Source organism: Psychrobacter sp. Ps6, assembly GCF_022129235.1.
Lineage (GTDB): Bacteria > Pseudomonadota > Gammaproteobacteria > Pseudomonadales > Moraxellaceae > Psychrobacter.
Genome location: NZ_JADQAI010000003.1, coordinates 230,687 through 346,029, shown reverse-complemented (window position 1 = coordinate 346,029; position 115,343 = coordinate 230,687). Strand labels below are relative to the sequence as shown.

Sequence of the window (115,343 nt, the reverse complement as noted above, 5' to 3'; positions counted from 1 at the left end):
CGCTCTTGTTATCAGTCCGCTAGGAGAGCTTGCAACAGCGTCGCATCAAGTGGCTTTATCAGTAACGTCACAGCTATTTATGATACCGATATCCGTCGCGATGGCACTCACCATTATGGTCTCAAATCGTTATGGTCAAAAAAACCTCTTAGCACTTCGCCAAGTACAAGCCACTGGACTTGTCTGGACAGTATTGATTGCGCTCACTTGTATGCTTGGCATATGGCTATTTAGACCAGAGCTGGCAGCAGCATTTACCGATAATCCAGCGGTTAGAGCGGAGTCTATGCATTTGCTCATCTTTGCCCTTGCTTATCAGTTATTTGATGGCTGGCAGGTCAATGTCGCTGGTATATTACGCGGTATGCAAGACACCACCATACCGATGTGGGTAACGCTTTTTTGCTATTGGTTAGTGGCGCTACCACTGGGTATCTATTTAGTGCGTTTCACTGATGTTGGCGCTCAAGGCTTTTGGATGGCATTAATCACAGGCCTATTCTTATCTTCTATTCTATTGACACTTCGGCTGCGCTATCAACAAAGACGTTTAACAACGCTTTGGGGTTGAAACTGATTGATTAAAACGTCACATCTCATAACCATTGCTAGCGATACTTAGTCACATAGACTATGATGAATCGTAGATGATTTCTTACTGAAAACATGGCTTACGTCAAAATATGTAAAAAATCTCAGTTAACAACTGTACATTGATTGCTCATTGCTCTGAATCTAGGTATCATTAGCAACTAATTAGACAATATTTAGTTACACTATTTCTCGAATTTAGTACAAGGTCAGATAAAAACTATGGATATTGAAAAAATACGCACCCTCATCGCCCTTATGGAAGAAAGTGAACTGGTTAACTTAGAAATCAGTTCAGACGACGAGCATATTAGCTTAACTCGTCACTATGATGCGCCTGCACCAGCCATGATGGCAGCGCCAACTGCTAGCGCAGCGCCTGTTGCTGCTGAAGGAAAACCTGCGGAAAAAGCGGGTAGCGTCGAAAACTCGCCGATGGTTGGTGTTTTTTATTCAGCGCCAAGTCCTAACGACCCACCATTTGTAAAAGTTGGTCAAAAAGTTCAAGCGGGTGATACTCTAGGTATTATCGAAGCGATGAAAATCATGAACCCTCTTGAAGCGACTCAAAGTGGTATTGTTGACGAAATCTTGGTAGATAATTCTGAAGTCGTACAGTTCGGCCAACCTGTCATACGTTATAAAGCGTAACGATATTTGCCATACTTTATTTCATTATGGCTGGTTTTTGATATACATATCGCATCGAAGTCAAATAACAGAGTGCCATATATCAAGACTCAGTCAATAACTGATGCTTCGACAAGGATGAACCCATGATAAAAAAATTGCTCATTGCCAATAGAGGTGAGATTGCCCTGCGTATCGTTCGAGCTTGCAAAGCGCTAGGTATCGAAACGGTAGGCGTCTACTCTACTGCTGATGCCAACTTGATGCACCTGCGCTTTGTTGATGAGGCAATTTGTATTGGTAAGCCTAATGCCAATCAAAGTTATCTTGATATTAATACTATCTTAACTGCTGCTGAAATCACTGGCGCGGATGCTATTCATCCGGGTTATGGTTTTTTGTCTGAAAATGCTGAGTTCGCTGAGCGCGTAGAAGAAGCAGGATTGACTTTCGTTGGCCCCAATGCTGATCATATTCGCTTGATGGGCAATAAAGTCTCTGCCATTAACGCCATGAAAAAAGCGGGCGTACCAACTGTACCTGGTTCTGTGGGTGCCGTTACTCTACATAATGCTGAAGAACAAGCACGTAATATTGGTTTTCCGCTATTGATTAAAGCGGCCTCTGGCGGCGGTGGACGCGGTATGCGCGTCGTTGAGCGCTTTGATGAGCTGGTCGGTCAAGTACAAGCTGCTAAGCAAGAAGCTGAGCTCTGGTTCGGTGATGACACCGTCTATATGGAACGCTATCTACAAAACCCGCGCCACGTAGAAGTACAGGTACTGGGTGATGGTAATGGTAATGCTATCCATCTATATGACCGTGATTGCTCATTGCAACGTCGCCATCAAAAGGTACTAGAAGAAGCGCCTGCTCCAGATATCCCAGATGATGTCCGCGAACCCATCTTAAAAGCATGCGTGAAAGCCTGTGAGCTTGTGAAATACCGCGGCGCTGGTACGTTTGAGTTTTTGTTTGAGAATAATGAATTTTTCTTTATTGAAATGAATACTCGAGTGCAAGTTGAACATCCAGTAACCGAGATGATTACTGGTATCGACGTCGTCGTTGAACAGCTAAAAATTGCAGCCGGCTATGGTTTATCTTATCGTCAAAGTGAGATTGAAATCCAAGGTCACGCGATTGAATGTCGTATCAATGCTGAAGATCCAGCAACTTTTGTTCCTTGTCCTGGTACTGTCAATCAACTATTTGCGCCAAGTGGCGCAGGTGTACGATTCGATTCGCATCTATACCCTGGCTATGAGATACCGACTTACTATGATTCACTCATTGGTAAGCTTATCTGCCATGGTCAGACTCGCCAGCAAGCCGTTGCTAAGACCATACATGCACTTGATGAGTTGATTATTGAAGGTATCAAAACCAATATACCGCTACATCGTGATGTGATTTTGGCAGATGAGAATTTTGCCAAAGAAGCACAAAACATTCATTATCTTGAGCGAGAAATGTTGACTGCGAATAAAGCTAAGAAAGAGGCGTAGAACAAAACGATTATAAATCGTAAAAAGTTCATCAACTCTTATTTAAAGAGCAGTACCAAAAGCTAAGTATAAAAAAAGCCGCTATCGATATAGCGGCTTTTTTGTCATCAGTAGATGTCAAATAATCTGTGCAATATGATAAAAGCCACTTATCATGGCAATACTCTATTGAAAGTCATAAAGCACTCTGTACCGTCAGGATCAGCGCACCACTGCATCTGATTGCCGTCATGATACAAAAATGCGATCAATGCTTCATCAGTTTGATCAATCTGATTGCCTGAGCAATCTACTTCATTGTTATCATAGACCGTTTTGATAGCGATAACTGGCAGTCCTTCTTCACGATGTGTGACTAGATAGCGACCGTACGTCCACTCTTTACCACTGACCGCCCACATCTCATTATCCGCACCAAAATTATATAGCTCACGGCACTGATTCGACTTGTTGACTGACGCCATTAAGTCTTTACTGCTAGTCGGTTTAATGTTTAGTATGCGTGCTTCACTTTGAGTGATTATGCCACCGTCCATATCAGCTACCACCTTAGGCTCTGCCCTGTTTTTTTGCAGACTATTCGATGATGCCGCTTGCTGAGCTTTTGCGTCTTTGGTCATGGTGATAGAACTGTTTAAATCTATCTCCCATTGTCCTGCAATAGCTGGACTGATATGCGTAGTGATTGTCGGCTCAGTAACCGTCTCACCATTCACTGGCAATGAAGCCAGAATAGATGCCAATGTAAATGAAGCAAATGATATAGGTTCCATGATTAACCTTTTATTTATAATATTTTATATACATTAGCGTAAGTCGTAGACACCAAAAACACAAGTAACATTATGCTATTGGACAAAATACTCTAATCCAAACGATAACCAAAACCTTAGTCAGTAATGACGTTAAAGTAAGATAATGCCCGATAATCTAGCCACTTTCTACTGATAAAAAAATAACACCGTAGCTTTTCTTGTTGAGTACAAGGAGCGACGGTGTTATATATTTATAAAATTAAGACCAGTAAAGTATCACGGTATAGCTATTTAATACTAAGCCGCTTCTACATTCAATGCTTGAGCAAAGGCTGATAACGCCCCTTTTAGCATGGCTGAGACTGTACTACTACACGTACCAATGCCAGAGTACACTTCACCATCTACATTCAACTGAATATAAGCAGCGGCATTTGCATTGGTCTTATTATCACTATTGGTATCATCATCGATACCGTTACCACTGTTATGATGCGGGTTAATGGCATGCTCTGCATAGTTAATAATATGCAATGATTTACCCGTGTGCTGTGCAAGACCGTCGATAAACGATGATAATGGACCATTACCCGTACCATCGATATCAATGGTGTCATTATTCATCTGTACTTGGCCGCTAAAATACACCTCACCGCCTTTATTATTGACACTATAATCTAGTAACTCAAACTTGCCTTGCTGCAAGTAGGTATTTTCAAAGGTTTGTAAAATTTCATCATTTTGCAATTCACGAGCAACCGCTTCCGCTTGCTTTTGTACCACACGGCTAAAGTCAATCTGCATCCAACGTGGTAGGTTAAAGCCATAATTACGTTGCAAGATATACGCAACACCACCTTTGCCCGACTGGCTATTGATACGTACCACATCTTGATAGCTACGACCAATGTGCGCCGGATCGATCGGCAAATAAGCCACATCCCACACGTTGTCAGTCTCAGTTTGGTTGTTTTCATTGTAATCGAGTGATTTTTTGATGGCATCTTGATGTGAGCCGCTAAAGGCGGTAAAGACCAATTCACCCACATAAGGATGGCGCGGGTGTAGCGGTAAGTTATTGCACTCGCTCACAACCTGTACGATTTCACTCATATTGCTAAAATCAAGCTCAGGATCGATACCTTGGCTAAACAAGTTCATGGCCATGACCATAATGTCCATGTTACCTGTACGCTCGCCATTACCAAGCAACGTGCCCTCAATACGATCTGCACCTGCCAACACACCCAATTCGGCCGCGGCTACAGCACAGCCACGGTCATTATGAGTATGAAGACTAATAATGACATGCTCACGCTGAGGAAGATTGCGGCAGAAGTACTCTACTTGATCCGCAAAGACATTAGGCATAGATGCTTCAACAGTCGCTGGCAAGTTAAAAATCACCTCTTGGCCTTGTTGTGGTTGCCAAACATCACAAACCGCATCACAAACCTCTACTGCATACTCAGTCTCTGTTTGACTAAAGCTCTCTGGCGAGTACTGAAACACCCACTCAGTCTCAGGGTATTTGGCCGCATACTCTTTCAATAGTTTGGCGCCAGTGATAGCAATTTCTTTAATTTCGTCTTTGTTTTTGGCATAGACTTTTTCGCGTTGTACACGGCTGGTTGAGTTGTAGACATGGACGATGGCACGTTTTGCACCTTTTAATGATTCAAAAGTACGGGCGATCAAATGCTCACGCGCCTGTACCAACACTTGTAGCGTCACATCATCAGGCACGTGGTTTTCTTCGATAAGTTTACGGGTAAAATCAAATTCAACCTGCGCCGCTGACGGAAAACCAATCTCAATTTCTTTAAAGCCAACCTCTACTAGTGTTTCAAAGAAACGCATTTTTTGTTCAATCGTCATCGGATCAATCAGTGCTTGGTTACCATCACGCAGATCCACACTTGCCCATATTGGCGACTTCTCAATTGTTTTGCTCGGCCATGTACGATCTGGCAGCGATGGCGCAAAGGCAAATGGACGGTATTTACGGAAGTCGAAAGCGGCATTTTTTGGTGTGATCTTTGCAGTCCCAGTGGCTGCAGTATGCGTGGCTTGGTCAGACATAATCAATCCTTAGATGATATGGTTATTTGTATATTTAGCTAGGCGATTAGCTGTTGGTTAAATTTTTATTTATCATACGGGGTAACGAGTAGTTACACCATAATAATAGCAAAGTTTAGCGAATAGAAACCTGCTATTTTTTATTTTATTTTCTATATTATTAGTGGAAAAACCTATTTTATTTATTATAATCGAATAAATTCACTATCAAGGCGGCAAAATGCCAGAAAATTACATAGGAAGTGCAGATACGGCAAATATAGATGACATCGATAAGCAGTTATTGCGCTTGTTGCAGACGCAGGCACGTATGAGTATCACGGAGCTGGCTGAGCGCGTTAACCTTTCTGCCACCCCTTGCGCACGTCGTATTAAACGCTTGGAAGATGCAAACATTATCACGGGTTACTACACCAAAACAGATGCGCAAAAACTTGGCTATCCGCTTGCCGTGTTTATCGCTATCAGTATGGATCGTCATACGGCTGAGCGTTTTGAGCATTTTGAGCGCAGGGTTCAGAGTTTTGAGGAAGTCGTGAGCTGTAGTATTGTCACAGGACGTACAGAGGACTACCTGATTAAAGTCAGAGTACGTGATATGGCGCATTATGAGGAGTTTTTATTGCATCGCCTCAATCGTATTGAGGGTGTTGCTCAAGTGCACACCAGTTTTGAGCTGCGAGAGGTATTTAGCCGTAGCGTCGTATAAAAGCGTTGAAGGCGTTAAAAATGCTAAGCGAGCATTGGTGATTGTCTACGAAACAATATGATTAGGATCAATCCAATCATCAATCCAATAGCAGCGACCAGTAAGCCTGCATTGAAGTTGCCATCCTGCCCTGCTAGCGCGACCGTTACCAAAGGTCCCAAGAATTGCCCTAGTGCATAGGCGAGCGTCGCCAAGGCAATCAGCAGATTGGAATAGGTAGGATTGATATTTTTAAACAAAGTGAGGGTCATCGATACCATACCGACGAAGGTCAATCCCAAGATCGCCGCATTGGCGTACAACCCAACTGCCCCCTCCAGCCAAATTGGCAAGCACATACCCAATGCTTGTAATACCGTCAGACCCATGAGGGTTTTGGTCTCACCAATGCGTTTGGCAAGTGCGCCCCATAACGGGTTTGATAGCATCGCAAAAATACCAACCACCAACCAAATCATCAACCCAGCATAGGTCTGCGTCGTTAAGCGCTGCGCTGCCATAACGGGCAGGAAAGTTGCTGAGCTGATATAGCCAAATCCTGCCAATATATAACTCATAAAAAGTAACGCAAGCGCTTTATGGTGTCCAGCAATCGCTTCATATAAAGAGCGTTTGAACCTCAAATAACCCTGATAAACGGACACGTGCTGATCATAGTCGGTCCGCTGTGACTCCGAACTATTTACTGTTTTGGGTTTTATTGCGTAGAGGAGCCATATGAGCGGTAAACTGGTGCAGCCTGCAACCAGCCAAATCACATCAAAATGATAGCCTAGTATCAAAAGCCACCATGTCACAATGGCAGAAGCACTAATACCGACACCAATGCCTGCATAATGTACGGCCGATAGTATAGAACGGCGCTCGGGACTCAAGTTTTGAATCACAAACGATGAGCTTAGAATCATCGCCACTCCGCTTGCAATACCTGCGATTAGGCGAATGATATACCATAACGTGAGCGACATATTTGGTACGACGAGTAGCATCGTTGTGACAACACTTATAATCGCCCAAAGCGTCATCGCCTGCCATGTCGCACGCTGAGGCACAAACATAGCAATGAGGGCACCGATAAAGTAACCGATATAGTTGATTGATGCTAGCCAGCCAGCAATCGTCGTTGATAGTGACAATTGCACCATAATATCAGGTAGAGTGGCGGTAAAGAGGAAGCGTCCATAGCCCATGACAACTGCCATGCAGTACATACCGATACAGGCAATGGCCGCTTCATTGGTGATGGTAGGAGCGACACGGCTTTTAATAGCAGTCATCATGACAGCGCCATTTTTGTGGCAATTAGCACACAATCCTTTGTGTTAGACGATTAAAAACAGTGGTAAATGAGAGCAAAGATAAAACAGGTATTGGTACTATTGGGACATCATAAAATAAAAACAAACCCTACAATACATCTAACGTGGTTGTCTCTATCGTATCCTGTCCTAGCATTTGTACACGCTGGTCACTAAACATATCCATATCAGGCGCTAGCGTACGCATGAACCGATCAAAATATAACATCTGCTTGGTCAGTAAGGCAAAGTCACGCGGGAAATGAATACCATGACGTTTGCCAACTTCGACAATTTCAAGCATCATTTTATTGAGCTCGTCGGCCTGCTCTTTACTATTAAACGGTACGCCGCTGGTAAAGGTCTTATCTTCTGCCATGATCGTTATCATCATGCGCTCTAAATCATTACCCAAAGCTACCACATCGACTTTATTGCCGCCATGCGTCATTTCCATGTCAATCATATGACGTGCCATCGCTTGATAGTCACTGTCTTGCATCGCTTGCATCATACCCATGCACGCACGCCAGCTCTCGGCTTTGAGTTTACCGACAATACCAAAGTCTAAGAAACCAATACGTCCATCGGTTAATAGCATCAAGTTGCCCGCATGCAGGTCAGCATGGAAACTATTGCACAGCATGAGGCTGGCAAACCAGGTGTTTAATGTATCTGCCATGATTTGCGCAGGATCGCTGCAGTACTGACGCATGAGCGACTCATCAACCATAGAAACCCCGTATAGGCGGCTCATCGTCAATACACGCTTGGTAGTCAACTCTTCATACACGGTTGGTGCCACGACCCGAGTATTACCTGATACCGCTAAGAACTGCTGAAAATCGCGGATGTTTTGTGCTTCCGCGATAAAATCAGTCTCGGCAAGCATACGCAGGCGAATCTCATCGATAATCGGCGCGATACTGGCAAACTTCATCGATGGCATCACTATTTCAAGCAGCTTGGTCACGCCGTGTAATACGCCTAAGTCGGTCTGCATAATCGTCTCGACACCAGGCTTTTGCACCTTTAATACCACTTCATCACCATTGTGCAAACGGGCAGAATGCACTTGAGCGATAGAGGCTGATGCTAGCGGCTCTGAGTCAATATATTCAAACTTGTCATCAAGACTCATACCATCAGTCGCCAGCTCTTCTTTTAGCACCTGCTCGATATAAGCATAAGACAATGGCGTGGTTTGATCCAAGCAGCTCTGGAAAGCGGTAACATAATCACGTGGAAACAGTGACGGCGTACTCGCGATGAACTGACCGATTTTGATATAAGTCGTCCCTAGCTGCTCAAAGGTCTCTTTGAGTAGCATCGCATCAGGCTTCTCCCCTTTTGCGACTCTCAGCGCAGACAGACCTGCGACACTTGCGGTTTGGCGAACACGGTTGACGACATTAAAGGTATGCTTTAATAAATGCGGACGATGAATTTTCATAAAAAACAACTATGGTAATAGAAAGGATTTGAAAATAGATAATTTTGAAAATAGACTAAAAATAGATCAAAGGCTTATTATTCAATCAGCGCTGCTACAGACGGGGCATTCTGGATCTTTTCTGTAACCCATTAGCCGTTGCTGCATCTGTCTACCATCCCATATAAGCAGTTTATTTGTCAGTGGATTTTTGGTTAATCCCAAATATTGCAAGGCGGTATTGGCTTGCAGGTTACCCATAACCGCAGTGGTACTCGCAAGCACACCTGAATTGGCACAAGTCCGCTCATCGGCAACCTCATCATGCACAAGCGCGCCAAACACGCAATGATAGCAACCTGTGTCCAGATGTGGCTCAAACAGCGCCAGCTGCCCTTGCATCGCAATTGCTGAAGCAGATAATAATGGAATCCGATAACGGACGCTAATGCGATTGATGACGTCACGAGTCGCAAAATTATCCGTACAGTCTAGTAATAAGTCTGGCTTACCAGAGGCTAGATTGAGCAATTCATAAGCAGTGTCTTCATCTAACCGCGCCACGGTGCCGTAAGCTTCTATCAAAGGATTGATACGCGCCAGCATAGCCGCTGCTGTCAGCGCTTTGGACTGACCGATATCTTCTGGCAAAAACAGCGTTTGTCGTTGTAGATTGCTTGCCTCGATCGCATCATCATCGATCAGATGCACATAACCAACCCCTGCACGCGCTAGTGTCTCAGACGCTGGACAGCCAAGGCCGCCTGCCCCTATCATCACCACGCGTGCTGACTTTAGTCGCAGCTGAGCATCCATATCCCAACCGTCCAGTAGTATTTGCCGTGCATAACGGAGTAGCTCATCATCTGATAGCTGTACCATCTCTTCTACCATATTTATTCACAACCTATCATTAAAGAAGCCTACTCGTAAAACCTATCTATGGGCATTGCCCTAGCGTGACGCGATCATTACCACCATAATCTTGTACCGTGTGTACTGATTCAAAGCCGCTGTCTAAAAATAGCTGCCGAACCGCAGTCCCTTGATCATGGCCATGCTCGATCGCCAATAGTCCATCTGTACGCAAGTACTTCGGTGCCTGCACAACGATATGCTCGATATCAGCCAAACCATGGTTGGGTGCACTCAGCGCACTAATCGGTTCAGCGGTTAGTCCCGCCAAATGCTCGTCTGCCTCATCAATATAGGGTGGATTCGAGACAATCACATCAAACCAATGCTCATCACCAGTGGGTAGCGCTTGATACCAGCTGCTTTGGATAAATTCAACATGGCCAACATCGTTACTCACAGCGTTGTGCTGAGCAACTTTGAGCGCATCAAGCGATAGATCAACCGCTACCACTTGCCAATCAGCCTGCTTTAATTCATGAGCAAGACTAATCGCAATACAGCCTGACCCTGTTCCTAAATCCAGCAATCGCTTATTATCGACACGTGTTGTCTGAGCATTTATCCAATTTAACACCTGCTCGACCAAAACCTCAGTATCAGGCCTAGGTATCAAAGTATGCTCATTGACGCTAAAATTCAGCGACCAAAACTCCTGCTGTCCAGTCAGATAAGCAAGCGGCATTCCTTGCTGCATCTTTACTACACCAGCATTGAACTGTGCAAGCTCACTATCGGTTAGTTGATAGTCGTCATCCGTCATCAAAAACAGTTTTGGCTTATCAATGACATGTAATAACCAGTCCGTTAGCCAAAACGATGGCATCTGACTGCTCGTATTACCATTCATCAGTTGCCCAATTTTCTGCTTGATTTGACGAATGGTCAATGCTGTCATAAGTGACTCTTAAAGATATTGTGAATGTATAAATGCGAAAGTACTGCCGACGCTACTCTGACGCGCGCGGTGGCTCATTGGTATCGGTCAGGTTTGGATTTGTCTTTGTTAATTTGTCATTATCACCGTATATATCGTCATTATCACCAATGACAATGTGTTTATCGACCAAATAGATTAAGATCAAAATTGGCACACCAATCGCAAAGGTAAAAATAAAGAAAAACGGATAGCCCATATTGTCTACAACAGCACCAGAGTAACCACCCATCACTTTCGGTATCAGCGTCATCAACGATGAAAAGATAGCATACTGTACCGCCGTAAAACGAATCGAGGTCAAGGCAGATAAGAAAGCGATGAATACAGCGCTAGCAAGACCTGCCGCCAGATTATCAAAAATCACTGCCACATACATATGCGGTAAGCTACCGGGATGGTAAGTGAGCAGGACAAATAATAGATTCGTCACACAAGCCAAGATGGCACCGACCATCATCGCCTGCATCATACGCATCTTTTGAGCCAAAATACCACCCAAAAAACCACCCGCAATAACCATGATGACACCGACTAACTTCACTGCATTGGCAATGTCTGTCTTGCTAAAACCCATGTCTTGATAAAAGACATTCGAGATAACCCCTGCTACGATATCAGAAATACGGTACAACCCAATCAAGGCCAATAACAATAATGCTTTTTTACCATAACGACGGAAAAAATCAACGACTGGTTCAACCCAAGTGGTATAAGCCATTTCTTGTTTGACCACGCCTACTTTGACAGACAGGTAACCCACAACCGATGCCACCAATAGGCTTGCTAAGAGGTGAACCACTTCAAGTAAAAAAGCAAACATCACACTGTCTGTCTCTGGCAGCAACGCACCAACATTGACAAAAGCAATAATAAAAGCGGCGACCGACAATATAAACACCAGTACCAAACGGGCATAGTCCGAGGCGGGACGATCAATACGTACCTGCTCACTCACAGGCTCCCGAATTATCAGCGTGGTCAACACACCTACGCCCATCACCGCTGCCATAATCCAATAGGTGTTGCGCCATGCTTCATAACTATAAAACTCTTCGGTCGAACCGAAATAATCTGCCAAATATAAGGCACCGGCGCCTGCAAAAATCATCCCTAAACGGTAGCCTGCGGTATACATCGCTGACAATACTGACTGAAAACTCGCAGGGGCAAGCTCAATACGATAAGCATCGACCACAATATCTTGCGTAGCGGATGAAAAGCCCAATAGCACGGCTGCCATTGCCATATAGTGCAAACTGCTCTCATCGGTCGGATTGATACTGGCCATCATATAAATCGCCAAAATAATCAAGAGCTGTGCAATCAAAATCCAGCTACGACGGCGACCCAATAATCTAGTTAATATCGGTAGCGGCACCGCATCCACTAAGGGCGCCCAAATGAACTTGAACGAATAACCCAATGCTGCCCAACTAAAAGTTGTCACCACACTGCGATCAAATCCCGCCTCACGCAGCCATAACGACAAGCTGGAGAAAATAAGCAAAATAGGAATACCAGCCGCAAAACCCAAAAACAGCATGATCATAGCACGCCGATCAAGATAGGCTTTCGCCGCCTCGCCCCATGATTTTTTGGCAATGGGAGGTTTGGGTGGTACAGATTTGACAGCAGACATAATAACTCACCAACAATTGAGACAAATAACACAACTGCGCACAATTTTTATCAATCTTTAGAATCAGTTATCCATAAAAAGATCGATAAAAATTGCTCTACGTTGCACCAATATGATCATTACAACAAAATTCAGTTATGGTACTTGAGAACCTCTACCTTGACTAGATGTTTTTGCATTAACTCATTGATTCTGGCACTTTCACAACAGCTTATATTTCGCGATAGTAACGCAGATTATAGCAATCTTTCACTATGGTTAAATCAGTCCTTAGTTTTCTTACTACTTACTCTCATCAAAGATGTCTGACAACGCTTTCATTTATCGGTAATATGTAGATAGAGGTAGGATCAATACAAACTTGATCGGCTTATTACTGTCCTACCTAGTAACAAGAGCAATGGCGTTAATAGCAAGCTGAATGAGGTACTACACCAAGACTTAATGATTAATAATTTAAAACTTATAATTCTTATATATTAGTTTTATAAATACACAGTGCTTCGTTATGCTCTTTATATCAACAATGATTATCTCGATTGACTACTCGTTCTTTTTATTATCATAGCCTAGGAGTTCTACCATGTCCGACTCAACCCAAGCCCCAACTGATAAAAACACAGCGCAAGATACTGCCGGCTGTCCTGTGAACCATGGCGATAACAACGCACCAACTAACACAACCTATGATCAAGGTGATGATAAGGGACCGACGATTCACAGTGAAAACGTCGATCAGACACACGCACCGCAGCGCCCTAGTATGGGTGGCTGTCCTGTCATGCATCAAGCGCATACTACCACAGCCTCTACTGCGACAGACTGGTGGCCAAACAGCTTAAACCTAGACATATTGCATCAGCAAGACAAAAAGACTGATCCAATGGGAGCAGACTTTGATTATGCTGAAGCTTTCAAACAACTTGATTTAGAAGCCGTCAAAACGGATTTGAAAAACTTGATGACCGAGTCACAAGAATGGTGGCCAGCAGATTGGGGGCACTATGGTGGCTTAATGATTCGTATGGCATGGCACTCGGCGGGTACGTATCGCGGAGCCGATGGTCGCGGCGGTTCTAATACTGGTAATCAACGTTTTGCGCCGTTAAATAGCTGGCCGGACAACGTCAACCTAGACAAAGCCCGTCGCCTACTGTGGCCCATTAAGAAAAAGTACGGCAATAAACTGTCGTGGGCGGATTTGATGATTTTGGCAGGCAACATGGCCTATGAATCTATGGGCTTTAAAACGCTAGGCTTTGCTGGTGGTCGCGCTGATATCTGGCATCCAGAAAAAGACATCTACTGGGGTTCTGAACGCGAATGGCTGGCACCGACCGAAAACCGCTACGATAGCGATGAAGATCGTGCCTCCCTCGAAAACCCACTGGCAGCGGTACAAATGGGCTTGATCTACGTCAACCCTGAAGGGGTCGATGGCAACCCTGATCCATTAAAGACCGCTCAAGACATGCGTACGACGTTTGCACGTATGTCAATGAACGATGAAGAAACGGTTGCCTTGACCGCTGGTGGTCATACTGTTGGTAAGTGTCACGGTAATGGCGATGCGACGACACTAGAAGACGAGCCAGAAGCGGCAGACGTCAAAGAGCAAGGTCTAGGCTGGCGCAATCCTAAAGGCAATGGCAATGCAGGTGATACTGTTTCAAGCGGTATTGAAGGCGCGTGGACAACCAATCCAACCCAATGGGATCACGGCTATTTTGAGCTCCTCTTGAATCACAACTGGGCATTAACCAAAAGTCCAGCAGGTGCATGGCAGTGGGAGCCCACTGACATAAAAGAAGAAGATCGTCCATTAGACGCTCATAATCCAAGTGTCCGCCGCAACCCAATTATGACCGACGCAGATATGGCATTGATAAAAGACCCTGTTTATCGCGAGATTTCAGAGAAATTCCATAACGACCCAGCGTATTTTGATAAAGTATTTGCCAAAGCATGGTTCAAATTGACTCACCGTGATCTAGGGCCTAAATCTCGTTACTTAGGGGCAGATGTACCGAGCGAAGACTTTATCTGGCAGGACCCTATTCCAGCAGGCAATACAGACTTGAATGCTGATGATATTGCGACGCTAAAATCGCAAATATTGAACAGTGATTTGAGCCGCCGTGAGTTGATCGTTACGGCATGGGACAGCGCACGTACATTCCGCGCATCAGACTATCGCGGCGGTGCAAATGGCGCACGTATCCGCTTAGCTCCACAAAAAGACTGGGCAGGAAATGAACCAGAGCAGCTGCAACGTGTGCTTGAGACGTTAACCAGCATTCAGTCTGATTTTAATAAAGACGTAAGTTTGGCCGATCTGATTGTGCTCGCTGGTAATGCCGCTATTGAGCAAGCAGCAAACGATGCAGGTGTAGATGTTACGGTACCGTTTACCGCAGGTCGCGGCGATGCAGAAGCAGCAATGACCGATGCAGAATCTTTCGCGGACTTAGAGCCACTGCATGACGGCTATCGCAACTGGGTTAAAGAAGACTACGCAGTCTCTCCTGAAGAGATGCTACTTGATCGTACTCAGTTGATGGGATTGACCGCGCCTGAGATGGTCGTATTGATTGGCGGTATGAGAGTCCTCGATACCAATCATGGTCAAAGCCAACAAGGCGTTTTCACTGAACGCGCTGGTGTACTAACCAACGACTTTTTTGTCAACTTAACAGATATGAACTACACGTGGCATCCTGTGAATGCAGCAGATAATACTGCCAACAACTACGAAGTACGTGAGCGTGGTACAGGAAATGTGAAATGGCAAGCCAGCCGTGTGGATTTGGTATTTGGCTCAAACTCTATTTTGCGTGCTTATGCTGAGCTATATGCACAGGACGATAACTTAGAGAAATTCGTTCGTGACTTTGTCAGTGCTTGGAGCAAAGTCATGAATGCGGATCGTTATGACGTTGCCGAGTAAGCGTTATTGATTAGATTAATGGATAGCGAGTAAGTCTATCAATCATGAACAGCTATCTTTTAGAAGGTAGCTGTTTTTTTATGCCTGTATACCTAAAGCTTAGATATTCAACAGTCTTAAATATTCTGAGTTACACACCCTATCTAAATAAATCAAATGACTAAAATTAAATGACTGTAAGAAATACTGTAAAAGCAAGAGGACTATAAAAACCTATATTCATAATTATCATAAATTGATAGCTATTTATTATATACAAGAATAATAGCTTTGTTTTACACTACGCTCTTATGGCACATTTGTACGTTTTTACTTTCATATACAAATCTTTCAGATATAGATAAGGTTTGTATTGTTACACAATAGGATTCAGTGATGGCAATCGATGTAGTAGTCAATCAGCGACATTTGCAAATTCAGCTCAAGCAGTTGGAAACAGTCTGGCATACGGTGATTAATGGCTATAACTTAAGTCAAGCAGCGACTGTGCTACACACCAGCCAATCAAGTTTGTCAAAGCATATCGCGGCACTTGAAAACCAACTGAAGACTGAAGTATTTATTCGTCAAGGAAAGCGTCTGACAGGCCTGACCACAATGGGTACGGCTCTTATGCCACATATCGAGTCCATCTTTGCTGAAATCCGTACGATTGAAAATTTAAGCCTAGATTTCAACAATCCTAATATCGGTACACTAACGATTGCGACCACTCACACGCAGGCACGATATGTCTTGCCGAAAGTAGTGAAAGAATTTAAAGATCGCTTTCCCAAAGTCAACTTGATCTTGCAACAAGCCGATCCTGAGACCATCGCACAGATGGTGATTCGTGGTCAAGCTGATATCGGTATCGCAACCGAGTCCTTACTTCATAATAACTATCTCAGATGCTACCGCTATTACGACTGGACACATCGTGTCATCGTGCCGAGCGATCACGAACTTGCCAAGCAAGACTCTATCGATTTGCCGACTCTTGCCAGCTATCCTATTGTGACCTATCACGGCGGCTTTACTGGACGCGGCGCGATTGATAAAACGTTTGAAGCAGCAGGTCTAGAGCCAGATATCGTACTCGCCGCGCTTGATGCTGACGTCATTAGTACCTATGTTGGACTTGGCTTAGGCATTGGTATTATTGCCGAAATGGCATTTGAACCGAGTCATTATCAGAACCTAACTGCCATACCAGTCGATCACTTCGGGCGCTTCACCAGTTGGATGGCGGTGCGTGATGATGCGGAAATCCGCCAATACGGTCGCGCCTTTATGGAGCTGTGTCAGAAACAATTTGACAACTAAAACAAAGGGGCTAAACCGCTAGCCTTACCTTACTCCACCTTTACCGAGCTTATGCATAAGTGATAAAATACAGTCTAGAACGTTATTCAACGTTTTATTTCGTCTTTATTTCTGCATGTATTGCTGGACGCCTAGACATTTAATTGTACTGGGTGTCGATCACTGCATGTCCATTTGCTTCTATGTAACAGGTGATACCGCTCATGGAAAAACTCGTAGCGATCATTATGGCAGTTTTTGCCGCCCCCTTACTTATTGGCGGCGCTTATCTGCTCTCTTTAGGCGGTAGTCCTTACTATCTTTTTGCTGGCGTTATGATGTTAACGACAGCATTTTTATTGTTAAAAAAACACTGGAGCGCTTACGGGGTGTACGCGATATTTATCGTCGTGACACTAGTATGGTCGCTTTGGGAATCTGGATTTTATTGGTGGGCGCTGGCAACTCGCTTGGGCTTCCCGCTAATATTTGGTTTGTTAATGCTTTTACCGTGGGTCTCTAAGAAGATGCACGGGCAACATGCTCAAGTAGCAACCACAAACAACGCTAAGAAAAATCCTCTTTATTATTGGGGACTAATGGCCAGTGTGGTTGTGGGTGCACTGCTCTCTTTCGGTAGTATGGCTAATAATGCCACCGACAAATTGGGCGAGCTCGATTTAACTGCCAAAGATGACGGCGATCAAAACGGCACTTCTGCAAACCTTGGTGATCCACTATCAAATGGCGAGCAAACACCAGATGGTGAATGGAGCGCTTATGGTCGTACTGATTATGGCCAACGCTACTCTCCTTTGACTCAGATCAATACTGATAATGTCAAAGATTTGGAGCTGGCGTGGCAAATCCAAACCGGTGATGTCAAAGGTCCTAATGATGTTGGCGAAACCACTTATCAAGCAACCCCACTAAAGATCGGCAATGCTCTTTATATGTGTACGCCGCATAACTGGGTGCTAGCATTAGATGCAGACTCTGGTGAGACCCTATGGAAGTTCGATCCTAAGGTTGGCGAAAACCTCCAACGTCAGCATCAAACTTGCCGTGGTGTCTCTTATTACGCTGGTCAAGCTGGTACAGATACTACCACTTCAGCAGTTAATGATCAGGTAAGCAGTGATAATGAAGTAGCTGTTGACAACAAAGCAACTGCGACCAGTACTGTGATGGCACAAAAAGTGGCTGGTAATACCTTTGAAAAAGCGTCTAAACAATGTGATGCTAAGATATTCATTCCAACTTCTGATGCCAAACTATACGCACTTGATCCAAATACTGGGCAACGCTGCCAGAATTTTGGTAAAGATGGTTCATTAGATTTGATGCACAATATGCCATATAAACAAGATGGCTATTACTATTCGACTTCTCCACCGATTGTCGTCGGCGACACGATTGTTGTGGCCGGTGCCGTTAATGATAACTATGATGTAAACTCACCTTCTGGTGTTATCCGTGCTTATAGTGTCAATACTGGTGAGCTATTGTGGAACTGGGATTCAGGCGATCCTGACAACACAGCGCCTTTCGATGTTAACGATCCCACTCAAACGTACAAAACCAGCTCACCAAACTCATGGTCAACAGCCAGTGCAGATGAAGAACTTGGTCTGATCTACTTCCCGATGGGCAACCGTGTACCGGATCAATTGGGTAGCTATCGAAACGCAGCTGAAGAAAAATACGCAACCTCTGTGGTCGCTTTAGACATTCAAACAGGTAAAGCACGTTGGGTTCAACAATTCGTACACCATGATCTATGGGACATGGATACACCTGCCCAACCAAGTCTGATTGATTTAAATACTGATAGCGGCGTTCAGCCTGCACTTGTTGTTCCTACCAAACAAGGCGACGTGTATGTATTGAATCGCGAAACAGGCGAACCAATCGTACCAATTAAAGAACGTGATGCGCCGCAAGGTTACCTGGTAGCGGGTGAACATGCTGCTCCGACGCAACCTTACTCTGGCTTGAGCTTTGAGCCGCCGATGTTGAAAGAAAAAGACATGTGGGGCGCTAGCCTTATCGATCAAATGATGTGCCGTATTGAGTTTAATCAACTTAACTATGATGGTCGTTATACACCGCCGTCAACCAATGGCAGCATCGTTTATCCTGGTAACTTCGGTACCTTTAACTGGGGTAGCCTCGCTGTTGACCCTGAAAATGGTGTGATGTTTGGTATGCCGACCTATTTGGCATTTACCTCAAAGCTGATTCCTAAAGAGTCACTAGGTGATGCTGAGACCAATAAAGGTGAACAAGGCGTTAATGCCAATGAAGGGGCCGGTTATGCAGTAGAGCTTGGGCCCTTCTTATCTCCTTTAGGTGTACCTTGTCAGCAGCCACCATGGGGTACGGTCGCTGCAGCTGACCTAGCCACAGGTGAGATTGCGTATCAACGCAAAAATGGCACGGTTCAAGACTTGTCTCCTCTACCATTGAAGTTTGAGCTGGGTGTGCCTGGTATCGGTGGCCCTATCATCACCAAAGGTGGCGTGGCCTTCTTGTCTGCTGCAACCGAAAACAACTTCCGAGCTTATGATCTAAAAAATGGCGATGTGCTATGGAATGTTCGTATTCCAGCAGGTGGTCAGGCTACACCTATGACTTACTTGAACTCTAAAGGCGAGCAAATGGTGGTACTGGTAGCTGGTGGACATGGTTCAGTAGGTACGAAGATTGGTGATTATGTTGTGGCTTATAAGCTTGGCGACCAAGCTAAATAATCGGTCTAAGTGATCGACTGCAATAACCACTCAGTTAAATAACGTCATTTTGAGAAAGCAGGTAACTTCGGTTACCTGCTTTTTTATGTGCTGACGCTTTTTATTATGCAGTTATTTTTATAATGATAGGCTTATCTATCAACGGATGCTGTTGCTAACCACGCCCCTTAACCATCGATAATCTGTCTTTGTTATGATTTATTGCTACTCGGTAACACCGCTTGAAATCGATAGTGGTGACAAGCATATCAAGAGCAAATAATTAATCACTCTACTGGATAATTTATGAATAACAAAATCCCTTTATCTTTTTTAGATCTAGCACCTGTACCTGAAGGCAAAACAATCTCTGAAGGCATCGCCCAAACGGTTGAAACCGCTCAGCAAGCAGAAAAATCTGGTCTAAACCGCTATTGGATGGCAGAGCATCACAATATGCCGGGTATCGCCAGTGCAGCAACCTCGGTATTGTTATCACATATCGGTAGCCAAACCGAGAGCATTCGTATTGGGGCTGGTGGCGTGATGCTACCGAACCATGCACCTCTCGTGATTGCTGAGCAATTCGGTACATTGCAGGCGTTATATGGTGACCGCGTTGACTTAGGGTTAGGGCGCGCACCTGGTACTGATGGCGCTACATTTCAGGCACTGCGCCGCCAGATGAAAGACGCTGAGCGTTTTCCACAAGATGTACAAGAGCTGATGTACTTCTTGGGCAATGATACCGATGGCAGCCATGTACAGGCGTTCCCTGGCGCCAAATCAGGCATCCCTATTTGGATATTAGGCTCTTCTCTATTTGGTGCGACCTTAGCCGCGCATTTAGGATTGCCCTATGTGTTTGCCTCACATTTTGCACCGCAAATGCTAGGACAAGCAATTAAAGGCTATCGTGAGCAGTTCAAACCGTCTGCTTATTTAGATAAGCCTTATGTCATGCTTGCTGCAAACTTGTTACTGGCTGACGACGATGAAACTGCTCGGTATCACTTTACCTCAGCACAGCAGAGTTTTGTACGCTTGCGCCGTGGTGAGACAGGTCAAATGCCAAAGCCTACGCACGATATGGACAGCACCTGGAGCCAAGCAGAAAAAATGATGGTAGATAATGCGCTGTCAGTTTCATTTATTGGATCTGTCGAAACGGTCAAACCAAAATTGGCTGCGTTTTTGGCAACCCACAAACCAGATGAATTGATTGTGACTGCTAATGTACATAATCAAGCAGCGCGTATTCGTTCACTTGAACTTACACCGGAGCTAAATTTATTTACTTTACAATCAAATGAGACACTTGCATAATTATTGCTAAACCTTAACTGGATTTTTGACATGGAAGCAACTGCTACTGTTGGCGCCTCATTGATGATTGGCTCGTCGATATTTATGTATATCTTGGCATTTCTTGCAGTCATGGCCATCGGTGGATATCTGACCTATCGTACTAGCCCAAAGCAAAAACAACGTCGAGAAGATAAGCGCAATCAAGACAATCTGAATTAACATAAAAAATCCCCTTTCTCTTTTTTGAAAAAGGGGATTTTTTAATGTAGTAAAACAGTAATAAGACTTACTATATTGAAAATTGTAGTGTCTGTTAAAGTAAATTTAGTGAATCTTTTTCCTAGATTCTTTACTACATTAAACCAAGCGCACGTAATGCTGCCGCACCGAATGCCATTCCGAACATCCCCACCACCGTCGTAAACGCCAAAATATTTGCCGCAAGCACATCATTGCCACCCATAGCCTTTGCCATCACATAACTGGCCGCAGCAGCTGGTGATGCCACCATCAAGAATAGCACACCCATATGTACGCCTGATAATCCGAATGCTAATCCAATCGCAATGGCGATGATTGGCGCAATAACAATACGACCAATACTGGCCTGCATAGACAATCCTGAAGCATTCAGCATCGACTTCAAATCAATACTGGCGCCAGCGCAAATCAATGCCAATGGCAATGCGACCGCTGCCAACAAATCACCAGTCGTGTGAATCACACCCGTGAGTGGTGGCAATGGCAGCGCCTTATAGGCAAATGCTGATAGCAAAGCCAATATTAGTGGATTAGTAAATACTTTTTTGATAATCATAATACTGCGACTGATCAAAGTATCATCCACACTTTTAGAGACACGACTTAACGTAATGACCGCTAAAATATTGAACAATATGGTGACTACGCCCATGTAAACGGCACCAATACTTAAACCACGCTCACCATAAGCATTAGCAACGGTTGCGAGGCCAATAATAGCCATGTTGCTACGGAAAATACCTTGTACGAAAACGCCTTGGTCGGCAGGACGTTTGACAAAACGCTTGGCATATAACTCTGCCCCAAAAAACAGGACAAATGTCACCAAAATACCAACAAAAATTAGCTTAACTTGCTGACCATAATCAACATCGCTATCAACCACGCTAAAAAACAACAAGCAAGGCAGGCAGTAGTTAAAAACAAAGCTGGATGCCTGATCAATGAAACTTTGGCTCGCCTCGCCACGCCTTTGCATAAAAAAACCCAACCACATCAAAGCAAGGTTGGGGAATACAATAGTAATAGCAAAAACAATAGCATCAATCATAAATAGGCTCAATTCGGTGACAAGCCCATCATGATATGAGCATCAACAAGAAAATTTAATAAGTAATAATCAGATTTTACGACCTAGTATAGAGACAAAGCAGCAAGTAAGACAAGTTTGAATGAGACTTTATTTCGATAATAGAGTAGATTTTAATAAACAAAAGCCCGTAATAATATTTTATTACGGGCTTTTTATATCATGGATGCTTTGTTATAAAAGGCTTTAGCATATTACCGTTATGAGTCAAGCGCAGCCTTTGCTTTTTTATGTTTTTTGACCGTCATCGCCAATAACTGTATGGCCGCAGGTGTGACACCGCTGACACGTCCCGCTTGAGCAAGCGTCGCAGGACGAACTTGCGTGAGTTTCTGTACAATCTCGTTTGATAGACCTGAGACGACGCTATAATCAAAATCTAGCGGTAGCGCCGTGTTTTCTAGGCGCTTCATTTGATCAATATCTTCTTGCTGACGATCGATATAGCCTGCATATTTGACAGAAATCTCGATCTGCTCTCCTACTTGCGCATCTACTGTTGAGTCAGTAATAGCAGCGATATCAGCAAAATGTATTTGCGGACGCTTGAGTAAATCAAAAGCCGTCGATTCTTTAGAGAGTACCTCACCTGTTTGCTCAGTCACTTGCTTACCTAGTGCGTTGGTAGGCGTGGCCCACATGTCTTTTAGGCGTGACGTTTCTGTTGAGATCGCTTCCATTTTTTCTTGATAAGCTTGCCAGCGTACATCATCTACCAGTCCTAATTTACGACCCGTCTCAGTTAAACGCTGATCGGCATTGTCTTCACGTAAGAGCAAACGATACTCTGCACGGCTCGTAAACATACGGTATGGCTCGGTAGTACCGTGAGTAATCAAGTCATCCACAAGTACGCCAAGATAGGCTTCATCGCGGCGCGGTGTCCACGTTTCAAACTCACTGTTATTGGTCGTCACCAATGCCGCATTGGTACCTGCTAGCAACCCCTGCACGCCCGCTTCTTCATAACCAGTCGTACCATTAATTTGACCGGCAAAGTACAGACGATCAATCGATTTGGTCTCAAGCGTAGGCTTTAGGTTTTGCGGATCGAAGTAATCATACTCAATAGCATAACCTGGGCGAGTAATATGGGCGTTCTCTAAGCCTTTCATACTGTGAATGAAGTCTAACTGCACATCAAATGGCAAGCTCGTTGAGATACCGTTCGGATACAGCTCATGCGTGGTCAAGCCTTCTGGCTCAATAAAAATCTGATGGCTGTCTTTATCCGCAAAGCGATGGATTTTATCTTCAATCGATGGACAATAACGTGGGCCTACGCCTTCGATTTTGCCCGAAAACATTGGCGAGCGGTCAAGATTTTCACGAATGATGTCATGAGTACGCGCATTGGTATGCGTAATATAGCAATTGACCTGCTCAGGGTGCATAGAGACGTCACCCATATAACTCATCACTGGCAATGGCGTATCACCAGGCTGTACCGTCATCACACTAAAGTCAACGCTACGTGCATCGATACGCGCTGGCGTACCTGTCTTTAGACGACCTACTGGGAGCTTAAGCTCACGCAAACGATCCGCAAGCTTGATAGACGGCTGATCCCCTGCACGTCCACCATTTGAGTTTTCCATACCGATATGAATGACACCGCCCAAAAAAGTCCCTGAGGTCAGCACTACTGTTTCGGTCTTAAAGACAATACCTGTAGACGTCACAACAGCTGTCGCTCGACCATTCTCTACTAAGATATCATCGGCGGCTTGCTGAAATAAATCTAAGTTTGGCTGATTTTCTAGCGTGTGACGAATTGCTGCTTTATACAAGATGCGGTCCGCTTGCGCACGTGTAGCGCGCACAGCAGCGCCTTTACGACTGTTTAGCACACGGAACTGGATACCCGCTTTATCCGTTGCCAGCGCCATTGCACCGCCCAACGCATCAATCTCACGCACCAGATGCGATTTACCGATACCGCCAATCGCAGGGTTACAACTCATCTGCCCGAGCGTCTCGATATTATGCGTCAACAATAAGGTCTGTGCGCCCATGCGTGCAGCCGCCAGAGCAGCCTCTGTACCAGCATGACCACCGCCGATCACTATCACGTCGTAATGTTTTGGGTATTGCATGTGTGCCTCACTTGACTCATAACGCTGCCGATGGTCATATTCTATTAATAAAGAACACGGCAATCGACAAATAAACGTCAGTCGTATTTATAAAAAAGATAACGACTCAGATAAGTCGTTCATAATTGGTTGAATAACCTGTCATTATAACAATTTTTTTAAGCTTAAAAAACGCTAGGACAAAAACTATTATAATTAAGCGCAAAGATATTTATGCCATCATCACTTTAGTGGTTAGCTTTTGAGTTTGTAATAATATTTTAGTTATTACTGTTTCCACGGCTCAAGGGTACGATCTGATCCGATTGACCGCTAGACAGCATATGATGGCTACCATACCCTTCTGGATTGATCTGTAGATAAGCGTTCATTTGACCGATCGCCTCACCATCATCACTCGCCAAAATCTGCGCTTTGATAAGCTCAACTGGCGGTAATGGTAAGTTTTTGAGCAATGCTAAACGCTGATGGTTATCACCCTTGTTGACTACCAATTCGATAAGCTGACGGGCATCGATTGGCAAATCTGGCGTGTTTTGAGCCAACAATGCCAAGTGATAAGCACCTGCTGGATCTTGGTCCATAACAATGCGCTGTTCAATAGCAATATAGGTCGCTTCAGTTGCACCGCCCGCCACACTAAGCTGATGAATACACTTCAGTGCTGAGTTTGACTCATTATTAGCAATCTCAATGATCCGCGTAGATTCGTTTTTTAAACGCTCACGACGCTTTTCAATCGCTGCCTGCTCAGCCGCTTCTCTCTGCTCATTTAACTGTTCACTGGTTTGGTTATTCATAAAGCTCTCTTACTTATCTGATAATTATTATTTATATCGCTGACATCTTTGACACTATATGGGGGTAAATCCTATAAAAACAACGAAGCCTAATGTCATAGGCGCATGGAAATACTAGTAGGGACAAGAAGAAATAGATACGCTACTAACAAAACTAATAGCGACAATAAAAAAACCCAAATAGCCATTAAATGACTATCTGGGTTTGCTGTACTCATATCTTACAAAGGCTAATTAGACATCAAAGACATCCAATTCACACTTTTAAGTACTAAGCAGCAGGGCTGTTTGCTTCAACCAATGGCTTTAGCTCGCCTGATTGATACATTTGCAGGATGATGTCTGATCCACCCATCAACTCGCCATCAATCCATAATTGCGGGAAAGTTGGCCAGTTCGCAATTTTTGGCAACGTTGCACGGATTTCCGGGTTCTCTAAAATGTTCACAAACGCAAATGGACGACCAATCTGAGTCAACACTTCGATAGAGCGCGCTGAAAAACCACACTGTGGAAATTGCGGTGTGCCTTTCATGTAGATAATAACTTTATTGTCACGGATTTGATCACGGATCAATTGTTCAACGTCGTTTGCAGCAGTATTTGGGGTTTGCTCACTCATAAAAGCTCCTATTGATAAAGCGGTTCATTGAAATGATTATTTATATAAAAATAATTGTGTAAAGACGTGGCTGATACATGGGGCGACTGCCACTGTATTACAAGCACGAATTTCGATCTATACAGGTTCGATAGCATTAGGGACTAATAATACCACGGCATTGGCCATGATGCCCTCTTGACGACCCGTAAATCCCAATTTTTCAGTCGTGGTGGCTTTTACACTGATATTGCTAATATCCGTTTGCAGGTCACTAGCGATATTGGCACGCATTGCTGGGTTATGCGGCGCCAACTTTGGACGCTCGCACATCACCGTAATATCAGCGTTGCCTAGGCTATAACCAGCCTCTTGCACTTTACTATAGACATAACGTAGCAATACTCGTGAATCTAATCCAGCATGTGCCGCATCGGTATCGGGAAAATGCTGCCCGATATCACCAAGCGCCAATGCACCAAGTAGCGCATCAGCAAGTGCGTGCAAGACCACATCCCCATCAGAGTGTGCGAGCAAACTATGAGTATGCTCAATAGGCACGCCCGCTAGAATGACGTATTGTTGCTGCTGACCATTATTATGAAAAGCATGAACATCGATACCTTGACCAATTTTTATCATTATTATTCCAAGATGAGTTGAAGGTGATTAAAATAATTCAAAACCACTATCTGAATTTTCAAAGTGGTTTTACTAGTAGCCAGACACCATCGGTCGCCACCAGTTTCAATTAACTGGTATAATATGACGTTTATTTTATCATAATACCAGATCTAAAAGACAAGCTGACGTTGTTGTGCTGAGACTACGTATTGTAGCGATTGCATAACGCTTGGCGTCGGCATGTACTTTGGATAACGTATAAATAGTTGAGCCGTTTTATGTCAGCCATACAAAATACCTCAAGCACAACCGTTTCTGAGTCTTTTAATGCTCATCGCCCTTTAACACTTGCTGATGTCGAAAATCCTAGCACCAAGCATGTGATTGTCGGTATGTCAGGTGGGGTCGATTCTTCTGTATCAGCCGTATTACTTCAGCAGGCAGGCTTCAAGGTCGAAGGCTTGTTTATGAAGAATTGGGAAGAAGATGACGGCACCGAATACTGTACGGCGATGGATGATCTAGCAGACGCGCAAGCCGTATGTGACAAAATCGGTATGAAGCTGCACACGGCCAACTTTGCTATGGAATACTGGGATCGCGTATTCGAGCACTTTTTGGCGGAATATAAAGCAGGCCGCACCCCAAACCCTGATATCTTGTGCAACAAAGAAATTAAGTTTAAGGCGTTTTTGGACTATGCGTTGACGCTTGGTGCAGATTATATCGCGACCGGTCACTACACGCGCCGCAGTGTGAATTATACCAATGCCGAAGGTGACGAGGTTGCACAGTTATTGCGCGGTCTTGATAATAATAAAGATCAAAGCTATTTCTTGCATGCGGTTGGCGGTGACAAAATCGCTAAAACGCTATTCCCAGTTGGTGAGCTTGAAAAGCCAGTGGTACGTCAGATCGCTGAAGAGCATGACTTAGCGACGGCTAAAAAGAAAGACTCTACAGGTATTTGCTTTATTGGTGAGCGCCGCTTTAAAGACTTCTTACAACAATATCTGCCTGCCCAAAAAGGCGAGATACTTACTGATGATAATAAAGTCATCGGCACTCATGACGGTCTCATGTATTACACATTGGGTCAACGCGGCGGCATCGGTATTGGCGGCGTTAAAGACCGTCCTGAAGAACCATGGTTTGTATTGGCAAAAGATTTAGAGAAAAATCGTTTAATCGTCGGTCAAGGGCATGAACATTCAATGCTAATGAGCAACGAGCTAAAAGCCTATAAGCTCGACTGGATTGATGGTTTACCGCCTGCGGATGTGTTTAGCGACGAAGGTCTAGCTTGTATGGAGAAGTCTCGCTATCGCCAGCCAGACCAAGCGTGTCGCGTATTTGCGACCAATACTGATGGCAGCGAAGTGCGCGTGGTATTTGATGAGCCACAGCGCGCCGTCACCCCTGGTCAGTCAGCGGTATTTTATATCGATGAAGTATGTTTAGGCGGCGGCGTGATTGAATCTATCGATGCACCTTGCGGATTTTAATTGCTTCCTAAGACTACAACCTAAAGCACAGATGTTGATGCAGTGAATAGATTGATTTTAATGAGCGTCAACATCGCTTTATTTGCATAGACCGCTTTTTTAATATCATATTTCTGCTATATTACGCGCAACGATTTCGACGTCGTTTTTTATATGGTAATTTTTTATCCAGACTCTTGCAGTTTTTTATTTCATAACTACTGAGGCATAACCATGACCCCACTTACCGCTCTCTCTCCAATTGATGGTCGTTACGCATCAAAGGCTGACAGCTTACGTCCTTATTTGTCTGAATTTGGTCTAATCAAAGCCCGCGTTACGGTAGAGATTCGCTGGTTGCAGTCTTTGGCTGACAACAGCGCAATTGGTGAATTAGCAGCATTTGATGACCAGACCAACGCTTTTTTGAATGCAATCGTCGATGACTTTAGCGAAGCAGATGCTCAAGCTATCAAAGACATCGAAGCGACGACCAATCATGATGTAAAAGCGGTTGAGTACTTTATCAAAGACAAGTTCCGTGGTCAGGATGCCTTGATTGACTCACTTGAGTTCATTCACTTTGCTTGTACCAGTGAAGACATCAATAACCTATCATATGCATTGATGCTCAAAGACAGCCGCGAGCTAGTCGTTACCAAAATGCAGCAAGTGACTGATAGCATCGTTGACCTATCTATTGCTCATGCTGATCAGCCAATGCTATCACGCACTCATGGTCAGACAGCCAGTCCAACGACACTTGGTAAAGAAATGGCAAACGTGGCCTATCGCCTAGCCCGTCAAATCAAGCAAATTAATCAAGTAGAGCTATTAGGTAAAATCAACGGCGCAGTCGGTAACTATAATGCGCATTTTTCAGCGTATCCTGATGTCGACTGGCAGAGCCATGCTGAAGCGTTTATCAATCAGCGTCTAGAGCTAACATTTAACCCTTATACGACTCAAATCGAGCCACACGACTATATCGCTGAATTGTTTGATGCCGTTAAGCGCTTCAATACAATCTTGATCGATTTCAACCGTGATATTTGGCAATATATTAGCTTAGGCTATTTCAAACAACGTCTAAAAGATGGTGAAGTAGGTTCTTCTACCATGCCGCACAAAGTCAACCCAATTGATTTTGAAAACTCTGAAGGTAATTTGGGTGTTGCCAATGCTATGCTGGCACATCTGGGTGAGAAACTACCGATTTCACGCATGCAGCGTGACCTATCGGACTCAACGGTGTTGCGTAATATCGGTGTTGGTCTAGCACAGAGCATGATTGCGTTTGATGCTTGTTTAAAAGGTGTTGGTAAACTTGAGCTAAATGCACAGCGTTTAAATGATGACTTGAATCAAGCGCAAGAAGTGTTGGCAGAGCCAATTCAAACGGTCATGCGTCGCTACCGTGTTGAAAACCCGTATGAGAAACTAAAAGCCTTGACTCGCGGTAATGCCATGACTCGTGAAGCCATGCTGACGTTTGTCGAAAGTGATGAGCTGTCGGCTGTTAGCGATGCGGATAAAGAACGCCTACGTGCATTGACGCCTGCTACTTATATCGGTAATGCCGCTGAACAAGCACGCGCTATTAAAGAATGGATTGCCAAACTATAACTGTCGGGCTTTAATAGCGATCTGCGACCAATATGCGTCAGGATAATAAGTCTGTGCTTGCTAGTACGATTGCGGTATTTGTCGTCATGGTACTGGCAAGCATTGAGCCTCTAGAGTGGTCGAGCTACTTATTTCATCAGCTCGGTACACTACTTTTCTTGGCATTAATGCTAGGTGCTTATTGCTATCGCTATGTTAGCTCACGCTCCTATGTGCTCGCGTCACTATTTTTACTCATTCATATTATTGGTGCGCGTTATCTATACTCTTACGTGCCCTACAATGACTGGACACAGCAACTATTCAGTATACGTTTAGATGAGTTATTTGGCTGGCAGCGCAATATGTACGATCGTCTTGTCCATTTTAGCTACGGGGTTTTACTGTTCAATGCGATGGCAGATATCTCAAAGACTATCTTTAACATTCAATCTGTCAAACTACTCATCGCACTTGCTCTCATGATTAATATGTCATCAAGTCTGCTCTACGAATTACTCGAATGGAGCATTGCAATGACGTTATCACCAGAAGCTGCCGAAGCTTATAATGGTCAGCAGGGTGATGTATGGGACGCCCACAAAGATATGGCTTTAGCATTACTCGGTGGGCTAATTACGGCAGGTATTATGCTATTTGAAACTCGTCAAAACCAAGTCGTATCTAATTAAGTGATTAATCGTCTTTTTTATCATCGTCACTGTCGCCCGGTATAATGGCTTTACCGACAGCAACGGTTCCTTTGACCACGCCTTTGGTGGTTTTATAAGCGATTTTGGCAGGTACGGTGACAATCTTATGGACACAGGCCTGTAGCATAAACATACTTGCGATAATGACGATAAAATGTAATTTTCTCATAACTTTCCTACGATTCAGTGGCTGCTCTGATGATAGCCATCAGATAGGTGATCATCATAAACGATTAAAACCTTTCCATAAAGCATCTCTTACTATCAATCTCATATGGATTTACCCATGACTTCTATTCCTCTTTGTCTACCCGACTCTATCACGCCTGAACAGTTTTTGGCCGAATACTGGCAAAAGAAACCCCTACTTATCAAGCAAGGCTTACCGCAGCTGATCGACATGTTTGAGCCAGATGACATGATTGGTCTTGCCCTTGAGGAAGATGCTAGCGCACGCTTGCTAACCCAAGCAGCCAATAAAAAAGAAGGTCAAGCGCAGTGGCAACTCAAGAAAAGTCCGCTAAATGAAACTGACTTTGACAACCTGCCAGAACAATGGACTGTACTGGTACAAAATCTAGAACAGTGGTCGCCAGAGCTCGGTCAGTTGTGGCAAGCGTTTGACTTTATTCCGCAATGGCAGCGCGATGACATCATGGTTTCCTACGCTCCAGCAGGTGGGTCGGTCGGTAAGCATTATGACGACTACGATGTATTTTTGGCACAAGGTTATGGTTCACGGCGCTGGCAGCTCGGCAAGTTTTGCGATGAGCAGACAGAGTTTGTTGCTGATGAGCCTTTACGCTTGTTTGACGACATGGGCAAGCTTATCTTCGATGAAATATTAGAAGCGGGTGATGTCCTTTATGTACCGCCTAAATTATCACATTTCGGGGTGGCACAAGATGACTGTCTCACTTTCTCTTTTGGCTGTCGTCGTCCAAACCTGATGCAAATCATCGATAGTGTGGCCGATATTGCGACCAACGACAGCAAGCTATTTATCCCGATGCTATTACCGCAAGCACTACAAGCGTCAGGTGAACTGCAAGCAGACAGCGTCGCTGCGATCAAAGCGCAATTACTAGAGATGCTACAATCTGAGCGCGGTGATGATATGATTCGCCAAGCTGTCTCTGAAGTGGTTGGTAAACGCCAATATGATGCGCTCATGCCAGAAGAAACGCTGGATACTGAAGCGCTCGTACAGGCATTGTCTGAGGGTGCTACATTGCAAGCAGATTATAGCAATCGCCTACTCTATAGACAGACCAATGATGGCATCGTGCTATATGCTAATGGTCAGCGTCTCGATGGACTTGATGATGCAGCAATAGCAGTGTTGGTACGTTTGGCTGATGGAGAGCCATTACACCATCATGATGTGAAGGATGTCGATGCAGACGATTTGAGCGAATGGTTAGAGAACGGTTGGGTATGGATTGAAATGGCTGAATAAGACCGCGTAATTGTTTTCAGTTAAATCACGCAAATAAAAAAACCGCTATCTGACAATTGCTCAGATAGCGGTTTTTTCTTATACATATTATACAATTACTCGTTCAATACTCATAATGATGTATCAAACACCGCTTAGTATTCATTAAAACCAGTATAAACACTAAGCGGGTTGGTCGTTAATACTATTACTCTGTACCAAGCTCAAGCAAGCTCGCGTTACCGCCGATTGCTGTGGTGTTAATAGTCTTAACACGCTCAGTGACAAAGCGATGCAGATAATCAGGTGTCAACATTTCTGATAAGCCTTCCATATCAGTGACGCTAATCACTTGCGTCAATATACCGTCTGTCTTAGCAAGCTCTTGACTGATGGCTTGTATTTCGCTGTGATTACCAGAAACGGCTACTTGGGCTAGGCGGTCGATATACAAAAGCGTGATAGTTTGCGAGTCATTGGCCACGCTCAATACATCTTCGCTAATACCTGTGTCGTACAATATCTTGGCAGCTTCATTGCACATCTCATCTTGGCTTGGACAATGCAATATGACTTCATTACCAGTCAGTAATGCGGCTATCAGCTGCCCTAGCACTGCCATTGCTCTGGCAGACTCTTCACCAATGACCATCGTCTTACCACGTCCTGTCACATATAAGTCATTTGACTCACCAGTTGCGCCAGTCATACGGTGCGTCTCATCCAAACTAGGAGCCGCGCTCAATAGATGATTGAACAAACGCTTTGCTTTATTAGCATCACCAGTCAATAGAGACAACTTTGGAATTGCCGCCTCTAGGTACGTTGCGCGATTGACCGCGCCAAGTAGTCGCCAAGATTCACAAACCTGGGCATGATTTTTTTTGAATTCAGTCGCCATGTTGCTACTCCTTATGCGAGTTCTGTTTGAGTGGTTGTTTGTTTGCTACCATTTGATTCTGAGCTAAGCTGCATCAGACGCGCAACATAGTGCGGACCACCAGCTTTAGGACCAGTACCAGACAGACCACAACCACCGAATGGCTGGACGTTTACGACCGCGCCGATTTGGTTACGGTTGATATAAGTGTTGCCTACAAAAGCACGGCGCTCGATATGCTCAACAGTTTTTTCGATACGGCTATGGATGCCCATAGTCAAACCAAAGCCTGTATTGTTGATAGAATCAATAAGCTTATTCAGATCACGTGCTTTATAGCGCAATACATGTAGAATTGGGCCAAAATGTTCACCACCAATAACGTCTATGCTTTGTACTTCAATCGCTGTTGGCAATACAAAGGTAGACTTCTCTTGGCTGACAACCGAGCTGGCACTCATTGGGGTTTGGGCCAAAATAGTCGCCGTAGGCTCAGCGTCCATACGAGCGATATGCGCCTCAAGACCATTTTTGGCATCAGCATCAATGACTGGACCTACATCTGTAGCAGCGTATAGCGGGTTACCAACAGAAAGCTCAGCCATATTACCTTGCAATAGCTCGATTAAATCATCAGCCATCTCTTCTTGTACACATAGTATACGGCAAGCTGAACAACGCTGACCTGCTGAACCAAATGCAGATAGCACAGCGTCTTTAACGACTTGCTCTGGCAGTGCTGTTGAATCAACAATCATCGCGTTCTGACCGCCAGTCTCAGCGATAAATACAGGCAGCTCGCCACTCGCTTGTGCATGATCATTCAAGCTTTGATTGATACGCTGAGCAGTTTGGGTTGAGCCAGTAAATATCACACCTGCTATGTTGTCAGCAGCCGTTAGTGCTCCGCCTACGTCACCAGCACCTGTCACCAATTGTAGTGCTTCTGCTGGTACACCCGCTTGATACATGAGTTGCGCACCAAAATGAGCAATCAAGCTGGTTTGTTCAGCAGGCTTAGCAACTACCGTATTACCTGCTGCTAGTGCCGCCACGATTTGACCTGTGTAGATAGCCAATGGGAAGTTCCATGGGCTAATACACACAAAGGTGCCACGTGGTTTATAAACTTGACGAGATTGCTTACCAGACAAATCTGTAAACTCATGCACGACATCGTCTAGGCGCTCTGCTTCATCAGCGTAAAAACGACAGAAATCAACAGCTTCTTTGATTTCATCGATACTGTCTTGCATAGTCTTGCCTGCTTCGACTTGGCATAGTGCCATCAGCTCAGCGTAGTTTTCTTCAAATAGTTCAGCCGTCTTACGCAAGATTGCTGCACGTTTGACCACTGTCACGCTTTGCCACGTACTTTGACCAGCGACAGCGACATCAATCGCTTGACGAGCCAGTTCTGCGTTGGCATATTTGACTTCACCAGCGCTTACGTCATGATTCCAAGGCGCAAGTACAGGCTGAGCGTCAAGCTGATGGGTGACACCATCTACTTCATATTCATTTACTGCTTGGCCGTTGATGATAGGTGTCGCTGACCATTTTTTATTGAGATGGCTATCAATAGCTGCTTTAAACGGTAACCACTGTGACTCTACAAATATGTTAGGGCCAAAACTTGCACGTCGCGAACCATAAATCTCTAGTGGTAGCGGGATATCTGAGTTGTGCAAGGTTGGGTTAGCAAGTAGCTTGTCATATGGATGCACAGTTAGTTTTTCAATCGGATAAGACTTGTCTAATAACTGATGGACAAACGAGCTGTTGGCACCGTTCTCTAACAAACGACGTACCAAATATGGTAGCAAGTCTTTGTGCGCGCCAACTGGTGCATAAATACGTACAGGAATCTCATAAGATTGCAAGATATGATCATAAAGCGCATCACCCATACCGTGCAAACGCTGGAACTCAAACTCTTTATGGGTGCTCATGGTCATGATGGAAGATAGTGTATGAGCATTATGCGTCGCAAACTGTGGCCAGATAAGGCCGCGCAGATGGTCTGATAATAAGAAACGCGCACTGGCAAGATATGCGGTATCTGTACCTTCTTTGCGTGTCCACACTGGATAGCCTGATAGACCTTTTTGCTGAGCAAGTTTGATCTCAGTATCCCAATAAGCGCCTTTTACGAGACGTACTGGAATGCGATCGCCTACTTCAGAAGACAAACGGGCAAGCCAAGCCAATACAGCGATAGCACGTTTAGAATAACCCTGTACAACAATACCTAGGCCATCCCAACCAGCTGTTGAGTTATCACGGTACAGAGACTCAAACAGTTTTAAAGAAATCTCAAGACGATCCGCTTCTTCGGCATCAATACTAAGATCAACATTGACTTCGCGTGCCGCTTCAATAAGGAGCAAGCAGCGTTGACGCAATAGACCCATGACCTGAGCTTCTTGTGTCGCTTCATAGCGAGGATGCAGCGCAGACAATTTAATAGATACTGACGGCTTAGGCATACCTTCTTTGACTTTGACGTTGGCCGTCGCTTTGATTGCATGCAAGTAGTCATTGAAGTATTTTTCAGCATCTCTATGCGTGATAGCCGCTTCACCTAGCATATCGAATGAATAGGTATAACCTTTATTACGATATGGCTGGCTGTTTTTATTGGCGTCTTCGATGGTTTCGCCCAATACAAACTGATGACCCATGATACGCATGGCTTTTTGCATGGCACTACGAATGACAGGTTCACCCATCTTTTTGGTCATGCGATCCAAGAAACCTGATGCAGTGGTGCTGCTATCAATACTGACGACACGGCCTGTCATCATCATGCCCCAAGTAGAGGCATTGACCATGAAACCATTGTCATTTTTGATGTGCTTTTTCCAATCAGCCACACTCATTTTGTCATGAATCAATGCATCAGCCGTATAGTTATCCGGCACTCGAATCAACGCTTCTGCCAAGCTCATGAGCAAGATACCTTCTTGGGTATCAAGGCTATACTCAAGCAATAATGAGTCAACCATCTTGACGGCTTTGCCATCGTTACGCACATGCTCAACCAGCTTGCGAGTCTGCTCAGCGGCAGCATCACGCTCTTGGGTACTAGGCTTGGCAAGTGGCAATAAATCAGACAACCAACGCTGTTCATCAACACTATATAATGGTGAAATACGCTTATATAGCTCTTCTATTGGCTGGGCAAGATACTCTGGCGACAGCATATCAACAGGATTGAACAAAATCGGCTCTTGCGGGGTAAACTGGTCTACTGGGTTCATAACAACTCCATAACTATCGTTTAAAAACCATAATAAATGGTGCTTTAGGAAGTCTGATCGTCCTGCATAACTGCTCGTAACCGCTATCAAAATAGAGGTTATTGACGGATATTCACAGCAATAATCAAAAGACCAAACGGCGCCATCACAAAACTAGAAAATCCAGCACATGCTGGAGATGGTTAAGTAGGTCGTTCAACTGTTAAACGGGCTACGTTAACAATACAAAGGCAACAACGAAAAATTAAGCGGCATTAGTGCCTTCTTCTTGTTAGTAGTGAAAGGAGTGTGATGGACAAATATCGCTTGAATGAAGTGACAAAAAATCACTTGAGCAAGCCCAAACATACCATCTTAAATGTGCAAATTCACTGTAAGAAAAACCTCTACGGCGTTGATTGAGGTGATGCGCTTAACTCGGCTATAATATCATGAAAAAAAAATTCAAACTAACGATTTTTTTTATTTTTATAAATTAATTTGCCTTTAAATAACAAAGACTTACAGTCACTTTATCAGTCATGACGCTTTGGTTATATTTTTTAGTTTACTATTACTGATTAATTATTATCAATATTTTGGGCTCCAATCGCACAAATTTTCGGCTCACCAGTAAGCTAAGTACTGTCTCCAAATGATAAAAACCCTCTTTACCACTAAGTGATAAAGAGGGTTTTATTGTTAGGTCTCATACCTAGCGCAATACGCCTTATAAGAAGATAATTTTAACCAATAGCACAAGAGTCAAAAGCCATACAGCGATGCTGATGTCAGCGAACTTGCCAGCGATTGCTTTGACCGCGGTAAAGGTGATAAAACCAAGCGCAATGCCATCAGCGATAGAGTATGTTAGCGGTGTGAACAGCAATACAACCACAACAGGCGCCGCTTCTGTTAAGTCGCTCCAGTCGATGTCTTTTAAGGTGCCCATCATCAGTACGGCAACATAAAATATGGCACCGGCCGTCGCGTATGCTGGGATCATACCGGCTAATGGAGAAAAGAAAATACTTAGTAAAAATAACACACCAACAGTGACTGCCATCAATCCTGTACGGCCACCTGAGGCAATGCCAGAGATACTTTCAATATAACTGGTTGTCGATGAAGTACCAAGTAAAGAGCCTGCGACTGTCGCTGTTGAGTCTGCTAATAGCGCCTTGCCCATATTTGGGATATTGCCATCTTTGTCAGTCAACTTGGCTTGGCTAGTGGTCGCAATGAGCGTGCCTGCAGTATCAAATAGATCCACAAATAAGAAAGCGAAAATCACACTGATCATACCAACATCAAATGCGCCCGCGATATCGAGCTGCATCAGTGTCGGCGCGATTGAAGGTGGTGCCGATATGATACCGGTAAACTGTGTATAGCCCATTAGCAAGCTAATCAGAGCAACCAGTAAAATACCAATGGTTACCGCGCCTGGGACTCTTTTATAAGACAGACCGATAATAACGACAAAACCTAATGAAGCCAATACAGGGCCAAATGACGTCATATCACCAAGGGCAACCAAGGTCGCATCATGATTGACGATGATACCTGCACTCTGCAAAGCAATAAAAGCCAAGAATGCACCAATACCAGCGACCACGCCGTTTTTGAGAGAGTTTGGAATCGCATTAATGATCGCTTCACGAATTTTAAATAGACTTAATAGTACAAAGATACAACCTGACAAGAACACCGCACCCAGCGCGGTTTGCCATGCATAGCCCATACCTAGAACCACGCCATACGTAAAGAAGGCATTAAGTCCCATGCCTGGCGCTAACGCTACTGGTAGTCGGGCATAAATACCCATGATAAAACAACCTACCGCTGCGGCCAAACAAGTTGCAACAAATACAGCCCCTTTGTCCATACCCGCATCGGCTAAGACATTAGGGTTAACAAAGATGATATAAGCCATCGTTAAAAACGTGGTTATACCAGCGACGATTTCTGTTTTGATTGTGGTATTGTCACCATTAATCCCAAAATAGCGTTCAATTGCATTCATAAGTGTCGCCCCCGACTGGATAATAAAAAGTCACCACTACCTAAAATCAAACATAACCTCAGCAAGAATAGCAATGCCGCAGTAAGAATAATGTAGTAACAAAGCGTAACATATTAGACGAGTTATCTTACAAACTCAATCGCTGATAATGTCTAACTCGTATAAAAAAGCAATTAAAAACATCACTTTTATAACGACGAAAAGACTATACAAATTTGAATTTTCTTATATCCTCTAGATCAAACCATTTGTGCATATTAATAATAAGACAGTGAGTTACCATCATAACGTTAAGATACTTAATATTTGATATTTCGCACTTTTCACTTGGTTAACACATTAATAATGACGTTTCTTTCATTTAGAAGTAAACTAACAGGCTATTATGTTGATGTCTCAGTGGTTGAGCGTGGTCTCAAATAGTCTCTTACTAAACTAGATTGCCGAGATCTTTACTGCGCTTAAGATTCAACGATAAAGTATGCTTATTATTTTTAGGGTTCGTTTGGTTTGGATATCTTTATTTAAACCAGCTGTTGTCAATTATTCGTGAGTCCATTACATGCCTGAATCATTAAATATTATTGATCTTATTACCCAAGCCAGTCTATTGGTACAGATTGTGATGGCGTTATTGCTGTTAGCTTCTTTGTTCAGTTGGGTTATTATTTTCCGTATGAGTGCGCGACTCGGTACGGCCAAAAACTTTGATCAACAATTTGAGACTTGGTTTTGGTCGGGCGAAGATTTAGCAAAGCTGTATCAAGGCGTACAAGGCTCACCTGATCGCCAAGGACTTGAGCAGATTTTTTATGTGGGTTTTTCAGAATATCTAAGAATGCATAAAAAGCGTCAACCTAAGGATGACATCATCGACGGTGTCGAGCGTAAACTGCGCGTCGGCTTGGGCCGTCAGCAGCAATTACTCGAGTCAGGACTGACGACGCTAGCAAGTGTCGGCTCGGTAGCTCCTTATATCGGACTGTTTGGAACAGTTTGGGGCATCATGAATGCGTTTTTGGGACTGTCGCAAACCGAGCAAGCCACCCTAGCCTCTGTCGCGCCTGGTATTGCTGAGGCGCTGATTGCGACGGCAATGGGCTTGTTCGCCGCTATTCCTGCTGTATTGGCATACAATCATTTTACGGCAAAATCGAGCCGTCTTTATGATTCACGAGCATTGTTCTGTGACGAGATGACAGGCATGCTACAGCGCGAGACCAGTGTACAAAATCCCGTTACTAGAGAGACCCACGTGAGTGCCACTCAGGTGAATGGGCTATGAAACCAAACCCCTATCGCCGTGAGAAAAAAGCGCTGAATGCAGAGATGAACGTCGTTCCTTACATCGACGTTATGCTGGTGCTATTGGTGATATTTATGGTGACCGCACCCATGCTCATTACGGGTGTCGATGTTGATTTGCCAAAAGAGCAAACCAACACCATGAGTCAGAGCCAGTTGCCCGTTATTGTCTCATTGACTGACAGTGGCGAGATTTTTATCAGTTATGAAAACAACATCGATTTGCCTATTAGTGAGCCTGAGCTAATTAACACTTTGTCAAACTTACAATCTCAGAGCGGTAATACCAACACTGAGCCATTACAAGTGATGATTAATGCTGATCAAAATAACCAATATGGCGCTATCATGACGCTCATGGCAACTTTGCAGCAGGCAGGTATTGAAAAAGTAGGGTTATTGACTGGTGCGCCTCTACCGACGCCATCGCTTCAATAGTCATACCTTCTATATAGGCATGTCACATCATAGCAGCCAATCCGATAAACCACGTTCATGAGTATCCATACCATGCATAATGCGCCTGCCGTCTATGTCCCCATCGAACCTGAAGGTAACGGGCTAACACTGCCTACATTACTCAGTTTGCTAGCACATGGTCTTATAATCGGCATACTGGTTTATAACTATCAAACCACTGAGGTTGAGACTGCTGGTAGTATCGAGACGGTCATGGTATCTCCTGAGCAGCTCGCTGAAATGCAAGGGCAGATATTGGCCAATCGTGCAGCAGCTAGCGCCATGCAAATGGATAGCAGCACCAGCGAATCAGCCAGTAGCGCTCAACAAGAAACCTCAAGCAGTAGTAGCTCAAGCACTCAAAATCCAAGTCAGCCGAACTCCCAGCGTGTCCCTGTGTTTACGCGATCTGACGAGCCTGCCGGTCAGCCTATGCTTATGAGCGAAGAGCAACATCAACGCTTGCGCGAGCAAAACCAAGAGTATGAGCGCAGAATGGCTGAGTGGGCAGCGCAGCTAGACGAATCCGCGATAGAGGAGCTTGATCAAGTAGAGCAAGACAAAAGAGAGCAGATGATCGAAGAGCAAAAACGGCTTGGAGATTTTCGTCAAAAGCAAAATAACCCACCCAAGATCAGACGACCCACGGCTAACGATCGTAATATACAGATTGATACCGATGGCTCTGGCAATGCAGGACGAACCTTTAATCTCTCAGATGGTCAATCAACCATCTCCGGCGACACCTCAACCTCTAGTACCTCTAAAGGTAGTAGTCGCTCTGCCTCAAGTGGTAGTCGCGGAGCCAGCAATAGTGAAATCATCAATCTAATCAAGCGCAACTATACGCCGCCTACCGCAGCGAAAGGCTCTACCCAGCGTGCCACCTTAACCATCACCGTCAATACCAATGGTGACGTGGTCAATGTTAGCGCATCTGGTCCTGATAGCGTCGTCAATGAAGCTGCCAAACAAGCAGTGCTTAACACAGGTAGCCTACCAATCGATGCTGATGACCCTAAATATCCTACCTTTACCATACAGTTTAAAGGTAGCAATTAATCAGTTGCTAGCGTCTTGTATTATTGATAACGTGATGTTGAGCGGCTTTTATCGCATCGTTTTTTCATCTAAACACTTGCCTCATCGACTATAAAAATGACTATCATATTAATTTTAGGAGCGCCATTGACCCATGTATACTCATAAAAAACTACTAGCCTCTTTACTTGCGGGTAGTTCAGCATTACTTATCTCGCAAAGCGTGCTCGCAGCCCCTGTCGTATTGGAATTGGACTATGAGATTCCTGTCCAACAAAACCAAGTCGCGTTTGTACCATTCGCAGGCGACTCTGTTTTGTCCCCTATTATTTTAAATGATTTGAGTAATACAGAACTAAAAGTAACCAGCCAAAACCTACCACAGCAGCCACGCAGCAGTAGCGAGCTGGCAGGCACACTACCAGTATGGCAGAGCATGGGCATACCTTATTTGGTCGTCGGCAGCACTCGCACCAATCGCGGCAAAATCGTCACCGATTACGAGGTCATCGATATCAAATCTGGTCGCGTGATAGAGGGTAAGCAAAGCCTAACCGCTGACAATAACAGAGAAAGCATGCGCTACGCTGGTCACGTCATCGCAGATAAAGTCTATGAGCTGATTACGGGCATTCCAGGGGATTTTTCAGGGCGTATTGCTTATATAGAAGAAACAGGGACTGGCAAACAAAAAATCTCTCGTCTAAAAGTGATGGATGCTGATGGCGAAAATGCCAAAACCATCACTGAGGTAGCAGGGTCTATTTTCTCACCAGCATGGTCACCTGATGGCAATCGCATAGCCTACTCGGTACAACGCGAAAAATCATATCCCGTCATCTACATTCAAAACGTCAGTGGCGGCGGCGCAAGTGCGCTCACGCCTTTCGCTGGTAGTAACATGAGTCCGTCTTTCTCTCCTGATGGTAGCAAGATACTATTCTCTAGTAGCTTTGAGGGCAGTGCCGATATCTATGAGATGAGCGCAAGCGGCGGCACTCCTAGACGACTCACTAATTTGCCAAGTAGTGAAGTGCAACCAAGCTACGCCCCTGATGGCAAGTCATTTGTATTTGTCAGTGACAAAACTGGCTTTAACAAACCACAAGTCTATCGTTATGAATTTGGCTCAGGACGCACAACCAAAGTATCAAATGGTGGCTATGCGACTAGCCCGCAGTTCAGTAGTGACGGAACACAAATCGCCTTTTTAAGTGGACGCTCAGCCGCTATTATGAATAGTAATGGTGCGGTGACTGCCAACCTTGGCAATACGGGTATCGATGAAGCCCCAAGCTTCTCGCCCAATGGCAAGCGCGTGGTCTATGCGTCAACCCAAGGCGGCAAAGGCGTACTAACGATTAAATCATTGAATGGTGGCGAAGCGTTCGGTAAATCAGGACAAGGCATCATCCGCTCACCCGTGTGGTCATCAAGTCCAAAGTAATTTAGGCAACTTAGGCAGCTTAGGCAACTGAGTCACAACGTTAGAATTTACGCATACAAGAGAGCCTCAATCATAATGAATATGATTGAGGCTCTTTTGTATGAGTTGCTAGAAGAAAAGTAATAAAGCTTATTGTTCGTAAAACCTGCACGCCGTCTTAGGTACTCTTCTTAGGTACTATTCATTCGAACTCATTTTTATTTTTTATTAGTAACAAACTTGTAAACCCGTTAGTACCAAAAAAAACATTGCATTAACTTTCCTTTTACCTATATCCTAAATAGGTCTGACTAATTGGTCAGGTTATTCCAATAATAGCCAACAAATATTAACTACCATCATTGGCTATTTTAAGGTCGGGAACTTACCCCTATTATTTGAATCGATAAAAAACAGATCAAAGATTGGGTTTTAATGTTTATCTAATGATTTGTTACGTTGTCTGATGGCTACAGTTAATTGGGTGCTAAGCAGTTATTCTAGGAGGAAACCACCATGAGTGAAAACGTTCCAGCAAATACCGATTTACTGTATAGACTTCATGACCGCCCCACCCCTCTCAAAGCATTTTTAGGTGCCATACAGCACGTACTTGCTGCTTTCGTTGGTATTATTACCCCCTCATTAATCATAGGTGGCACTTTAGGCCTAGGGGAACATATCCCTTATCTTCTTAGCATGTCCTTGATCGTATCTGGGGTAGCGACTTTTATTCAAACTCGAAAAGTAGGGCCAATCGGCTCTGGCCTTATGGCATTACAAGGCACCAGTTTTGGTTTTTTGGCGGCAGTATTGACAGCAGGATTTGTAGTAAAAAACCGCGGCGGTAGTCCTGAGGAGATTTTATCCGTTATCTTTGGCGTCTCATTTCTCGGTGCATTTGTTGAGATATTTTTGAGTCAATTTATCACCAAACTCAAATCATTTATGAGCCCTATTGTTACTGGCTGTGTGATTGTTACGATTGGTTTATCCCTAACTAAGGTAGGTCTCACTGATTTGGCAGGTGGGTTTGGTGCTGAGGATTTCGGTAGTATTCCAAACCTACTCTTAGGTGGTGGCGTACTGGTCAGTGTGGTGCTCATTAGCATTATTAACAATAAGGTTATTCGCTCAAGTGCTATCTTTATCGGTCTGATGCTAGGCCTACTCGCTGCCATATTTATGGGACGCATTGATTTTTCATTGGTGTCTGAAGCGGCGTTTTTCACCGTTCCCATTCCCTTCAAATATGGTTTTGGTTTTGATTGGCAGGCTTTTATTCCTATTGCCTTTATGTACATTATTACCAGTATTGAGACCTCGGGTGACTTGACCGCTACCTCAATGATTTCAGGTGAGCCAATCAAAGGACCTCTCTATGAGAAGCGCATCAAAGGGGGTGTGTTGGGTGATGGTGTCAACTCTCTGATTGCGGCGGTATTTAATACTTTTCCTGTGACAACCTTTAGCCAAAACAACGGCGTGATTCAAATGACGGGTATTGCCAGTCGCTATGTTGGTTTTTATGTTGGGGGTATCTTGTGCCTGATGGGTTTATTTCCTATCCTTGGCGCGATTTTTACACAGCTGCCCAAGCCTGTCGTAGGCGGGGTTACGCTACTGATGTTTGCCACTGTCGCAACTGCGGGTATTCGTATACTATCCACCGTGGATTTTACCCATCGTAATGTCTTGATTATCGCCACATCACTAGGTCTAGCAACAGGTATTGCATTCGTTCCTGACGTACTCTCTCAGACGCCGCAGTTTTTTCAAAACATCTTTGGCTCAGCGGTGACGATGTCCGGTATTGTGGCAATCACGCTTGATATGATCCTACCAAAAAACTACGGTGTGGAATTTGATACGGCTGAACAACATGTGGAAGATGGCTTAAAACCAGCGCAAAAAGTGGCATAAATTTGAATATTTAGTCCTGTCTCAAAGTAAAACGAGGTGCCATAAAATTTATTTATGCACCTCGTCCGCTGTAATCGCTTAATCGCCATTACTTGACTATATATAATCATTCAAGTCCACAGCCTCGTAAAATAAAAGGTACTAGAAAGTCTGCTGCGCGCGCTTCATCTTCTGCGTCATAAGCTGTTTTGTCCATCAAGCCAACAATTTCAATCTCAAATTCAGCATAACGCTGGGTCGTCGCCCATATCAAAATTAGTAGTTGCAGGGGATCAGTAATTCCAATCTTGCCTTGCTTATGCCACTCTTTCATGACTTGCGCTTTATCATTTACCCAATCTTTCATCGTTGTTGACATAAATTCGTGCAAGTGAGGCGCACCACCAATAACCTCAATGGCAAACAACTTATGGCGACTTGGATTGACAAAGGCTTGATGTAGCTTGGTACGGACAAATTTTTCGATGACGGTTTTTGGATCGCTGTCCACTGTCATCGTCACCAAGCCGTCATTCCATTCTTCAATAATTGAACGTAACACGGCCATATATAGGTTTTTTTTATTTTTAAAATAATAGTGAACATTAGCTTTGGGCAGTCCTGCTCGATCAGCGATGCCTTGCATCGTAGCGCCGCGATAACTTTGGAGCACGAACTCCTCTTCAGCGGCTGCCAGTATCAGAGCTTGATTGTGCGCGCGCGTAACTTGTTGACTACGATGCGATGGCGCGTCAGTAGTCAGAATATCCTCTTTCTGATTGTCTTGAGTCATAACAATGGTATCTCACTCCAAGTGGCTGGTTCGACAAAATAGTCGCTATATTTTTGAATGTTTTTATATATCAATGCACAAATTTTCGCATTATTAACCACTGAATAAAAATATTTCTTATAAAACAGTTGACCAACTAGTCAGGTTTTAGCAGAATGGTAGCTATAAATCAAACATATTACGACCGAATCCATACTGCCATGTCATTTTGCGGCTCAACTACTAGTATTTCCTCAAAAAATACGTTCTGTATCGTCAATTTATCATGATTAGAAAGCTAGCAACTTAAATATGGCCTGTGGACTTACCTAGCTAAAAATATAAACGTCGAAAAACTAAAAAATGAACCATAAAAGTATCGATTGATATCGCTAAGTTTAAGCAAAAAACCACCATGTATAAACCTTTATTAAACAATAGTTATCCAGTACACATAATGGACTGTCACATCACAAAAAAAGGATATCACCATGAGCTTAACCTTAGCGCAATTTAATGATTTGTCTCAAGAAGTAGCGGTTGCCCAGCTTTTAATCTGCTGTACCAGTAGCGTTTGGGCAAATAAGCTTGCCGATGCGCGTCCTTTTGCAGATTTCGATGCGCTCTTAGCGAGTAGCGATGCTATCTGGCATGACGTGCAAACCAATGAGGCCAACTTACTAGAAGCGTTCGATGGACATCCGCAAATCGGTAATGTGGCTTCTTTAAAAGAGAAATATCGCAATACACAAGATAGCGCCGCACATGAGCAGTCTGGTGCTAACGATGCAGCAGACGACGTACTCGAAGCACTCGCTAAAGGCAATCGAGACTATCTTGATAAATTTGGTTTTATTTTTATTGTCTTTGCGACGGGTAAAAGCGCACAGCAAATGCTGGATCTGCTATTAGCGCGCCTGCCAAATGATCGCGCGACAGAACTGGCTAATGCAGCCGCTGAGCAAAATAAAATCACACGTTTACGTCTAAAGAAACTATTAGGCAATGCCTAGTTAAACCAGTTGTTGATTAGCAATTTGATAGCTAATCAACAATACACCGCATTATCAGTGCTCATATAACATCCTAATTATAAGCTGCGCTAGCCTTACCACCCTATTTACGTTTCTATTGAATACAAAGGAAGCATTATGTCTGCCACTCTATCATCACATATCTTAGACACTCATTTGGGCACGCCTGCCGCTGATGTCGCCGTTACCTTACATCGTATACAAGACAGCGGTGTCGCCACACTACTAGCGCATGGCACAACCAATAACGATGGCCGCGTGACACCCGATGCTTGGCAGTTTGATGCAGCCATTGATGACAATGAAGGTAAGCTCGCTATCGGGCGCTATACGGTGACGTTCGATACTCAGTCTTATTTTGATGCCCAGCAGCTGACGGCATTTTACCCGCAAGTGGTTATCGACTTTGTGATAAAAGACGCCAGCCATTATCATGTGCCGCTCTTGCTTAGTGCGCATGGTTATAGTACCTATCGCGGATCATAACCGAACCTTATTATCGAAAAACCGTGAGCAATCGTCGTTATCCGCTCACAAATATTTTATTAAGACACTGTCATATTAAAGGACACTTACCACATGGGCGCTTACCTTCTTGAATGGTTGAGTTTATTTTTTCGCTGGTTTCATGTTATCGCAGGGGTGGCATGGATTGGTGCATCGTTTTATTTTGTGTGGTTAGATCTAAGCCTACGCAAACCGCCACAGTGGAAAGCAGACAAAGGCATTTCGGGTGATCTTTGGGCCGTCCATGGCGGCGGGTTTTATGAGATTGCCAAATACAAACTCGAACCGGAGGAGATGCCAAAGACGCTACATTGGTTTAAGTGGGAAGCGTATACCACTTGGCTGACGGGTGCGGCGATGATGTCGATCGTCTATTATGCCAATGCAACTGCCTACCTGATCGATCCAAGCAAAGTGCCTTTTACCAGTATCGGTGCCATTGCGACAAGCTTGCTATTTTTATTTGGTAGTTACTTTATTTATGAAGTTATCGTGCGCAGTCATCTGGGTAAAAATACCTTTATTTTTAGCACCCTGATTTTTATTTTATTGGTCATCGCGAGCTGGGGCTCTTATCAACTGTTTAGTGATCGCGCCTCGTTCATCCATATCGGGGCGATTTTGGGCACAGTCATGGTCGGTAACGTGTTCTTTGGTATTATGCCAGCGCAGCGCGCACTCGTTGATTGTGTACGCCGCGGCGAAAAACCCGGCAAAGAAGTGGCTGAACTGGCACTGCAAGCCAAAAACCGCTCACTGATGAATAACTACTTTACCCTACCGCTTATTTTTACCATGATCAGCAACCACTATCCGATGATGTATGCTCATGAAAAAGGTTGGTTGGTATTGGTCTTCGTTGGCGTGATCACTGCTACTGCTCGTCATTATTTCAACCAAAAACATTTGGGGCATAAAAAACCACGCTACTTGGTTATTCCAGCCATATTGACAGTATTGTTGATTATTTGGATGCGACCTGAGCCGATTGAACCAACGCCTGCAATACCTACTACTGCCGCAGTAACACCTACGACAACTAATAGCACCCCAACAGCTACAAGCGCGACTACTAATACAAATACTGATAACGTTAATAATGCTAATAATAGTTCTAATAGCAATGCTACTAACAGTGTCAACAATGATACTGCCACTGCTGAAGCCGTACCCGTGAGCGCGTCAGCAGATGACGCTATGATGGATGTTGTACATACGCGCTGTAGCACCTGTCATGCGGTGCAGCCCACACAGCAAGGTTTTGCCGCGCCTCCAGCCGGTATCATCTTGCAAACACCAGAAGACCTAAAAATACATAAAGCAAAAATTGTTACTGCGGTACAAACTGGCTATATGCCACTTGGTAATATTACTCAGTTAACCGATGCTGAGCGTCAGCAGCTAGTGGCATACGCATCATCCCTGTAGTTTGTGATTAGAAAATAACTGTCCTTGGCGAGCAATATTCAAATAAATATTTAAGGCTCCACGAGATATAGGAACATAAATAATGAGCAAAAAAATCACCAGTGATTTTGATCAAAATACATACCCTCGCGACTTAAAAGGCTATGCTGACAACCCACCAAAAGCCAATTGGCCGGGCGGTGCAAAAATAGCCGTACAGTTTGTATTAAACATCGAAGAAGGGGCAGAAAACAGCGTCATCCACGGCGATGGACAATCAGAGCGCTTTTTATCGGATATCTTGGGTACGCCCGAATTTAACAATCGTCATCAGTCTATCGAGTCAGCATTTGAATACGGTAGCCGTGTCGGTGTGTGGCGTGTATTAGATGTCTTTAAAGAGTACGGTGTGCCCATCACCACCTTTACCTGTGCTGCCGCTGCCGAAAAAACGCCACACATTATCGAGCGCGTATTAGAAGACGGTCATGAGATTGCCAGTCACGGCCTGCGCTGGATTACTTATCAGTATATGTATCGCGAGACGGAACGCGAGCACATTCGCCGTGCAACCAACATATTTGAGCGCATGCTAGGCAAACAGCCGCTCGGTTGGTACACGGGACGCGATAGCCCGAATACGCGCGAGCTGGTCGTCGAACAAGGTGGCTATCACTATGACTCCGACTCATATGGCGATGAGCTGCCCTACTGGCTCAATGTCAAAGCCCAAGATGGCAATACAATCACACGCAAGCCGCATTTGGTCATCCCTTATAGTTTAGAGACCAATGACATGCGTTTTTCTTCTAGTCCAGGGTTTACCCATGCTGAACCATTTTATCAGTATCTCAAAGACAGCTTTGACACCTTATATGAAGAAGGCGAGCATACCCCAAAAATGCTGACCATTGGCTTACATTGTCGCATTATCGGACGGGCAGGACGTATCAAGGCATTAAAACAGTTTTTGCACTATATCACCAACAAGCCTGACGTGTGGATATGCCGCCGTGATGAGATTGCTAAACACTGGTATGAGAACCACCCTGCAACGCCAGACAATACAGCCAACTGGATGTAGCTTTTGCCATTGCCTCGCTCATTGAGTACGTCGCAGTGTGTCGAATAAATAAAACAAGCGGCACTCGATCAATCAAACCTAATATTAAATAAAGGAATCATAATGAGTCAAAACATTTCAGAAGTGGGACAAATCATCTCAGCAAATAATCTACCTGAGAGCCTGCCAGCTTTTACTAAAAAATCAAACGTGGCTGACAGTCGTTTGGGTGCCAAAGCATTGTTTGCAACCGATGACTTTTTTGCAGATAAAAGCCGTATTCTAAACCCTGACGCGCCTATCTTTATTGTAGGTAAATTCGACGACAATGGTAAATGGATGGACGGCTGGGAGACACGCCGCAAGCGTCATTTGGGCTATGATTATTTAATAATCCAGCTGGCGCGTCCGACGAAAATCGCGGGTCTCGATATCGATACCAGTCACTTTACGGGTAACTTCCCCTCTTCAGCCAGTGTCGATGCTTTGTACGCGCCAGAGCTGTTACAACAGGATAATACTGAGCTTGCCAACCTAAGTAAAGAAGACTGGGATGCTAAAAACTGGCAGTCGCTTGTCGGTATGACACCACTGCAAGGTCACCATCATGAGTTTATCGAGACTGATAACCAGCAAACGGTGACACATATACGTTTAAATATTTATCCAGATGGCGGCGTGGCTCGACTGCGTGTCTATGGTGATATCCAACTTGATGCGAGCCTCAACACTCAAGGCGAGATACTTGACTTGGCAGGTGCGTTAAATGGTGGTCGTGCGATTGCTAGCAATGACGCGCATTTTGGCGCCGCCAGCAACTTACTGTTACCAACCAAAGCCCCTAATATGGGTGACGGCTGGGAGACGCGCCGTCGCCGTGAGCCCGGCAATGACTGGTGTATTATTGCCTTAGGTCAAGCAGGTGTTATCGATTCTATTGAAATCGATACCGCTCATTTTAAAGGCAACTACCCTGATAAAGTATCCATTCAAGCCGTCTACTCGCCAAATACCCCAGAGCAAACCTTAGTCACTCAAAGTATGTTTTGGGAGACGTTACTTGAGCCGCAAAAAACCAATGCGGATGATGTCCATACCTTTGGTAACGACAAGCTCCAGATAGATAAGCCTATCACGCATATTCGAGTCAATATCTTCCCCGATGGTGGTATCAGCCGCGTGCGCGTGTTTGGTAAAGTGGCAGATCATGTTGGTACTACTGATAATACAGAGGTTAAATAATGAGTGTCATTCTAACCGCTCAGCCTTTAACCAAAGCCAACTTTGCCCCTTACGGCTCGGTTATCGAGCGCTATAGTGAGGAGGAGCAAACCGCTGACAATACTTATCAGATAAATAATGGCTATGCGGTTCGCCATCATGCACTTGCCAAAAGTCAACTTGAGGGTGGCACAGTCGGTATGAGTATCTTTCGAGCCAAGAAACGTGAGAATCCGATTGCCCTCTCCGTCATGGAGTATCATCCATTTGGCACACAAGCGTTTGTGTCGATGGAGGGTCAGGACTATGTCATCGTTGTTGCCAAAGCAGGCACGCCACCGCAGTCGACAGATGATCTAGCCGTGTTTTATGCCAAGTCTCATCAGGGTGTACAGTACGATGCCAACGTTTGGCATCATCCTCTACTCGCTCTTGGGCGTGACAGTGATTTCTTAGTTATTGATCGTATCAATGGTGAGGGTAATAACTGCCATGAGATAGATATTACGGATTGGCATGTGTCTATTGAGTTAGAAAATGAATCCAGTTAATTGAATAGAAGATAGTCGAATCCAACATGTTCAGAATTAACGCCAGCTAATGTCTATTAGCTGGTTTTTTTATGTTTATTGCGTTGTTAAATCATATGCTTATCAATTGATTAAATCCCATCAGACGACCCAATTTGGGGCACATGGATATCCATCTTGGTGCTGTTATCGCGCATCTGATACTTCGAAAAACATTGTTTGCCACATGTATCTAAATTCATGGACACTGTCTCTTTCATTTGAGAATAGTTAAGGACTATTTTGCTTATTTTTACCTTTATTAATGGCCAATAAGACTAAAAGTTAAACAACTCTGTAGATGATAGCTTTTCAGCTCATTTGTGGCACAGTTATTGAATGCTCTTTATTAGTAAGCATTTAAGCGCTATCACTCAACTGTTATCTGACAGACAGTGGGTTAATAATTTGTTTACTGGCAAATAATAACGATGCAGTTTTAGGGCAATCAACAATCAATTGTACATGAAGGGGTCATATTTTGCGTTTTGATTTATTAACGAGCTTATCCTGTTATACCAAATCATCTAGCCAGAAGCTAGCTTTACTCAAACCATTGTCGATAGCAGCTGTTACTATCACTACTTTGGGTAGTATGTCTAGCATCCATGCCAAGACCTTCTTCACTGATACGAGTGTCTCCGTACTTTACGGCAGTGATTATGACCTCGTAGAAGATGGTGAGCTGACGACCGTTACATTAGAGCATGCTTCTGCGCATGACTGGGGCGGTGTGTTCTTCTTTGTCGATCGAAACCAAGGTGCCGATGACATTGAAAACAATAGATTTAGAGAAACTTATGGTGAGCTGTCTCCTACGTTCAAAATGGCAACTTTTAATAATAGCTTTATTAAGCAAGTCAATTTAGCCGCTACTTATGAATTTGGCTCAAATAGTACTGGGTTTGATCAAGACAACTATTTGGTTGGTATTGGTGCAGATCTAAATATCCCTATTCCAGGGACAACGTACGCGTCTGCAACGCTATACCATGCTTTTAATGACAATATCGATGATGATCAACAAATCACCTTGACCTACGGTTGGGAGCGCAACAATTTTGTAGTGGACGGTTTTATCGATTATTCATTTAACAACGATGATATTGAAGATAACATTCACATCAATCCGCAAATTAAATACAATCTACAAGAGGTGCTCGGTATTGATAACCGCCTAGAAGTCGGCATGGAGTATAGTTATTGGAAGAACAAATACGGTGTCGATGGTGTCAATCAAAGCGCCCCTAGCGCCCTAGTAAAGTTCCATTTTTAACGCCGGATAAAAACATCTTTATTCGTAAAAACCCCTGCTTCTCTCTGGTAGAAGCAGGGGTTTTTATTTCTGATTAGATACCTACTGGCTGCGCTATTAGTGCAAGCACCCACTGATATATCTGTCCTATGAGGCAGCGCTGCGATAGCGACTCACACCTGCAACGACTGTCTGTTCGATCACTCTATCATCACCCAGCATCATGAGTACAAACAGCTGCTCCTCAAGTGATTTGGTCTGTGCCATACGTCGCTCAAGCAGCTCGGTCGCCTTCATATCGATGACGACAAAATCGGCTTCTTTATTGGGCATAAAGTTACCAATCTTATCATCCAATAGCAGCGACTGTGCATTGCCCAAAGTAATCTGATACAGGCCTTGATGCGCCGATAGCTGATTGCTCTGTAGTTGCTGGATTTTGTACGCCTCTGATAACGTCGTGAGCATAGACAAACTCGTGCCCGCTCCAACATCAGTGGCGATACTGACACCGGTATAACTTAACGTCTTGGGTAAATCGAACAATCCGCTACCCAAAAACAGATTGGACGTTGGACAATGTGATATCTGTGTGCCAGTCTCGCGTAGACACTCGTATTCTGGGGTCTCAAGGTAGATACCATGCGCCAAGGTGGTACGGCGGCCCAGTAATCCCATATCATCATAGACATCGAGATAGCCTTTGTGATTGGGATACAGCTGCTGCACAAAAGCCACCTCATCACGGTTTTCTGCCAAATGCGTCTGTAAATAGACACTGTCGTAGCTGGTATATAACTCACCTGCTAGACGTAATTGCTCAGGACTCGACGTAATCGCAAAGCGTGGCGTGATGGCCACATGCTGACGCCCGCGCTCATGCCACTTATCAATGATATTTTGAGTATCCCGGATACTTTGCTCAGCAGGCACACATAGCGGCTCAGGCGCATTTTGGTCCATTAAGACATTACCCGTGATCATACGCGTATTGAGCCTGTGGCTTTCAGCAAAAAACGCCTCGGCGGATAGCGGGTGACTGGTCGCAAAAACCATCGCACTGGTCGTGCCATTGGCAAGCAATTGGTTTAAGAAAAACTGCGCGGTATCATGCGCTACTTTTGGATCACCAAAATTGGCTTCCGTCACAAAGGTATAATTATTGAGCCAGTCGAGCAGTTGCTCACCATAAGCGGCGATCATATCTATTTGCGGATAATGCACATGGGTATCAATAAAACCCGGCATGATGAGTTTGTCGCGATGGTCGTGTACTTTAACTGCTGGTTTGCCCTCTGCATTAGCGTACTTTGATAGGATAGTTTTGCTATGACCGTACTCTACAATGCGTCCTGTCACATCATCTACAACAAGCGCACCATCAGCAATATATTCAGGATAAATGCGCTCGCCTGCAGTCACTGGTAATAGCGTCGTGCTTTGATCAATGGTTGATACTTGTGCATAATCAGGTTGATTGGCATTCGCTATTTTAGAGGGTGTACGCTCAGTACGATCGCTTTCGGACAAATAATGCAGCAGTCGAGCTTGATAAATATGTATGGTCATTTGGTGGTCTCACATGGCTTGGTAGTGCGGAGCATTTTAATAAATAGTACTGAGCGTTTTAATTATTTAATGAAAAGTGATAAGGTTTTATGAAGTAATTAATCCGTTCAAAGATCAGCCTGATGATAACGTTGTAGCAACTGTGCCACGATAGAGACTGCTACCGCCATTGGCTCTTTGCCGCCGATTGGTAATCCGATTGGCATGACGATCTGATTCACTAATGACTCACTATAACCGCGCTGAATCAAACGGTCTCTAAAACGCTTGGCTTTGGTGGTTGAGGCAATACAGCCTATATAGGGTAATGAGGTATATGAGCGCTTATCATCAGATGAGCTGGTATTAGAAATAGTATCTAATGCCGCTCGTACCAGCTCAAAGTCCACACTATGGTCATGAGTCATAACCAAAATAAAACGCTGACCACCCTGCTCAATAAATGGACGCACAAAATCTACAGGCTCCTCATCGATATGCGGACGAATATGCCTTGGTAGCTGATAGAGTTGTGATTGATTCGGTGTGGGGTTTTGGTAGGCACTGTTGTCTGCTTGGCCCGTTTCACTGGAGTTGGTTTTATCCATTAAGTAACGCTCAAACATCTCTGGGCGACTGTCTACCCAATCTACCTGACATGGCAATTCAGCAAGGATGGTCATGAGCGCTGATGCCACATGGCCTGCTCCAAATACCAGTACTGACATCGGCGGCGTTATATTAAAGCACTCGAACATAACGGTAACGCTACCGCCACAACACTGAGCCAATTTCGCACCCAGCGAATAATGCTTGGTATAAACTGCATCACGGCGTACCGCTTTAGAGGGGGTTGGCGCGCTTGTCTCATTAGCTTCAGAAACTTTTGGTTTGACTTCTTTTGATATGGTCGCTGCTATCTCACCGTTTAGCAGTTGACGAGCAGTGGTAATCACATCGTGCTCAAGACCGCCGCCGCCCAGCGTATCTACGATGCCATCCTGCGTGACGATCATCTTTGCCTGTAGTGCACGCGGGGCCGAACCATTTACAGCCACGACCGTTGCCAACACATGAGCCATGCCTTGCTGCTGATATCGTGCCAAACCTTCATACCAGATGACTGGCGGTGCCAATGACTCACTCACTGTGCGCAGGACCTCTTGCCCCTGCGACATTTGGATGCTCTATCGCTTCTGGCTGCTCATCAGTCTGTTTGCCGGCTACCTCTTTTGGATCAATATCTTTGGCATGGCGTACATCTTGCGGCATGACTTTGTCGTTATAGAGATCGCCCTTTTCTTCTACACCTTCAACAAGGCTATCCATCGTATCCTTGTCCGCTTTGGTCTCTAGATCCCAAGACGAACCTTCCATGCGCATAACTGCCTTTAGTACTGCTTCTGGCGTTGCAGGCATGGTCAGCTCTGGATTTTTTTGATAATTACCAAGGCTAGCCACCGCGTTATTGAGAGCGCACCAGACACTGGCTGCCAACATAAACGGCGGCTCACCAACGGCTTTAGAGTTATAAATCGTTTGTTCTTCGTTTTTGCGGTCATACAGTTTGACATTCCACTGCTTAGGCAAGTCATGCGCGGTTGGGATTTTATAATTGGCAGGACTATCGGACGCCAGCTTTCCTTTATCATTCCAGATCAGCTCTTCTGCTGTGAGCCAGCCCATTCCTTGCACAAAACCGCCTTCAATCTGACCGATGTCAATGGCAGGATTGATCGATTGCCCTGCATCATGTAGCACATCACAGCGCAGCACTTTGTACTCCCCTGTCAGCGTATCAATCTCAACCTCAGCACAAGCAGCACCTAGCGCAAAATAGAAGAACGGACGTCCCCATGCTTTAGAGCGATCATAAAATATCTTCGGCGTTTTATAGTAGCCAGTAGACGACAGACTAATGCGGTTTTGATACGACAGCTGAATCATTTCGGCAAAGGTCAGCGTTTCTTTATCCCCGATATAGACATGGTTCTTTTCAAACCTGATGTCTTCTTGCGCTACGTCGAAATGCTCAGCCGCAAATTCAACGATGCGCGCTTTGATGCTCAAGCAAGCATTTTGTGCCGCTTTACCATTGATATCTGTCCCTGATGACGCTGCCGTTGGTGAAGTATTAGGTACTTTATCTGTACGCGTGGCGGATACTTTAACTGTGTCCAAATCAACATCGAACTCATTGGCGACAATCTGGGCGATTTTGATATATAGCCCTTGTCCCATCTCCGTCCCACCATGATTGAGATGGATACTGCCATCGGTATAAATGTGTACCAGCGCACCTGCCTGATTGAGCGTTTGCACGGTAAATGAAATACCGAATTTTACTGGCGTCAATGCAAGTCCGAAGCGTTTATCACTGCCTTCAGCGGCAGCTTTTTGATTGGCTTCTAGGATTTGTTGACGGCGCTTGTCGTAATCGCAATCCGCTGCGAGTTTGGTCATGATGGTGGCCAAATCAAAATGCTCAATGGTCTGACCATAATGGGTGCTTTGACCATCTTGATACAAGTTTGCTAGGCGCACCTGCAAAGGATCTTGACCTAAGGTATAGGCAATGTGATCCATCATATATTCAGCCGTCATCAGACCTTGCGGACCACCAAACCCGCGATAGGCCGTATTGGATACGGTATGCGTCTTGCAGCGATGACCCGCCACATGGGCCGCTGGATAGTAATAGGCATTATCACAATGGAACATCGCTCTATCGACGATGGCATCAGACAAATCTGGCGCATAACCGCACAGACCAGCCAATTGCATATCGACGCCCAATATACGCCCAGATTCATCCAAGCCAACCTCATAACGATTGGCAAACTCATGGCGTTTACCGGTCACAACCATGTCATCTTGACGGTCTAGACGCATACTGACAGGAACGTTATGGCGCTTGGCGACGATGCCGCACAGACAGGCCCATGCCGCCGCTTGCGTTTCTTTACCACCAAAGCCGCCGCCCATACGGCGCACCACGGTATTGACCGCATGAAAGGGCAAATCCGTCACTTCTGCGACGAGCTGCTGTACTTCGCTTGGATGCTGTGACGACGTGTATACTTCCAGCCCACCATCATCACACGGCACCACATAAGACACTTGCCCTTCGAGATAAAAGTGCTCTTGCCCGCGCATATGAATATGACCTTCAATGCGAATCGGTGAGTTATCAAGCGCCGTCGTCGCATCGCCGCGCTTCATAAAATGACTGGGACGCACAAACAACTCTTGCTCTAACGCTTTATCAATACTCAATACCGCTGGCAATGGCTCATATTCAACCACTGCCTTGATAGCGGCTTTTTTGGCGGCGCGATGACTGGTTGCTACCACCACAAATAGCGTCTGACCCACATACTCTGTGATGTCATCCACCATTAGTGGCTCACCGTCGAACACTGCACCGATATCTGTCTGTGCTGGCAAATCTTTAAAACTTAAAACATCTACCACCCCATCCGCATCTCTGACAGCACTCAAATCCATACCTAATATACGTGCATGAGCATGACTGCTTTTACCCACTGCCAAATGTAGCGTGCCTTGTGGTTTGGCAATATCATCCACATAAGTCGCTGTCCCCATGACATGGCTAATCGCACTATCGTGTTTGGCTGACGTGCCGATCTTGTTTTTTGGCGGACGCACGCGGCGGATACTATAACTGTCAAATAAAGACGAATGATGGCTCATAGCAAATCTCTTCTATTAGTACGCATTTATCGATGCGCTTTTTTATTTCTGACAAATACACTCATGAAGCAATATCGATACTCAATTACGCTCGCACTCAAGCACTCTCAGCCTGCATATCCGCTACCAATTGCTTACCGCACTTCACCAGTAGACGCTGTACCACATGTGAGCGATATTCGCGGCTGGCTCTGACATCCGTCATCGGCGTAACCTCTTTAGATAGGATTTGTGCTGCTTGCTCAAAACTCGCAACTTCAGCAGATTGTCCTACGAGCGCTTGCTGACACGTTGTGGCTAATAACGGTATGGCAGCCATGCCACCAAGCCCAAGTTTTGCATTCTCGATGGTCTTACCATCTGCTGATACATCAATGCGTGCTGCAAGCAGACAAGCTGAGATATCATCTTCATAGCGTTTGCTAATTTTATGAATAAATAAGTGCTGATTGTCGTGCATCAGAGGAACATGGATAGCGACTACGTAACTGCCTGCTTGCAGTTTGGTTTTTTTATAATCTAAGAAAAATTCTGATAACGGTATGATTTCATCCGTATAAGACGCATGACTTGGCTCTTCACGATTCGGCGCGCAATGACGCAGATGAATTGACGAATCTAATGCTAATAAAATCGGTGGCAAGTCACCAATCGGCGACGCGTTGGCTATATTGCCGCCGATAGTGCCCATATTACGGATTTGCGGAGAGGCAATGCGCTCAAATACTTGCGCAAAACTTGGAAAATACTGCTCAAGCACTGGTAACATTTGCTGGTAACTCATGCCAGCACCTAATACTAGTGACTGACTTTGAGTTTGTCCGCCAGTCGATGTGTCATTAGTTGCAGCTGATAACGACCAAGATTTTAGCGCCTCAACACCTGAGAGCTGAATAATGACATCGTGATCAACCAAATGCTGGGTCACACTCAATCCCAAGTCCGTACCACCTGCCCAGATCGTTGCTTTTGGATTGGCCGCTAAGACTTGGTTAAGCTCGTCTAATGTTTTAGGCATATATAACTGTCGACAAGCATCAGTCAATGCAGGGGCAATAGCTGTTGACTCTACATTGTCCGACTCGGCTTCAGCTGGCACATTTGTAGATACTGCTGACTTTTTTGCACTATTCATCACATCTGTTGCGAGACTGATAGTCAGGTCTTTCACCACCGACTGCTCTGCCTCTCTTTTCTGACCAATATCACTCATCAGTAGGCCCGCCTCAATAATCGGACGATAACCTGTACAGCGACATAGGTTGCCAGATATCGACGCAACCACTTCATCATAGCTCAACTGCTTAGCATCATTCTGGTCAGCTGCATTTTGACTTATCTGCATACGATTGTTTTCGTAGACGCAGGCCAGTGACATCACAAACCCAGGCGTACAAAAACCGCACTGCGACCCGTGACACTCAACCAGCGCTTGCTGTGCTGGATGCAGCAAAGCACGCTCTGGATGATGTTCTGGATTGTCCGCTAAATAAGAAGACGTCATCAGATGATGACCGTCCATCAGCGACACTAGCGTAATACAGGAATTAATCGTATAGAATGGTGGCGTAGCATTTTTTTCGTTGCCATTTTCATTATTAAGCGTTTGCTGACTAGTGCTAGGCAGGCGCTGAACCATTACCGTACAGGCACCGCAATCACCACTGCCGCAGCCTTCCTTAGTGTCCGTTTGGCCTTCATGCAATCGTAGATACTCAAGCACTGTCGTATTGGGGTTAAGCTGGGTTAGCTCATGGTATTTTCCATTGAGATAAAAACTAATCATAGCAAGGCTCGGCTAAAATAATGAAAGTGAGTATAAGACTGAGAAGCATTAGTGGCTTAGGTACGAAAGGTAAACGCTTAATCTATATTTTGCTGCAACCGCTCGAGTAAGTTTATGGGTTTTTTAGTTTTTAATATTCTTGCTATTTTATTCTATGTCGCATTTGTAGGATGTCGATGAGTTTGATATCGCACACTCTTTTATAGCAAATAAATCGACCATAAGTAGCAGTAATTATCAGAAGCTTTTACCAACAACTAGCACTAGAATATACCTGACTATTTGGTCAGCTTTCAACATATTATCACTATTCTTATTTACAATACAACCCATTCAAATATCTGTCGATACTGCCAAATAATTGACCTTTAAGCCGCTATCTGATAACCGCTATCCATCCTAACAGCAGAGATAGTTTATAAGACTCGTCATGTTAGTCATTGATATAGCTAATGCAAACGCACAGTAGACAGGTTACGCCATGACTGAGTAAATAATCTTTTTAAAAACAAAGATGAGCACATGCACCGCTTTTAAATTTATATAACCGACCTGTTTTTATATATAATACCTAAAAATAAACCTTACTTTTGACTGTCATCGCTTCTGACGATAGACAGACAAAATATATTATTGGGTAATATATCGTCTCTGAGATACTATTATGAAGTCACTTACCTCTATTTGTCTGCTGATAGCGACGCTGATGCTGACCGGTTGCCAATACTTCCAATTTGTTGACAATCCTATTCCTGTTAAGCCTGTACCGACTAATCTGGTTGCTCCATAAACTGGTCACGCCACAACATTGACATAAAAAAAGCAGACATCAATGGTGTCTGCTTTTTTTACTGGATTAGCCTGTCACCTACTGTGTTATCTAACGCTTACTATCCGCTGGCTGATGTTTAATAATGGTTTTAGCCAAATGATCACCAAACCAAATAGCCGTATCAATATCTCCTTTCCCTGGCGTTTCTTCAGGTGGACCATCAAGAGATTGCGTCATCAAACCCAAAAAGCTAGATAAACGGTTCAAGTCATGCATCTCATGACCTGTCGGCATGAGTGGCAGACCAATCCAGTTCATACCATGCTGCATGGCATATAGAGAAATCTGCTGTAGCACAGCAAGTTTATCACCGCTTAGGCCACCTGAGTTGGCAAAAGCTGCGGCCCATTTACCTTCCCACTTGCGGTTATACCAACGCTTTGAGGTTTCATCCATAAAGGTTTTGAATTCAGCAGTGACGCTGCCCATATATACCGCGCTACCGAAAACCAATAGATCTGCCTGATCTAAATAATCCCAGTCAATATCATAAATATCGACAGCTTTTGCTTGCGCCTCTGGTAATTGCTGATGCGCGCCTTGTACAATCGCTTCAGCGACACGCTTGGTATGACCGTAGTTACTATGGAAAATAACGGCAATCGATACGTTAGGCGTACTATCAGGAGATATTTTTGAGGATTCGACAGTTGTATTCATACAGACTCTAATAATGACAATAATAGTGAAAATAAAATAATATAGTGTACGAGTGCAAAACGACTCAGCGCACTCAATAGGTTTGTTAATTGTGAGCTGACATTTACGTAGCGGCGCGACGCACAATCACGAGCGCCATTCGTCCCGTTGCAGGCTGCTGCATATGCGTTTGACGACGATAAGAATAGTAATGCCTATCTGCATAGCTACAGCTGATAGGTTCTTTATTATCTATCGACACGCCAGCGGCTTTTAATTGATCAGCAGCCAGTTTTGGTAAGTTTAGCTTAACTTTATCCGTGTGTACTGTAGCGCAATTCGATAGTTTATCAACTGTCTTATGTAAATGCTGAGTATCGCTATGATTTTCAAGACCATTATCTGAGCGCATTACATATAAACTATCAAAATTATCACTATCTGACGCCGTTAATAATTGATTATCTAAGCAACCAGCCAATAATTGGTCACGGACTTGATAACCCACTTCATAACTGGCCTGACTGATACACACCCCTATCCAAGCCTGTACAGATCCTGAATCGGTAAAGCGCTCAACAGTCTCTCGAATCACGCCGCACGCCAATCCTTGCCAGCCTGCATGAATGGCAGCGATTTTACCGCTGGCGGGCTGGTATAAAACAATCGGCACACAATCTGCCGTCATTATCGCCAGTCCACGACCACTTTGCTTGCTAATTATGGCGTCAGCCGCCATTGGTGCCATGCTCAAAGGCGTCGTATCAATATCATGGATCTGTTTGCCATGAACTTGACTGACCCAATGTAAGCTGCTAATAGCGGTATGTCGCTCAGTTTGTGATGACTCATTTGCCATCTGTGTATTAATCGCAGCCAACAGACTCATACGATTATCTAATACCTTTGCCGCGTCATCGTTGACATGCAGGCCTAGATTTAGCGCGCCATAGTTTGCTTGATGGTTTGCTTGACTGTTAAACCCTCTTTGCTGGCTTGCGGCAGCAGGTTCATCAATATTATTCGGCGCAAAAGCAGCCGTTTGAAAAACAGCCACATCATCCATTTGCACGAGCATGGTCATTGGAAAACTATTTATTATCGGAAGCTTGTTTGTCACGACTGCCCCATCCTTTTATCTCTGACTGTCTAAAAATTAGCATCACTAAATCACTGCTATAAACTTGGCAGTTGTCCTAAACACCTTTAGATAGCCGCTTTTATCAATAGCGTTTACTCGTCATCATAACCGTCGCTTAATACGGCTATTAGCTTTTGCATGTCTTCTGGCAGTGGCGTCGTCACTTCCATATCCTCACCAGTCGTTGGATGCACAAACCCAAGGGTATAAGCATGCAACGCTTGGCGCGGGAAATTGTTAATGGCTTGACGCTGTGCTTCTGTCAATCCTGCACGCAGTTGACGACGACCACCGTAGATGCGATCCCCTACGAGCGGATAGGTCACATGGCTCAAATGCACGCGAATCTGGTGCGTACGACCTGTCTCGAGTCCGACATCTAACAGACAGTAGTTGTCATTCAGCGGCGTGACATTTAATAGATGGGTTACCGCTTCACGGCCGGCAGTCATGACTGTCATTTTGATACGCTGAGTACGATGGCGCCCAATCGGCGCATCAATGCGGCGATGACGCAACAAGCTTGCTTGATCGCCTGCTACCACACACTGATAATGACGATAAACAGATTTGTCTTTTAACTGCTCCATCAGTGCCATCTGAGCGGGCTTGGTTTTACCAATAAGCAGTAACCCAGAGGTATCTTTGTCAATACGGTGCACTAGACCTGCACGCGGCAAGTGATGCTGCTGCGGATAATGGTATAGCAAAGCGTTGACCAACGTGCCTGTTTGGTTGCCGGCGCCCGGATGAACCACCATACCGACAGGTTTGTTGATCACCAATACGTCATCATCTTCATAGACCACATCAATGTCTATATTTTCTGGTTGGTCTTCACTATGCTGCTGCAACGTTGTTGATAGATGTAGCACGTCATCTGCTTTGACACGGACTTTTGGTTTTTGCACACTGCCGTTATAGAGTAAGCTACCGTCCGTGATCCAACCTTGTAATTGCACGCGTGAAAAGTCTGCAAACACCTGTGAAGCGACTTTATCGATGCGTAGGCCAGACTGATCTTCTGTGACGACATGCATCATATCGACCACTACTGGCACTGCTTGGCCAGCTACTGGCGCTTCATCATCGTCGCCTTCATCCATGTCGCCATCGTCAAGTTCTTCATCAATATCGTTATCTTCTTCGAGCAAGTCGTCGTTATCAAGAGCATCAGTGTGCTCGTCCATTATTTCCTGCTCATCCATCATTTCTTGATTGTCAGGCTCGTCATTATTTAAAACGTTATTTGGCATTGGTGACTCTTGTGCTGATGAATCAGTCTCTAGCGATTGATTCGGTGATAAATGGGTAATCATGGCATCATTATTCATAGCGGATTGATACCTAGCAAAGTTACTAATTATATTTTGTCAGGTGACTTCAAAGATAAAATGATAAAAAATTGTCGTTTTTTGACCTTTAGCCGATAATAGAGAGCAGTGCAGGTCAAAAAAACGGAGACAATACCATCCTAGTGTATCATGTCACGCGCTCAAGCCCTATAAAAGTGCATACTATCTGTGAATTTTTGAGCCTTTCTGAGTTGCCAAGCCTTACTGCTTAACTCTCTAGAACATAACATTGCTGTAATTTACTGTATATTTGTTCCTGCCAGCGATATTCGATATCGCTCGCGATAGCCGCTCATGTTAAACTGCCTGTAGAATATAGGTAGCGAAAAAATAGACGAAGCAAACGTTATTCTATAAAGTATAGCCATGTTTTGCTGTATGCTATGGCACTGTATTCCTATACCATATTTAAATACAGTATGAAAATACCATTGGGTTTTATCGACAGTGTTTGCCATTTAAACCGTTTGAATATGATCAAATGCATTTGCTCTATTACAGGCTTACTATAAAAGCTCTATGTATCAGACCCAATCTACCAGTACAATACGTCATAACAAAAACTGCATTCGATAAAAACCTTATTACTCATGAATTGTTTTTATCACTAACCTTTTATATAGCACGATAGCGCTGCTGCTATTGTGCGTCTTGTGTCGGAGAAGAAGTATGCAAGCTGTTGGCAATACGTTTATCAAGCTGTCCTCAATAACCTTACTTGCGCTTAGCGTCAATCTAGTAGGTTGCCAAACATTCAAAAACTTGACTGGCGCCAAAGACGTCGACGCGGTAGAAACAGCGGAAAAGTCAGAGCAAGGTTACTATAACGATGCCATCGCTCAAATCGATAAAGGTCGCTATATCCAAGGTGTTGAAGAACTGACCAATTTGCGTACCTTCTACCCAACTGGGCAATACGCTGAACAAGCATTACTTGATATGATGTACGCACAGTATCAAAGTGACAAATATGAGATGGCAGCAGCAAGTGCTGAGCAGTTCATACGTTTATATCCTTCTAATCCGCAAGTCAGCTATGCTTACTATGTACGCGGCGTTGCCAATATGGAAGGCTCGTCTGAGAGTTTGAAGCTGTTTAAATTGAATCAAGCGGAGCGTGACACTGCGTATCTGCGTATTGCCTTTGCCAACTTCCAAGAGCTTGTTAGCAAATACCCAAACAGCCCCTATGCACCAGATGCCGCCCAGCGTATGACATTTATCTATAACCAGTTTGCTGAAAGCGAGATGAGCGCAGCCAACTGGTATATCGAGCGTGAAGCTTATGTGGCAGCTGTCAATCGTGCCAAATGGGTGTTTCAGTACTACCCGCTTAGTGAATCAATTCCAGATGCTATCGCAGTCCTAGCTTATAGTCATGAAAAACTTGGTTTGACAGATCTGGCAAATGAATATAAAACCTTATTGCAAATCAACTATCCAAACATGCTGACCAGTGATGGCAGCGTAAAACTGAGCACCAAACGTGATCGCACTTGGCTCAATAAGATTACCTTTGGACAGCTTGGTCGTTCAAACACAACTGACAACTCAGTGGCAACTGTCGAATATAATGGCGCGACCAAGACCCAAATGATTCGCAACGCAAATCAACTAAGATTGCCAAGTGATAATGCTGCTAGTGCAACCACTGCAAATACCTCTGCAGCTTTTAGCAGTAATAACAGTAATGGCATCAATATTGGTTTGGGTCTGCCAGAAGCGTCAGCTGAGCGTGTGACCAGTCAATCAAGCACTGGCTCGACAGCGAGAGAAGCCGATGTTGATCCACAAAACGTTAATCCAACACGTCGCACTACGCTTGAGAACGACAGTAATAGTATCCTACTAGCGCCATCAGATATGGACGACGAATAATCACGTTCAGTGACTTGACTGAGTCCATACCGTCTATATGATTAATAATAAGGCCAACATAGAGTTGGCCTTATTTTTCTATTGGTATGCTATTCGCCCTGCCCCAATATAATCGACCTATGGTAAACTGTTTTTTGTATGAGCATTCCTAACCATATTCTTGAACAACTCAATAGCCAAGCTGACCTGATCAGCATCATTGGCAAACACACTACGCTTAAACGCGCTGGTAGTGAATATAAAGGCTGCTGCCCTTTTCACGGTGAAAAATCGCCTTCCTTTTATGTCAATCCACAAAAAAACATCTATCACTGTTTTGGCTGTAGCGTCGGTGGCAATGCCATCAGTTTTTTGCGTGATTATGAGAATCTCACCTTCATCGAAGCAGTTAATGAGCTCTCCAAACAAACAGGCATTGAAGTACCAAAAGAGGAACAGCAAAACGTTAGTTATCAACGTCGTACGCCAAAAACTAACGCACCGCCGCCTGTGCACAATGTACCTAGCCCAACGATAGAACACAGCAAAGTAAATCAAGACGGTGCAAACCAAGACAACTATCAAAATAACCGTCAAGACAGTCATCAAAACAATGTCGTCCAAAACGACCAAAATTACATAGACCAGTCAAGTTATGATGACGCTCAGGGTTACGATAATTTCCCGCCGCTAGAGGCGTATGATTCAGCGTCCTATTCGATGGGCTCTTATCCATCAGAGCTGTATTCGTCAAACCACACAGACGATGATGGCTACCCGCCAGTGTGGCTGACAGATAACGATATAAGCATAGCTAGTATTGATCAGAACACTGATCAAGATGGCAACCTGTACGAGCTGCTAGAGCAGATCCAGCAGTTCTATCAGCATAATCTACACACTCACCCTCATGCCAAGCAATACTTTTTGTCACGCGGACTCACTGAAGAGACTTTTGAGACTTTTGGTTTAGGTTACGCGCCATTTGGCTGGCAACATCTTGAGCACCAGTTTCCGCAAGATATTGAAGGACTTAAGGCCCTAGGGCTCGTGCGCCAATCAGAGTCTGGTCGTGACTATGATCTGCTGCGTGATCGGGTTATTTTTCCTATTCGTGATAACCAAGGTCGCACCATTGGTTTTGGTGGTCGGGCGCTCGACGATGAGGTCAAGCCCAAATACATCAACTCCTCAGACTCGCCCGTCTTTCATAAGCAGCACGTACTCTATGGCTATTATGAATCACGGCAGCAGCGTGCTAACGACTGGCTAGTAGTCGAAGGCTATATGGATGTCATTGCCCTCTATCAAGCGGGCATCTACGGGGCAGTCGCCTCGATGGGTACGGCAATCAATGAAAGCCAAATATCGCGGCTATTGACACTCAATCCAACGCTGACTTTGAGTTTTGATGGCGACAGTGCCGGACAAAAAGCTGCTTGGCGTACGCTTGAAGTTGCCCTGCCTGTGCTTGCTGATGATAAAGAGCTGCGGTTTTTAACCCTACCTAACAATCATGATCCTGATACCTTTATTAAGAGTCAGGGTAGCGATGCCATGCGTGAGCAAATCAGCCAAGCCATGCCGCTATCACAGTATATTTTTGCGTACTTAAGTGAGCGTTACGATATGAGTCTGGCTGAAGGCAAAGCCAAGCTAATGTCCCAAGTACGCTCGTTGACGACCGCTTTGCCTAAAGGCAGTAGCTTTCGCTATTTGCTCAATAATGACGTTTATCAAAAGCTTGGCGGTAGGCGCAGTCAAAATGTCGAGGCCAAAGACGCGCTGCTAGACTTTGATGGTGACATGACCATCAGTCAGCAATTGCAGCTTTGTTTTTTGTTTCAGCCGCGCGCATTAATTGACGACCCTATTGAGTCGATTTGGCAACAGTCAGGGATAAATGGCTTACACTTACCTGCACATATCAAACAAAAAGCTTCACTCGATACGCTGCGTCCGCTTGCATGGGAAGACCTGCAAGATGCGGCTCTGCTAGACATCGTGAGCACCATCAAGCGCTGCCTTAATTATTTGCCAAAAGATGCCAACGCAGCGGCGCATTTTATCTTATCAAATGTGAAGCCTGCGACCCAAGACATGCTGAGCCGTAATTGGGGCGGTTTTTATAAAGCGCTAACCGCACGCAATATTTTAGGGCTTGATGGCCTAATTGAAGAGCTAGTCAGCCAGCTGCTTGAGCGCAACATGAAGAAAAAAATACAAGAGCTGATACAAAACCCTGATCATATTAAGCTTGCGATCGTCCGTAAACAAACCCAATTATTAAATGATTGGCTACGGGCACAGCAGGCAGAGCAATCGGCACAGATGGTCACTGTGCAGTCTTAATTTTTAATTATCAAATCATACCCCTTTAAAATTCTAGCGACTGCCCCCACTACTAATGATTATACCCAGTAGCATGAGTCACTCCTAAATCATTTAGCGGATGGCAAATAATCAGCAAAAAATGGTCGGTAGCTATCACTAGCTCGTGCTTGACGACTGCGGTCTGTGTTAAACTGTGTCGCTGTATATTGACAGCACTGCTTGGTGAATGATTGTGAGCATGCATCGTTAAGCACAAATTTTAGGTATTATTTTTATGTATCTGTTTTTAGATACTATTTTTGAGTACTGTATTGAAGTCTTTTTAGTTTTTCTAATTTTTAGCTGTTTTTTAGCATTATTATTGTAGTGTTTTGAGCCTTTATTCATATCAACTCATTTTTGATATTATTGACAACCCCTACGCCATATTTTGATCAATCGATTGATAAGATCAACGCAAAGAGCGAGCGATAGCGAGTCACAATATAAAAATGTCCGATGCAAGTAAGCGAGTATTTATGAACGATAAGTCAGTTTCTAAGTCCACATCTCAACTGGCCACCTTAATCCAAATGGGCAAAGAGCAAGGGTATCTTACCTACGCTGAGGTGAATGACCAGCTGCCCGACTCTATTACCGAAAGCGATCAGATCGAAGATATTGTGCAAATGCTAACCGATGTTGGTATCAAAATCTTTGAATCAGCTCCTGATGCCGATGACATCTTAATGAACGATGATTCAAATGATGATGACATGGCAGCAGATGAGGCAGCGGCGGTACTCGCCTCTGTTGAGACTGAGCCTGGTCGTACTACTGACCCTGTCCGTATGTATATGCGTGAGATGGGTACGGTTGATCTTCTTACCCGTGAAGGTGAAATTTCTATCGCTAAACGTATCGAAGAAGGTATTCGTGACGTGCAGCATGCCATGGCTTACTGGCCTGGTACCGTACAGTTCGTGCTTGACGAATATGAAAAAGTACAAGAAGGTGAAAAGAAGCTATCCGATGTCATCACAGGTTTCTTAGATCCTGAAACCGAAGAAGACAAAATCGCCGCTCAAGAAGCCAAAGATGCGGCGAAAGAAGAACGCGAGCGCATCAAAGAAGAAAAAGAAAACCCACTTATCATCAAAACTAAGGTGAATGCCAAAGCCGCAGCACTTGATGACGATGATGATGAAGACGAAGACGACGTGGAAGAAGAAGCTGAAGAAGAAACCAGCGGTCTTGACCCAGAAGAAGTGCGTTTGCGTCTAGAAGAGATTGAGCATTTATTTATTAAGGCCAAACAAGAATTGCTCGATTATGGTCGTGGTAGCGTACAGGCTGATGCCGCGTATGCCCTACTTGCTGAACGCTTTATGATGCTAAAGCTCAATAACCGCTTGTCAGACCAAGTCATGGCTATAATGCATGATGTCTATGACGACGTGCGTAAGCAAGAGCGTCAAATCATGCGTTTGGTGATTCGCCGTGGTCGTATGCCGCGTGAAGAGTTCCGTAAGACCTTCCCTAGTAATGAAACCAATGTGGATTGGTTGATTGAACGTATCAAAGGTAAACCTGCATTCGCCGGCACGCTAGAAAAAGTTACTGATGACGTCATTTTACTTCAGCGCCGTATCCGTGATTATGAGCAGCAGCTCGACATGAAAATCCACGACATGAAAGATGTGGCACGTCGTATGGCTGTTGGTGAAGCAAAAGCTCGCCGCGCGAAAAAAGAAATGGTTGAAGCCAACCTACGTCTGGTTATTTCTATCGCGAAAAAATATACCAACCGTGGCCTACAGTTCTTGGATCTTATCCAAGAAGGTAACATCGGTCTGATGAAAGCCGTTGATAAGTTTGAATATCGTCGTGGTTATAAGTTCTCGACCTATGCTACTTGGTGGATTCGTCAGGCGATTACCCGTTCTATCGCTGACCAAGCGCGCACCATTCGTATCCCTGTGCATATGATTGAGACAATCAACAAGATAAACCGTGTCTCACGTCAGTTGCTACAGGAAATGGGTCGCGAGCCTACACCTGAGGAATTAGGCGAACGCTTAGAGATGGACGAAGTTAAAGTCCGTAAAGTGCTGAAGATTGCTAAAGAGCCTATCTCTATGGAAACCCCTATTGGTGATGATGAAGATTCGCACCTAGGAGATTTCATCGAAGATGGTACGATCTCAAGCCCTGTCGATGATGCGACTGCTGCTGGTCTGCAAGAAGCGACACGTGATGTATTGGGTAATCTGACTGAGCGCGAAGCACGTGTCCTAAAAATGCGTTTCGGTATCGATATGCCAACGGATCATACTTTGGAAGAAGTCGGTAAACAGTTTGATGTAACGCGTGAGCGTATTCGTCAGATCGAGGCAAAAGCATTACGTAAACTGCGTCATCCATCACGCTCTGAGCACTTGCGCTCGTTCCTTGAAAATGACTAATATTCAATTAAGCTAAATAAGAAAGCCGAGTTTATCTCGGCTTTTTTGTGCTTGTCAGATAATATTGAACCTAAGCTATCAGTATTGATTAACCTTGAGTCACTGTCATGACCGGCAATGATACCGTTATTTATGCGCTTTTCACTAGTTGCCATTAAGCGAGCGTATGACATTCTATTCTAGACTTTACAAACCTATATTCTTTATTAGAATCACACCCTACATCTTGTCATGTATTGACATACTTTAGCGCTAGGAAACTGATATGATTGTCCGGCAAACGCCCAATGCCCTTAAGATATTTTTCACCCTTCGCGGTTCAATCATTCCGAAAATCTATCCGCAAATTTTACTAATCGCTCTACTAAGTACCTTGATTACGATTGTACAGCACTGGATTCCGAACTCATTCCCCTACTACGGTACAGCGACCTTCACCTTACTGGGTGTCGCTTTATCGCTGTTTTTGGGATTTCGCAATAACGCCAGCTATCAGCGTTGGTGGGAAGCACGGATGCTATGGGGACAGTTGGTATATGACTCTCGCAGCTTAACGCGCCAAGTGCTCTCTTTTATAGACGAAAAAGACGAGCCTAGACAACAAGTTCAGCAAAACATAATTTACCTAAACATTGCATTTGCTCATGCGGTGCGCCACAGACTACGTGGCACGGAGCCTTGGCAAGATATCGAACGCTTTGTAGACCCTATACACCATGACCGCATGCGCCAAGCGAAAAATGTACCTGATTATATAATGCGCCTCATGGGTAAGCAGCTCGGCGATATTCGGCGTCAAGGACTGGTGTCGGAGCAAGTCATCCAGAATATGGATGAGCGCCTGACCTCTATGACCATTGTCTTGGCGGCCTGTGAACGTATTCTCAATACACCGCTACCTTTTGCTTATATGCTGTTGGTACATCGCACGACTTATCTGTACTGCATTATGTTGCCCTTTGGCTTAGTAGCCTCACTCGGCTGGGCGACTCCGTTGATTTGCGCGGTAATCGCTTATACTTTTTTTGGCTTAGATGCATTGAGTGAAGAGCTAGAAGAGCCTTTTGGGTTGGCGGCTAATCAGTTACCTCTGACCGCTTTGTCACGTACGATCGAGATCAACTTGCGAGAAGCGCTGGGAGAAACAAACATCCCGCCTGATATCACGCCTATTGATGGCTATTTACCGTAAGCATTTGAGTCATCCCCAAGCGTAACAAGACAAACTAGAAGCAAAGGCAACTTGAATAATCCACCCCACGCCACTATAAATAGCAGACAAAGATACCGTAGGTAAGAACCTCTACTCTAACCAGCTGATCTATTCAAAAATATTATCTATAAAAGCGAGGCTCATATCATGAGTGATGATTCAAAAAACAACAACGACAACGTCGACAACAGCGCAAATAACCCAACCAGCAATCAGCCATCAGTGAAAGTCACTGACCTGACACCAAATGAAGGTGCGTTGGTCGGCAAGAAGACAGACATTCAAAACCCAGAGCTTTGGGAGTTCCCAATGAACTACCCACTCAGCATCATTGGTCATGAAGGCGAGCACGAAAGTTTGCTCAATGAAATCAAGCTGATCTTGGGTAGCCAATTCCCTGATTTTGATTTGGCGTCTATCGAAGTAAAGCCTTCTAGAACGGGTCGTTTTCATTCAGCACGGGTCAATCTGTACCTAACAGCCGCTGATCAAGTCAATACGCTTTATGCCGCGCTTGACAATGCCAAGACGGTTCGCATGGTTTTATAAATCATTCAGACAGGTTTAGCGCCTTTTTGGTCCAAGTCGTCACTCATACGGGTGGCGATTTTTTGTGGTTTGATGTACAATCTGCGCCCGAATTATTGCTGCCATGATTAGTGTTATTGGTCGACAATAACCGAGAGAATGAAAAGCAAACGGTCGCACTATTTTTACAAAAAATTTATTATTGACCGCATTTGCGTCTAACCCTTATCCCATCGTCCTTTGCCAAAATTTGGACTGCCTACAACCTTGTAGCAACATAGTTTTATCCTAAAATCAATATAGCATTTTGAAAATTTTCCCGCTATATTGTGCCTACCAATTAACAAACACGCTATATGTAGTACTCAGTGATTTTAACCATCACTACGAGTAGTGGTAGCTTTTTGCCTAAAAAACAGCTAGCACAACCCAGCATAATAGCGTTATAAAGAATGTCTGCCGCTGCTTTGGCGCGCGACATCATAATAAGCAATCAAAATAGAGGCCAGCATGACACATATTGACAAAATCCAAGTAACCAAACGCGATGGACGTTTAGAGCCTATTGATTTAGACAAAATTCACAAGGTGATCGCGTGGGCGGCTGATGGTTTAGAAAATGTGTCGGTATCGCAAGTTGAGCTAAAGTCGCACATCCAGTTTTATGAAGGTATCAAAACTCGTGACATTCACGAAACCATCATCAAATCTGCCGCCGATCTGATCTCTGAGACCACGCCTGACTATCAATATCTAGCGGCGCGCTTGGCGATCTTCCATCTGCGTAAGATTGCATACAACAGATTCACCCCGCCACATCTATATGATCATGTCAAAACCCTAACAGACGCTGGCAAATACGATCAGCATATTTTAGCGGACTATAGCCGTGCTGAATTTGACGAACTAGAAGAGTATCTCGATCACTGGCGCGATATGAACCTGGCTTATGCCGCTGTTGAGCAAATGGCTGGTAAATACTTGGTACAGGATCGCGTGAGCAAGACCGTCTATGAGAGCCCGCAGTTCTTGTACATGCTGGTTGGTATGTGTCTGTTTAGCCAATATGACAAGTCAGACCGTCTTGATTTCGTTAAACGCTTCTATGATGCGACCTCAGAATTCAAAATCTCACTACCGACACCTATCATGTCAGGTGTGCGTACGCCATCGCGCCAGTTTAGCTCGTGCGTACTGATCGAATGTGGTGATAGCCTAGACTCTATCAACGCCACCACTAGCGCCATCGTACGCTATGTGTCACAGCGTGCTGGTATCGGCATCAACGCTGGTCGCATCCGTGCCCTTGGTAGCCCTATCCGTGGCGGCGAAGCACAGCATACTGGTTGTATCCCATTCTACAAATTATTCCAAACAGCTGTTAAATGTTGCTCACAAGGCGGCGTACGTGGCGGTGCAGCGACTCTATTTTACCCATTATGGCATTTAGAAGTTGAGTCGTTACTGGTACTGAAAAACAACCGCGGCGTCGAAGACAACCGTGTCCGTCATATGGACTACGGCGTACAGTTAAACAAAACGATGTATACGCGCCTGATCAAAGGTCAAGACATCTCGCTATTCTCACCAGGTGACACGCCAGGCCTGTACGATGCGTTCTTTGAAGATCAAGACAAGTTCGAAGAGTTATACACCAAGTACGAAAATGACCCTGCTATTCGTAGCCGTCAAATCCCAGCAGCAGACTTGTTCAGCCTAATGATGCAAGAGCGCGCCAGCACAGGTCGTATCTATATCCAAAACGTCGATCATTGCAACACGCATAGCCCATTTGACGCGACGGTTGCCCCGATTCGCCAGTCAAACCTATGTATGGAAATCGCCCTACCGACCAAGCCACTGGATAACATCAATGACGAAGAAGGCGAAATCGCCCTTTGTACGCTATCAGCGGTCAACTTGGGTAAAGTCGAAAACGTCAGCGATATCGAAGAGCCAGCTGAGCTAATCGTCCGTGCGCTTGATGCCCTGCTCGACTATCAAGACTATCCAGTAAAAGCGGCTCAAAACGGCAGCATGCGTCGTCGTACGCTCGGTGTGGGCGTAATCAACTATGCTTATTACTTAGCTAAGAATGGCGCACGCTACTCTGACGACAGCGCGCTTGGTCTAACCCATCAAACGTTTGAGGCGTTGCAGTTCTATCTCTTAAAAGCGTCAAACAAATTGGCAAAAGAGCAAGGCGCGTGCCCTGCGTTCAATGAGACCACGTATTCACAAGGCATCTTGCCGATTGATACGTACAAAGCCGACTTGGACAAAATCTGCCAAGAGCCGCTACATCTAGATTGGGAAACACTACGTGGCGAGATCACTGAGCACGGTCTACGCAACTCTACCCTAACCGCCTTGATGCCGTCTGAGACCTCAAGCCAGATCGCCAACGCGACCAACGGTATCGAGCCACCACGTGGTCTGGTCTCTATCAAAGCATCAAAAGACGGTATCTTAAAGCAAGTCGTGCCTGAGATTGATAAGCTCAAAGATCAGTACGAGCTACTATGGCAAATGCCAAACAATGACGGTTACCTAAAGCTGGTCGCTATCATGCAAAAATTCGTCGATCAAAGTATCTCTGCCAATACCAACTACGATCCTGTTCGTTATGCTGGTGGCCGTGTACCGATGAAGATATTGCTAAAAGACTTGCTAAACGCTTATAAAATGGGTGTGAAGACGTTGTACTACCATAACACTCGTGATGGTGCGAACGATGCCCAAGCGGATATGGAAGATGATTGTGCTGGCGGGGCTTGTAAGATTTAAGAACTGTTAAAAATTGCACTGCTATGAAATTATAGATTTTCTCTTACGTCGGAACGAAGTAATACTTAGCTTCGTTCCGACGTAAGGTCAATAAGAGAGTTTATTTAAAATAATTTTTATCTGAAGGCTTTCTATGATTACCAAATACGATAGTAGAGAGTTTAAAGAATTACGAAATATCTTATACGATATTCTTGAAAATTATGTCACTAATTCAGGTGTGAACGAAGAAAAAAGAGAGTTAGCAATTTTCTTTTATGAAATCTTAGAGAAGGATAATATAGGTATTCTATTTGAGTTAGATAAATTAAACCTGATATTTCCTAGGGCTTTGAGCTCTAATGATACTTTAACTACAATCTATCATAATAGAAATTTAGGTGACATCAGTACTGACGATTTTTTTGACGCTTTGTTCTTAGAGTTTTATGCTGACTTTTATAGTGCTTCTATAGCGATACAGCCTGAAACTACAAGAATATATTTTGAAAAAATGCATCTTAGACTTCTCAAGTGGAGCAACTTACTATCTAAAGATAGTTATGAAAAGCTAACTCGTTTATGGTTTAGAATTCCTAGAGATTTATTTCAGAGCCAAATTACTAGTCACTTTGATGCAGAAACATTAGATGCAGTCAAAGAACTTAAAACAAATAAGAATTTTGTAGATGAAAAAATCAATGAGATTGGTAGCTTACAACAAGATATATTAGCAATTCAAAAATCATTAGCTGAACAACGAAAAGAGTATAATTTCGTTGGTTTATCAGATGGATTTAGAACACTTAGAGAGCAGAAGAAGAAAGAGTTAAATTGGCAAAATGTTGCGTATTACGCTCTGATGGCTGTGATAATTTCATTAATAGTTTCGAAATCTATTTGGTCAGCCAATTATTTAGTTTCTAACAATTTTGATAGTCCTATATTCATAATAGTAACCATCTCAACAGTTTTATTTCTATTTATATTATTGTACTTTTTCAGAATATCCCTAGTCAATGTTAAGTCAATTAAATCTCAAATACTTCAAATTGATTTACGTTTAACTTTATGCCAGTTTATACATAATTATGATTCTGATACAAAAGATTTAAGAGAAGGTATGAAAGAAAGTTTCGAGAGATTTGAGAGTGTTATTTTTTCTCCTATCGTGGCTACTGAAGACCAAATGCCAGCAACCTTCGATGGACTTGAACAGCTGACAGGATTGTTAAGCTCATTCAACAGAAGCTCAAAGTAAAGTAGAAATGTATAAGCGGTAGGCGGGATTGGCTACTGTTATAATTAAAACATACAGACAGAATAAAACGACGGAGGTCATGTGCAATATACCGCAATCATCAAAGACGGTGGTTTGTTTATCCCAAACGTATTTTCAGACCTAAACGATGGTGGCTCGCATATCGTACAAGTCGAGGTTGATATTGCAGACGTGCGTCAGCAGTTAGGTGTGGATGAAGCACCAAAGACAACCGTCACCAAAAAAGCCGTGGCGAAAGCAGCCAAAAAACCAGCATCGAGAGCGGCTAAAAAAGACTCAAAAACAGCAGCAGAAGAGTCTGATGTGAGTACCCTACGCAAAAGCGCACTTGATGAATTAGAAGCACTCGATGATAGTGAGCTGAGCGAGATATTCAAAGCCTATATGAATGATGGCAAAGAGTCGTCACAGATATCGCTAGAGAACCTCTAAGCTAAAACGCTATAATCCAAAAACGTGTCATAACGTCAAATTAAAACCAGTCAAACCCCTATAAATTAATAACCGTATCAATTATAAAGGCAGTCCCATGACTTACTCGATTTTTTCTCAAACGCCAAATAATGCGCTAAAAGAGCCGATGTTCTTTGGTCAGCCCGTCAATGTGGCGCGCTATGACCAACAAAAGCACCCTATCTTTGAGCAATTGATTGAAAAGCAGCTGTCGTTCTTTTGGCGTCCAGAAGAAGTCGATGTATCACGCGATCGTATCGACTTTAGCAATCTGTCCTCGCATGAGCAGCATATATTTTTGAGCAACCTCAAGTACCAGACCCTACTCGACTCGATCCAAGGTCGTAGTCCAAACGTGGTGCTACTGCCGCTGGTGTCTATCCCTGAGCTTGAGACGTGGATTGAGACATGGTCGTTCTCTGAGACCATTCACTCACGCAGCTATACGCATATCATTCGTAATATCGTCAATGACCCAAATATTATCTTTGATGATATTATGCAAAACGAGCACATCTTAGGCCGTGCCTCTGATATCGCCCAGTACTATGATGAGCTTTACCGCAACTCACAGCTATATAGCTTGTACGGTCCAGGTACGCACAACATCAACGGCGAGCAAGTCACGGTTGATTTACGATCGCTGAAAAAGCAAATGTACCTGTGCATCATGGCGGTCAATGTCCTAGAAGCCATTCGTTTCTATGTGTCGTTTGCTTGCTCGTTTGCCTTTGCTGAGCGCAAATTGATGGAAGGTAATGCCAAAATCATTAAGCTAATCGCTCGTGATGAAGCGCTGCATTTGACGGGTACGCAGCATATGTTGAACCTGATGCGCAACGGTCGTGACGATCCTGAGATGGTCGAGATTGCCGCAGAGTGTTTCGATGAAAGTATCGAGATCTTCCGTAAAGCTGCCGAGCAAGAAAAAGAATGGGCAGGCTATCTGTTCAAAGACGGTTCGATGATTGGTCTAAACAAAGACATTCTGTGCCAATACATTGAGTACATCACCAACCTGCGTATGGAAACCGTCGGCTTGCCAGCGGCGTTCCCGAACTCAAAGTCAAACCCAATCCCGTGGATCAACACGTGGTTGTCGTCTGACAATGTGCAGGTCGCACCGCAAGAGACCGAGATTAGCTCATACTTGGTTGGTCAGATTGACTCTGATCTATCAGACAGTGATTTTGACGATTTTGAGCTATAAAGGCTCCGAATTATAAGAGCTGAGTTGTAAGAGCTTTGAGCTATAAAAATCTGAACTATAAGAGCTTAGAATTATAAAGGTTTGAGCGGTAGAAATTTGAAGTTATGAAATTTCTACCGCTGTAATCGTCTTATGGGTTAATAGTAGGGATATCAATAGCACAGACATATCCCAATAGGATCAACGATGACTTGGGTAATGACTAGTAAAAAGCAGTTCTATCTACATGATGACGAGAGTCTGCTAGATGGACTGCTACGCACCGGACACGATGTGAACTATCAATGCCGTGAGGGCTACTGTGGTAGCTGCCGAGTCAAGCGTATTGCCAGCTCACACACGGTCGATTATCCATTTGACCCGCTAGCGATGATTGAAGAAGATGAAATCCTCCCATGCTGTTGCCGTGTACGAGGGGTTATCTACATCAATCATGAATTTATTGAAAAGCCTTAGCAGAATAGTAAGGATTAAAGACTGGCCTGAACATTAGCTTTGATAAAATTTAATTCAATAAAAAAGCGCGCTCCTTTAGATAAGGAGCGCGCTTTTTTGTGCAATTTAGCAATACACTTTATTGTGTTACGGAGTCTTGCTCAAACAGTTTCATCAGCTCTTCGCGCATGCGATCACGCTCTGCTTCTGACATCATAGGTGCTTGCTCATCACCTTGGATACTGCCGCCCATCCCATCCATGCTCTCACCTTGTAGAACGACAGGACGTTCGATAGGCTCTTGTGCGGGACGCTCCTCTAGCATTATTTTTACTTGAGCGTTTTTGCCTTGGCGCAATATCTGGGCATTTAGCTCTGTCGTTGGTGGCTTGCGAGCGACATATTGGATCAAGGTATTGGCATCAGTCATCTCTACACCATCGATGGTTAGGATGATGTCGCCAACGCGCAAACCACTCTTGGCAGCAGGACTGCCTTCGATGACGTTTAGTACTTCCACGCCTGTTGACGTCTCTAGCTGCGTTGGGTCTCGTAGCTGTGACTGAATCTCGATACCGAGCCAACCACGACTGACGCGACCATCTTTGATCAGCGCATTCATTACTTGCTCGACCAATGATGTAGGTATCGCAAAGCCAATACCCATTGAGCCGCCAGAGCGCGAGAATATCACCGTATTGATACCGACTAGCTCACCGCGAGCATCAACCAGCGCGCCACCTGAGTTACCTGGGTTAATCGCCGCATCCGTCTGGATAAAGTCTTCGAACTTATTGACGCCCAGTCCAGTACGTCCAGTCGCTGAGATAATTCCTTGAGTTACCGTCTGACCAACCCCAAATGGATTACCGATAGCCAACGCCAGATCCCCCACGCGAATAGGATCTTCGCGGAAACCAAGTGGCGTCAATCCTGTCATATCGACCTTAATCACTGCTAGATCACTATCAGGGTCTGTACCGATAATCTTGGCGCGGCTCTTACGTCCATCATTGAACGCAACCGTGATCTCATCCGCCTTTTCGATGACATGCGCATTGGTCACGATATAACCGTCTTCTGATACGATCACACCAGAGCCTAGGTTGGTACTACCCTGCTCTTGTGATGGGCCACCATGATACTCAAAAAACCGGCGCAGTACAGGATCATCCATATAAGGATGCTCTGTCATCGTTTGTGTGGTGTAGATATTGACAACCGACTGCGACGCACGCGCAACTGCATTATGATAAGAAGAGATGGGCGCTGGTGTATCTGCAACAGGTTCTGACGCTTGCTGCTCCGCAGGCGGGGTTCTCGGCGGCTCCCACGTGGCCTCCGACGTCGACTTCATACTTGTGAACAACCAGATAAACGCTACTAACACTAGCAGCAATAAAACCCAAGGCAACCATTTTAATAAAGACGCCTTGTTATTGGTGTTCTGGGATGACGACATATAGAACCTCTATAAATTTAATGCAGACGGACAGTGAGAAATAAGGTGAGAAGACTGCGACTATTCAACCATCATGGCTTGATTAGACAATTGCTTTATTAGGCAATTGATAGCCAGAGCTAGGCAGACTCACATGTATAAATTATAACCGCAATGCCGTGAAATAGTAACGTATCGTGTACCATTTCAGTTATCCATCTTATCTACTCTTTTACAGTGCCATGTTAAAATTACTGTTATTAGAAATATACGATAGATAATGATCAACTATTTATCTCTTATAAGCCCCCATCTTTAGATAACTTTTTTAAACCACTATGTTTGAATGACAATGCATTATGCAAGGCAATAACAATAAGGAAACCTAATGACCCAAAATACTACTGAACCTTCGACCAAAAGTATCAGCGCACAAGCATTGACGCAATTTTGTGATGAGTATTTATCTGCTAGTGCGTTCAAAGACTACGCGCCAAATGGCCTACAAGTAGATGGCGGTCGTCCAATACAACGTATCGTCACAGGTGTGACAGCGTGCGAGGCGCTGATTGATGCAGCTATCGCTGACAATGCCGATGCGATTATGGTCCATCATGGGTATTTTTGGAAAGGCGAACCTGCGCCTATCACAGGCATGAAAGGTCGACGTATCCGCAAATTGATGCAACATGGTATCTCTATGATTGGCTATCATTTACCGCTTGATGCGCATCCCGTGATTGGTAACAATGCAAAACTGGCAGACGTACTAGATATGACCATTACTGGCCCGCTCTACCCTAACGAATCACACCCTGTTGGTAATATCGCCACTTGTACACCGCAGAGTGCTGATAGCCTGATCGCAAAGATTACTCAAGCGCTCGGTCGTACCCCACTACATATTTCGGCTAATTATGAGCATCATGCTGCTGATGATAATGCGAAAACGACTGCCAATAGCGAGAGAGTGATCAAACGTGTCGGTATCTGTACAGGCGGCGCGCAAGATATGATCGAACAGGCTGCCATTATGGGCTGTGATGCATTCATCTCTGGTGAGATCTCTGAGCGTACCACGCATATTGCTCGTGAGCTGGGTATTGATTATTTTGCCTGTGGTCATCATGCGACAGAGCGCGGTGGTATTCAAGCGTTAGGAGAGATAGTTGCCCAAGAATATGGACTGCCAGTTACCTTTATTGATATTGAAAATCCAGCTTAGTATTTCCCATGTATCGCCAATAACGTAGCCATGATTAGGACAAAAGTAATGGGCTGAATAAGTAGCAGTTATAGGCGCGATTTTGGTAGTCATCGAAAGAGTCATTGATAAATTTGTGACCAGCACGCGTATAACATGGCTAAATTTAACCGTTTATATCGCAATTGTTAAGTTTTATCGCTTTTTTCTTAACTCCACTTGAATAATGCAAGCAGTAACCGCATATTACTACCTGTAAGAAAGAACGTTTTGTCATGAAACTTCCCATTATTACAGCTTCCGGTTATGGCGCTAAAATAATGCTGGCGGTTATCTGAAACTTTATTATGCTCTATGAGCAATGAAATTTTGGAACGTCGCCAGTTAAAACACGATGTATACACTCGATATTTGGTTTATACCGTGTTTTTATTTTTAGTGTCGCGATGACAGTTTTGCACCACCTTTTTGATAGCATACTTTTATTAGCTATCAAATATGACTGAGTTGCATGCCCTCATTGCTGGACAATTAACTTTAGCAGCTAGCCACCTTACTACTAATCGCTCAAGGTGTCGTTAGTTATTAAAGTTAGCATCATCAAAGTAGATGAATATATTGGTCTCAGTGGCCAATCATTACCTCACCGCTTTGCTTGATGTCGTTGTCTCAATAACTTACTCATGACCTTACCTATGTTTGATATATAGTTGTTTGGCCATTAGCCATATTGCGTTATCGATGAAGGAATCATCTGATTTACATCCTTCGTGTAGCCGTGCGTCCAGATTTTAAGACGACTGTCTTATGCTTTTATTTTAAGCATATAATCGACACATCGATAGCGGGCTGACCCATAAATCCACATCGCTAACTCTTAGAGAGAGCATGCTAGTGGCGCTATAATCAGGCAGGATGATATGTGCTTATTTTACTCAAAAGTACAATGTCGTCTGAAATGCTGTATTGATACATGCCAATTGCTATGCATATATTTTTACGCGTTTTTGCGGTAAGAAGGATGGCTAAAATCAGGAGACATCCATGCAACGTATTACTTATCGTGTCAAAGGATCTGCGCAAGGTGCCAAACGCCGTATTTCTCATTTACTACGTCCATCTAAACGCCTACTTAACACCAAAAGTAACATCGTTTCATCTACCCCTACTGCGTCGGGTCGTTTTGCCAGAACCAAGAAGCTGGCACAAGTATCCAGTATAGCTTTGCTCTCTTTACCTGCACAGAGCCTAACGACAATGAATACAAAGGTACCAGCCTATGCCAATGTCATGATGGAAAACACTTTAACCATTGCCGCTGTTCCAGGTGATAGTACTTATTTTGCCACTGATGGCTTCCAACATGGCTTTGGCTTTGACCTCGTGCGCACCTATGCAGACGAGCTTGGCGTGGATATCAATTTAAAAGCCTATGCCAATGAAGAAGCTGCACTCAAAGCCTTAAGATCAGGTGACGCTGATATGGCGTTGACCACGGCTAGTACCAAACTAAAAAGCCAGCTCAATCTATCATCTATTAATGTCAGCTGTGGCTACGACTCAAGCTTGACTAAAAATGGTCTGCATCCAAAAGTCAGCTGGACATTCAGCTCGCCTAATGATCCACTGTCTAAAAAAGCCAGCTATTTCTTGTGCGATAGCATCAAGCTAAAGAACACACAGAAATTAGCGGCATTTTACAATCAGAATTTGCTAAAAGACGCTTATAGTCAGGATCATTTCCAAAAAACACTGACAGAAAAACTGCCTGATTATCAGTCTTCGTTTGAAGAGCAAGCACGCAATTACAATCATGATTGGGAATTGTTGGTTGCTATGGGTTATCAAGAGTCACATCTTGATGCCAACGCGGTGTCTCCGACTGGCGTACGCGGCCTTATGATGCTGACCAATAATACTGCAAAGGCTATGGGCGTGTCAGACCGCGTTGACCCTTATCAAAGTATCGGCGGCGGCGCTCGTTATCTAGAGCAAATGAAAGCAGATTTCGCGGATGTACCTAAGACTGACCGTGTCTGGTTTGCACTTGCTGGTTATAATATGGGTCCAAATGCGGTGAAAAGCATTCAGCGCAAATTACGCGCCCAAGGCATTGACGACAAGAGCTGGGCGAACGTTTATGCGTACTTGGCGGATAACAAAGCATCAAACAGCCGCTATGGCCAAGCGATGCATTATGTTAGCAACATCAGAAGCTATCTTGAGTCTATCAAAACTCAAACTGTCTAGTTAATAAACTCTATTAGATATCTTAAGACACCTAATTTTTACGTAAAAAAAGCTGCTCTTATATAGAGCAGCTTTTTTGTGCGTTACGATTTATATTGGCGATATTTATGTATATATCATTCGATAATACGTTATTGCTTAACGATTGGGTACCGTTAGACGCTGACCACGTTGCAACATAGTATCAGCAGCGATATTATTCATCTCAGCCAATTCCTGGGTTGATACGCCATATTTACGTGATAAGCCAATCAAGCTATCGCCTGAGCCAACCGTGTAGCTTACCGTCGCTTTTGGCACTTTTAGGGTCTGTCCACGCTGCAGTTGAGCGTTTGTTGCCAAGTCATTGGTCGCTGCCAAATCTTCTACAGAGATACCAAACTGACGTGCTAAGGCAATTAATCCATCGCCAGATTTGACTTTGTAATTTTCAGTATTTCCTAGCTTTTTACCACTGCTTGCAGGACTACTGGTATTGGTGCTGCTAGCAGAACTGCTACTACTCTGACTACTGTTGCTTTGACTACTGTTAGAAGCCGAAGAACTTGCCACGCTACCGCCCGCAGGAATAGTGATGGTACGACCTAATATCAAGTTAGACGTCGTGCTCAGGTTATTTGCTGAGGCTAAATCGCTCAAGCCGATATTATAGCGTTTGGCGACACCCGTTAGCGTATCACCTGATTTGACTTTATAACTGACGGCTTTATCATTCAGTTGGCGATCAACTAACTCTTTTGAAACCGGTACTTTAATCGTCTGCCCACGTTGTAGGCGCGCTCTTGCATCAAAGTTGCTGTTTACAGCAGCGATCTCTGCTGCACTAACACCCACGCTATTGGCAATACCGATCAAGGTATCACCTGATTTTACTTTATAACTGGTGGTCGCTACTGAGCTTGTATTACTAGCGTTGCTAGCACTGCTAGAGCTTGCGGTACTTGCTGCATCAAAATTAGCGCTAGCAGGTACTTTTAGTGTTTGACCCACATACAGCGAGCTTGTGGTACTCATGCCATTTAAGCTAGCTAACGTGTCTGTCGATACGTTAAATTGACGCGCTAAGGCAATAAGGCCGTCACCCGGTTTTACTTTATAGTTCTTAGTCGCCGTGCTTGATTTACTCGGTCTAGTAGATGGTGCTGCAGGTGTTGTGGCGGGCGCTTTTACCTTACCAGGTACTAGCCAGAGCTTTTGTCCTCTGAGCAGATCAGCACGGCTACTGAGATTATTATAGCTGGCAAGCTGTGTGACCGATAAACCAAAGCGGTTAGCCGTACCGATAAGCGTGTCGCCACCTTGCACAACGTAGCTTTCAGGCTGATTGGCGGCTGGGTTACTGGCAGTGCTTAGCGGCTCGATAGTTTTGGCGTTATATAGATACAATGTGCTGCCAGATAGTAGGTTGGCACTGGCATCTATTTGGTTCCATTCTGCGATATCACGCCAATTTACCCCTGCACGGCTCGCGATATTCGATAGAGTATCACCACGTTTGACCGTATAAGTGGTACGCGTGCCTTGTGGTTTTGGTTTACTAACTGATGTTTTAGCAAAGCTCAGCTTTTTCTCTTCACCGCTTGCTTCTAAGATAGACTGCTGCGTCTGTACGGCTGATAGGTTGATGTTACCATCTGCGTTAATAACGTTAGTCTCAGAGGTATTGCTACGGATTTGGTTGGCAATGAAGTCGCGCTCTTCTTTGCTAAGCGGTGGCTCTTGGACAATCGTATTATTCCGAGTAATCTGAGCTGAGGTAGTCGGTAGACTGTTGCTGCTCTTGAGCTCAGCATTGATTTTTTTGGTTTCTGCATTGGTTATTGGCGGCTCGGTACGTACTGAGGCATTATCACTATAGACAGAGCTGCTAGTCGTTTGAGCAGACGGTGAGATATAGCTCGTTGTTTGCTGAGGTACGCTTGCGCTAGCAGCATAATCAGCCAATGCGCTACTGCTAGATGGCAATGACGACGAAGTGTATGGCTTACTGTTGTAGCTTGGCATCGTTGTGGTTGGGGTACTTGTATTGCTAGAAGCCAATACATTGCCTGTGCCATTACCACGCAATAGGCTCAGTTTGGCATCAGCATTTAAGCTAACATCGTTAGGAATGATAACGCGCTGTGGACCAGAGGAATCTACACGACCTGAAGTCAATGCCGTATTGAGTCGCTCTAACTCATCATAACTCACGCCTGTAAGCTGTGATACTTCAGACAAGCTCACACCGTAGTTGACCGGCACACTACGGAAATGCTGACGGTTAGCGATAGCTGGCAGATATACGCCATACTGTTCAGGTTTCGCCACAATTTCGGCTACGGCCAAAAAGCGCGGCACATAATTCATGGTTTCAGTTGGTAGTTGTAGTGACCAGTAGTCCGTTGGTAGTCCACGTGCAGCGTTGGCATCAATCGCTTTTTGGATACGGCCAGGTCCTGCATTGTAGGCAGCTAGCGCCAGCTCCCAGCTACCAAACTGATTGTGTAGCGCAGTCAAAAAGTCATAAGCGGCGCGCGTTGATTCGATAACGTCACGGCGGCCATCATAGGTGCTGCTTTGATTCAGACCATAGATACGACCCGTACTTGGGATAAACTGCCATAGACCTGCCGCTGCTGCACTACTGGTACCACTTGGATCGTACGAGCTTTCAATAACCGGTAACAACGCCAGCTCTGTTGGAATATTGCGGCGTTCAGCCTCTCGTACCGTATGGTAAATGTAGCGACTGGCACGCGCCGTCAAACGGTTTAGATAGTCTTGTCTGCTGGTAAACCAACTCTTTTGCCCTTCGATACGCTGATTATAAATCGGCTTACCACCGTTCATACGGTAGCCGGCACGTAAACGATTCCATAAGTCACCATACTGCTGAATAGCAAGCTGGTTGCCCTCCACCATTGTCATGTCAGTGGCTTCTAATAGATCTGCCAATTCATCCAAGCTCTCTGCATCCAAAAACGCAGTTGAATAGTCTGCACTACTTGTTGTAGTCGCTCCTTGATTAGCAGGACGCTTGGTAATAACAGCTGAGCTATTGGTTGCACCTTTATTTTTTACTGCTGAGGTGTTGCTACACGCACTGATAAGTAAAGTTGATACCGCGAGCGTCAATGGTAACGCAACAAACGAGCGAGATTTTGATAGCACAGTAGACATGATATTGGAAGTTTCCTAACGACAGAAAGTGATAAGACGAAGTTGAGAGATAGTATAGTATGCAACGTAAAGTAAAGACCAGCCTAATATAAAAGATACTAATAATCATTTTTACTAGTATCTAATAGATTGTGTTAACCAGTACTTAGTTAATAGCTACTTGTGATACTGCACGTAGTAATACAGCGTTACCAGTCGATACTGTCAGCGTTACGCGAGATGTCGTAACAAATGATATTTGCTGACCGTTTTTCGTCCAGCTCTCATTTGTCGTTACATTGGCTTTGGCCTGATCTCCTGTAATAACGATGTTATCTACAGAAATATCGTAGCGATAATTAGACGTATCATTCCAGCTGTTTTGCAATAGCTTCAAATATGCATCTTTATCTAAGCTAGTAGATTTACCTTTTCTGGATAATGAAATAAGCGCGTCGTCTGATACCAGACGTGCGACTTGATTGATACTCTGACTATTTGCAGACGATTTCATTGCTGCTGCATAGTTTTGCACCAAAGCTTCGGTCATGGTGGCAGCTTGCGCACTGATACTCACTGTGCTGGCCACTGCTACTATCGCAGTTATGCTAGCGCCCTTCAATAGTAGAGCCATTAAGCTCTTTCCCCATAGTCGTTTCATGATAGTCCTTAGCGATACTATTTCCGTTATTGTCATATATTGGTTATTGTCATATATTGGCAAGGAGCGTCTTTATAGCATCTAGTTTAGCAGTATATTGGTATAAGCGTACTCATATAATAGGCTGAGCCTATCATTGAATTCTCACAGCCGTGTGACACCCTGTGTAATTATTGCGAACATAAAAGCACAGGATGCCCACAAAAGCCGTTCTTTGAATCGAAGGTTATTATATCCTCTGATTTCAACAACTTTGGTCGTGATAATAGCAATAGCATGCAATCGATAACGCTAAAATTTGTTTTCACTATTGCTGTCTTCATACTGCTCATCATCACTGAGTTTCATACCCAAACGCTCTACGCGTCTGTCCATCATCTGTCGAGCTAAGGCCTGCATGTCTTCCACGCGATCTATCTCATCGACAATCTCAAGACCTAATAATGTTTCAAAGACATCTTCTAACGTGACCAACCCTTTGACTTCACCGTATTCGCCAACCGTAATTGCGATATGAATACGGTTTTTTAGCATAAGCTCCAACAGATCAAACAATTTCATTTTAGAAAATACAAACGTAATGTCTCTTTTGAACTGCGTCAAAGGCTTGTGCATGGCATGATTGACTTTGGCCAACAGCATGTCAGTTTTTAAAACAAAACCAGTAATGTTATCTAGATCACCATCATAAATCGGCAGTCGAGAAAACGTGAGCTTTGGACGATCAACCAATAACTCAGCCACTGTTTTGTTTTCTTCAAATGCGAGCATCACCGAACGCGGGGTCATGATGTCTTCGACTTTAATCGCGCCAAATGCAAGCAAGTTACGAATGATACGAGATTCTAATGGGTCAATTTGTCCTGACTCTTCACCGATACTAGCAAGCGCAGCAAACTCACGACGGCTAAAGGCTTGTGGTTCTTTGCCACGTACCAGCAGTTTCGTTAGCCGCTCCGAAATCCAAATAAGCGGATAAAGCAGCAAGATGATACCGCGCACGAAATAAGCGACCATACCACTTAACTGACGCCAATATACCGTTCCAAGTGTCTTTGGGATAATCTCAGATAAAAATAAGATGGCAAGCGTCATAATGGCAGAAAATAGCCCAAACCAAGCACTACCAAACACAATCGTAGCCTGAGCACCCGCTCCGATAGAGCCAAGTGTATGGGCAACGGTATTCAACGTTAAAATAGCGGCTAACGATTGATCAATATTATCGACCTTTAAGCGTCTTAGCATATTTGCTTTTTTTGGATTGTGTTCTTGAACATCCGCAATATAGGATGGCGTCATGCTCAGTAATGCGGCCTCTGATAAAGAGCACACAAATGAGATACCGATAGCAACAGCCACAAAAAATATCAATAATGCTACGTTAAGTGCGGTTGGTGCTGCTGCTGCAGTTGGTGTTGCTACAGCACCAGCTGCCCATACTGCCTGCGGTAGCATAAGAATTGCCAATGCAGATAGTGCTGACAAAGAAGTATAACCAAATCGAGAACTAGTAGTCATTCTCGGGGGAGGTTCTGCAGATGCGTCTTTACGATGAGCACGCGGACGACATAAACGAGGTACAAACATAAAAGTGGTGAACAAGTTAGGTAACCTAAAAAGAGAAAAGGGAATATGTTATAACGAGCAAACCATGTAGATTGACAATGTGATATAGAGTATCGATGAATCAATATTCATAGTCGCTCAAAGCTGACTTAGTCACTGTTTTAAAGCGATATTGTGCTTCTACAGACAGCATACTAAATGCAGGCAATCATTGCCATTTGATAGTAGCATTGATGATACCAATGCACAATAAGTCGCTATTTTTAAGTTTTTATTTTTTGGCACTTTTTATTGTTGCGTTTTGCCTCCATACTCATTATTAGTCAACGCCCTCTTCGGCTTGTCATTTGGTATTTTATCTTTGCTGATTTGAACCTATTGAAGCGTGAATCCTTGGCTGAGTAGTATCTGACTGTATTTGACGTCAAGTTAGCATGACATAGCACTAAGAAAAACGTGCCCCGTCTATGATTAACAGTTACCAAGTCTAGGATTTTTTGTTACTATGCGTCTAATTTTGCTTTTACCTATCCTTTATTGAGAGAGAAATATGGAACAGTTCGGTCAACTTATATTGCCTGTTGCCTTTTTTGCTATTTTTTACTTTCTGGTTATCCGTCCACAGTCTAAACGTACCAAAGAGCACCGTGCAATGGTCAACGCATTGACTGCTGGCAACGAAATCATCTTTGCTGGTGGCTTGATGGGTCGTATTAAAGCGATAGAGGGCGATTATGCCGTCGTAAGCTTAAACAACAACACTGATGTAAAAGTACAACGTGCTTCTGTTATTTCAGTATTGCCTGCTGGCACGATCGAAAGCGTCTAATCGAAAACGTTTAATTATTACTGAGCTTTATCGGTAATAATTTAATGGTTGTATCACCACTGGGTGCAATGACCAAATAATGACCGTATATCATTTACGGTCATTTTTCGCTATTAAGGTACGGCTGCTATATAAGCTAGTCTAGCCTGTAGATATATCGACTTTGCCTGTTTCGCCAATGATATTTTTGGTGACTGGGTAAAGATACGTCTGTATTATTTGCTTTACTGTTTTATGTTTTACTATCACCGCGGATGATCGCAATGAAGCCTGCTCAATATGGCAGTCGACCATTGCTGTCGCTAACTTCCCATCTGCTAACTTGTGGCTCACGTCGCCAGTCGTTTATCAACTTAAAGAAGTGATTATGCAATATCCCGCTTGGAAATACTTACTTATTGCCGTCGTGCTCATCATTGCCGGTCTATATGCTGCTCCTAACTTATACCCTGACGAACCTGCCGTGCAAATTACGAGCGCAGCAGCAGGTACGCAATTGTCTGAAGGTATCTTGACCCAGTCTCAAAGCTTACTCGAAGAGGCAGGTCTAGAGAATCATAATGGTACGTTTGAGGGCAACAGTGCACTGGTACGTCTTAACAACCCAGTTGATCAGCTAAAAGCGCAAGAAGTACTACGTCAAAACTTGGGTGAGGACTATGTGGTCGCTCTCAACTTAGCACAAACGACCCCGCAGTGGCTGCGTGATATCGGTGCCAGACCGATGAAACTTGGCCTTGATCTACGTGGTGGTGTACGTTTTGTACTAGAAGTCGATATGGACAAAGCGCTTGAACAGCGCTTGAACAGTGCCAGTCGCGATATGCGACGTGAGCTACGTGCTGAGCGAGTGGCGATTAAAGGTATAAAAACCGAAGATCGCGGCGTTGTATTACATTTTGCTGATACAGATACGCGTAATCGCGCGCAAAACATTTTGCAAGGCTCGATGAGCAATACTTTCAACTTACAGTCTTCTATTGATAACCAAGGCCCTGCATTGGTATTGTCATACAACGATGTCACGCTTGACGAAATCAATAGCTATGCGGTCAATCAGAACTTAACAACGCTACGTAATCGTATTGCTGAGCTGGGTGTGACTGAAGCACTAGTACAATCTCAAGGCTCTAGTCGTATCGTGGTTGAGCTGCCTGGCGTACAAGATACTGCTGAGGCAAAACGTGTCCTTGGCCGTACTGCCAATCTCGAGTTCCGTATGGTGGCAGAAGACGCTGATACCTATACAGGCGGTATTACTCCAGCAGGTACTGAAGCATTCCCATTTGAGACACTCGATGGTCCGCCAGTATTGCTAGATCGCCAAGCGATTGTCACGGGTGATAAAGTGACCAATGCACAGACTGGCCTAGATGAAAGTGGTCTACCGGAAGTAAGTATTACCTTGGACAGTGCTGGCGGCAAGCTAATGCAAAACGCCACTCGCACCGCTGTTGGTAAACAGATGGCTGTATTGTTCATTGAAAACAAGCAGAGAATCACTTACGAAGAAGATCCAGCGACTGGTGAGACGACTGAAGTACGCACGCCTTACGCTGAAACCAAAGTCATCAACCGCGCTAACATTCAAGCGGTACTGGGTTCATCTTTCCGTATTACTGGTCTTGATAGCACTGCTGAAGCCGCTGAGCTTGCGCTATTGCTACGCTCAGGTGCACTTGCCGCACCGATGTACTTTGTAGAAGAACGCACCATCGGCCCATCATTGGGTCAAGAAAATATCGATAAAGGCTTATTCTCTACGCAGGTCGGCTATCTCTTAGTCTTTGCATTTATGATTATTTTCTATCGCTTGTTCGGTGTGATTGCCAACGTGGCATTGGCAGTGAACGTTATTATCATTATTGCAATTATGTCAATTTTGGGTTCGTCACTGACGCTACCCGGTATTGCTGGTATCGTCTTGACCATTGGTATGGCGGTTGATGCCAACGTACTGATCTTTGAGAGGATACGAGAAGAGATCGCAAATGGTGTACGGCCAAAATCCGCCATCGTGGCAGGTTTTGATCGGGCATTTAGTAGTATTTTTGATGCCAACATTACAACCTTATTGGTCGCGTTTATCCTATTTGCGATTGGTACAGGTCCGATTAAAGGCTTTGCGGTTACGCTAGCTATTGGTATTGTCAGCTCACTGTTCACCGCCATTTTGGTGACGCGTGCACTGGTACAAATTGCTTATGGTAAGCGTAAATCCATCAAAAGTCTGAGCATCGGTTAGGAGAACATTATGGCGATCGAAAATAATAACCCTTTAGAACAGCAGAATAACCCTGATCGAAATGGCTCAAACGGTGATGCGACTACTACAAGTACCCGCCGCCGCAACAAACCACGCCGTGATGGTAAAGGTAGCAATACCAAAACCAACAACCCGACTACAGCGAAATCTGGTAAAAGTAGTAGCCGTCGTGGTGGTAAAGGCCAAGCTGGTAAAGACAATCAAGCACTCACGACCACTGTTGATCCTAATCTAGTGTCAAGCGACGCCGCTGATGATGCTGCCGCAGTCGCTGAAGGTGGCATTAAAGCCATTGGCAATCAACGTATCATTCCATTTATGAAGATAGAAAAGCCAATGGCGTTGCTATCTTTGTTTATGGTGATCGGTAGTATCATTGCTATTGCCGTCAACGGTCTGAACTTAGGTCTTGATTTTACTGGTGGTGTCTCAGCAGACATTCGTTATGAGCAGCCTGTCGAACAGGTTGCCGTTGTACAAGCACTGGCAGATAATGGTTTTGATGATGCGGTTGTACAGTATTTAGGTACGCGTGAAGAGTTACTCGTACGTTTGCCGCCCCAGTCTGATAATGTGAACGGGCTGAATACTGACCTAACTCAAGCATTAGCGTTACCTAATAATACCGCTACTATCAGTAACGTTAATATTATTGGTAGCCAAGTGGGTAACGAGATTTATCTAAACTCAGTTATGGCATTGGTGTTGGCATTGGTTTGTATGCTTGGTTATGTTGCCTTACGATTCCAGTTCAAACTATCGCTAGGTGCCGTATTATCGCTATTTCACGATGCAGTGGTGACCATTGGTGTATTTGCGCTATTTGGCTTCCCATTTGACTTAACGGTATTGGCTGCTGTTTTGGCATTGATTGGTTATTCATTGAACGACACGATTGTTGTTTATGACCGTATCCGCGAAAACTTCCGCCGTGTCCGTGGTATTACCCCAGAGCAGACGATTGACTTATCTTTGACTGAAACCCTACGCCGTACCATTATGACCATCTCAACGGTTTTATTGGTCGTCTTGGCCATGTTATTCTTGGGCGGTGAAGGGCTATACTGGTTCTCGGTCGCATTATTTATTGGTTTGCTGGCAGGTACGTATTCATCGACCTATATCGCAAGCTCGATTCCATTGCGTATGGGTCTATCGCGTGATGACTTTATTGTGAAAGTGAAACCAGAGTTCGAAGAAGAGATTGTCACTTTTAATGATCCAAAGATGTTTGAACAAGACAATGTCTAATAGAAGTTACTAAAAAAATAATGCACTAACCTAGTGTGTTATGAAGCTTAAAATCATCACTTGTTAAATGCGAACGATGATTGAACAAAGGCACCTGACTCGTGAATAGTGAGTCTAGGTGCTTTTGTCTTTATAGCTATTTTGCCTCACATATCAACCGTATCGCACTGCTGTTTTGCCACAGATTAAATAATATATTGCCCTCTTTATCGCCTCAGTATAAACGAGCCAACAATGTCAGCGAATTCCTCAATACCTAATGCCATGCCGCCTATCGATACAAGCTATAGGCGTATCATTGCGATTGCACTGCCTGTACTACTCGCCAATCTCGCCATGCCATTACAAAGTGTTATCGATACGGCCATTGTGGGCAATATGAATGAGACTGCCAAACTTGCTGGTATGGGCTTAGCGATACAGCTGCTATCTTTGTTACTTGTCAGCTTTAACTTTCTGCAATATGCCTCGTCTGGACTGTCCGCACAAGCATTAGGACAGCTGTCCAATCATGCTGATAACAACAACCATAATGCGACAACAGCCTCACCGTTACTGTCTATTTTACAGCGCGCGTTGTTATTAGCCTTCTTAATCGGCGCAGTCTTGCTATTGGCCAAACCGTGGCTGATCGATGTTGGTTTACAGGCATTATCTGCCAATCCTGAGAGTGGTCTCGCGGCCAAAACTTACTTAGATGTCCGCTTTTGGGGCGTCATAGCCGAGCTGATGAATTTTGCGTTTATCGGTTGGTTTGCAGGACAAGGTAAAACGCGATACATGCTCTACCAGCAAGGGTTTATCGCTGTCCTCAACATTGTGCTGACCTTGTTTTTTGTGTTTATCATGCAAATGGGATTGGTCGGTGTGGCGCTGGGTACGACCATTGCATTTTGGTTAGGCGTATTATTGGCATTGTGGCTCAGTCGTTATCATTTAAAAATATCTTGGGCCGCGTTATTCAAAGCTGATCGTCAATACTTGACAAAAGAGAAGATACTTAGGCTATTTTCTTTAAATAAAGATATTTTCGTACGCACCCTTATCTTAACGCTCAGTTTTGCTTGGATTACTCGACTGTCTGCCCAAAGTGGCGATGTTATACTGGCAGCCAACGCTATTTTATTACAAGTACTAAGCATCTCAGCCTTTGCGCTTGATGGCGTTGCAGTCTCTGCTGAGACCTTGAGCGGACAAGCCGCTGGTCGACGTGATTGGCCGCGTTTTCGTACTATCATCAAACGCACAGGCGTCGTCAGCTATGGGCTTGCCGTTATGTTGAGTGCTATCTGGTGGCTTGCAATGCCAACTTATCTAGATTTTATGACCAATATTGAATCGGTGTTTGCCCTCGCCTATGAGTACCACCTATATGCAGTGTTGCTACCCCTCGTGGGTGTTGGAGCCTACTGGTTGGATGGTATATTTTTTGGTTTGACAGCAGGCAATGTGATTCGTAATGCCGCACTGATATTAGCTGCTGTTTTCTTTCCGTTGAGCTGGCTGCTTTATCAGCAATGGGATATGACCGGTATTTGGCTGAGTGTATGGTGCTTACTGCTATTGAGGCTAATTATATTGGGCGGATTTTTGTACCGTGCTCATCAATCAGGCAGTTATGAGAGGCTACAACTAGAGGCTTAAGCATTTTTTATTGTACAGCCACTGGTCACACAGTCATTTATCATACAGCCATTACATACCATTTTGACGCAATACAGTGTTTATTTTTAAGTGTAAAACAATCCGTTTATAAAAATAGTGTAAGAAAATTTAGGATGCCATGTGACCACTCATTCAAACGAACTCAGTCATCAACAAGAACGCACTCACGATTGGGCTGAGGGCTTCAAAAAAAGTTTGCCCGTTGCGATGGGATATCTGCCTGCCGGTATTGCCTTTGGTGTACTGGCACAAGTTGCTGGTATTCCTGTATGGGCAACGATTATGCTCAGTATTGTGCTCTATGCTGGAGCGGCTCAATATGCTTGTTTGCCAATGCTAAGCGCTGGTCTGCCGATTGGTAATATCGCAACCAATATCGCCGCCATTAATTTACGCCACGTGTTTTATGGTATGCCATTATTGCAATATCTACCAAAAAATAAACTGGCAAAAACGTATTGCTTATTTGCCCTGACTGACGAGACTTTTTCAGTCATGACCAGTTTGCCAAATGAGTCACGACAAACGCTCATACTTCCTATTAGCTTATTTAACCAAAGTTGGTGGGTGCTCGCGAGTGGTATTGGCGTGATGATTGGAAGTACGCTTAGTGATTTGGTGCCGCATTTGGATTTTGCTTTAGTTTGTCTGTTTGCAATTTTGGCGTATGAACAATTCCAAAGTATCAAACGTTATTTTCCTGTTGGTATCGCTGTCATTGGCTTGATTGTCGCATCTTTATTTACTAGCGATTGGTTATTATTGGCGGCTATCACTATTTGTATGCTGATGATTTTGGTACGTGGATTTTGGATGCAGCGTCATGAAATAGGAGAATCTCATGACCAGTAGTTATCTTATTTTTGCGACGCTTGCCATGGCAGCGGTGACGTTTATTACTCGTGCGTTACCAGCCCTAATCCCTAGAAAGCTACTAGATACGCCTTGGCTACACCGACTGAACGAGAGCCTTCCCCTATCGGTAATGGTCTTACTTATCTTGACCAGTCTGTCATATCAGAACTTGCCAGTGGATATTGCCTTGAGTGATCCTGAGCTACATCTGTTAATGGCCCAGGTTTGTGCGCTTATACTGGTACTTTTTATTTATCATATTAGCCGCCAGCTATTGGTCAGCATGGTCGTTGGTATTGCCGCGATCAATGGTTTTGTCTGGATATTTACCAATTTTTTAACTTAACAGCAGCCTACCTTATACCAACACTCAGTATTAATTTTACTGGTATTTTTGGCAAAAAAAACTGGACTCTATTAAGAGTCCAGCTTTTCATTCTCAAGCAATATATTTATTGCTATCTGGCTTAAAGCTCTTCAACACCCATCATATCAACTGGAGTATCAGCCACTATCTGCACGCCTTTTTTACCAGTCTTGGCCGTATCATTACGCTGCTCTTGCAAGTGATCAAGATACGCTTCATTGATTTGACCAGTAATGTAACAGCCGTTAAATACAGCACAATCAAACCCTTCGACTCTGCTGTGCTTGGTATCTTTGACGGCATCGATCAAATCGTCTAGGTCTTGGAAGATCAAACGGTCAGCGCCAATGATCTCACGTACTTCCTCTACACTATTGCCTGAAGCAATCAGCTCGGTACGCACTGGCATATCAATGCCATATACGTTTGGAAATTTCACTGGCGGCGCAGCACTCGCAAAAAACACCTTATTAGCACCTGCATCACGCGCCATTTGAATGATCTCATGACACGTCGTACCACGAACAATTGAATCATCAACCAATAGTACGTTTTTACCTTTAAACTCTAACGGCACCGCACTTAGCTTTTGACGAACGGATTTTTTGCGCTGCTGCTGACCTGGCATGATAAACGTACGACCGATATAACGGTTTTTCATAAACCCTTCACGGTACTTGACGTTCATTTTTAGCGCCAGCTCCATCGCTGAAGTACGTGACGTATCTGGAATCGGGATAACCACATCAATATCATGATCTTCGCCCCACTCTGCAAGGATTTTGTCAGCCAATTTTTCACCCATACGTAGGCGTGATTTATAAACTGAGATATTATCCATAATAGAATCTGGACGGGCAAAGTAAACATACTCAAAGATACAAGGCGTATATTCTTTTGGCGCTACGCATTGATGCGTGTGTAGCTTATGGTTCAAATCAATAAAGATCGCCTCACCTGGTTTTACATCACGAACGATCGTGAAGCCAGAACCTGTTAATGCGACTGATTCAGAGGCGACCATATACTCGGTGCCACCGTTTTCTGCCATACGTTTACCAAAGATAAGCGGACGGATACCATTTGGATCGCGGAACGCTAGTAGTCCATGACCGGTAATCAAGGCCACAACGCCATAAGCACCTTCACAGCGTCTATAGACGGCTTTTACCGCTTCAAAGATGTCATCGGATGTTGGATGCGTCTTACCTAGATTTTGCATCTCATGTGCGAGCACGTTCAGCAGCACTTCAGAATCTGAATCGGTATTGAGGTGGCGACGATCTTCAATATACAAAGATTTGGCAAGACTCTCAGCATTGGTCAAGTTACCATTGTGCGCAAGCGTAATACCATAAGGTGAGTTAACATAAAATGGCTGAGCTTCAGCGCTACTAGAAGTACCAGCGGTTGGGTAACGAACATGACCGATACCAAATTTACCGACCAGCTTCATCATGTGACGATTCATAAAGACGTCACGTACCATACCGTTTTCTTTACGTAGGTAAAGTCGACCATCTTGCAAAGTGACAATACCTGCTGCATCTTGCCCGCGATGCTGTAGCATCGTTAAACCGTCATAAAGTATCTGATTGACTGGCTCATGAGCTGCAACTCCAATGACTCCACACATATAGCTATATCCTATTTTAACTCACACATTAGTACGACAATAACGGCAAAGCTGCAGACAGTATGTGGCTAAAATTACGCACTGTCGTCCACCGCTAACCTGATGATTTTGTAAGAAACTTCATGATAATTTTTGATCATCTGTTTTCAATGATCAGTGACACATGCAAACGTTTAGAAGTATAAAAAGAATTAGAACAATAGAAAATTACGACTGATTGACTTGATCCCAAGCCATCCCCAACACATCTGATACCAATGCTTTACCCATAGGCGCATAAGGTAGCAGCTCAGGGGCCAACACTGAGGTTTGCCATTGCGGCATTTGTACTAGTAATGGCGCACTCACACTTAAAACAACCAATACCATCAGTATATTTTTGGCAGCACCAAGCACCCCGCCTGCCATTTTATCGACCACACTCAAGCGTAGGGTTTTGAGCACACCTGAGAATACAAAAGCCACCAAGTGCATAACTGCCAATATCACAATCACCACTAGCAAAAAGGCCATCGCCATTTGCAGCACTGGGCTTTGCACGATACCAGATAATTGAGGCGACACCGATCCTGCGAGCCGAGTCGCAGCGATAAGAGCGATAAACCAGCCTACTAAGCCCACAGCTGTTTTGATCAGGCCAACTTGAAAGCCGCGCCACAAACCAATCAAGACAACAATAGCAATCACAATATCTAGACCGCTCATATTTTGCGCCTCACCATCTTATTCATTTGACTAGCTTTCCATGGCATCATAATAGCCACCGATTGCTTGAATACAAGACTGTACTAGCCCAGGTCCTCTATATATAAGACCTGTATAGAGCTGTACCATGTCTGCACCTGCTTCGATTTTTTTGACGGCTTTGGCACCGCTATCGATGCCACCCACACCTATCAAAGCAACTTTACCATCTAGCTGATCAGAGAACTGTTGTAAAATTTGGGTACTAATGTGGCTCACCGGACGACCTGACAAGCCGCCCATTTGATCGCCATCACGCAAGTCTTCGACACCCACGCGGCTCAGTGTCGTATTGGTTGCAATCAAACCGTCAATTTCAAAGTCTAATAATTGCTGTGAGATATAGTCAACTTGCAGTGGCTCTAGATCAGGCGCAACCTTGAGCACCAATGGCACATAAAAACCATATTCGGTGGCTAGTTGACTGTGACGGTTTTTAATCGTATCCATCAGCTGGGCCAAAGCCTCACCACTTTGCAAGTCACGTAAATTTTTGGTGTTTGGTGATGAGATATTTACCGTGATATACGAGGCATGTGGGTATACACGTTCTAAGCAATACACATAATCGTCTGCGGCTTGCTCTACTGGTGTATCAGCATTTTTACCAATGTTGATACCGATATTGCCTTTGTATTTGCAGCGTTTGACATTATCAATCAGATAATCAACGCCTTCATTGTTAAAGCCCATACGATTGATGATGGCATCTGCTTGCTTGATTCTAAACAGTCTTGGCCTATCGTTGCCTGCTTGCGGTCTTGGCGTGACCGTACCTACCTCTATAAAACCAAAACCCAGCTCAGCCAGTGCGTCAATATAATCACCGTTTTTGTCCAGTCCTGCTGCCAGACCCACTGGATTAGAGAACTGCAATCCCATACAGTCAGTAGGCTGCATCGACTGACCATACGCCAAACCTAAAACACGCGCTTTGTGTGCTTTATCCAATAAAGACAAAGTCATCTCATGGGCGTGTTCGGGATCCATATTAAACAAAAAAGGACGAAGTAAGGCATAAGACATAGTGATGGCGAACCCTGCTCGAAAGAAATAGTGGATAGATAATATGAATGAAATCAGGCGGAGCGATTATATCAGCTTAACAGAAACAAGAGCAAAGTTTCACACGGTAAATTTCCACATTTAACCCGCCATCAGCGCATATAAGTATTTATTAAATAGTAACAATAGTTCACCATCTTTTAAGCTCAGCTGAATCAACAGCGATAAACAACTACGGCATCGTATTAAGGCACTGGGCGGCCGTCAGTGAGTGCAATCCAACCACGTATGATTCGATATAAATGCCAGATAAAGGTAAATATCACAATCAACAGACCAAAGCCACCCAGTAATGTCGAACCAATAGCGATATTGCCACTGTCAGCTAGCATACTCACGCCAAAACCACCTAAAGCAAAAGCTGTGATGACAATACCGATAATAAACCAAACGATACTGTACCAAAACGTTTTGATTTGCCAATCAAAATGCGTAGATAACCATGTGCCATCAGCATCGTGGCGCTTGGCATAATTCATCACAATCGGCACGATCCACAGCAGACCAGCGGTAAAATAGCTAATCACATATAAGAAATAAGTGATGTGATTATAAATGGTTAAAGAACGGCGCTTATCGTTGCTCATACTGTCACTCATTGGTTTGCGTTGTCCTTACTGGTCAGTAATATTGTCTGCTGAAAACTATGCTCATCAGTATCGTTATGAAGAAAGTGCTGTATGCTAAATATCTATCGTTAGCAGTGACTAGTAAATATTTAATGGTGACAGATAAAAGGCTTTTCAATGACATTTAACTCAAAACGCCATTTGAAAAGCGAGTTACCGATAAATTGGATTGGAACATATCATGTTCTGTTACTTATATTCTACTATTAAGCTCATACCTGCCACTAAACCGTATCGAGTTATAAAGTGACAGTGGCTTGCACTTGGATAGATTTATTCGTTAGGTCTTGCTGCATGGATAACTGCGTGAACTGCCAACCTTGCTGCTCTAACTTGCCAAGAGCGGTACTTACGACAGCCTGACTGGGGTGGATAAAGCTTAACTGCACCGAATCACCAGCCGCAACGACCTGAGCATCTATAATTCCTGTGGTATTTAGCAGCGCACTAATGCGATTGGCAGGCGGCATGTCAGCCTCTCCATTAGCATTATTGTTAGTACTTAATGCATTACTATCGATATTACCTGCTTGCGCCCGTAACCAAAAATAATCAGCCACTTGTTCCTGATAATCATTTTTGCTCTCTTTTGCCGCTTGATGAATGCTATAACCGCCATAACCACCGATAAACATCAGCAAAAATACGGACAGTATAGCTAGCGCTAATTGATCACGTGGCGGTAGCGCTTGCCAGCGCGTTGATAGCACATCTTGGTAACTGCTCATACGCTCTGAGAATGCGTGCGTTTTGGTATTGGTTGCAGAGACAGCTGCACTGCGTTTGGTACGGCGCTGTAATCGTTTCATGTTGTGACCTTTTCTTACCAATACTCTGATGAATTATGATGCTGCTGGAGTGTTCACCGTATCGCTGTTTTCCACCACATCCACAGTGACCTGAGCACTAAATTGACCTTGATCATTACTACTCACTTGCGCAAGCTTGGCATTCAAACCTTGCGCTACTAGCGTGCTCGTGAATTGATCCAAACTGCCACGATCAGGAGCAATGAGCGTAAAACTGAGTACAGATGGCTGCATCACTAGCGTCTGTGCACGCAATGAAGATTGTTTGATTAAAGGGGATATCTTTGACAGCGCTGCCATGTGTGATGCAGGTGCTTGGCTGTCACTAAGCAGTTTTGGTTGTAATTGTACTTGGAGCTTGGTTCGGGTACTGAGCGGCTCATCAGCGAACCAAGATTGATATTGCGCAGCTATCTCAGTCTTGGTGGCAGCTGTTGCCTCATTATACTTGTACCACTGCACCCCATCGGTTGCCATCTGTAGTACTAAAGCCGATAACGCAACCATCATTGCTACCCGTAAATACGGTGATAACTGTGAGTCGGTTGATTTGATAAAGAAGTTCAGCGCATGACGTTCAGGATTATCAATAGGTGCTGGCGCCGTGGGCAAGCTCGTTAATAACAGCTGGTGATCGGCGATCAGCGCTTTCGTTTGCGCCATAGAACTGATTGTCGCTGATGTTGCTGGGATATCATTGATGCCCATACTATCCATTTCATTAGCGGCTAAATCACTAATAGCAAGGCTATTGGTTTCAATAGAATTCAGCAACATCACTTCGCTTAAGTGTGGAAAGTGATCAAAGATCAACGGCAAATAGCTGACACCCATACCTTGGCGCAATGATTGGCGCAATAGCAGAGTATGCTTGTCTTGATACAACGTCACTTGCTGACCTGCACCTTCTTCTGGTGGTGGTAGTAATAAGAAGTCTGGCAGTAGTGCCACTATATTCATACCCACGAGCTGAGCACTCTGCTGCCATGCCTCAATATCGCTTTGTGCCAATGCGTACAGCTGCGTCGTCTCAGCATGGCTCAACTGGCGAATAACCAATTGCTCAACTGGCGTTAGGGAGGTTTCTTCAAACAAATACTGCTTACCACTATTACCCAGCTGCTTGAGCTGAGCAGTATTAAGCGCTGTGTCTACTTGTAATACATGACTTGAGGGGAAATATAAACAAATTGCCTTTTGGCCATTGGATTTATGATGACCATAGATAGTTTGTAGCTGTTGCCAACCATCAACCGTCTGCCATTGCTGTACATCTTCGTGCCAAACAGCTAGCGGGCTATGCTGTGCTCGTAACCAAACATGTAACACTAAACGTGTCCTCGATTATTGCTGCGGTTATAAAAGTACTATGATGAAGCAGTGCTACTATTCAAAAGGATTTATTCATTTTATCTGCTGGGCCAATCGCTTGATTGGTATGATTGCCTCACTCTGAATTCATCCTATCTAAGAAATGGCTAGCCTAGTATGGTTGGTCAGGTACAAAACGATCCACTTCTGTGGCCATCCCAGTCATGACAAACTCCATTTCAAACACTCTGGCTTCTGCCAAAGAAAATGACTCAGGATAATCACCGGTCAACAAACCTGCGATATAAGCGACGATCGACATATGACAAACAATAACCAGACATTTTGCATCAATACTCGCAATATCCATTAAAGCCTGACGGGCATCATCAGATGGCGTGATATTGTCCTGCACTGTTGAAGGTACGTTTGGCATTCGTGACTGAAATGCAGCCAGCGTCTGCTGTGCCCTATCATAAGGACTGACAATAAAACGATCTGGATGATAGTGTGTGGTCACATACTCTGCCGTCTGTGCCGCTTGCTGTTGACCAAAGTCAGTCAGCTGACGCGCACTATCTGGACGCGTCTCATCTTCGGCTTGACCATGACGTACTAATATAATTTTCATAACCTTCCTTGGTGCGCGGAGTTAGCACTGTCTCTCAACAGTGCCTTTTAATAGAACATCTTACTTATCGGCATCGCTATTTTTACTTTTGGCATCGGCTTTGGTATTGTCTTTAGCGCTGTTACTTGAGTTTTTCATATGAGCGGTAAGCGCAGCATTACTATGGTCATGCGCCATCACAAACTCAACATCACTACGGAATCCCGCTTCCATCAAATGTAGTGCCACGCCAAGCGCTGCTTTATCTTCATAAATGACCGCATAGAGCGCGTGGGTGATAGGCATATAGATGCCCGCTTTGGTGGCTTTTTCGTGGACCTGCTGAATGGTATTTACCCCTTCAGCAGTTTGACCCAGTTTTTTGACTGCGGCATCAATACTCATGCCGCGACCGAGCATATTACCAATACGATAGTTGCGGCTTAGCTCTGAGCTACAAGTGGCATATAGATCCCCTACTCCTGACAAACCTAAAAAGGTCAGCGGATTGGCTCCCTCTTCGACACCGAAACGACTCATTTCTGCCAAGGCACGAGTAAGGATCATTGCTTTGGTATTTTCACCCACTTCATAAGCAGCTGCCATACCCATGGCGATGGCATAGATGTTTTTGAGCGCGCCGCCAAGCTCGACACCGCGTACATCATCACTCGCGAACACTCTAAAGAAGGCGCTGTGTAGGGCCGCTTGGACCGCATGACGCAATGGCTCAGACTCACTTGCAATCACCGTGGCAGACGGCATGTTTTTCATGATTTCTATAGCAAGGTTTGGCCCTGACATGACACCGAAATTCACTTCAGGCAACACTTCTTTAATAATGTCGCTCATCATGGCAAAGGTATCTTTCTCCATTCCTTTGGTCAACGATACGATAGACTGCCCGCTGATTAAAGGCGCAATGTTTTTTACCGTTTCGCGAAAAGCCAATCCCGGCACGGCGATAAAAATAATATCTTTGTCTTTGACGGTAGCCGCCAGATCATGACTGTATTTCAAACGGTCATCAAGCTTGTAGCCAGGCAGATATTTTTTATTGGTTTGAGTTTTTGCCATCGCTTTCACGGTACGTTTATTACGTACCCACAGCGTAGCATCGCAGCCATTACGCGCAGCCAAATTTGCCATTGCCGTACCAAAGCTACCACCACCTAAAAACGCCAAACGCAGCTTGGTAGGGTTGCTGTGAATCTCTGCCATGTCTTTTGCGACTGCTGATTCAACTGGACTGGGCGTTGATTTTTTACGACCGATGCCTGACTTACTTGCACGCTCTAAGATACCTGCCAACATACCGTTTTGTTTTTCAGGCGTATTGTTGCCCGCCTCATTGTTAGCGCTGTTGTTATCTTTATTGCTATCGTTAGGACTTGTCATGTTCTTTTATCCATGTTGACTGACTTATTCTCAATAGAAGCTACTGTTCCCAGATATTTCCGATACTCGGGCCCGCGGTCTTTTTGAGGTAATAATTTTACCAAGAGACAACACCGAGTCAAATTATGACTCGAAGCGTACTAACGGCTCGATATCAATAGGTTTGCGTTTGGATTCATCTTTTGGACTAGTGCCAGTATAAACAAAAGCGGTCACATAATCATCTGGACCCACATCAAAATAAGCTTTTACCGCAGGCTCATTACATAACAGTCCAGTACGCCACACCGTACTAAATCCCTGGGCTTTGAGTGCCAGTATCAAATTTTGCACAGCAGCACCGGCACTTAGCATTTGCTCAAAGGGTGGCACTTTTTTATGTTCTTGCATTTGCGTCACGACCGTTATGATAACAGGCGCTCGGAGCGGCATGGTATGGGTTTTTTTGATGGTTTTCTCAGACAACTCTTCGCCATCTTTGAGCGCTTTTTCTTTTACTGCGGCTACCAAGGCGTTACCTAACTCGTGACGTGCCTCCCCTTGGGTCACAATAAAGCGCCATGGACGCAGTTTTTTGTGATCGGGCGCTGTCGCTGCACACTCAATAGCAGACTCGATTTGATCCCGCGTTGGGGCTGGTGTATCCAAATTGCCCATGCTGCGTCTTGAATTAATCCAACCGATCAGCTCTTCACTGCTAGCTGAGACATCATTTGCGGCTACATTTTTAACAGGCAGTTTATTGTCCTGTGACGCTTGGTTATTTTCATCTGTTGTAGTCATTGTCTGTCCTTATTTATTATTATTTATTTCTTTTCACGAACTACTTTTAAATCTGATACTTGTCATTGAAAATACTAAGCACCGAATGCTAAAAAACATTTAAGCTGTAGCAATGCCGTTTTAAAAAACATCCACTACGCAGCATCTTCGACACGGTGATCCATGCGTAGATAGTCTTCTGACTGCATCTCAAGCAAGCGCGAACGGGTACGTTCAATCTCAAACGCTAGCTTTTCCCCTTGATACAAGTCCAAAATCGATTGCTCTGCGCGTACCAACAGTTTTACACGGCGATCATAAAACTCATCAACCAGATAAATAAAACGGCGCGTTGGATCACGCAAATCATCATTTAAGGCGGGTACTGAATCAACTAATACCGTGCTGAACTGTTTTGCAAGTTCAATAAAATCAGATGCCGAGCGCGGTGCCATGCATAAATGTCGAAAATCGCAAAACAAGATATCTTCGGTACGCGCGTTGACTTTGACTTCGCGGCCATTGATAGTAATTGGCTCATTGCTGATTCTTTGATTATTAGACAAGCTGGCAAAGCGGTTGGCTAGCCAGTGATGGTTGGCTTTGGTCATTGGTGATTCATACAACTCTGCTTGCTGAAGCACGCGCAGACGATAATCAATACCGGAATCGATATTCATCACTGTCGTATGGCTCTCAACCTCTGCAATGGCTGGTAAAAAACGGTCACGGTGCAAACCATCTTTGTATAAACCAGACGGCTCAATGTTTGACGTAGCAACCAAGGTAATACCGCGATTAAACAGCATGGTAAATAAATCACCCAAAATCATGGCATCAGAGACGTTAGAAACAAAGAACTCATCAAAACAGATAATGACCGCTTCTTTATAAATAATATCGGCGACTTTTTCGAGTGGATCACTTTCGCCTTGGAGTTTATTCAATTCTTGATGAACACGCTGCATAAAATGATGGAAATGCAGACGCATTTTGCGCTCAATGGTCAATGAATCATAAAACATATCCATCATCCACGTCTTGCCGCGACCGACACCGCCCCACATATATAATCCAGTTGGTGCGACAGGCTTGGATTTCAAAAATCCAAAGAACCCTTTCTTTTGCGGTGCGCTATTGATGAGCTGATGGTAGATCTCATCAAGATAACTCATGGCCTGAAACTGCTGCTTATCCCGAGTAAACTCATCTGTACTGACGGCTTTCTCGTAACGTTGCAATGGAGATAAACTCATAATACGACTCATCGTTGGATTAAATAAATATCAAAATATTGTGGTGGCTAATTGCTACCCTAAAACATGAATTAGCGGTTAAGGTTAAAACTATGCATTGCTATGCGTTTCTAATAACTTTTTGAGCTCTGATAAGCGACCGTGAAAAAAGTGGCCAGCACCATCAACCACGCTGACTGCAACTCCTAAGCGATCTGCAAATGCCTGCATATTTTCAGGCGCGATTACTTCATCCGCATTACCATAGATCTCAAAGGTTTTATCCGCGGGTAAACTAATATCAGTACTGTCATTTTTTTCAACTGAGGGTGCGATAAGTGCGATTTTTGACACGTCAAAATCGTCCAGCCCCCATATATGTGAGGCTTCAAGTACTTGTTCAGCCACGCGGGCTGTGACATAACCACCAAAAGAAAAACCGCCAAGCCATAGCTTTCGGGCATTGGTTTGTTCAGCAATCCATTGTAGCACGGTCATTGCATCGACCACTTCACCTTCCGCATAATCATGCTCGCCTGTCGATTGACCAACGCTGCGGAAGTTAAAACGTACCACATGCATGCCATTGTCACGGGCAAAGCGGTACATAGTCGTGACCACTTTATTGTTCATTGTCCCATCGAACAACGGATTGGGATGGCATAGCAGCGCGACGGTATCTGTATTTGGGTCATTAGGATTGTCATTTTGCCATAGTGCGTCGACCTCGAGCACACCAGCAGGAGCAGGAATCAATTGCATAGTATTACTTATTAATAAAAAATGAATGGCTCAATTATCCTAGATATGATTTTTATTTCAAGTGATTTGCTGTGTACGGGTGCGACTTGTTTTATTTTAGGCCAAAATTGACTCGTAGCAGTTGAGTATATTATTGATTTAAGCACGCTATTTTTGTCATAGATTGGATAGGCAATACTGCTGTAATACCGCACACAATAAGCGTCTAGACAGGTAATATCTAGATACGCTACATTCATGAAGCTTTGCCTATTGCTAAGACGTTCTGTTTATATACATTAGGAATTACTTATGAATACCTTTAATAAAACTGCCAGTTTAGGCGCAATATTGGCCGGTGTGCTTGTTTTAAGCGCTTGTCAAAGCACGCCATCATCACCAGTGATCCAGCGCGCTAACTCTATTTATGAAACCACGGGCATCGCCGATACCAAAGTCAAAGCACAGCAAAATGCAATTGATAGTGCGCAAACAACCTGTCGCAGCAAACAAGTCATTATCGTTGATGACAATGTCAAATATAATGGCATTTTAAATGAGCGTACTGGCCGTATGGTTGGACAAGTGGGTTCTGTGGTCGGCTCAATCTTTGGCACAGGCACGCCAGATTTATCACGCAATGATGATTATGAGTACAAGATCAATTTTCGTTGCCAGTAACTCTCTATCAGCAACTCTCTAAATGAGCGACGCCATTTGCGTTTCTCTAGCATCACCTGACATACTGTGATTTATGAAATAGCCAACAAGCTGCGATATGGATAATATATCAATCAAAGCTTGTTGGCTTTGCTTTTTGTGTGCGCCCTTTTGGGTTAAACTATCCGCTATCGTATTCAGCACATCCTCATTAGTCTTTATGTTTTCATTATCCTTGGTCTTATATCATGCGCAAACCCAATCTTTCAAACATCAAACAGGCCAAAGTACTCGAACCTGCCAAAGATCTGGCCACTTTAGAGGCCGAACTCGCTGAGCAAGAAGACCATTTAGAGGATACGGTCCTACGTCTGAGTGATTACTTATCCGCGGTTGAGATGGTCATCAAACAGACCTTTGACCACCGTGTCTGGGTCAAGGCAGAAATCCGTAACCTATCGAGTAAAGGTGGTCACTATTATTTTGAATTGGCAGAAAAAGACGATGATGGCAAAGTGGTCGCCAGTTGCCGCGGCAACCTTTGGCGTTTTAAAGCGGCTCGTGTATTAGCCAAGTTTGAGCGCGCGACTGGTATGCCGCTTGAGCGTGATTTGACCGTACTCCTCAAAGTATCGGCAGGATTCCATGCCCAGTATGGCTTTTCAATCACGATTGAAGATATCGACCCCAGCTATACGCTAGGCGATTTGGCACGGCAGTATGCAGAAATGGTCGATCGCTTAACAGGCGAAGGGCTATTACATCTCAATCAGCAGCTGCCTACCCCTTTTGATATCGAGCATGTGCTGGTCATCGCCCCTGAGAAGGCGGCTGGATTGGGCGATTTTCAAGCAGATGCGGATCGCTTAGCCAGTACAGGTGCTTGTCATTTCCATTACCATAATGCGACTTTTCAAGGCAATCATGCGCCCGCTGAGATACGTCAAGCCATCGTTAATGCACAGCAGCAGTTTTACGACACTTATCAGCGCCTACCAGATTTATTAGTCATTATTCGTGGCGGCGGTGCCGTGGGAGACTTGGCTTATCTTAATGATTATGAGCTGGCAGCGTTGGTTGCTGAGCAGCCTGTGCCTGTTTGGGTGGGTATCGGTCATGAGCGTGACAAAGTCATCTTAGATGAAGTGGCGCATACCAGCTTTGATACGCCCTCAAAAGTGATTGCTGCTATCCATAGCCATTTAGCCCAGCTCGTCACTCAGACGCTACAATATCAAGCGCAAATCAAGCAAGCTGCTCAGCGCCAACTCAATATTGCTGAGCAACAAACTGTACGTCAATTAAGCCAAATACAGTCACAGACTATCGGACAACTCACTGCTCTACGAAAAGACAGTGACTATGCATGGCGCAGCATTCAACAAAGCGCACAGCGTCAAGTAAAGCAAGCAGCTAGACTGACGGCTGAGCGATATACACAAACGCAAACCTTGACACGTCAAAAACTGACGAAAGCCGCGACTAATAGCAAAAGTCATCAAGAGTCAATCATGCAAAACGCGCAGCAGCAAGTCATACAAGCACAGCGCGATAGCGAGCACCTACGTGATATTGTGCTATTACATCGCCCGTCTCGCGTGCTTAAGCAAGGCTATACCATGCTCACAAACGCAAATGGCAAACAAACACTCACGAGCAGCACTCAACTGTCTCCTGAGCAAACTGTCAATATCATTTTAAAAGATGGCAATGCAAAAGCGCAGATTATCGATGTCAATATGGATAAAAAAGCGACTGAAACCTCAGACAGACCAATTTAACCCCATAATAATATCTAACAACTACTTATCTACTTACCTTTAAAAATTAGGAAATTTTATGACCACCCCTACTCGTAGACGCAAAAAAGCCGCCCCAAAAACCTTTAAGGCGGCTTACGATATTTTAAAAACTAATGCGACTGAACTGCAGCAGCAAGACGAGCCTGATATTGATAACTTAATGACTACGGTTGAAGAATCTATTGCGGCTTATCGCATTTGTGAGACTCGTATCAATGCTGTACAGCAAGCATTGGATGCAGCCTTCGCCGAAGAAAAATCTACTAGCAGCACGGATAGTTAGGTTATTCAGGCTCATCAACTTCAAAGACTTGGCGTAGATAGGCAAGATACGTGTCATTATTAATCATGGTCTTGCCTGGGCTATCAGACAGCTTGGCCACTGGCTGACCATTGCACTCCACCAATTTAAGCACGATATTAATCGGTGTGATGCCCATGTCATTGGTCAAATTGGTGCCAATGCCAAAGCTGGTTCTAATACGATCTTTGAAGTATTGATGCAGCTCCCACGCTTTTTCTAAATCCAGCCCATCACTGAAAGTCAAAATCTTTGTCTTTGGATCTATCTTTAGCTTTTCATAATGTGCCACTGCCTTATCACCCCAGATATAAGGGTCGCCACTATCGTGACGCAGCCCATCGAAGAGCTTGGCAAAATACAAATCAAAGTCGCGCAAGAACGCATCCATACCGACCACGTCTGTCAATGCAATACCCAAATCGCCACGATACTCATGCACCCACGCTTCAAGCGCGGCCTTTTGTGAATCACGCAAACGCACATCTAATGCCTGAAATGCTTGCATAAACTCATGTGCCATCGTGCCTATCGGCGTCATTCCTAGCTGTTTTGCCAGATATACATTGGATGTACCGCCCACGATTTTTGGCTCAGCTTTATGTAATGTCTCCACCACATGTGCCTGCCAGCGTTTACTAAAGCGTCGACGCGTCCCAAAATCAGCGACGATAAATGGCGGTATATCACGCCCATATTTTGCCTGCTCTAGGGCATATTTATGCAACAGCGCTACTTTTCCATCAAGGCGACGTTGCCCTTCTTCAATCACACTATCGTTCGATAACGCATTAAAATAAAGCTCATTGACGATAGCCAGTACAAATACTTCAAAGAACATTGCCTGAATCATCGGTCCTTCGATATCGATAGATAAACGACCTTTTTCATCGGTACTGACTGTAATAAACCGGCGTTTTAACTTAAATAATTCAAGATAATCGACAAAGTCTGAACGCATAAAGCGCAAACTACGAAGGTAGTCCAACTCATCCGGCAAAAAACGCAGCTCACACAGGCTGTCTAATTGCTGCTCTAGATCTTTTTGAATATCGGCCAATGGATAGGCCGACTCTTTATTATTGCGGCAGCGAAAACGATACACGCCATGTGTCTGTGGAAACTGATGCAGCATGGCTTGTAACATCGTAAATTTGTACAAATCATTATCGAGCAGTGAGGTAATAATGGGTGAATAGGTAGCAGTCATGCTATGGCCTTAAAAGTGCAGAAATGAGAAACAAGTGTCACCGAAACGACCAAGCGACCTTATGTCTGAATAATAAATGCTATCTGGATAATAAATAATAGACACTCATAGAGTGTGCATCACCAATAAACCATCAAGTATAACGAAGTTTGGTATTGATGTCAGAATTCGCGTTAGATTGCAGCAAAATTCGTACAACTAGCGAAAATGATAATCAAATATCTAACAGTACATGAAACAAAAAAGACGCTAAGATTGAACTTAACGTCTTTTTTGTTTATTCAAAGGTGACAATAAAACGACTATGATTTCACCAGTTTTACTAATGGTGCATAGCCTGATTGCGGCATCACACTCACTGGGATGAACTGTAGCGCCCCGCCATTGATACAATAACGCAGCCCGCCACGGTCTTTTGGACCATCAGGAAAGACATGGCCCAAATGCGAGTCAGCCACGCGGGAACGAACTTCAGTACGTACCATATTAAAGGCATTATCCTGATGCTGGGTAATCACTTGCATATCAATAGGCTTAGTAAAGCTGGGCCAGCCGCATCCTGATTGGTATTTGTCCGTCGACAAAAACAACGGCTCACCACTGACCACGTCAACATAAATACCAGGCGCAAATAAATCATCATATTCATGACTAAAGGCGCGCTCCGTCCCAGCCTCTTGCGTGATATTGTACTGCGCTTTGGTCAATGTATTCTTTAGCGCATCTTTATCAAACTTAGCATAGCGCTTGGGATCTAACGTCTCAGCGACCGTATTAGCTGGCGCAAGTTTGGTACGAGCTGCCCCTTCAGGCTTATCATCAGCAAGACTTAAATCAATATGACAATAGCCGTTTGGATTTTTTGCCAGATAATCTTGATGGTACATCTCAGCCAAATAGAAATTATCTAAGGGCTCGTTCTCGACCACAACTTTTTGCTCGTATTTGCTTTGTACACGCTTGAGCGCAGCATCAATCACCGCTTTATCTTCTTTGTCAGTGTAATACACACCTGAGCGATACTGGACGCCGCGATCATTGCCTTGCTTATTTAAGCTTGTTGGATCAACCACTCGGAAATAATATTTTAAGATGGTATCGAGGTCTGTTTTGTCGGCATCATAGGTAACTTTTACGGTTTCTGCATGTCCTGAGCCACGAATGACTTGCTCATAGCTTGGATTGGCTGTATCGCCATTAGCGTAACCTGATACGGCATCAACAACGCCGTCGACGCGCTCCATATAAGCTTCAACACCCCAAAAACAGCCCCCTGCAAGGTAGATTGAGCGGGTGTTGATTGGTCTGCCTGTCTCATTGTAATACACGCCATCTTTTTGCTGGATGGCTTCAATTTTGTTGTTGTCTGATGCTTGTGCATTGGCAGGTTTAGCGTTACCTGCTTTGAGCTCAGCAAAGTCATTATCTGCATTTTCGGCAAGTGCATAAGCCTGCTCTGCTGATATGTTACCTTTTACCAAGTGTACCAGATTGCCATTTTTATCAAGGATAGCCCAGCTTGGATAAACTTGCACGCCAAGCTTATTGATAAGTTCACCTGAGGGGTCAGTCAAGACAGGCAAGTTTGGGTAGTCAGCCTGTACGCCCGCATACCAAGTACTAAACTCACCATCAGCTTTTTCATTAAGATGACCGGGGCTGGCGACTGTCACCACGTTTAAGCCTGAAAATTTAGGATCAGTGCGCCACGTCTCAGTCTCCTCTAATGTACCCAAACATAACGGGCACCAACTCGCCCAAAATTTTACTAAAGTAGGCTTATTAGGATCAATCACTGCCGCACCTGTGTCGCCTAAGCCTTTTGTTAGCTGCGGCAATGCTTGCATTTGTTTGAGCATATCAGAGGGCAACATGTCACGCGAGCTGGTGATGCCAGTATTTTGACTACCTGATTTGGTACTACTGCTTGCGCTGCTTTCTGCATTGCTCATCTGGCCACAGGCGACTAATATGCTTGCACTCAGCACTGTCGTCATGCTAAAGGCGCTAACGTTTTTTAGCCAGCTTGATGAGCGAGGTTTCTTAGTTTCTTCATGACTACTATTTTTTTGATTGTTTTTATATGACATGACGTGTCCTTGTTACGGATGGTACGAGTTTTGGCAACCATGAGCGAGTAAATGGCTCAAAAGTCTATTATGAAGGAATTCAAGTTAAAGAGATAAGACTTTGAAAATAGTGGAGAGAAAATGATTCAGATCGTTGAGACGCATTAGTTTGACTTAATAGTATACAACGCTATTGGAGCCTACTTTAATAGTAAGCTGTCGATAGCTACACTTATTTAACAGGATAGTAAGAGTCCTGATATAGAGGGCGCTTCAATACAATAATCAGTGCATATCACGCTTTTGCACTCATAAATTGCTCAACATAGTCGTCGGCAGGATTGTGTCGTAAGTCGCTTGGCGTACCTGTCTGTATTAAGCGTCCACCATTTAATATACTGATGCGCTGGCCGACTTTGACTGCCTCATCAATATCATGGGTAATAAAAACAATGGTCTTATTGAGTCGATCTTGTAATGCAAGCAATTGATCTTGCAACTGGGCGCGAATAAGCGGATCAAGCGCAGAGAATGCCTCATCCATTAATAAGATGGGATTGTCCGTTGCTAAGGCTCGAGCCAGCCCAACTCGCTGCTGCATACCGCCAGATAACTCATCAGGGTAGCTGTACTCTGAATTGGTAAGGCCTACTTCGTTCAGCCAGTAACGCGCGATCTCGTGACGCTCGCTCACACTCATCTTGCGCACGCGTAGACCATAAGCGACATTTTGCATCACGGTCATGTGTGGCACTAAGCCAAAATGTTGAAACACCATACTGACCGTTTGCTGCCGATAGTGCTGCAACTGTTTATCATTGAGTTCTAAAATATTGATAGCGTTAGATGAGCTTTCGTCTACTGGCGCAGTGTTTGCCTGCGGATTATCTTTGACGTGCGTTTTGGTATTGACCGTAGTATTAACCCATATCTCACCGCTGGTTGGATCAATCAAGCGGTTGAGATGACGTATCAAGGTCGACTTGCCAGAACCTGATAATCCCATGATGCAATGTAGCTCGCCTGCCTTGATATTCAAATTGACATCATAGAGCCCAACTGAGTAGCCAGTTTGTTCTTTGACTGCAACGCTATCCATACCCTCAGCCAATAATGTCAATGCAGACTGGGCTTGCGTACTATTGGCATTATAGATTTTACTGATATTTTTTAGCTGGATATGATTCATCATTATTCTCACTATTTGCCTAATTTTTTATGCTGGCTTTACTCATTGATTACTGGACGCATTACTACCCAATCGGGCGTCTGCCTGCTTCGATCGTTTTTTGACGAGCGCGTTTCCCTTGACCAAAGGCTTGGGTGATGCGGTCAATGATAATGGCGACGATGACGATAGCCGTACCTGCTTGTAAGCCTTGCCCGATATTGAGCGTTTGGATAGATTGCAATACATCTTCACCAAGGCCTGGAGCACCAATCATCGACGCCAGTACTACCATAGCAAGCGACATCATCACCGCTTGGTTAATACCTGCCATGATACTAGGTAGTGCCTGTGGCAGTTTGATCCAAATGAGCAGCTGTAAATGCGTACTACCAAAAGAGCGACCTGCTTCGACCATTTCGTGATTCACTTGGGTAATACCCAGCGTTGTTAGACGAATCAGTGGCGGCAGCGCATAAATAACCGTTGCAAAGAGTGCAGGCACTTTACCAATACCAAACAGCATCAGCACGGGGATGAGATACACAAAGCTTGGCATCGTCTGCATCACATCGAGTACTGGCGTCACAATCTTGCGTAGTAGCTTGCTACCTGACATGGCAATACCGATAGGAATACCGATCACCACTGTGACTAATACTGACACGATGAGTAACGCCAAAGTATCAATCAGCGCGACCCATAACCCAAAAGCACCAATCAAGAAAAGCCCCGCACCACATGCCAACGCAAACCAAATCTTGCGTACACCAAACCAAGCAAGCACCGTCACAAACGCGATAATGAGCCAAGGTGGAATAATCGTTAATAATCGCTCAATGGGTAAAAGCAAATACGTGAGTGTCACCGTGCTAATAGTACGAAATACGTCTCCATAGTTTTGGACGACGCTTGATAAGGCATTGTTAAGCGGGGTCTCAAGCGACCACGAAGGGAAGCTGGATGAGAGTGCTGACTGATCACTACTAGAGACAGCTGGATCAGCACTGATAACAGCACCGTTTAAGCTAACGCCTAGCTTAGTCGCAAGATTAGTGGCAGCGTCTTCAGACAACCATCCTTTCCAAACATTTGGGTTATCACGCAAAAACGCCAACGCTTGCTCATCGCCACTACGCTTCGTTTCACTCATCTCTAAGATTGCACCGTTCAGCTCATCAGGCGTAAACTGTACCTTTTTGAAGACCTCTGCTAGCTCAGGATTGGATTCGATAAATGGGGTAGATACGGCAATACCAAGAGGCGATACTGGAAAACCAGATACACAATCAGATGTACCGTCAGCGAGTAATAGGTCTTGCCAGCAGGCATCTTTGTGATCTGGGAACTCTAAAGCAGCAAAATCATACTTTGCCATTAGGCCCGTAGGCTGCCAGTAGTAAAACAATAGCGGCTTGTGCTGCTCAAAAGCAGAGGCGATTTCGGCATCGAGCGCAGCGCCCGTACCGGGATGAGCATTGTTAAAAATACTATCAAGCCCCGTATTTTTTAGCAGACGCGTATTAAAAATCTCACAGGTCCAGCCAGAGGGACAATTCATAAAGCGAGATTTGCTCGGATCTTCAGGGTCTTTGAATAGCTGGGCATATTTGGGTAGGTCTTGATAACGACGTAGCCCTGGGTTTTCTTCTAATACATATTTTGGAACATACCACCCTTGGGTCGCACCGCCTTTTAGCGTATCGCCAATGACAGCCACTTTATTCTGCTCAATGGCTTTTTCCATAATTGGCGAGCGTCCAATCCACTGCTCACCAATGATCTGAATGTCGTTTTGTGACAATGCTGTCTCAAGCGCAGGTCCTGCTCCTGGCACTTCTTCTACCGTGCAACCATAACCATCTTCAGCAATATACTTAAGCACCCCAGAGGTAAACTGTCCGCTCTCCCACGTCAGTGCGCCAAACTTGATCGGTGACTCACAAGCTGCGGATGCTGATACAGGCAGCAACAACGCGCTCATACACAGTAAACTTAATGCAATCCATTGGCGCATGTTCTGTCCTATTTATTGTTTTTTACTGGCATGAAAGAAGCATCAAAACCACAGAATTTCACGATACCATGTTGATTCATAACATCTATGAATCATCCACTGTTGTTTAGGCTTACTACAAAGTGTAGCGACTTATAGGAGTAATAACAAATGCTTATTTATCGATTACTGAGATGATTGAGCTTCAGGCCATGCAGATATAAACACTATCATTAATAAATCTTTTCCCCATGCTAACCTTTGATTTTTTGGACAAAAAAATAGCACCTATTTTGATAGATGCTATAGATATAGGTACTATAGATTATGGTATCGAATGAAGAGAGTTCAAAATCAATCTTTGAATAACTTCCATAGGACAATTATTTCAAAAACAATGCCATCGCCTTTTTAAACAGTCCACCATAAGGGGGCAATAAGAAATTGAGGCCATTTAGCTTGGTCTGTACAAAGATAGGTTTCATATGGCTCAAGCGCTCAAAGCCCGCTTTGCCATGGTACGCGCCTGTACCAGAGTCACCTACCCCACCAAACGGTAAGTCATGCTGG

The 115,343-nt window shown here is 44.3% G+C and carries 91 protein-coding genes (2 of these 91 running past the window's edge); 47 read left to right on the top strand and 44 right to left on the bottom strand.

What is annotated here, in order from left to right:
- The 3 genes from I3255_RS05685 to accC form a co-directional block, all read left to right on the top strand.
- A protein-coding gene (locus tag I3255_RS05685; protein ID WP_238037796.1) for an MATE family efflux transporter crosses the window boundary here: on the top strand, positions 1–571 show its 3' portion. Its footprint begins 797 nt before the window's first position; only the last 571 of its 1,368 coding nucleotides appear in the window; its start codon lies beyond the left edge, outside the window; the stop codon is at positions 569–571.
- A 242-nt stretch (positions 572–813) separates the two neighbouring features.
- The gene (gene accB / locus I3255_RS05680; RefSeq protein WP_238037713.1) at positions 814–1,242 is read left to right on the top strand and encodes an acetyl-CoA carboxylase biotin carboxyl carrier protein; all 429 of its coding nucleotides are present in this window, start codon (positions 814–816) and stop codon (positions 1,240–1,242) included.
- Positions 1,243–1,367: 125 nt separating this feature from the next.
- Positions 1,368–2,729 (top strand): acetyl-CoA carboxylase biotin carboxylase subunit, encoded by a 1,362-nt coding sequence (accC, locus tag I3255_RS05675; RefSeq protein WP_075106156.1) that lies wholly within the window; start codon positions 1,368–1,370, stop codon positions 2,727–2,729.
- Positions 2,730–2,881: 152 nt separating this feature from the next.
- Here accC and I3255_RS05670 read toward each other — a convergent pair whose 3' ends face one another.
- Together I3255_RS05670 and leuA are read right to left on the bottom strand one after the other, a co-directional pair.
- Positions 2,882–3,502, bottom strand: a complete 621-nt coding sequence (locus tag I3255_RS05670) for a hypothetical protein (RefSeq protein ID WP_238037711.1) — start codon at positions 3,500–3,502, stop codon at positions 2,882–2,884.
- Between the two features lie 279 nt (positions 3,503–3,781).
- The gene (leuA, locus tag I3255_RS05665) at positions 3,782–5,566 is read right to left on the bottom strand and encodes a 2-isopropylmalate synthase (RefSeq protein WP_238037709.1); all 1,785 of its coding nucleotides are present in this window, start codon (positions 5,564–5,566) and stop codon (positions 3,782–3,784) included.
- A gap of 220 nt (positions 5,567–5,786) precedes the next feature.
- On the opposite strand from leuA, the gene I3255_RS05660 reads away from it, so the two are divergent.
- A complete protein-coding gene (locus I3255_RS05660; protein WP_238037707.1) occupies positions 5,787–6,275 on the top strand; it encodes an Lrp/AsnC family transcriptional regulator in 489 nt (162 codons plus the stop codon).
- 23 nt (positions 6,276–6,298) lie between these two features.
- Here I3255_RS05660 and I3255_RS05655 read toward each other — a convergent pair whose 3' ends face one another.
- The 5 genes from I3255_RS05655 to I3255_RS05635 all read right to left on the bottom strand — a co-directional run bounded on the left by I3255_RS05655 (position 6,299) and on the right by I3255_RS05635 (position 12,499).
- Positions 6,299–7,555 carry a YbfB/YjiJ family MFS transporter gene (locus I3255_RS05655; protein ID WP_238037705.1) on the bottom strand — a complete coding sequence of 419 codons (1,257 nt, stop codon included), beginning with the start codon at positions 7,553–7,555 and terminating at the stop codon, positions 6,299–6,301.
- Between the two features lie 127 nt (positions 7,556–7,682).
- On the bottom strand, positions 7,683–9,026 hold the full coding sequence (locus tag I3255_RS05650) for an AarF/ABC1/UbiB kinase family protein (RefSeq protein ID WP_238037703.1): 1,344 nt from the start codon (positions 9,024–9,026) through the stop codon (positions 7,683–7,685).
- 81 nt (positions 9,027–9,107) lie between these two features.
- A complete protein-coding gene (locus tag I3255_RS05645; protein WP_238037701.1) occupies positions 9,108–9,899 on the bottom strand; it encodes a HesA/MoeB/ThiF family protein in 792 nt (263 codons plus the stop codon).
- Positions 9,900–9,945: 46 nt separating this feature from the next.
- Positions 9,946–10,818, bottom strand: coding sequence for a peptide chain release factor N(5)-glutamine methyltransferase (prmC, locus tag I3255_RS05640; RefSeq protein WP_238037699.1), 873 nt, complete (start codon positions 10,816–10,818; stop codon positions 9,946–9,948).
- A gap of 52 nt (positions 10,819–10,870) precedes the next feature.
- Positions 10,871–12,499, bottom strand: coding sequence for an MFS transporter (locus tag I3255_RS05635; protein WP_238037697.1), 1,629 nt, complete (start codon positions 12,497–12,499; stop codon positions 10,871–10,873).
- A 763-nt stretch (positions 12,500–13,262) separates the two neighbouring features.
- On the opposite strand from I3255_RS05635, the gene katG reads away from it, so the two are divergent.
- From katG to I3255_RS05610, 5 genes are all read left to right on the top strand, one after another.
- On the top strand, positions 13,263–15,446 hold the full coding sequence (gene katG / locus I3255_RS05630) for a catalase/peroxidase HPI (RefSeq protein WP_238037794.1): 2,184 nt from the start codon (positions 13,263–13,265) through the stop codon (positions 15,444–15,446).
- A 375-nt stretch (positions 15,447–15,821) separates the two neighbouring features.
- Entirely contained in the window at positions 15,822–16,751 is a 930-nt protein-coding gene (locus I3255_RS05625; RefSeq protein WP_201600607.1) for a LysR substrate-binding domain-containing protein, read from the top strand.
- 203 nt (positions 16,752–16,954) lie between these two features.
- Positions 16,955–19,483: a membrane-bound PQQ-dependent dehydrogenase, glucose/quinate/shikimate family gene (locus I3255_RS05620; protein WP_238037694.1), complete on the top strand. Its 2,529-nt coding sequence runs from the start codon at positions 16,955–16,957 to the stop codon at positions 19,481–19,483.
- A gap of 285 nt (positions 19,484–19,768) precedes the next feature.
- A complete protein-coding gene (locus I3255_RS05615; RefSeq protein ID WP_238037691.1) occupies positions 19,769–20,788 on the top strand; it encodes an LLM class flavin-dependent oxidoreductase in 1,020 nt (339 codons plus the stop codon).
- A gap of 30 nt (positions 20,789–20,818) precedes the next feature.
- Positions 20,819–20,989 carry a hypothetical protein gene (locus I3255_RS05610; RefSeq protein ID WP_238037689.1) on the top strand — a complete coding sequence of 57 codons (171 nt, stop codon included), beginning with the start codon at positions 20,819–20,821 and terminating at the stop codon, positions 20,987–20,989.
- 133 nt (positions 20,990–21,122) lie between these two features.
- On the opposite strand, the gene I3255_RS05605 is transcribed toward I3255_RS05610, so the two are convergent.
- The 5 genes from I3255_RS05605 to ispF form a co-directional block, all read right to left on the bottom strand.
- A complete protein-coding gene (locus I3255_RS05605) occupies positions 21,123–22,082 on the bottom strand; it encodes an AEC family transporter (RefSeq protein WP_238037687.1) in 960 nt (319 codons plus the stop codon).
- A 239-nt stretch (positions 22,083–22,321) separates the two neighbouring features.
- Entirely contained in the window at positions 22,322–24,217 is a 1,896-nt protein-coding gene (gene mnmG, locus I3255_RS05600) for a tRNA uridine-5-carboxymethylaminomethyl(34) synthesis enzyme MnmG (protein ID WP_238037685.1), read from the bottom strand.
- 260 nt (positions 24,218–24,477) lie between these two features.
- Entirely contained in the window at positions 24,478–25,017 is a 540-nt protein-coding gene (locus tag I3255_RS05595; protein ID WP_238037684.1) for a hypothetical protein, read from the bottom strand.
- Positions 25,018–25,288: 271 nt separating this feature from the next.
- Entirely contained in the window at positions 25,289–25,639 is a 351-nt protein-coding gene (grxD, locus tag I3255_RS05590) for a Grx4 family monothiol glutaredoxin (protein ID WP_057759647.1), read from the bottom strand.
- Positions 25,640–25,756: 117 nt separating this feature from the next.
- Positions 25,757–26,260 (bottom strand): 2-C-methyl-D-erythritol 2,4-cyclodiphosphate synthase, encoded by a 504-nt coding sequence (gene ispF, locus I3255_RS05585; protein ID WP_238037682.1) that lies wholly within the window; start codon positions 26,258–26,260, stop codon positions 25,757–25,759.
- 260 nt (positions 26,261–26,520) lie between these two features.
- On the opposite strand from ispF, the gene mnmA reads away from it, so the two are divergent.
- From mnmA to I3255_RS05570, 3 genes are all read left to right on the top strand, one after another.
- Positions 26,521–27,747: a tRNA 2-thiouridine(34) synthase MnmA gene (mnmA, locus tag I3255_RS05580; protein WP_269117272.1), complete on the top strand. Its 1,227-nt coding sequence runs from the start codon at positions 26,521–26,523 to the stop codon at positions 27,745–27,747.
- A gap of 213 nt (positions 27,748–27,960) precedes the next feature.
- Positions 27,961–29,352: an adenylosuccinate lyase gene (purB, locus tag I3255_RS05575; protein ID WP_238037679.1), complete on the top strand. Its 1,392-nt coding sequence runs from the start codon at positions 27,961–27,963 to the stop codon at positions 29,350–29,352.
- 32 nt (positions 29,353–29,384) lie between these two features.
- On the top strand, positions 29,385–30,023 hold the full coding sequence (locus I3255_RS05570) for a DUF2238 domain-containing protein (RefSeq protein ID WP_238037677.1): 639 nt from the start codon (positions 29,385–29,387) through the stop codon (positions 30,021–30,023).
- Between the two features lie 4 nt (positions 30,024–30,027).
- Here the strand turns inward: I3255_RS05570 and I3255_RS05565 are convergent, their stop codons facing one another.
- Complete coding sequence (locus I3255_RS05565) at positions 30,028–30,213, bottom strand: NF038104 family lipoprotein (protein ID WP_238037675.1); 186 nt, start codon at positions 30,211–30,213, stop codon at positions 30,028–30,030.
- 117 nt (positions 30,214–30,330) lie between these two features.
- On the opposite strand from I3255_RS05565, the gene I3255_RS05560 reads away from it, so the two are divergent.
- A complete protein-coding gene (locus I3255_RS05560) occupies positions 30,331–31,503 on the top strand; it encodes a cupin domain-containing protein (RefSeq protein ID WP_238037673.1) in 1,173 nt (390 codons plus the stop codon).
- A gap of 187 nt (positions 31,504–31,690) precedes the next feature.
- Here the strand turns inward: I3255_RS05560 and I3255_RS05555 are convergent, their stop codons facing one another.
- The 3 genes from I3255_RS05555 to I3255_RS05545 form a co-directional block, all read right to left on the bottom strand.
- Positions 31,691–32,383 (bottom strand): 1-pyrroline-5-carboxylate dehydrogenase, encoded by a 693-nt coding sequence (locus I3255_RS05555; protein ID WP_238037671.1) that lies wholly within the window; start codon positions 32,381–32,383, stop codon positions 31,691–31,693.
- 11 nt (positions 32,384–32,394) lie between these two features.
- Complete coding sequence (gene putA, locus I3255_RS05550) at positions 32,395–35,625, bottom strand: bifunctional proline dehydrogenase/L-glutamate gamma-semialdehyde dehydrogenase PutA (RefSeq protein ID WP_238037669.1); 3,231 nt, start codon at positions 35,623–35,625, stop codon at positions 32,395–32,397.
- A gap of 709 nt (positions 35,626–36,334) precedes the next feature.
- The gene (locus I3255_RS05545) at positions 36,335–37,630 is read right to left on the bottom strand and encodes an NCS2 family permease (protein WP_238037667.1); all 1,296 of its coding nucleotides are present in this window, start codon (positions 37,628–37,630) and stop codon (positions 36,335–36,337) included.
- A gap of 562 nt (positions 37,631–38,192) precedes the next feature.
- Here I3255_RS05545 and tolQ point away from each other — a divergent pair.
- The 5 genes from tolQ to I3255_RS05520 all read left to right on the top strand — a co-directional run bounded on the left by tolQ (position 38,193) and on the right by I3255_RS05520 (position 43,784).
- Positions 38,193–38,915 (top strand): protein TolQ, encoded by a 723-nt coding sequence (tolQ, locus tag I3255_RS05540; RefSeq protein ID WP_238037665.1) that lies wholly within the window; start codon positions 38,193–38,195, stop codon positions 38,913–38,915.
- Positions 38,912–39,373, top strand: a complete 462-nt coding sequence (tolR, locus tag I3255_RS05535; protein ID WP_201600556.1) for a protein TolR — start codon at positions 38,912–38,914, stop codon at positions 39,371–39,373. Before tolQ ends, tolR begins: the two co-directional genes overlap by 4 nt.
- A 57-nt stretch (positions 39,374–39,430) precedes the next feature.
- Positions 39,431–40,456 (top strand): cell envelope integrity protein TolA, encoded by a 1,026-nt coding sequence (locus I3255_RS05530; RefSeq protein WP_238037663.1) that lies wholly within the window; start codon positions 39,431–39,433, stop codon positions 40,454–40,456.
- Between the two features lie 133 nt (positions 40,457–40,589).
- A complete protein-coding gene (locus I3255_RS05525) occupies positions 40,590–41,882 on the top strand; it encodes a translocation protein TolB (protein WP_238037662.1) in 1,293 nt (430 codons plus the stop codon).
- Positions 41,883–42,377: 495 nt separating this feature from the next.
- Positions 42,378–43,784 carry a nucleobase:cation symporter-2 family protein gene (locus tag I3255_RS05520; RefSeq protein ID WP_238037660.1) on the top strand — a complete coding sequence of 469 codons (1,407 nt, stop codon included), beginning with the start codon at positions 42,378–42,380 and terminating at the stop codon, positions 43,782–43,784.
- Between the two features lie 106 nt (positions 43,785–43,890).
- On the opposite strand, the gene I3255_RS05515 is transcribed toward I3255_RS05520, so the two are convergent.
- Complete coding sequence (locus tag I3255_RS05515; protein WP_071001416.1) at positions 43,891–44,556, bottom strand: TetR/AcrR family transcriptional regulator; 666 nt, start codon at positions 44,554–44,556, stop codon at positions 43,891–43,893.
- A gap of 470 nt (positions 44,557–45,026) precedes the next feature.
- Between I3255_RS05515 and uraD the strand changes: the two genes are divergently transcribed.
- The 7 genes from uraD (at position 45,027) to I3255_RS05480 (ending at position 51,612) form a co-directional block, all read left to right on the top strand.
- Positions 45,027–45,548 carry a 2-oxo-4-hydroxy-4-carboxy-5-ureidoimidazoline decarboxylase gene (uraD, locus tag I3255_RS05510; RefSeq protein ID WP_238037658.1) on the top strand — a complete coding sequence of 174 codons (522 nt, stop codon included), beginning with the start codon at positions 45,027–45,029 and terminating at the stop codon, positions 45,546–45,548.
- 138 nt (positions 45,549–45,686) lie between these two features.
- Entirely contained in the window at positions 45,687–46,055 is a 369-nt protein-coding gene (gene uraH / locus I3255_RS05505) for a hydroxyisourate hydrolase (RefSeq protein WP_238037656.1), read from the top strand.
- A 93-nt stretch (positions 46,056–46,148) separates the two neighbouring features.
- On the top strand, positions 46,149–47,504 hold the full coding sequence (locus tag I3255_RS05500; protein WP_238037653.1) for a urate hydroxylase PuuD: 1,356 nt from the start codon (positions 46,149–46,151) through the stop codon (positions 47,502–47,504).
- Positions 47,505–47,586: 82 nt separating this feature from the next.
- Positions 47,587–48,567: an allantoinase PuuE gene (puuE, locus tag I3255_RS05495; RefSeq protein ID WP_238037650.1), complete on the top strand. Its 981-nt coding sequence runs from the start codon at positions 47,587–47,589 to the stop codon at positions 48,565–48,567.
- A gap of 102 nt (positions 48,568–48,669) precedes the next feature.
- Positions 48,670–49,788: an allantoicase gene (gene alc, locus I3255_RS05490; protein WP_238037647.1), complete on the top strand. Its 1,119-nt coding sequence runs from the start codon at positions 48,670–48,672 to the stop codon at positions 49,786–49,788.
- Positions 49,788–50,318 carry an ureidoglycolate lyase gene (locus I3255_RS05485; RefSeq protein WP_238037644.1) on the top strand — a complete coding sequence of 177 codons (531 nt, stop codon included), beginning with the start codon at positions 49,788–49,790 and terminating at the stop codon, positions 50,316–50,318. The genes alc and I3255_RS05485 overlap by 1 nt, the downstream gene beginning before the upstream one ends.
- Before the next feature lie 499 nt (positions 50,319–50,817).
- Entirely contained in the window at positions 50,818–51,612 is a 795-nt protein-coding gene (locus I3255_RS05480) for a DUF5020 family protein (protein ID WP_238037642.1), read from the top strand.
- A 126-nt stretch (positions 51,613–51,738) separates the two neighbouring features.
- On the opposite strand, the gene guaD is transcribed toward I3255_RS05480, so the two are convergent.
- The 4 genes from guaD to I3255_RS05460 form a co-directional block, all read right to left on the bottom strand.
- Positions 51,739–53,160 carry a guanine deaminase gene (guaD, locus tag I3255_RS05475; protein WP_238037639.1) on the bottom strand — a complete coding sequence of 474 codons (1,422 nt, stop codon included), beginning with the start codon at positions 53,158–53,160 and terminating at the stop codon, positions 51,739–51,741.
- 107 nt (positions 53,161–53,267) lie between these two features.
- Entirely contained in the window at positions 53,268–54,287 is a 1,020-nt protein-coding gene (locus tag I3255_RS05470; RefSeq protein WP_238037636.1) for an XdhC family protein, read from the bottom strand.
- Positions 54,280–56,853, bottom strand: coding sequence for a xanthine dehydrogenase molybdopterin binding subunit (gene xdhB / locus I3255_RS05465; protein WP_238037633.1), 2,574 nt, complete (start codon positions 56,851–56,853; stop codon positions 54,280–54,282). The genes I3255_RS05470 and xdhB overlap by 8 nt, the downstream gene beginning before the upstream one ends.
- A 97-nt stretch (positions 56,854–56,950) precedes the next feature.
- Entirely contained in the window at positions 56,951–58,639 is a 1,689-nt protein-coding gene (locus tag I3255_RS05460) for an FAD binding domain-containing protein (RefSeq protein WP_238037630.1), read from the bottom strand.
- Positions 58,640–59,303: 664 nt separating this feature from the next.
- Between I3255_RS05460 and I3255_RS14855 the strand changes: the two genes are divergently transcribed.
- The gene (locus I3255_RS14855; RefSeq protein WP_269117271.1) at positions 59,304–59,429 is read left to right on the top strand and encodes a hypothetical protein; all 126 of its coding nucleotides are present in this window, start codon (positions 59,304–59,306) and stop codon (positions 59,427–59,429) included.
- Positions 59,430–59,519: 90 nt separating this feature from the next.
- Here the strand turns inward: I3255_RS14855 and I3255_RS05455 are convergent, their stop codons facing one another.
- The 3 genes from I3255_RS05455 to I3255_RS05445 all read right to left on the bottom strand — a co-directional run bounded on the left by I3255_RS05455 (position 59,520) and on the right by I3255_RS05445 (position 62,570).
- On the bottom strand, positions 59,520–60,131 hold the full coding sequence (locus I3255_RS05455) for a flavodoxin family protein (protein WP_238037628.1): 612 nt from the start codon (positions 60,129–60,131) through the stop codon (positions 59,520–59,522).
- A 103-nt stretch (positions 60,132–60,234) separates the two neighbouring features.
- The gene (locus tag I3255_RS05450) at positions 60,235–61,230 is read right to left on the bottom strand and encodes a polyphenol oxidase family protein (RefSeq protein ID WP_238037625.1); all 996 of its coding nucleotides are present in this window, start codon (positions 61,228–61,230) and stop codon (positions 60,235–60,237) included.
- 113 nt (positions 61,231–61,343) lie between these two features.
- Entirely contained in the window at positions 61,344–62,570 is a 1,227-nt protein-coding gene (locus tag I3255_RS05445) for an RluA family pseudouridine synthase (protein WP_238037790.1), read from the bottom strand.
- 705 nt (positions 62,571–63,275) lie between these two features.
- On the opposite strand from I3255_RS05445, the gene I3255_RS05440 reads away from it, so the two are divergent.
- The 10 genes from I3255_RS05440 to yfaE all read left to right on the top strand — a co-directional run bounded on the left by I3255_RS05440 (position 63,276) and on the right by yfaE (position 77,149).
- On the top strand, positions 63,276–64,484 hold the full coding sequence (locus I3255_RS05440) for an outer membrane protein assembly factor BamD (RefSeq protein WP_238037622.1): 1,209 nt from the start codon (positions 63,276–63,278) through the stop codon (positions 64,482–64,484).
- A gap of 138 nt (positions 64,485–64,622) precedes the next feature.
- A complete protein-coding gene (locus tag I3255_RS05435) occupies positions 64,623–66,815 on the top strand; it encodes a CHC2 zinc finger domain-containing protein (RefSeq protein WP_238037619.1) in 2,193 nt (730 codons plus the stop codon).
- Positions 66,816–67,315: 500 nt separating this feature from the next.
- Entirely contained in the window at positions 67,316–69,241 is a 1,926-nt protein-coding gene (rpoD, locus tag I3255_RS05430; RefSeq protein WP_238037617.1) for an RNA polymerase sigma factor RpoD, read from the top strand.
- A gap of 265 nt (positions 69,242–69,506) precedes the next feature.
- Entirely contained in the window at positions 69,507–70,433 is a 927-nt protein-coding gene (locus tag I3255_RS05425; protein ID WP_238037615.1) for a bestrophin family ion channel, read from the top strand.
- Positions 70,434–70,712: 279 nt separating this feature from the next.
- Complete coding sequence (locus I3255_RS05420; protein WP_346268619.1) at positions 70,713–71,003, top strand: DUF493 domain-containing protein; 291 nt, start codon at positions 70,713–70,715, stop codon at positions 71,001–71,003.
- A 489-nt stretch (positions 71,004–71,492) separates the two neighbouring features.
- A complete protein-coding gene (gene nrdA, locus I3255_RS05415) occupies positions 71,493–73,769 on the top strand; it encodes a class 1a ribonucleoside-diphosphate reductase subunit alpha (protein WP_238037612.1) in 2,277 nt (758 codons plus the stop codon).
- A 133-nt stretch (positions 73,770–73,902) separates the two neighbouring features.
- Entirely contained in the window at positions 73,903–75,009 is a 1,107-nt protein-coding gene (locus I3255_RS05410; RefSeq protein ID WP_238037610.1) for a hypothetical protein, read from the top strand.
- An 81-nt stretch (positions 75,010–75,090) separates the two neighbouring features.
- Positions 75,091–75,462: a hypothetical protein gene (locus tag I3255_RS05405; RefSeq protein WP_238037609.1), complete on the top strand. Its 372-nt coding sequence runs from the start codon at positions 75,091–75,093 to the stop codon at positions 75,460–75,462.
- A 97-nt stretch (positions 75,463–75,559) separates the two neighbouring features.
- Positions 75,560–76,693: a class Ia ribonucleoside-diphosphate reductase subunit beta gene (gene nrdB, locus I3255_RS05400; protein ID WP_201600993.1), complete on the top strand. Its 1,134-nt coding sequence runs from the start codon at positions 75,560–75,562 to the stop codon at positions 76,691–76,693.
- Positions 76,694–76,879: 186 nt separating this feature from the next.
- Complete coding sequence (gene yfaE / locus I3255_RS05395) at positions 76,880–77,149, top strand: class I ribonucleotide reductase maintenance protein YfaE (RefSeq protein WP_201547354.1); 270 nt, start codon at positions 76,880–76,882, stop codon at positions 77,147–77,149.
- A gap of 118 nt (positions 77,150–77,267) precedes the next feature.
- Here yfaE and I3255_RS05390 read toward each other — a convergent pair whose 3' ends face one another.
- On the bottom strand, positions 77,268–78,590 hold the full coding sequence (locus tag I3255_RS05390; protein ID WP_238037607.1) for a trypsin-like peptidase domain-containing protein: 1,323 nt from the start codon (positions 78,588–78,590) through the stop codon (positions 77,268–77,270).
- A 367-nt stretch (positions 78,591–78,957) separates the two neighbouring features.
- Here I3255_RS05390 and I3255_RS05385 point away from each other — a divergent pair, with 367 nt between their 5' ends.
- On the top strand, positions 78,958–79,794 hold the full coding sequence (locus tag I3255_RS05385; protein WP_238037605.1) for a Nif3-like dinuclear metal center hexameric protein: 837 nt from the start codon (positions 78,958–78,960) through the stop codon (positions 79,792–79,794).
- Between the two features lie 1,023 nt (positions 79,795–80,817).
- Positions 80,818–82,023, top strand: a complete 1,206-nt coding sequence (locus tag I3255_RS05380) for a transglycosylase SLT domain-containing protein (RefSeq protein WP_238037604.1) — start codon at positions 80,818–80,820, stop codon at positions 82,021–82,023.
- Positions 82,024–82,161: 138 nt separating this feature from the next.
- Here I3255_RS05380 and I3255_RS05375 read toward each other — a convergent pair whose 3' ends face one another.
- From I3255_RS05375 to I3255_RS05365, 3 genes are all read right to left on the bottom strand, one after another.
- Positions 82,162–85,185 (bottom strand): LysM peptidoglycan-binding domain-containing protein, encoded by a 3,024-nt coding sequence (locus tag I3255_RS05375; RefSeq protein WP_238037602.1) that lies wholly within the window; start codon positions 85,183–85,185, stop codon positions 82,162–82,164.
- A gap of 145 nt (positions 85,186–85,330) precedes the next feature.
- Positions 85,331–85,825 (bottom strand): hypothetical protein, encoded by a 495-nt coding sequence (locus I3255_RS05370; protein WP_238037600.1) that lies wholly within the window; start codon positions 85,823–85,825, stop codon positions 85,331–85,333.
- A 291-nt stretch (positions 85,826–86,116) separates the two neighbouring features.
- Positions 86,117–87,415: a hemolysin family protein gene (locus I3255_RS05365; RefSeq protein ID WP_238037788.1), complete on the bottom strand. Its 1,299-nt coding sequence runs from the start codon at positions 87,413–87,415 to the stop codon at positions 86,117–86,119.
- A 529-nt stretch (positions 87,416–87,944) separates the two neighbouring features.
- Here I3255_RS05365 and yajC point away from each other — a divergent pair.
- The 6 genes from yajC (at position 87,945) to I3255_RS05335 (ending at position 94,606) form a co-directional block, all read left to right on the top strand.
- On the top strand, positions 87,945–88,223 hold the full coding sequence (gene yajC / locus I3255_RS05360) for a preprotein translocase subunit YajC (RefSeq protein ID WP_058024991.1): 279 nt from the start codon (positions 87,945–87,947) through the stop codon (positions 88,221–88,223).
- Positions 88,224–88,590: 367 nt separating this feature from the next.
- Positions 88,591–90,468: a protein translocase subunit SecD gene (gene secD, locus I3255_RS05355; protein WP_238037598.1), complete on the top strand. Its 1,878-nt coding sequence runs from the start codon at positions 88,591–88,593 to the stop codon at positions 90,466–90,468.
- 9 nt (positions 90,469–90,477) lie between these two features.
- Positions 90,478–91,740 (top strand): protein translocase subunit SecF, encoded by a 1,263-nt coding sequence (gene secF, locus I3255_RS05350; protein WP_238037596.1) that lies wholly within the window; start codon positions 90,478–90,480, stop codon positions 91,738–91,740.
- A 234-nt stretch (positions 91,741–91,974) separates the two neighbouring features.
- Positions 91,975–93,384, top strand: a complete 1,410-nt coding sequence (locus tag I3255_RS05345; RefSeq protein ID WP_238037594.1) for an MATE family efflux transporter — start codon at positions 91,975–91,977, stop codon at positions 93,382–93,384.
- 141 nt (positions 93,385–93,525) lie between these two features.
- On the top strand, positions 93,526–94,257 hold the full coding sequence (locus tag I3255_RS05340; RefSeq protein ID WP_238037592.1) for an AzlC family ABC transporter permease: 732 nt from the start codon (positions 93,526–93,528) through the stop codon (positions 94,255–94,257).
- Entirely contained in the window at positions 94,247–94,606 is a 360-nt protein-coding gene (locus I3255_RS05335) for an AzlD domain-containing protein (RefSeq protein WP_238037591.1), read from the top strand. Before I3255_RS05340 ends, I3255_RS05335 begins: the two co-directional genes overlap by 11 nt.
- 121 nt (positions 94,607–94,727) lie before the next feature.
- Here the strand turns inward: I3255_RS05335 and purF are convergent, their stop codons facing one another.
- The 11 genes from purF to I3255_RS05280 all read right to left on the bottom strand — a co-directional run bounded on the left by purF (position 94,728) and on the right by I3255_RS05280 (position 105,588).
- Entirely contained in the window at positions 94,728–96,263 is a 1,536-nt protein-coding gene (purF, locus tag I3255_RS05330; RefSeq protein WP_238037589.1) for an amidophosphoribosyltransferase, read from the bottom strand.
- 207 nt (positions 96,264–96,470) lie between these two features.
- A complete protein-coding gene (locus I3255_RS05325; protein WP_238037587.1) occupies positions 96,471–96,968 on the bottom strand; it encodes a CvpA family protein in 498 nt (165 codons plus the stop codon).
- Positions 96,969–96,998: 30 nt separating this feature from the next.
- Positions 96,999–98,033: a quinone-dependent dihydroorotate dehydrogenase gene (locus I3255_RS05320; protein ID WP_238037585.1), complete on the bottom strand. Its 1,035-nt coding sequence runs from the start codon at positions 98,031–98,033 to the stop codon at positions 96,999–97,001.
- A gap of 224 nt (positions 98,034–98,257) precedes the next feature.
- On the bottom strand, positions 98,258–98,659 hold the full coding sequence (locus I3255_RS05315) for a hypothetical protein (protein WP_238037584.1): 402 nt from the start codon (positions 98,657–98,659) through the stop codon (positions 98,258–98,260).
- 281 nt (positions 98,660–98,940) lie between these two features.
- A complete protein-coding gene (gene gspM / locus I3255_RS05310; RefSeq protein ID WP_238037581.1) occupies positions 98,941–99,510 on the bottom strand; it encodes a type II secretion system protein GspM in 570 nt (189 codons plus the stop codon).
- 33 nt (positions 99,511–99,543) lie between these two features.
- Complete coding sequence (gspL, locus tag I3255_RS05305) at positions 99,544–100,839, bottom strand: type II secretion system protein GspL (RefSeq protein ID WP_238037579.1); 1,296 nt, start codon at positions 100,837–100,839, stop codon at positions 99,544–99,546.
- A 154-nt stretch (positions 100,840–100,993) separates the two neighbouring features.
- The gene (locus I3255_RS05300; RefSeq protein ID WP_238037577.1) at positions 100,994–101,452 is read right to left on the bottom strand and encodes a phosphoglycerate mutase family protein; all 459 of its coding nucleotides are present in this window, start codon (positions 101,450–101,452) and stop codon (positions 100,994–100,996) included.
- A 60-nt stretch (positions 101,453–101,512) separates the two neighbouring features.
- Positions 101,513–102,829: an NAD(P)H-dependent glycerol-3-phosphate dehydrogenase gene (locus I3255_RS05295; protein WP_238037575.1), complete on the bottom strand. Its 1,317-nt coding sequence runs from the start codon at positions 102,827–102,829 to the stop codon at positions 101,513–101,515.
- A gap of 123 nt (positions 102,830–102,952) precedes the next feature.
- A complete protein-coding gene (locus tag I3255_RS05290) occupies positions 102,953–103,612 on the bottom strand; it encodes a nitroreductase (RefSeq protein WP_238037573.1) in 660 nt (219 codons plus the stop codon).
- A gap of 134 nt (positions 103,613–103,746) precedes the next feature.
- Positions 103,747–104,847, bottom strand: coding sequence for a cell division protein ZapE (gene zapE / locus I3255_RS05285; protein ID WP_238037572.1), 1,101 nt, complete (start codon positions 104,845–104,847; stop codon positions 103,747–103,749).
- A 90-nt stretch (positions 104,848–104,937) separates the two neighbouring features.
- Positions 104,938–105,588: an alpha/beta fold hydrolase gene (locus I3255_RS05280; protein ID WP_238037571.1), complete on the bottom strand. Its 651-nt coding sequence runs from the start codon at positions 105,586–105,588 to the stop codon at positions 104,938–104,940.
- Positions 105,589–105,879: 291 nt separating this feature from the next.
- Between I3255_RS05280 and I3255_RS05275 the strand changes: the two genes are divergently transcribed.
- The 3 genes from I3255_RS05275 to xseB all read left to right on the top strand — a co-directional run bounded on the left by I3255_RS05275 (position 105,880) and on the right by xseB (position 108,312).
- Positions 105,880–106,248 (top strand): hypothetical protein, encoded by a 369-nt coding sequence (locus I3255_RS05275; protein ID WP_238037570.1) that lies wholly within the window; start codon positions 105,880–105,882, stop codon positions 106,246–106,248.
- A 227-nt stretch (positions 106,249–106,475) separates the two neighbouring features.
- Positions 106,476–108,008 carry an exodeoxyribonuclease VII large subunit gene (gene xseA / locus I3255_RS05270; protein WP_238037567.1) on the top strand — a complete coding sequence of 511 codons (1,533 nt, stop codon included), beginning with the start codon at positions 106,476–106,478 and terminating at the stop codon, positions 108,006–108,008.
- Between the two features lie 58 nt (positions 108,009–108,066).
- Entirely contained in the window at positions 108,067–108,312 is a 246-nt protein-coding gene (gene xseB / locus I3255_RS05265; RefSeq protein WP_238037564.1) for an exodeoxyribonuclease VII small subunit, read from the top strand.
- A 1-nt stretch (position 108,313) separates the two neighbouring features.
- Here xseB and pncB read toward each other — a convergent pair whose 3' ends face one another.
- The 5 genes from pncB to I3255_RS05240 all read right to left on the bottom strand — a co-directional run.
- Positions 108,314–109,540: a nicotinate phosphoribosyltransferase gene (gene pncB / locus I3255_RS05260; protein ID WP_238037561.1), complete on the bottom strand. Its 1,227-nt coding sequence runs from the start codon at positions 109,538–109,540 to the stop codon at positions 108,314–108,316.
- A 302-nt stretch (positions 109,541–109,842) separates the two neighbouring features.
- Positions 109,843–111,630, bottom strand: coding sequence for a bifunctional peptide-methionine (S)-S-oxide reductase MsrA/peptide-methionine (R)-S-oxide reductase MsrB (gene msrAB, locus I3255_RS05255; protein ID WP_238037558.1), 1,788 nt, complete (start codon positions 111,628–111,630; stop codon positions 109,843–109,845).
- Between the two features lie 274 nt (positions 111,631–111,904).
- Positions 111,905–112,798: an ATP-binding cassette domain-containing protein gene (locus I3255_RS05250; RefSeq protein WP_238037786.1), complete on the bottom strand. Its 894-nt coding sequence runs from the start codon at positions 112,796–112,798 to the stop codon at positions 111,905–111,907.
- Positions 112,799–112,862: 64 nt separating this feature from the next.
- Positions 112,863–114,794 carry a glycine betaine ABC transporter substrate-binding protein gene (locus I3255_RS05245; protein WP_238037557.1) on the bottom strand — a complete coding sequence of 644 codons (1,932 nt, stop codon included), beginning with the start codon at positions 114,792–114,794 and terminating at the stop codon, positions 112,863–112,865.
- A gap of 362 nt (positions 114,795–115,156) precedes the next feature.
- Positions 115,157–115,343: the final stretch of a coniferyl aldehyde dehydrogenase gene (locus I3255_RS05240; RefSeq protein WP_238037783.1), read on the bottom strand. Its footprint extends 1,232 nt past the window's final position; only the last 187 of its 1,419 coding nucleotides appear in the window; the start codon falls outside the window, past its right edge; it ends in the stop codon at positions 115,157–115,159.

Bases quoted from the DNA above. Each gene is read 5' to 3' on its own strand.
- accC (WP_075106156.1), top strand. From the start codon at position 1,368: ATGATAAAAAAATTGCTCATTGCCAATAGAGGTGAGATTGCCCTGCGT.
- I3255_RS05625 (WP_201600607.1), top strand. From the start codon at position 15,822: ATGGCAATCGATGTAGTAGTCAATCAGCGACATTTGCAAATTCAGCTC.
- putA (WP_238037669.1), bottom strand. From the start codon at position 35,625: ATGAACCCAGTAGACCAGTTTACCCCGCAAGAGCCGATTTTGTTCAAT.
- secF (WP_238037596.1), top strand. From the start codon at position 90,478: ATGGCGATCGAAAATAATAACCCTTTAGAACAGCAGAATAACCCTGAT.
- msrAB (WP_238037558.1), bottom strand. From the start codon at position 111,630: ATGTCATATAAAAACAATCAAAAAAATAGTAGTCATGAAGAAACTAAG.
- prmC (WP_238037699.1), bottom strand. From the start codon at position 10,818: ATGACAGCATTGACCATTCGTCAAATCAAGCAGAAAATTGGGCAACTG.
- guaD (WP_238037639.1), bottom strand. From the start codon at position 53,160: ATGACCATACATATTTATCAAGCTCGACTGCTGCATTATTTGTCCGAA.
- I3255_RS05555 (WP_238037671.1), bottom strand. From the start codon at position 32,383: ATGGCGACTGAATTCAAAAAAAATCATGCCCAGGTTTGTGAATCTTGG.
- I3255_RS05605 (WP_238037687.1), bottom strand. From the start codon at position 22,082: ATGATTGATGCTATTGTTTTTGCTATTACTATTGTATTCCCCAACCTT.
- I3255_RS05445 (WP_238037790.1), bottom strand. From the start codon at position 62,570: ATGATTACCCATTTATCACCGAATCAATCGCTAGAGACTGATTCATCA.
- I3255_RS05610 (WP_238037689.1), top strand. From the start codon at position 20,819: ATGGAAGCAACTGCTACTGTTGGCGCCTCATTGATGATTGGCTCGTCG.
- alc (WP_238037647.1), top strand. From the start codon at position 48,670: ATGAGTCAAAACATTTCAGAAGTGGGACAAATCATCTCAGCAAATAAT.
- I3255_RS05280 (WP_238037571.1), bottom strand. From the start codon at position 105,588: ATGCAATTGATTCCTGCTCCTGCTGGTGTGCTCGAGGTCGACGCACTA.
- pncB (WP_238037561.1), bottom strand. From the start codon at position 109,540: ATGACTGCTACCTATTCACCCATTATTACCTCACTGCTCGATAATGAT.
- I3255_RS05525 (WP_238037662.1), top strand. From the start codon at position 40,590: ATGTATACTCATAAAAAACTACTAGCCTCTTTACTTGCGGGTAGTTCA.
- secD (WP_238037598.1), top strand. From the start codon at position 88,591: ATGCAATATCCCGCTTGGAAATACTTACTTATTGCCGTCGTGCTCATC.
- tolR (WP_201600556.1), top strand. From the start codon at position 38,912: ATGAAACCAAACCCCTATCGCCGTGAGAAAAAAGCGCTGAATGCAGAG.
- xseB (WP_238037564.1), top strand. From the start codon at position 108,067: ATGACCACCCCTACTCGTAGACGCAAAAAAGCCGCCCCAAAAACCTTT.
- xdhB (WP_238037633.1), bottom strand. From the start codon at position 56,853: ATGAGCCATCATTCGTCTTTATTTGACAGTTATAGTATCCGCCGCGTG.
- yfaE (WP_201547354.1), top strand. From the start codon at position 76,880: ATGACTTGGGTAATGACTAGTAAAAAGCAGTTCTATCTACATGATGAC.
- I3255_RS05530 (WP_238037663.1), top strand. From the start codon at position 39,431: ATGAGTATCCATACCATGCATAATGCGCCTGCCGTCTATGTCCCCATC.
- purF (WP_238037589.1), bottom strand. From the start codon at position 96,263: ATGTGTGGAGTCATTGGAGTTGCAGCTCATGAGCCAGTCAATCAGATA.
- I3255_RS05440 (WP_238037622.1), top strand. From the start codon at position 63,276: ATGCAAGCTGTTGGCAATACGTTTATCAAGCTGTCCTCAATAACCTTA.
- xseA (WP_238037567.1), top strand. From the start codon at position 106,476: ATGCGCAAACCCAATCTTTCAAACATCAAACAGGCCAAAGTACTCGAA.
- I3255_RS05275 (WP_238037570.1), top strand. From the start codon at position 105,880: ATGAATACCTTTAATAAAACTGCCAGTTTAGGCGCAATATTGGCCGGT.
- I3255_RS05565 (WP_238037675.1), bottom strand. From the start codon at position 30,213: ATGAGAAAATTACATTTTATCGTCATTATCGCAAGTATGTTTATGCTA.
- I3255_RS05435 (WP_238037619.1), top strand. From the start codon at position 64,623: ATGAGCATTCCTAACCATATTCTTGAACAACTCAATAGCCAAGCTGAC.
- zapE (WP_238037572.1), bottom strand. From the start codon at position 104,847: ATGAGTTTATCTCCATTGCAACGTTACGAGAAAGCCGTCAGTACAGAT.
- I3255_RS05380 (WP_238037604.1), top strand. From the start codon at position 80,818: ATGCAACGTATTACTTATCGTGTCAAAGGATCTGCGCAAGGTGCCAAA.
- uraH (WP_238037656.1), top strand. From the start codon at position 45,687: ATGTCTGCCACTCTATCATCACATATCTTAGACACTCATTTGGGCACG.
- I3255_RS05425 (WP_238037615.1), top strand. From the start codon at position 69,507: ATGATTGTCCGGCAAACGCCCAATGCCCTTAAGATATTTTTCACCCTT.
- I3255_RS05390 (WP_238037607.1), bottom strand. From the start codon at position 78,590: ATGTCGTCATCCCAGAACACCAATAACAAGGCGTCTTTATTAAAATGG.
- I3255_RS05345 (WP_238037594.1), top strand. From the start codon at position 91,975: ATGTCAGCGAATTCCTCAATACCTAATGCCATGCCGCCTATCGATACA.
- I3255_RS05645 (WP_238037701.1), bottom strand. From the start codon at position 9,899: ATGGTAGAAGAGATGGTACAGCTATCAGATGATGAGCTACTCCGTTAT.
- I3255_RS05515 (WP_071001416.1), bottom strand. From the start codon at position 44,556: ATGACTCAAGACAATCAGAAAGAGGATATTCTGACTACTGACGCGCCA.
- I3255_RS05520 (WP_238037660.1), top strand. From the start codon at position 42,378: ATGAGTGAAAACGTTCCAGCAAATACCGATTTACTGTATAGACTTCAT.
- I3255_RS14855 (WP_269117271.1), top strand. From the start codon at position 59,304: ATGAAGTCACTTACCTCTATTTGTCTGCTGATAGCGACGCTGATGCTG.
- purB (WP_238037679.1), top strand. From the start codon at position 27,961: ATGACCCCACTTACCGCTCTCTCTCCAATTGATGGTCGTTACGCATCA.
- ispF (WP_238037682.1), bottom strand. From the start codon at position 26,260: ATGATAAAAATTGGTCAAGGTATCGATGTTCATGCTTTTCATAATAAT.
- I3255_RS05335 (WP_238037591.1), top strand. From the start codon at position 94,247: ATGACCAGTAGTTATCTTATTTTTGCGACGCTTGCCATGGCAGCGGTG.
- leuA (WP_238037709.1), bottom strand. From the start codon at position 5,566: ATGTCTGACCAAGCCACGCATACTGCAGCCACTGGGACTGCAAAGATC.
- tolQ (WP_238037665.1), top strand. From the start codon at position 38,193: ATGCCTGAATCATTAAATATTATTGATCTTATTACCCAAGCCAGTCTA.
- I3255_RS05655 (WP_238037705.1), bottom strand. From the start codon at position 7,555: ATGATGACTGCTATTAAAAGCCGTGTCGCTCCTACCATCACCAATGAA.
- yajC (WP_058024991.1), top strand. From the start codon at position 87,945: ATGGAACAGTTCGGTCAACTTATATTGCCTGTTGCCTTTTTTGCTATT.
- I3255_RS05560 (WP_238037673.1), top strand. From the start codon at position 30,331: ATGACTTCTATTCCTCTTTGTCTACCCGACTCTATCACGCCTGAACAG.
- I3255_RS05620 (WP_238037694.1), top strand. From the start codon at position 16,955: ATGGAAAAACTCGTAGCGATCATTATGGCAGTTTTTGCCGCCCCCTTA.
- I3255_RS05320 (WP_238037585.1), bottom strand. From the start codon at position 98,033: ATGTCTTATGCCTTACTTCGTCCTTTTTTGTTTAATATGGATCCCGAA.
- I3255_RS05660 (WP_238037707.1), top strand. From the start codon at position 5,787: ATGCCAGAAAATTACATAGGAAGTGCAGATACGGCAAATATAGATGAC.
- mnmG (WP_238037685.1), bottom strand. From the start codon at position 24,217: ATGCAATACCCAAAACATTACGACGTGATAGTGATCGGCGGTGGTCAT.
- nrdA (WP_238037612.1), top strand. From the start codon at position 71,493: ATGACACATATTGACAAAATCCAAGTAACCAAACGCGATGGACGTTTA.
- I3255_RS05325 (WP_238037587.1), bottom strand. From the start codon at position 96,968: ATGAGCGGTCTAGATATTGTGATTGCTATTGTTGTCTTGATTGGTTTG.
- I3255_RS05245 (WP_238037557.1), bottom strand. From the start codon at position 114,794: ATGCGCCAATGGATTGCATTAAGTTTACTGTGTATGAGCGCGTTGTTG.
- I3255_RS05650 (WP_238037703.1), bottom strand. From the start codon at position 9,026: ATGAAAATTCATCGTCCGCATTTATTAAAGCATACCTTTAATGTCGTC.
- I3255_RS05545 (WP_238037667.1), bottom strand. From the start codon at position 37,630: ATGAATGCAATTGAACGCTATTTTGGGATTAATGGTGACAATACCACA.
- I3255_RS05315 (WP_238037584.1), bottom strand. From the start codon at position 98,659: ATGAGCAACGATAAGCGCCGTTCTTTAACCATTTATAATCACATCACT.
- accB (WP_238037713.1), top strand. From the start codon at position 814: ATGGATATTGAAAAAATACGCACCCTCATCGCCCTTATGGAAGAAAGT.
- puuE (WP_238037650.1), top strand. From the start codon at position 47,587: ATGAGCAAAAAAATCACCAGTGATTTTGATCAAAATACATACCCTCGC.
- mnmA (WP_269117272.1), top strand. From the start codon at position 26,521: ATGTCAGCCATACAAAATACCTCAAGCACAACCGTTTCTGAGTCTTTT.
- I3255_RS05300 (WP_238037577.1), bottom strand. From the start codon at position 101,452: ATGAAAATTATATTAGTACGTCATGGTCAAGCCGAAGATGAGACGCGT.
- I3255_RS05635 (WP_238037697.1), bottom strand. From the start codon at position 12,499: ATGTCTGCTGTCAAATCTGTACCACCCAAACCTCCCATTGCCAAAAAA.
- I3255_RS05375 (WP_238037602.1), bottom strand. From the start codon at position 85,185: ATGTCTACTGTGCTATCAAAATCTCGCTCGTTTGTTGCGTTACCATTG.
- I3255_RS05385 (WP_238037605.1), top strand. From the start codon at position 78,958: ATGACCCAAAATACTACTGAACCTTCGACCAAAAGTATCAGCGCACAA.
- rpoD (WP_238037617.1), top strand. From the start codon at position 67,316: ATGAACGATAAGTCAGTTTCTAAGTCCACATCTCAACTGGCCACCTTA.
- I3255_RS05485 (WP_238037644.1), top strand. From the start codon at position 49,788: ATGAGTGTCATTCTAACCGCTCAGCCTTTAACCAAAGCCAACTTTGCC.
- grxD (WP_057759647.1), bottom strand. From the start codon at position 25,639: ATGAGTGAGCAAACCCCAAATACTGCTGCAAACGACGTTGAACAATTG.
- gspM (WP_238037581.1), bottom strand. From the start codon at position 99,510: ATGAAACGATTACAGCGCCGTACCAAACGCAGTGCAGCTGTCTCTGCA.
- I3255_RS05570 (WP_238037677.1), top strand. From the start codon at position 29,385: ATGCGTCAGGATAATAAGTCTGTGCTTGCTAGTACGATTGCGGTATTT.
- I3255_RS05460 (WP_238037630.1), bottom strand. From the start codon at position 58,639: ATGATTAGTTTTTATCTCAATGGAAAATACCATGAGCTAACCCAGCTT.
- I3255_RS05290 (WP_238037573.1), bottom strand. From the start codon at position 103,612: ATGACTACAACAGATGAAAATAACCAAGCGTCACAGGACAATAAACTG.
- I3255_RS05595 (WP_238037684.1), bottom strand. From the start codon at position 25,017: ATGAATAACCAAACCAGTGAACAGTTAAATGAGCAGAGAGAAGCGGCT.
- I3255_RS05295 (WP_238037575.1), bottom strand. From the start codon at position 102,829: ATGACAAGTCCTAACGATAGCAATAAAGATAACAACAGCGCTAACAAT.
- I3255_RS05615 (WP_238037691.1), top strand. From the start codon at position 19,769: ATGAATAACAAAATCCCTTTATCTTTTTTAGATCTAGCACCTGTACCT.
- I3255_RS05500 (WP_238037653.1), top strand. From the start codon at position 46,149: ATGGGCGCTTACCTTCTTGAATGGTTGAGTTTATTTTTTCGCTGGTTT.
- I3255_RS05410 (WP_238037610.1), top strand. From the start codon at position 73,903: ATGATTACCAAATACGATAGTAGAGAGTTTAAAGAATTACGAAATATC.
- I3255_RS05250 (WP_238037786.1), bottom strand. From the start codon at position 112,798: ATGAATCATATCCAGCTAAAAAATATCAGTAAAATCTATAATGCCAAT.
- I3255_RS05670 (WP_238037711.1), bottom strand. From the start codon at position 3,502: ATGGAACCTATATCATTTGCTTCATTTACATTGGCATCTATTCTGGCT.
- I3255_RS05365 (WP_238037788.1), bottom strand. From the start codon at position 87,415: ATGTTTGTACCTCGTTTATGTCGTCCGCGTGCTCATCGTAAAGACGCA.
- uraD (WP_238037658.1), top strand. From the start codon at position 45,027: ATGAGCTTAACCTTAGCGCAATTTAATGATTTGTCTCAAGAAGTAGCG.
- I3255_RS05455 (WP_238037628.1), bottom strand. From the start codon at position 60,131: ATGAATACAACTGTCGAATCCTCAAAAATATCTCCTGATAGTACGCCT.
- katG (WP_238037794.1), top strand. From the start codon at position 13,263: ATGGGTGGCTGTCCTGTCATGCATCAAGCGCATACTACCACAGCCTCT.
- I3255_RS05370 (WP_238037600.1), bottom strand. From the start codon at position 85,825: ATGAAACGACTATGGGGAAAGAGCTTAATGGCTCTACTATTGAAGGGC.
- nrdB (WP_201600993.1), top strand. From the start codon at position 75,560: ATGACTTACTCGATTTTTTCTCAAACGCCAAATAATGCGCTAAAAGAG.